This window comes from Pseudomonas sp. EL_65y_Pfl2_R96 (assembly GCF_963970905.1).
Taxonomy (GTDB): domain Bacteria; phylum Pseudomonadota; class Gammaproteobacteria; order Pseudomonadales; family Pseudomonadaceae; genus Aquipseudomonas.
This window is the reverse complement of sequence record NZ_CAXAQH010000024.1, coordinates 1-95,551: the sequence shown is the minus strand read 5'-3', so window position 1 is coordinate 95,551 and position 95,551 is coordinate 1. Positions and strand designations below refer to the sequence as shown.

The 95,551-nt window shown below is 59.2% G+C and carries 91 protein-coding genes, 4 tRNA genes and 1 pseudogene; 47 read left to right on the top strand and 49 right to left on the bottom strand.

Going from position 1 to position 95,551, the window contains the following annotated elements:
- The 7 genes from AACY49_RS21905 to AACY49_RS21875 form a co-directional block, all read right to left on the bottom strand.
- Positions 1-187 (bottom strand): hypothetical protein (locus AACY49_RS21905; protein WP_339526350.1); only part of this gene is annotated, 187 nt, incomplete at its 3' end.
- Between the two features lie 271 nt (positions 188-458).
- Positions 459-1,079 (bottom strand): protein-methionine-sulfoxide reductase heme-binding subunit MsrQ, encoded by a 621-nt coding sequence (msrQ, locus tag AACY49_RS21900; protein WP_339526348.1) that lies wholly within the window; start codon positions 1,077-1,079, stop codon positions 459-461.
- Positions 1,079-2,092: a protein-methionine-sulfoxide reductase catalytic subunit MsrP gene (gene msrP, locus AACY49_RS21895; protein WP_339526346.1), complete on the bottom strand. Its 1,014-nt coding sequence runs from the start codon at positions 2,090-2,092 to the stop codon at positions 1,079-1,081. Before msrP ends, msrQ begins: the two co-directional genes overlap by 1 nt.
- A 63-nt stretch (positions 2,093-2,155) precedes the next feature.
- Complete coding sequence (pssA, locus tag AACY49_RS21890) at positions 2,156-3,013, bottom strand: CDP-diacylglycerol--serine O-phosphatidyltransferase (RefSeq protein WP_095055878.1); 858 nt, start codon at positions 3,011-3,013, stop codon at positions 2,156-2,158.
- 145 nt (positions 3,014-3,158) lie between these two features.
- Positions 3,159-4,175 carry a ketol-acid reductoisomerase gene (ilvC, locus tag AACY49_RS21885; protein WP_003228216.1) on the bottom strand — a complete coding sequence of 339 codons (1,017 nt, stop codon included), beginning with the start codon at positions 4,173-4,175 and terminating at the stop codon, positions 3,159-3,161.
- Positions 4,176-4,222: 47 nt separating this feature from the next.
- Positions 4,223-4,714, bottom strand: a complete 492-nt coding sequence (gene ilvN / locus AACY49_RS21880; RefSeq protein ID WP_057450890.1) for an acetolactate synthase small subunit — start codon at positions 4,712-4,714, stop codon at positions 4,223-4,225.
- A gap of 2 nt (positions 4,715-4,716) precedes the next feature.
- Complete coding sequence (locus AACY49_RS21875) at positions 4,717-6,441, bottom strand: acetolactate synthase 3 large subunit (protein WP_258699066.1); 1,725 nt, start codon at positions 6,439-6,441, stop codon at positions 4,717-4,719.
- Positions 6,442-6,842: 401 nt separating this feature from the next.
- Between AACY49_RS21875 and AACY49_RS21870 the strand changes: the two genes are divergently transcribed.
- Complete coding sequence (locus tag AACY49_RS21870) at positions 6,843-7,265, top strand: DUF4124 domain-containing protein (RefSeq protein ID WP_258699065.1); 423 nt, start codon at positions 6,843-6,845, stop codon at positions 7,263-7,265.
- Between the two features lie 21 nt (positions 7,266-7,286).
- Here the strand turns inward: AACY49_RS21870 and AACY49_RS21865 are convergent, their stop codons facing one another.
- Genes AACY49_RS21865 through mrcB form a run of 3 tightly spaced genes read right to left on the bottom strand, consistent with a single transcriptional unit; the run spans position 7,287 to position 10,691 of the window.
- Positions 7,287-7,622: a YqcC family protein gene (locus AACY49_RS21865; protein ID WP_258699064.1), complete on the bottom strand. Its 336-nt coding sequence runs from the start codon at positions 7,620-7,622 to the stop codon at positions 7,287-7,289.
- Positions 7,622-8,356, bottom strand: a complete 735-nt coding sequence (locus tag AACY49_RS21860; RefSeq protein WP_258699063.1) for a tetratricopeptide repeat protein — start codon at positions 8,354-8,356, stop codon at positions 7,622-7,624. The genes AACY49_RS21865 and AACY49_RS21860 overlap by 1 nt, the downstream gene beginning before the upstream one ends.
- A 16-nt stretch (positions 8,357-8,372) precedes the next feature.
- Positions 8,373-10,691, bottom strand: coding sequence for a penicillin-binding protein 1B (gene mrcB, locus AACY49_RS21855; RefSeq protein ID WP_339526337.1), 2,319 nt, complete (start codon positions 10,689-10,691; stop codon positions 8,373-8,375).
- A 118-nt stretch (positions 10,692-10,809) separates the two neighbouring features.
- Between mrcB and AACY49_RS21850 the strand changes: the two genes are divergently transcribed.
- The 3 genes from AACY49_RS21850 to AACY49_RS21840 all read left to right on the top strand — a co-directional run bounded on the left by AACY49_RS21850 (position 10,810) and on the right by AACY49_RS21840 (position 13,317).
- Entirely contained in the window at positions 10,810-12,366 is a 1,557-nt protein-coding gene (locus AACY49_RS21850) for a bifunctional aminoglycoside phosphotransferase/ATP-binding protein (RefSeq protein ID WP_339526335.1), read from the top strand.
- A 91-nt stretch (positions 12,367-12,457) separates the two neighbouring features.
- Entirely contained in the window at positions 12,458-12,802 is a 345-nt protein-coding gene (locus AACY49_RS21845) for a pentapeptide repeat-containing protein (protein WP_339526333.1), read from the top strand.
- Between the two features lie 242 nt (positions 12,803-13,044).
- Complete coding sequence (locus tag AACY49_RS21840) at positions 13,045-13,317, top strand: TfoX/Sxy family protein (protein ID WP_009050884.1); 273 nt, start codon at positions 13,045-13,047, stop codon at positions 13,315-13,317.
- Between the two features lie 266 nt (positions 13,318-13,583).
- On the opposite strand, the gene AACY49_RS21835 is transcribed toward AACY49_RS21840, so the two are convergent.
- From AACY49_RS21835 to AACY49_RS21825, 3 genes are read right to left on the bottom strand one after another with little or no spacing between them, the layout of a single operon-like run.
- Positions 13,584-14,453 (bottom strand): ChaN family lipoprotein, encoded by an 870-nt coding sequence (locus AACY49_RS21835; protein ID WP_339526331.1) that lies wholly within the window; start codon positions 14,451-14,453, stop codon positions 13,584-13,586.
- Between the two features lie 12 nt (positions 14,454-14,465).
- A complete protein-coding gene (locus tag AACY49_RS21830) occupies positions 14,466-15,233 on the bottom strand; it encodes a heme ABC transporter ATP-binding protein (protein WP_339526329.1) in 768 nt (255 codons plus the stop codon).
- The gene (locus AACY49_RS21825) at positions 15,233-16,216 is read right to left on the bottom strand and encodes a FecCD family ABC transporter permease (protein WP_258700656.1); all 984 of its coding nucleotides are present in this window, start codon (positions 16,214-16,216) and stop codon (positions 15,233-15,235) included. Before AACY49_RS21825 ends, AACY49_RS21830 begins: the two co-directional genes overlap by 1 nt.
- A 272-nt stretch (positions 16,217-16,488) precedes the next feature.
- Here AACY49_RS21825 and AACY49_RS21820 point away from each other — a divergent pair, with 272 nt between their 5' ends.
- Complete coding sequence (locus tag AACY49_RS21820) at positions 16,489-16,806, top strand: Rieske (2Fe-2S) protein (RefSeq protein ID WP_258699057.1); 318 nt, start codon at positions 16,489-16,491, stop codon at positions 16,804-16,806.
- Here AACY49_RS21820 and sfsA read toward each other — a convergent pair.
- Entirely contained in the window at positions 16,803-17,516 is a 714-nt protein-coding gene (sfsA, locus tag AACY49_RS21815) for a DNA/RNA nuclease SfsA (protein ID WP_339526327.1), read from the bottom strand. The two genes, AACY49_RS21820 and sfsA, sit on opposite strands and share 4 nt — an antisense overlap.
- Positions 17,516-18,688: a pyridoxal phosphate-dependent aminotransferase gene (locus AACY49_RS21810; RefSeq protein WP_258699055.1), complete on the bottom strand. Its 1,173-nt coding sequence runs from the start codon at positions 18,686-18,688 to the stop codon at positions 17,516-17,518. The genes sfsA and AACY49_RS21810 overlap by 1 nt, the downstream gene beginning before the upstream one ends.
- A 334-nt stretch (positions 18,689-19,022) precedes the next feature.
- Here AACY49_RS21810 and dksA point away from each other — a divergent pair, with 334 nt between their 5' ends.
- From dksA to AACY49_RS21730, 16 genes and pseudogenes are all read left to right on the top strand, one after another.
- Positions 19,023-19,466 carry an RNA polymerase-binding protein DksA gene (dksA, locus tag AACY49_RS21805; RefSeq protein ID WP_030130357.1) on the top strand — a complete coding sequence of 148 codons (444 nt, stop codon included), beginning with the start codon at positions 19,023-19,025 and terminating at the stop codon, positions 19,464-19,466.
- 204 nt (positions 19,467-19,670) lie between these two features.
- The gene (gene gluQRS, locus AACY49_RS21800; protein ID WP_258699054.1) at positions 19,671-20,567 is read left to right on the top strand and encodes a tRNA glutamyl-Q(34) synthetase GluQRS; all 897 of its coding nucleotides are present in this window, start codon (positions 19,671-19,673) and stop codon (positions 20,565-20,567) included.
- 77 nt (positions 20,568-20,644) lie between these two features.
- Positions 20,645-20,821, top strand: a complete 177-nt coding sequence (locus AACY49_RS21795; protein ID WP_003176118.1) for a hypothetical protein — start codon at positions 20,645-20,647, stop codon at positions 20,819-20,821.
- Positions 20,805-23,759 carry a sensor histidine kinase gene (locus tag AACY49_RS21790; protein WP_258699053.1) on the top strand — a complete coding sequence of 985 codons (2,955 nt, stop codon included), beginning with the start codon at positions 20,805-20,807 and terminating at the stop codon, positions 23,757-23,759. The genes AACY49_RS21795 and AACY49_RS21790 overlap by 17 nt, the downstream gene beginning before the upstream one ends.
- 22 nt (positions 23,760-23,781) lie before the next feature.
- On the top strand, positions 23,782-25,218 hold the full coding sequence (locus tag AACY49_RS21785; protein ID WP_258699052.1) for a sigma-54-dependent transcriptional regulator: 1,437 nt from the start codon (positions 23,782-23,784) through the stop codon (positions 25,216-25,218).
- 708 nt (positions 25,219-25,926) lie between these two features.
- Entirely contained in the window at positions 25,927-27,327 is a 1,401-nt protein-coding gene (locus AACY49_RS21780; RefSeq protein WP_258699051.1) for a polynucleotide adenylyltransferase PcnB, read from the top strand.
- A 3-nt stretch (positions 27,328-27,330) separates the two neighbouring features.
- Complete coding sequence (gene folK, locus AACY49_RS21775) at positions 27,331-27,816, top strand: 2-amino-4-hydroxy-6-hydroxymethyldihydropteridine diphosphokinase (protein WP_339526322.1); 486 nt, start codon at positions 27,331-27,333, stop codon at positions 27,814-27,816.
- Between the two features lie 353 nt (positions 27,817-28,169).
- A complete protein-coding gene (gene panB, locus AACY49_RS21770) occupies positions 28,170-28,970 on the top strand; it encodes a 3-methyl-2-oxobutanoate hydroxymethyltransferase (protein WP_339526320.1) in 801 nt (266 codons plus the stop codon).
- Positions 28,967-29,827 carry a pantoate--beta-alanine ligase gene (panC, locus tag AACY49_RS21765; RefSeq protein ID WP_339526318.1) on the top strand — a complete coding sequence of 287 codons (861 nt, stop codon included), beginning with the start codon at positions 28,967-28,969 and terminating at the stop codon, positions 29,825-29,827. Before panB ends, panC begins: the two co-directional genes overlap by 4 nt.
- A gap of 129 nt (positions 29,828-29,956) precedes the next feature.
- Entirely contained in the window at positions 29,957-30,337 is a 381-nt protein-coding gene (panD, locus tag AACY49_RS21760; protein ID WP_008153310.1) for an aspartate 1-decarboxylase, read from the top strand.
- Positions 30,338-30,567: 230 nt separating this feature from the next.
- Entirely contained in the window at positions 30,568-32,232 is a 1,665-nt protein-coding gene (gene pgi / locus AACY49_RS21755; protein ID WP_258699047.1) for a glucose-6-phosphate isomerase, read from the top strand.
- A gap of 141 nt (positions 32,233-32,373) precedes the next feature.
- On the top strand, positions 32,374-34,311 hold the full coding sequence (gene acs / locus AACY49_RS21750) for an acetate--CoA ligase (protein ID WP_339526316.1): 1,938 nt from the start codon (positions 32,374-32,376) through the stop codon (positions 34,309-34,311).
- Positions 34,310-34,531: pseudogene (locus AACY49_RS21745) on the top strand (acetyl-CoA C-acetyltransferase); the annotation flags it as partial. The gene acs and the pseudogene AACY49_RS21745, both read left to right, overlap by 2 nt.
- Positions 34,532-34,696: 165 nt before the next feature.
- Positions 34,697-35,713 carry a class I SAM-dependent rRNA methyltransferase gene (locus tag AACY49_RS21740; RefSeq protein WP_339526314.1) on the top strand — a complete coding sequence of 339 codons (1,017 nt, stop codon included), beginning with the start codon at positions 34,697-34,699 and terminating at the stop codon, positions 35,711-35,713.
- Positions 35,714-35,773: 60 nt separating this feature from the next.
- A complete protein-coding gene (locus AACY49_RS21735; RefSeq protein WP_339526312.1) occupies positions 35,774-38,770 on the top strand; it encodes a DUF748 domain-containing protein in 2,997 nt (998 codons plus the stop codon).
- Positions 38,770-39,066 (top strand): DUF2845 domain-containing protein, encoded by a 297-nt coding sequence (locus AACY49_RS21730; RefSeq protein ID WP_258699043.1) that lies wholly within the window; start codon positions 38,770-38,772, stop codon positions 39,064-39,066. The genes AACY49_RS21735 and AACY49_RS21730 overlap by 1 nt, the downstream gene beginning before the upstream one ends.
- A gap of 195 nt (positions 39,067-39,261) precedes the next feature.
- Here the strand turns inward: AACY49_RS21730 and AACY49_RS21725 are convergent, their stop codons facing one another.
- Together AACY49_RS21725 and AACY49_RS21720 are read right to left on the bottom strand one after the other, a co-directional pair.
- Positions 39,262-39,618: a BON domain-containing protein gene (locus AACY49_RS21725; RefSeq protein ID WP_258699042.1), complete on the bottom strand. Its 357-nt coding sequence runs from the start codon at positions 39,616-39,618 to the stop codon at positions 39,262-39,264.
- A 321-nt stretch (positions 39,619-39,939) separates the two neighbouring features.
- Entirely contained in the window at positions 39,940-40,350 is a 411-nt protein-coding gene (locus AACY49_RS21720) for a pilin (RefSeq protein WP_320393280.1), read from the bottom strand.
- A gap of 226 nt (positions 40,351-40,576) precedes the next feature.
- Between AACY49_RS21720 and pilB the strand changes: the two genes are divergently transcribed.
- Genes pilB through yacG form a run of 5 tightly spaced genes read left to right on the top strand, consistent with a single transcriptional unit; the run spans position 40,577 to position 45,188 of the window.
- Positions 40,577-42,277, top strand: coding sequence for a type IV-A pilus assembly ATPase PilB (gene pilB, locus AACY49_RS21715; RefSeq protein ID WP_258699040.1), 1,701 nt, complete (start codon positions 40,577-40,579; stop codon positions 42,275-42,277).
- Positions 42,278-42,279: 2 nt separating this feature from the next.
- The gene (locus tag AACY49_RS21710) at positions 42,280-43,497 is read left to right on the top strand and encodes a type II secretion system F family protein (protein ID WP_339526309.1); all 1,218 of its coding nucleotides are present in this window, start codon (positions 42,280-42,282) and stop codon (positions 43,495-43,497) included.
- Between the two features lies 1 nt (position 43,498).
- Positions 43,499-44,371: a prepilin peptidase gene (locus tag AACY49_RS21705; protein WP_339526308.1), complete on the top strand. Its 873-nt coding sequence runs from the start codon at positions 43,499-43,501 to the stop codon at positions 44,369-44,371.
- On the top strand, positions 44,368-44,991 hold the full coding sequence (coaE, locus tag AACY49_RS21700; RefSeq protein WP_320393276.1) for a dephospho-CoA kinase: 624 nt from the start codon (positions 44,368-44,370) through the stop codon (positions 44,989-44,991). The genes AACY49_RS21705 and coaE overlap by 4 nt, the downstream gene beginning before the upstream one ends.
- On the top strand, positions 44,988-45,188 hold the full coding sequence (gene yacG, locus AACY49_RS21695; protein ID WP_030130376.1) for a DNA gyrase inhibitor YacG: 201 nt from the start codon (positions 44,988-44,990) through the stop codon (positions 45,186-45,188). Before coaE ends, yacG begins: the two co-directional genes overlap by 4 nt.
- An 8-nt stretch (positions 45,189-45,196) precedes the next feature.
- Here yacG and AACY49_RS21690 read toward each other — a convergent pair whose 3' ends face one another.
- Together AACY49_RS21690 and AACY49_RS21685 are read right to left on the bottom strand one after the other, a co-directional pair.
- Positions 45,197-45,412 (bottom strand): hypothetical protein, encoded by a 216-nt coding sequence (locus AACY49_RS21690; RefSeq protein WP_258699036.1) that lies wholly within the window; start codon positions 45,410-45,412, stop codon positions 45,197-45,199.
- Positions 45,413-45,475: 63 nt separating this feature from the next.
- Positions 45,476-46,165 (bottom strand): energy-coupling factor ABC transporter permease, encoded by a 690-nt coding sequence (locus tag AACY49_RS21685; RefSeq protein WP_339526306.1) that lies wholly within the window; start codon positions 46,163-46,165, stop codon positions 45,476-45,478.
- A 245-nt stretch (positions 46,166-46,410) separates the two neighbouring features.
- Between AACY49_RS21685 and AACY49_RS21680 the strand changes: the two genes are divergently transcribed.
- The 4 genes from AACY49_RS21680 (at position 46,411) to dctM (ending at position 50,948) form a co-directional block, all read left to right on the top strand.
- Complete coding sequence (locus AACY49_RS21680) at positions 46,411-47,865, top strand: TrkH family potassium uptake protein (protein WP_258699034.1); 1,455 nt, start codon at positions 46,411-46,413, stop codon at positions 47,863-47,865.
- Between the two features lie 103 nt (positions 47,866-47,968).
- On the top strand, positions 47,969-48,964 hold the full coding sequence (locus AACY49_RS21675; RefSeq protein WP_258699033.1) for a TRAP transporter substrate-binding protein: 996 nt from the start codon (positions 47,969-47,971) through the stop codon (positions 48,962-48,964).
- A gap of 71 nt (positions 48,965-49,035) precedes the next feature.
- Positions 49,036-49,668, top strand: coding sequence for a TRAP transporter small permease (locus AACY49_RS21670; RefSeq protein WP_339526305.1), 633 nt, complete (start codon positions 49,036-49,038; stop codon positions 49,666-49,668).
- Complete coding sequence (dctM, locus tag AACY49_RS21665) at positions 49,665-50,948, top strand: C4-dicarboxylate TRAP transporter large permease protein DctM (protein WP_339526303.1); 1,284 nt, start codon at positions 49,665-49,667, stop codon at positions 50,946-50,948. The genes AACY49_RS21670 and dctM overlap by 4 nt, the downstream gene beginning before the upstream one ends.
- Before the next feature lie 8 nt (positions 50,949-50,956).
- Here dctM and AACY49_RS21660 read toward each other — a convergent pair whose 3' ends face one another.
- Complete coding sequence (locus tag AACY49_RS21660; protein ID WP_339526301.1) at positions 50,957-51,889, bottom strand: LysR family transcriptional regulator; 933 nt, start codon at positions 51,887-51,889, stop codon at positions 50,957-50,959.
- Between the two features lie 121 nt (positions 51,890-52,010).
- On the opposite strand from AACY49_RS21660, the gene AACY49_RS21655 reads away from it, so the two are divergent.
- Positions 52,011-52,253, top strand: coding sequence for a DUF2790 domain-containing protein (locus tag AACY49_RS21655; protein ID WP_339526299.1), 243 nt, complete (start codon positions 52,011-52,013; stop codon positions 52,251-52,253).
- An 8-nt stretch (positions 52,254-52,261) separates the two neighbouring features.
- On the opposite strand, the gene AACY49_RS21650 is transcribed toward AACY49_RS21655, so the two are convergent.
- The 3 genes from AACY49_RS21650 to AACY49_RS21640 are packed head-to-tail and all read right to left on the bottom strand — an operon-like array spanning position 52,262 to position 56,112.
- Positions 52,262-53,530 carry an OprD family porin gene (locus AACY49_RS21650; RefSeq protein ID WP_339526297.1) on the bottom strand — a complete coding sequence of 423 codons (1,269 nt, stop codon included), beginning with the start codon at positions 53,528-53,530 and terminating at the stop codon, positions 52,262-52,264.
- A gap of 17 nt (positions 53,531-53,547) precedes the next feature.
- Positions 53,548-54,768: a benzoate/H(+) symporter BenE family transporter gene (locus AACY49_RS21645; RefSeq protein ID WP_258699028.1), complete on the bottom strand. Its 1,221-nt coding sequence runs from the start codon at positions 54,766-54,768 to the stop codon at positions 53,548-53,550.
- Positions 54,769-54,771: 3 nt separating this feature from the next.
- The gene (locus AACY49_RS21640; protein WP_339526295.1) at positions 54,772-56,112 is read right to left on the bottom strand and encodes an aromatic acid/H+ symport family MFS transporter; all 1,341 of its coding nucleotides are present in this window, start codon (positions 56,110-56,112) and stop codon (positions 54,772-54,774) included.
- Between the two features lie 364 nt (positions 56,113-56,476).
- Between AACY49_RS21640 and ppk2 the strand changes: the two genes are divergently transcribed.
- The 4 genes from ppk2 to AACY49_RS21620 all read left to right on the top strand — a co-directional run bounded on the left by ppk2 (position 56,477) and on the right by AACY49_RS21620 (position 60,807).
- Entirely contained in the window at positions 56,477-57,301 is an 825-nt protein-coding gene (ppk2, locus tag AACY49_RS21635; RefSeq protein ID WP_339526293.1) for a polyphosphate kinase 2, read from the top strand.
- Positions 57,302-57,350: 49 nt separating this feature from the next.
- Positions 57,351-59,129: a SulP family inorganic anion transporter gene (locus AACY49_RS21630; protein WP_339526354.1), complete on the top strand. Its 1,779-nt coding sequence runs from the start codon at positions 57,351-57,353 to the stop codon at positions 59,127-59,129.
- Positions 59,130-59,237: 108 nt separating this feature from the next.
- Complete coding sequence (locus AACY49_RS21625) at positions 59,238-60,338, top strand: AI-2E family transporter (RefSeq protein ID WP_258699025.1); 1,101 nt, start codon at positions 59,238-59,240, stop codon at positions 60,336-60,338.
- Between the two features lie 22 nt (positions 60,339-60,360).
- Positions 60,361-60,807, top strand: a complete 447-nt coding sequence (locus AACY49_RS21620) for a potassium channel family protein (protein ID WP_258699024.1) — start codon at positions 60,361-60,363, stop codon at positions 60,805-60,807.
- An 11-nt stretch (positions 60,808-60,818) separates the two neighbouring features.
- Here the strand turns inward: AACY49_RS21620 and AACY49_RS21615 are convergent, their stop codons facing one another.
- Entirely contained in the window at positions 60,819-61,286 is a 468-nt protein-coding gene (locus AACY49_RS21615; RefSeq protein WP_258699023.1) for an FAD/FMN-containing dehydrogenase, read from the bottom strand.
- Positions 61,287-61,415: 129 nt separating this feature from the next.
- On the opposite strand from AACY49_RS21615, the gene AACY49_RS21610 reads away from it, so the two are divergent.
- The 4 genes from AACY49_RS21610 (at position 61,416) to AACY49_RS21595 (ending at position 64,459) form a co-directional block, all read left to right on the top strand.
- On the top strand, positions 61,416-62,042 hold the full coding sequence (locus AACY49_RS21610; RefSeq protein WP_123357369.1) for a DUF1780 domain-containing protein: 627 nt from the start codon (positions 61,416-61,418) through the stop codon (positions 62,040-62,042).
- A 143-nt stretch (positions 62,043-62,185) separates the two neighbouring features.
- Entirely contained in the window at positions 62,186-62,359 is a 174-nt protein-coding gene (locus AACY49_RS21605) for a DUF3094 domain-containing protein (RefSeq protein ID WP_007938396.1), read from the top strand.
- A gap of 60 nt (positions 62,360-62,419) precedes the next feature.
- The gene (locus tag AACY49_RS21600; protein ID WP_339526288.1) at positions 62,420-63,718 is read left to right on the top strand and encodes an NAD(P)/FAD-dependent oxidoreductase; all 1,299 of its coding nucleotides are present in this window, start codon (positions 62,420-62,422) and stop codon (positions 63,716-63,718) included.
- Between the two features lie 339 nt (positions 63,719-64,057).
- On the top strand, positions 64,058-64,459 hold the full coding sequence (locus tag AACY49_RS21595; RefSeq protein WP_339526286.1) for an HvfA family oxazolone/thioamide-modified RiPP metallophore: 402 nt from the start codon (positions 64,058-64,060) through the stop codon (positions 64,457-64,459).
- Between the two features lie 106 nt (positions 64,460-64,565).
- Here AACY49_RS21595 and AACY49_RS21590 read toward each other — a convergent pair.
- From AACY49_RS21590 to rluD, 7 genes are all read right to left on the bottom strand, one after another.
- Positions 64,566-64,642 (bottom strand) — tRNA-Pro (locus tag AACY49_RS21590).
- Positions 64,643-64,737: 95 nt separating this feature from the next.
- A tRNA-Lys gene (locus AACY49_RS21585) sits at positions 64,738-64,813 on the bottom strand.
- 5 nt (positions 64,814-64,818) lie between these two features.
- A tRNA-Pro gene (locus AACY49_RS21580) sits at positions 64,819-64,895 on the bottom strand.
- Positions 64,896-64,904: 9 nt separating this feature from the next.
- Positions 64,905-64,980 (bottom strand) — tRNA-Asn (locus AACY49_RS21575).
- Positions 64,981-65,279: 299 nt separating this feature from the next.
- Positions 65,280-67,844 carry an ATP-dependent chaperone ClpB gene (gene clpB, locus AACY49_RS21570; protein WP_339526285.1) on the bottom strand — a complete coding sequence of 855 codons (2,565 nt, stop codon included), beginning with the start codon at positions 67,842-67,844 and terminating at the stop codon, positions 65,280-65,282.
- A 129-nt stretch (positions 67,845-67,973) separates the two neighbouring features.
- A complete protein-coding gene (gene pgeF, locus AACY49_RS21565) occupies positions 67,974-68,699 on the bottom strand; it encodes a peptidoglycan editing factor PgeF (protein ID WP_258699019.1) in 726 nt (241 codons plus the stop codon).
- Positions 68,696-69,658, bottom strand: a complete 963-nt coding sequence (gene rluD / locus AACY49_RS21560) for a 23S rRNA pseudouridine(1911/1915/1917) synthase RluD (RefSeq protein ID WP_007901932.1) — start codon at positions 69,656-69,658, stop codon at positions 68,696-68,698. Before rluD ends, pgeF begins: the two co-directional genes overlap by 4 nt.
- A 151-nt stretch (positions 69,659-69,809) precedes the next feature.
- Here rluD and AACY49_RS21555 point away from each other — a divergent pair, with 151 nt between their 5' ends.
- From AACY49_RS21555 to AACY49_RS21540, 4 genes are all read left to right on the top strand, one after another.
- The gene (locus AACY49_RS21555) at positions 69,810-70,826 is read left to right on the top strand and encodes an outer membrane protein assembly factor BamD (RefSeq protein WP_339526284.1); all 1,017 of its coding nucleotides are present in this window, start codon (positions 69,810-69,812) and stop codon (positions 70,824-70,826) included.
- A gap of 136 nt (positions 70,827-70,962) precedes the next feature.
- Positions 70,963-71,196, top strand: coding sequence for a PP0621 family protein (locus tag AACY49_RS21550; protein ID WP_258699017.1), 234 nt, complete (start codon positions 70,963-70,965; stop codon positions 71,194-71,196).
- On the top strand, positions 71,186-72,775 hold the full coding sequence (locus AACY49_RS21545) for an ATP-binding protein (protein WP_320394477.1): 1,590 nt from the start codon (positions 71,186-71,188) through the stop codon (positions 72,773-72,775). Before AACY49_RS21550 ends, AACY49_RS21545 begins: the two co-directional genes overlap by 11 nt.
- On the top strand, positions 72,772-74,118 hold the full coding sequence (locus AACY49_RS21540; RefSeq protein WP_339526283.1) for a sigma-54-dependent transcriptional regulator: 1,347 nt from the start codon (positions 72,772-72,774) through the stop codon (positions 74,116-74,118). Before AACY49_RS21545 ends, AACY49_RS21540 begins: the two co-directional genes overlap by 4 nt.
- Before the next feature lie 128 nt (positions 74,119-74,246).
- On the opposite strand, the gene thiO is transcribed toward AACY49_RS21540, so the two are convergent.
- Genes thiO through AACY49_RS21505 form a run of 7 tightly spaced genes read right to left on the bottom strand, consistent with a single transcriptional unit; the run spans position 74,247 to position 81,042 of the window.
- Positions 74,247-75,347, bottom strand: a complete 1,101-nt coding sequence (gene thiO, locus AACY49_RS21535; RefSeq protein WP_339526281.1) for a glycine oxidase ThiO — start codon at positions 75,345-75,347, stop codon at positions 74,247-74,249.
- 56 nt (positions 75,348-75,403) lie between these two features.
- Positions 75,404-75,805, bottom strand: coding sequence for a type IV pilin protein (locus AACY49_RS21530; protein ID WP_258699014.1), 402 nt, complete (start codon positions 75,803-75,805; stop codon positions 75,404-75,406).
- A gap of 13 nt (positions 75,806-75,818) precedes the next feature.
- Positions 75,819-78,935: a pilus assembly protein gene (locus tag AACY49_RS21525; protein WP_339526279.1), complete on the bottom strand. Its 3,117-nt coding sequence runs from the start codon at positions 78,933-78,935 to the stop codon at positions 75,819-75,821.
- A complete protein-coding gene (locus tag AACY49_RS21520; protein WP_339526277.1) occupies positions 78,922-79,401 on the bottom strand; it encodes a pilus assembly PilX family protein in 480 nt (159 codons plus the stop codon). Before AACY49_RS21520 ends, AACY49_RS21525 begins: the two co-directional genes overlap by 14 nt.
- An 11-nt stretch (positions 79,402-79,412) precedes the next feature.
- Positions 79,413-80,126 carry a PilW family protein gene (locus tag AACY49_RS21515; protein ID WP_258699012.1) on the bottom strand — a complete coding sequence of 238 codons (714 nt, stop codon included), beginning with the start codon at positions 80,124-80,126 and terminating at the stop codon, positions 79,413-79,415.
- Positions 80,123-80,572 carry a type IV pilus modification protein PilV gene (gene pilV, locus AACY49_RS21510; RefSeq protein ID WP_320393263.1) on the bottom strand — a complete coding sequence of 150 codons (450 nt, stop codon included), beginning with the start codon at positions 80,570-80,572 and terminating at the stop codon, positions 80,123-80,125. Before pilV ends, AACY49_RS21515 begins: the two co-directional genes overlap by 4 nt.
- Positions 80,569-81,042, bottom strand: coding sequence for a GspH/FimT family pseudopilin (locus AACY49_RS21505; protein ID WP_320393262.1), 474 nt, complete (start codon positions 81,040-81,042; stop codon positions 80,569-80,571). Before AACY49_RS21505 ends, pilV begins: the two co-directional genes overlap by 4 nt.
- A gap of 131 nt (positions 81,043-81,173) precedes the next feature.
- Between AACY49_RS21505 and AACY49_RS21500 the strand changes: the two genes are divergently transcribed.
- Entirely contained in the window at positions 81,174-81,731 is a 558-nt protein-coding gene (locus AACY49_RS21500) for a GspH/FimT family pseudopilin (protein ID WP_320394476.1), read from the top strand.
- On the opposite strand, the gene ispH is transcribed toward AACY49_RS21500, so the two are convergent.
- From ispH to murJ, 6 genes are all read right to left on the bottom strand, one after another.
- On the bottom strand, positions 81,700-82,647 hold the full coding sequence (ispH, locus tag AACY49_RS21495) for a 4-hydroxy-3-methylbut-2-enyl diphosphate reductase (RefSeq protein WP_008008700.1): 948 nt from the start codon (positions 82,645-82,647) through the stop codon (positions 81,700-81,702). The two genes, AACY49_RS21500 and ispH, sit on opposite strands and share 32 nt — an antisense overlap.
- Before the next feature lie 161 nt (positions 82,648-82,808).
- Positions 82,809-83,246 carry an FKBP-type peptidyl-prolyl cis-trans isomerase gene (gene fkpB, locus AACY49_RS21490; RefSeq protein ID WP_320394475.1) on the bottom strand — a complete coding sequence of 146 codons (438 nt, stop codon included), beginning with the start codon at positions 83,244-83,246 and terminating at the stop codon, positions 82,809-82,811.
- Positions 83,247-83,253: 7 nt separating this feature from the next.
- Positions 83,254-83,766 (bottom strand): signal peptidase II, encoded by a 513-nt coding sequence (gene lspA, locus AACY49_RS21485; protein ID WP_320393261.1) that lies wholly within the window; start codon positions 83,764-83,766, stop codon positions 83,254-83,256.
- A complete protein-coding gene (gene ileS / locus AACY49_RS21480) occupies positions 83,759-86,590 on the bottom strand; it encodes an isoleucine--tRNA ligase (RefSeq protein WP_339526271.1) in 2,832 nt (943 codons plus the stop codon). Before ileS ends, lspA begins: the two co-directional genes overlap by 8 nt.
- Positions 86,591-87,541 carry a bifunctional riboflavin kinase/FAD synthetase gene (ribF, locus tag AACY49_RS21475; protein WP_258699007.1) on the bottom strand — a complete coding sequence of 317 codons (951 nt, stop codon included), beginning with the start codon at positions 87,539-87,541 and terminating at the stop codon, positions 86,591-86,593.
- Positions 87,542-87,670: 129 nt separating this feature from the next.
- Entirely contained in the window at positions 87,671-89,209 is a 1,539-nt protein-coding gene (murJ, locus tag AACY49_RS21470) for a murein biosynthesis integral membrane protein MurJ (RefSeq protein ID WP_339526269.1), read from the bottom strand.
- Between the two features lie 252 nt (positions 89,210-89,461).
- Here murJ and rpsT point away from each other — a divergent pair, with 252 nt between their 5' ends.
- Positions 89,462-89,740, top strand: coding sequence for a 30S ribosomal protein S20 (gene rpsT, locus AACY49_RS21465; protein ID WP_003185593.1), 279 nt, complete (start codon positions 89,462-89,464; stop codon positions 89,738-89,740).
- Positions 89,741-89,924: 184 nt separating this feature from the next.
- On the opposite strand, the gene AACY49_RS21460 is transcribed toward rpsT, so the two are convergent.
- The 5 genes from AACY49_RS21460 to rplU form a co-directional block, all read right to left on the bottom strand.
- A complete protein-coding gene (locus AACY49_RS21460; RefSeq protein ID WP_258699005.1) occupies positions 89,925-90,389 on the bottom strand; it encodes a CreA family protein in 465 nt (154 codons plus the stop codon).
- 12 nt (positions 90,390-90,401) lie between these two features.
- Positions 90,402-91,520: a glutamate 5-kinase gene (gene proB, locus AACY49_RS21455; protein ID WP_258700650.1), complete on the bottom strand. Its 1,119-nt coding sequence runs from the start codon at positions 91,518-91,520 to the stop codon at positions 90,402-90,404.
- A 123-nt stretch (positions 91,521-91,643) separates the two neighbouring features.
- Positions 91,644-92,867, bottom strand: coding sequence for an Obg family GTPase CgtA (gene cgtA, locus AACY49_RS21450; protein ID WP_253418535.1), 1,224 nt, complete (start codon positions 92,865-92,867; stop codon positions 91,644-91,646).
- Positions 92,868-93,062: 195 nt separating this feature from the next.
- On the bottom strand, positions 93,063-93,338 hold the full coding sequence (gene rpmA / locus AACY49_RS21445) for a 50S ribosomal protein L27 (RefSeq protein ID WP_007901871.1): 276 nt from the start codon (positions 93,336-93,338) through the stop codon (positions 93,063-93,065).
- A 35-nt stretch (positions 93,339-93,373) separates the two neighbouring features.
- Positions 93,374-93,688 (bottom strand): 50S ribosomal protein L21, encoded by a 315-nt coding sequence (gene rplU, locus AACY49_RS21440; RefSeq protein ID WP_007901869.1) that lies wholly within the window; start codon positions 93,686-93,688, stop codon positions 93,374-93,376.
- Between the two features lie 240 nt (positions 93,689-93,928).
- Here rplU and AACY49_RS21435 point away from each other — a divergent pair, with 240 nt between their 5' ends.
- A complete protein-coding gene (locus tag AACY49_RS21435; protein ID WP_019650960.1) occupies positions 93,929-94,897 on the top strand; it encodes a polyprenyl synthetase family protein in 969 nt (322 codons plus the stop codon).
- Positions 94,898-95,090: 193 nt separating this feature from the next.
- Entirely contained in the window at positions 95,091-95,432 is a 342-nt protein-coding gene (locus AACY49_RS21430; RefSeq protein ID WP_007901863.1) for a zinc ribbon domain-containing protein YjdM, read from the top strand.
- Positions 95,433-95,551: the final 119 nt, after the last annotated feature.

Here is a 95,551-nt window from a genome sequence, read left to right as displayed (position 1 = left end):
GCTGATAATCTTGTTGACTATCAGTCTGACTCCACAAGCACCCACACGAATTGCTTGATTCAGTTGTTAAAGAGCGGTTGGTTAAGATCTTTCGTCTCAACCGAGGCGCGCATTCTACAGCAGCCTCCGTTGCTGTCAAGCGGTTATTTTCAGAAGTTTTCAAAGTTTCCTTTGCAACTTCAACCACTTGCGCTTCCGATCTCTCGTTAGCGGGAGGCGAATTCTACAGCGTTAGTCGCTGCTGTCAACACCTGTTTTTCTCCGCTTTCGACCGAGAAGACCGAACCGTCAATAAGGCGACAACACACTGCCTTACCAACTCCTTCTGACCTCGATGAACTGAAGCGTAACCACTGCCGAAAACTGCGTAACTCATTGTTTACCAAGGAGTTTTCCGTTTCGACTGCGCCGGAAGTGGGGCGAATTATAGACGTCCAGAATCTGCCGTCAACCGTTAATTACGCTTTTCTGGCGGAAGGTGTCTTTTTAGCTGTTAAACGTGGGATTCGACGGGTTACTGGCGGTAAACGCAGTACTAATAGCAACGCACCTATAGAAGCATAGACAGCCCACTCCTTCAGATCAGCGCGAACGATCCACAACATATGCAACAACCCAAACCCGAGAACCACATAGACCAGTCGGTGCAGTTTCCTCCAGCGAGCCCCCAAACGCCGCTGACTATAACGATTGGAGGTGATTGCCAATGCCAACAAACAGAGAAACCCCAGCGTTCCGACAATAATGTACGGCCGCTTGCGCAACTCGACACTCAGCTGCGACCAATCGAAGCCAAGGATGAACACCGCGTAACCACTCAAATGCAGAACCACATAGGCGAAACACCACAACCCCAACTGCCGCCGGACAACTATCCATCCTGGCCAACCGGTTAGCTTCTGCAAAGGCGTCATGCTTAACGTAATGAGCAACAGGACAAGTGTCCCCAACCCCAGACGGTCAACCAGCACCTTGCCCGGGTCAGGCCCCAGCACATCCGCCCAGGCTTGGTACAACCAAAGCAGCGGCCAAATCGCTGCAGCGATGAAGACACCGATACGCCAGAACGGATATCGCATCAGTAATTCTTCCGCAGATCGAGCCCTGCATATAAAGAAGCGACTTCATCCGAGTAGCCGTTGAACATTTGCGTTTCTCGTACATTGGGCTTGAACAGACCACTCGGCAAACGCCGTTCCCGTGCCTGGGTCCAGCGCGGGTGATCGACTGTCGGATTCACGTTCGCATAAAAGCCATATTCATCTGCCGCAATGCTCTGCCATGTAGTCTTCGGCTGCTCGCTGACCAGGCTGATGCGGACGATGGATTTGATGCTCTTGAAGCCGTACTTCCAGGGCACCACCAGACGCAATGGTGCACCGTTCTGATTGGGCAACTCACGTCCATACATACCTACAGCAAGAATCGCCAACGAGTTCATCGCCTCATCCAGACGCAACCCCTCTACATAAGGCCAGTCGATCAAGGCAAAGCCGGAGCGCTGTCCGGGCATACTCTTGGGATCCTGCAAGGTTTCGAAGCGAATGAATTTGGCTTTGGACGTCGGCTCGACCTCCCTGAGCAAGGCTGAAATGGGAAAACCCATCCATGGAATGACCATCGACCAGGCCTCCACACAGCGAAGACGATAAATACGCTCTTCCAGCTGATAAGGCTTCATGAAGTCTTCCAGCGCATACCGCCCCGGCTTACCCACCTCCCCGTCCACCACCACACTCCACGGTTCGGTTTTCAGCGCACCGGCATTGGCCGCGGGATCACCTTTATCGGTACCGAACTCATAGAAGTTGTTGTAGTGGGTCGCGTCCTTGAAAGGTGTGATCGCCTCATCCTTGACGTTGACCGCCCCCCATTTAGTGGAAGGAAGTTTTTCGGCAAACCAGGACGGTGCCTTGCCAGACTCGACATCGGCATAACGCGCAACATCGTCGGCATTCGCCCAGCGCGGCAGACTGCTCACAGCCAAACCGGCAACGGTGGCACCCAAGATACTGCGACGAGAAAGGTAGAGAGATTCAGGCGTGACATCAGACTCATGACAGTCAGACGCTTTGGGGACTTTGATCAGCATGACAACTCCGCAGCTTTGGAGGACAGATGCACCCATAGACTGCGGAGTATGAGGGAAATTACATCACTCGGCTTTTTTGTGCCGACGAAGACGTAACAGGTACTGCACCGGCCCAGAAGCCGCATAGCCAAGGAAGACCAGCAGCAGGATGCGCGGCGGATCACTGAACACAACGGCAAATACCAGCACTACCGCCAGGATCGCGACAAAGGGAACGCGCCCCTTCAAGTCCAGTTCCTTGAAGCTGTTGTACTTGATATTACTGACCATCAGCATGCCAGCCGCGGCGACCATCAGAGCAACCAGGAACGACATCTTGGAGCCCTGAATGCCGTAATCGCTGAACGCCCAGACAATGCCTGCGACCACACCGGCCGCGGCCGGGCTGGCCAGACCGATGAAGTAGCGTTTGTCTGCCGTACCGACCTGAGTATTGAAACGCGCCAGACGCAACGCCGCCCCCGCCACATAGATGAACGCAACCATCCAGCCGACCTTGCCCATATCACCCAAGGCCCAGCCGAACGCCAGCAATGCCGGCGCAACACCAAAGGCAACCATGTCCGACAGCGAGTCGTACTCGGCACCGAAGGCGCTTTGGGTATTGGTCATACGGGCAACACGACCATCAAGGCCATCGAGCACCATGGCGACGAAAATCGCGATCGCGGCAAACGCGAAATACTTGCTCGCGCCGATTGCATCACCGGCACTCAAGGCGCTCTGGGCGCTCATCGAGTTGATAATGGAATAGAACCCTGCGAAGAGGTTCGCCGTGGTGAACAGATTCGGCAGAAGATAGATACCACGATGCCGGACTTTACGGCCTTCAGCGTCATGCCCTTCTTCGATGTGTTCATCGATAGGCAGAAGGCTTTCGGCGTCAGAAGCCTGTTTTGGCTCTTCGGGACGTTCGCTCATGGACATTACCTTGCAACGGGGTGGAAAGTTTCGACAGGTGTCTGGGACGACGGTTCGACCGCAAACGATGCAGCTTTATACCAGAACCGGCGGATCCAAACGAAAAAACGCGGCCTAGGCCGCGTTTTCCGTACAAGCTCGCGACTTAGTTCTTGGCTTTGTCGACGATCTTGTTGGCACCGATCCACGGCATCATGGAGCGCAGTTGCTCGCCGATGATTTCGATACCGTGAGCGGCGTTGTTACGACGCTTGGCGGTCATCGAAGGATAACCGGTAGCGCCTTCGCTGATGAACATCTTGGCGTATTCGCCGTCCTGAATACGTTTCAGGGCGTTGCGCATGGCCTGACGGGATTCGGCGTTGATTACTTCCGGACCGGTCACGTACTCGCCGTACTCAGCGTTGTTGGAGATCGAGTAGTTCATGTTGGCGATACCGCCTTCGTACATGAGGTCAACGATCAGCTTCAGTTCGTGCAGGCATTCGAAGTAGGCCATTTCCGGCGCGTAGCCAGCTTCAACCAGGGTTTCGAAACCGGCTTTTACCAGCTCAACGGTACCGCCGCACAGAACGGCTTGTTCGCCGAACAGGTCGGTCTCGGTCTCGTCCTTGAAGGTGGTTTCGATGATGCCGGTACGGCCGCCGCCAACGCCAGCAGCGTAGGACAGTGCAACGTTTTTGGCGTTGCCCGAAGCATCCTGGTAGATAGCGATCAGGTCAGGGATACCGCCGCCTTTGACGAACTCGGAACGCACAGTGTGGCCCGGAGCTTTCGGCGCGATCATGATCACGTCGAGGTCAGCGCGTGGCACAACCTGGTTGTAGTGGATCGCGAAGCCGTGGGAGAAGGCCAGGGTGGCGCCTTTCTTGATGTTCGGCTCGATTTCGTTCTTGTACAGGGAAGACTGGAACTCGTCCGGGGTCAGGATCATGACCAGGTCGGCAGCCGCTACAGCGGAAGCAACGTCGGTCACTTTCAGGCCGTGGGCTTCGGCTTTGGCAACGGTGGCCGAACCTTTACGCAGGCCAACGGTAACGTCAACGCCGGAGTCTTTCAGGTTGCACGCTTGAGCGTGGCCTTGGGAGCCGTAACCGATGATGGCGACTTTCTTGCCCTGGATGATCGACAGGTCGCAGTCTTTATCGTAGAAAACTTTCATGAATTTCCCCTTTATATCTGGCCCTTCAGGCCATTCGCTAATTTGGTTTAGACGCTCAGTACTTTGTCGCCGCGGGCAATCCCGGTGACGCCACTGCGTACGGTTTCCAGAATCGAGGCAGTGCCGATCGATTGAATGAAGCTGTCGAGCTTGTCGCTGGTACCGGTCAATTGAACGGTATACACGCTGGCGCTGACATCAACGATCTGCCCACGATAAATATCGGTGGTGCGCTTGATCTCGGCGCGCTGGGCGCCGGTGGCCTTGACCTTGACCAGCATCAGTTCGCGCTCGATGTGAGCACTCTCCGACAGGTCGACCAGCTTGACCACTTCGATCAACTTGTTCAGGTTCTTGGTGATCTGCTCGATGATTTCATCGTGGCCAACTGTGGTCAGCGTCAGACGCGACAAGGTCGGGTCTTCGGTGGGTGCCACGGTCAGGCTTTCGATGTTGTAGTTGCGCTGCGAGAACAGGCCAACTACACGAGACAGAGCGCCCGGTTCGTTTTCCAGAAGCAAGGAAATAATGTGCCGCATGATTAAGTACGCTCCGTCTTGCTCAACCACATATCGCGCATGGAGCCGTCTTTGATCTGCATCGGGTAGACGTGCTCGCTGGTGTCGACCGAAATGTCGATAACCACCAGGCGATCTTTCATGGCGAACGCCTCTTCCATCTTCGACTTCAAATCTTTCGATTCGGTGATGCGCACGCCAACGTGACCATAGGCCTCGGCCAGCTTGACGAAGTCAGGCAACGATTCCATGTAGGAGTGCGAGTGGCGGCTGCCATAACTCATGTCCTGCCACTGGCGAACCATACCCAGTACACCGTTATTCAGAATGACGATCTTCACCGGCAAACCGTATTGCAGGCAGGTCGACAGTTCCTGAATGTTCATCTGGATGCTGCCCTCGCCCGTTACGCAGGCGACGTCATCATCCGGGAAGCTCAGCTTGACGCCCATGGCCGCCGGAAAACCGAAGCCCATGGTGCCCAGACCACCGGAGTTGATCCAGCGGTTCGGCTTGTTGAACTTGTAGTATTGCGCTGCGAACATCTGGTGCTGCCCCACGTCGGAGGTCACAAAGGCGTCGCCCTTGGTCACTTCGCACAGGGTTTCGATCACGGTCTGCGGCTTGATCACGCTGCCGTCGCCCTTGTCGTAAGGGAACAGACCGCGGTCACCGCGCCACTCATCAACTTGCTTCCACCAGCTGGCAACGGACTCCTTGTTCGGGGTCTCGCCGATTTCCTTGAGGATCGCGACCATTTCGGTCAGGACACTCTCGACCGGGCCGACGATAGGCACGTCTGCCTTGATGGTCTTGGAGATCGAAGCCGGGTCAATGTCGATATGAATGATCTTGGCATTCGGACAGAACTTGGCCGGGCCGTTGATCACGCGGTCATCGAAGCGCGCACCGACTGCAAGGATCACGTCGGCATGGTGCATCGCCAGGTTGGCGGTGTAGCTGCCGTGCATGCCGAGCATGCCGATGAACTGACGATCGGTGCCAGGGTAGGCACCCAGCCCCATCAGGGTATTGGTCACTGGCAGGTTGAGCATCTTCGCCAGTTCGGTCAGCGGCGCGGAGCCACCACCGAGAATCACGCCGCCGCCTGCATAAAGCACAGGACGCTTGGCCGCCAGGAGCATTTCTGCCGCCTTGCGGATTTGCCCGGAGTGACCGCGAAGAGCCGGACTGTAGGAACGCAGCTTGGCTTTTTTCGGGAAGATGTATTCGAACTTCTCGGCCGGGTTGGTCATGTCTTTCGGGATATCGACAACGACCGGACCAGGACGACCGGATTGCGCCAGGTAGAACGCTTTCTTCATGACTTCCGGGATTTCCGACGCGTGCTTGATCATGAAGCTGTGCTTCACGATCGGCCGGGAGATACCGATCATGTCGGTTTCCTGGAATGCATCGGTGCCTACCAAGGTGCTAGGCACCTGGCCGGAAATGATCACCATCGGAATGGAGTCCATGTAGGCCGTGGCAATACCGGTGATGGCGTTGGTTGCGCCCGGGCCGGAAGTGACCAGTACCACGCCGGCTTTACCGGTGGCACGGGCGTAGCCGTCGGCCATATGGGTCGCAGCCTGCTCGTGACGAACCAGGATGTGGGTCACTTCCGGTTCTTTGAACAGGGCATCGTAGACATGAAGAAGAGCACCACCCGGGTACCCGTAGATATATTTGACGCCTTCGTCACGCAAAAAGCGGACGAGCATCTCACCGCCAGATAAAAGCTCCACGTTGTTCACCTCTAAAACGCCAGAATACCGCCCACATACAAAGAGGACGGGTCTTAATAGGTTTACTTCTCGGCAGAGCATGAGCGACGGTGGTCGCCGACTACGTCAGCACTGACTGAGCAAGTATTGGGATCGTCCCAAGTGTTGCGGGCCTTTCCCACCCAGCGCGAGGTAACGCGTTGCGGGTGTAACAGGTCGGCGCGGATGTGCGCCTCATGATCTACCGAGTGGGTCTGCTTCTGGCAGTCCCTCTACAGCGGACTTTGGATTCTTCTGTTTCGCCCATCGCAAGTCAAGCCGTCAATGCGCTTTATTCGAACTAAGCGCATGAGAACGCAAGAAAAAACCTTTAAACCGCAAGTGTGTTAGCTTCAATTGCGCACTCATGACAAGGAAATGGCATGCGAACGTTCTTCTTCACCGCTGGCTTGCTGATCGGCCTGAGCCCTTTGTGCATGGCGGGTCAGGTCTATAAATGGATCGATGCCCAGGGCGTCACCCATTTCGATGCGCAACCGCCCCAGGGCCGGGAAGCCAGCCTTGTGGTGACGCCTGCCCCGCCCGTCGGCAAGCCGAGCACGCCACCGCGCGGCAACGTCATAGGCGATCAAAAGGCCATCGACAACAAAGTAAAAAAACAGGTCGGCGAGCAGCAGGCCCAGCTGAAAGTGTTCTGCGAGCAGGCCCGAACGAACCTGGCTCAACTGCAGAACAATCCGCGACTACGGGAGGAGGTCGACGGTGAGATGCGCCGCCTGACCGACCAACAACGTCAGGAGCGCATCACCGAAGCACAGAAACAGATCACGAAAAACTGCCAGTAGATACCCTACACGGGTTCAGGGTCAGCGAGAGGCGGTGATCAACAGGTCGAACTCTTTGAGCAAGACCTGAAGCTGCCGATCCTTGCCCTGAACCTTGCGCGCGGCGAAGACCATTTCGGCCATCTCCTGGATCCCCGACGCATTGGGCAAGGGCAGGTTCTGCTCCAGGATCGACTTCATCCTTGGCAGGAAGATCCATTGCAGCCACTGCTCGAAATCCAGCGTATCCACCGAGAACGGCTCGACGCTGGAAAGCGCATCAACGGACGGCGGCACTTCGTCCCACCATCCCTGAACGCGCAGTTCGCGCTCGATCAACAGCAACTGCTCGGCAATCTTCGGGAAGCGTGCATCCATCACAGCGAAACCTTGGCCTTCTGACGAGCCAACGCTGCACCGGCTGAATCACCCTGCTTCTCACGGGCCTGGGCGATCAATTCCCATAGGCTGGCCTGAAGATCCGGACGACCATTGGCGAACGTCAGACCACGACGGGCAAACTGCTCGGCCTGTGCCGCATCGCCTTGAGCCATACGCACCTGAGCCAGACGATAAAGCACTTGCGGCTCACGCGGCGCGACTCGTTGCGCGCGTTCGAGACTGGAGGAAGCACCGTTGAGATCACCACTGGCCTGTTGCTGCTGAGCAGTGGTCAACAACGCCAGGACCGGACCGTCCAGTTGCTCATCGGCGGACAGGCCGCCGGAGCTCGCCGAAGGAACCCCACTCGGCGTCGACGGCATGGTGTAACTGCCCTGATTGATCGGTGCCGACTGCACCGGCGAGGTATCAATCGGCCCCGGAGTGATCGGACCTGGGGTTATCGGCGAAGTGCTGATCGGTGCCGAGGAGACGGCGCCACCACCCGGCACCATCACGACAACGCCGGTGTCACCTTGCGGGATTGCCTGAGTCTGGGCCTGTGCAGGACGTTTTACCGTCGTCTGCCGGAAACCGCCATTCGCCGAAATCCGCTCGCTGTTGGAGACGGCAGTGCCGGCATCCACAACCGGGATCGAACCACGCTGTACGGTGGAGCAGCCGCTGAGCAAAGCCACGGCAGTCACCGCTGGAATCAACCACTTGTTCACTTCAAATCCTCTTTGCTTAATTCATCCAGCCCTTGACCCAATCCATCACCGATTCAGCAGGGCTTTCGCCACCGCAAGCAGCACCGGGAGGCGGTTCGCTGCCGCGAATATACGGCATCTGCACCGCGCCTGGGCAGCTGGCTTCGGAACCTTGGCCGGTGCGCGAATCGACCCAGGCCTGAACAATGTTGTCCGGCTGCGGCATGTCCAGCGGCAGTGGATCGGCCTTACGCATGAAACTGGTCCAGACTTGCAACGCACCGGTGGCACCGGTGAACGGTGTCTTGCCGTTATCATCGCGCCCCAGCCAGACCACTGCCAGCAGATCCTGACTGAAACCGGCAAACCAGCTGTCCCGCGAATCGTTACTGGTACCGGTCTTGCCAGCCAGGGTCAGGGTTTTCGGCAACACGTTATAAACCGAACTGCCGGTGCCTTCGCGCATGACGCGCTGCATGGCGTTCTGGATCAGGTAAATGGACGCCGGATCAAATTGCTGCTGAATCTGGAACGGATAACGCTTGAGCGGCTCGCCCTCGGCAGTCAGTACGCTGCGAATTCCGCGCATCGGCGTATTGAACCCGCCATTGGCCAGCGTCTGGTACATGGTCGCCACTTCGATCGGGGTCATACCGCCGGCACCGAGCAACATCGACGGGAACGCCGGGAATTCGCGACTCACCCCCAGGCGTGCCAAGGTCTTCAAGACATTCGGCACGCCCACCGCCAACCCGAGACGCGCGGTCGACAGGTTGTAGGAATGCGCCAACCCTTGATAAAGGAACACCGTACCGTGGGAACGGCGATCATAGTTCTGCGGTTTCCAGACCTGACCGTCCGCGCCTTTGACCGAGAAGTAGTCGTCCGACAGCCAACTGGTCAGCGTGTACTGGCTCGGCTTCTCAAGGGCTGTCAGATAAACCGCCGGTTTGATCAAAGAGCCGATCGGTCGCACCGCGTCCAACGCCCGGTTGAAACCGGCAAAACTCGCCTGACGGCTGCCGATCATGGCCTGAACTTCACCGGTTTCCGGGTTGGTCACGACCATCGCCGCTTCCACGTCATCGGCACCCTTGCGACCCGAAAGACGTTTGAACGTGTCGTTGACCGACGCTTCGGCTTTCATCTGCAGGATCGGGTCGAAACTGGTGAAAATCCGCAGCCCCTCTTCGGTCAAGTCTTCGTCGCGGTAGTCTTCGCGCAACTGCCGTTTAACCAGGTCGAGGAAGCCTGGGAACGAGCTGTCAGCCAACTTGCCGCGAGTGGTCACACCCAGAGGCATTTTCTTCGCTGCCTCAACCTGCTCGGCGGTGGCAACGCCTTGTTCCCCCAGAACATCGAGCACCAGATTGCGCCGTTCCAGCGCCCGCTCAGGGTTGCGACGCGGGTTGTAATAGGACGGCCCCTTGACCATGCCCACCAACAAAGCGACTTGATGCAGTTTCAGCTCGGACAATGGCTGCCCGAAGAAGAACTGGCTGGCCAGGCCGAAACCGTGCACCGCGCGCTGACCATCCTGGCCGACGAACACTTCATTGAGGTAAGCCTCAAGAATTTCGCGTTTGTCGTAATGCAACTCAAGCAACAGCGCCATCATGGCTTCGGTGAGCTTACGGGTCAGGCTGCGTTCGCTGGAGAGGTAGAAGTTTTTGACCAACTGTTGCGTCAGCGTACTGCCGCCCTGGGTCATCTTGCCGCCCGAGGTGTTGACGTAGATAGCTCGGGCTATCGACTTCGGCGACACGCCCCAGTGGCTGTAAAAATCCCGGTCTTCTACGGCAACCAGAGTTTCGAGCAGATACGGCGGAACCTGATCGATCTTGATCAGAATGCGGTCTTCAAGGTTTTTCGGGTAAATCCCGCCAATCAGCAGTGGTTCCAGTCGCACCACAGAAAGCTTCGAACCGTTGGTCGCCGAGAGCTCGGCCACGTAATCGCCGGAGAACCGCACGCGCACGGGCTGGGCCGTCTCCATACCTTCATAGAACTGGAAGCCTCGGGTATTCAAGTCGACGGTATTGCCATTGACCGCCGCCGCGCCGGGGCCGTTGCTGACGGCTTCGCGTCGGTAGCCCAAGGCATCGAGCTCGGTGAGGAAGTCATCCTTGCTCAGCTTCTGGCCAGTGAACAGCTCGAGCGGGCGTGCATACACCTTGGCCGGGATGGTCCAGCGCTTTCCGGAGAACTTCTCCTGGACCACGGCGTCGAGGTAAACCGCGAACCCGGCGAGCACCACAAGGCCAACCAGGCTGAGTTTAAGGGCCCAGCCCAGCCAGGGGCGCATGCCCCTGGAAGGTGGTTTTTTGGGGGTACGGGGGGATCGAGTTCGAGTCATGGCGGCGGATTATACGCACTTTATTCATCCTCAACAGGAGCCCGCCGAGGTTTGCGTCGGGCGGACTTGCAGCCATAATGACGACCTTGAATTTTCCCCAGACTCTGAAGGATCGCCTGTGAGCCAATCCCTGATCGCTGCCCTGCAAAACCCGGCCCTCTACCCGCATCCCGTAGAAGGGTTCCAGGTCATCGAGACCCATATTTCCTGGGTGCTGCTCACCGGCCCCTACGCTTATAAAGTGAAGAAGCCGGTGAATTTCGGCTTCCTCGACTTCACCAGCCTTGAAGCTCGCGAGCACTTCTGCGGTGAAGAGCTGCGCCTGAACCAGCGCCTGACCCATGATTTGTATCTTGAAGTGCTGCCGATCACCGGCAGCGCCGAGGCACCACAACTGGGCGGCGATGGTCCGGTCGTCGATTACGTACTGAAAATGCGTCAATTCCCACAAAGCCAGTTGCTCAGCACCTTGCAAGCCAACGGTGAACTGACCACCGCGCACATCGACGAGATGGCCGCGCAGATCGCTCAATTCCACCTCAGCGCACCAAAAGTGCCTGCCGAACACGAAGCCGGCACGCCGGACAGCGTCATGGCGCCGGTACGGCAAAATTTCGAACAAATCCGCCCGTTCCTCAGTGAAAAGGCTGATCTGCTGCAACTCGATGCACTGCAAGCCTGGGCCGAAAGCAGCTTCGAGCGCCTCAAGCCGCTGTTCGTCCAGCGCAAGGCCGACGGTTTCATTCGTGAATGCCATGGCGACATTCACTTGGGCAACGCCACCGTGATCGACGGCAAAGTGGTGATCTTCGACTGCATCGAGTTCAACGAACCGTTCCGCTTTACCGACGTTTACGCCGACACCGGCTTCCTGGCCATGGACCTGGAAGACCGTGGCCTGAAAAGCCTGGCGCGCCGTTTCATCAGCCAATACCTGGAACTGACCGGCGACTATCAGGGCCTGGAACTGCTGAACTTCTACAAAGCCTACCGTGCACTGGTTCGCGCCAAGGTCAGCCTGTTCAGCATGCCGGCCGAGGCCGATCCGGTGCAGCGCGCCACCACCCTGCGCCAGTACCGCAACTACGCCAACCTGGCGGAGAGCTACAGCACCATTCCTTCGCGCTTCCTGGCGATTACCCACGGCGTTTCCGCCGTCGGCAAGAGTCACGTGGCCATGCGCCTGGTGGAAGCGTTGGGCGCCATACGCCTGCGTTCGGATGTCGAACGCAAGCGTATGTTCGGCGAGCAAACCGTACCGAACGACCCTCAGGCCGGCATCTATAATGCCGATGCCAGCGCCGCCACCTACAGCCGTCTGCATGAAGTTGCCGATGTCATTCTGCGTGCCGGTTTCCCGGTGGTGGTCGATGCCACCTACCTCAAGCGCGACCAACGTGATGGCGCGGCAAAAATCGCCGAGGCCACCGGCGCACCGTTCCTGATCCTCGATTGCGACGCACCGCAAGCGGTGATCGAGAGTTGGTTGAAACAACGTCAGGCGGACAACAACGATCCATCCGACGCCAACCTGGCCGTTATCGCCGCCCAGCAAGCCAGCCGCGAGGCCCTGACACCGGCAGAAATCCTCTGCAGCAAACGCGTCCAGACCAATGAAAGTGGCACGCTCGACACCGTCGTTGCGCAGATTCGCCAACGTCTGCCGGGGCTGTAAGAAACTATTTCAGCCGTGAAGCCCTCGCCGGCTTCACGGCCGCCAAATAGTGGCACTATACTGGCGTCATAAAACCATCAGGTGATGTGACATGAGCCAGCCGAAAATCCTCGACACCCCGCTTTATGCCTTGCTGCACAAAGACGACATCACAGGCTTTAACAACGAACGCCCCAAGGATGGCCCCATCGACATGGTCGGTGGCGACTTCCGTGGTCTCGATCTGCGTGAGCTGAACGCCGATGGCATCGACTTCACCGATGCCTATTTCCGCTCCGCCGACTTGCGCGGCATCGACTTTCGCAACGCGTCCCTGGAAGGCGCGAGCCTGGCCCACGCACAGATCTCCGGCGCCTACTTCCCGCCAGAGCTGAGTGCCGATGAGATTCTGATGTCGATGAATTTCGGTACACGCCTGCGTTATCGCGCCCACTAAAGAAGCGACGTTTCACCCAGTCCGGCGCCCTCGCCTTGCGCCGGACTTTGTACTTTTTTGCTCGAAAACTCAGTTCTTCATACGCCTTCGGACGACATCCACCGCCTTTTCCCGCCGCTCCTTGAGTTTGCCTCTTAGAAGCTTTTGCGTCGAAACCGACCAAACAATCACGCTTTTCCTACTGATGGCTACACTGCTGAGAGGCTCGCCCACGCACTGTTCGGCTGTCGCAAGGAGGCTTGATGAATGATGAACTGCAACACCTGAAAAATCTTGGCAAGACATCGGCGCAATGGCTACATGCCGTGGGCATCCACAGTGCCTCGGACTTGCGTCGGCTGGGAGCTGTGGATGCTTATCGGGCCGTGCGCACGCGCGGTTTTCGGGCGTCCAAGGTGTTGTTGTATGCGATCGAAGGCGCGTTGATGGATGTTCACTGGAACGACATTCCCGCCGAGCGCAAGGAAGCCTTGAACAAACAGCTGGATGCTATTTCGTCTCGCCACAAGAATTGAACGGGTAATTTCACTCGAACGCACGGCCTGAAACCTAATGATTACGAGGCTTTCCAGCGAAGGAATGACGTAATTCACGGAAATCAGAAATCAGCGGTTGACTTGGTAATGAGAATCGCTATGATTATCACAACTGGTCGCGAGACTGGTCGATATTTGAAAAGCCCTTGGTTCGGACTCTCAGATATCTCCTCATCAGGCTAATCACGGTTATTTGACCCGGCTCTTGCCGGGTCTTTTTTTGCCTGTGGAAAACTCACCTGACTTTATTGGCCCGACGGCTTGCCAAACTGTTTACGCATTTGCGCGCAGTAGTCCTGCGCAGGCGTGGCGGGCGTATACCAGACGTAATCAGCCATGGCCGGCGTGACCTCCGCGCCCCGCTCCGCCAGCATCAATACCGTTGGCGCCTCGGGCTCACCCAGATCCAGCACATGGATCGGCACCCCAACATCCTTGCGTGCGTGGAACGCGCCGGCAAACAACAGTGAAGGCACCGGTGCCGCCAGTAATCGCTCGGCTATCCGCCGATCACGCTGCTGCTGAACGGCCAGCATCGCGGGCATTTGTGATTCAGGCAGCAAGCCGCAGTGGGAATCGCTGATCTGTGCCAGCAACTCATCCTTGACCGTCGGGGCGTTGGAGCGCGAACCGTTCAATGTCGGCGGATTGGCATAGAAAGCACGAACTTCAAGCATGTCCAGATTAGCCGCCAGCAATGGGTACGGCTGAGTCAGGGCAAAACGAACGATCGGCCCGTACAGATTCCAGTCCCACCCCGGCTGCCAGGCCAATGCACTGGACAAGTCAGTCGGCAACGGTGAAGCATGCCGAACGTCATTGACGCGCACTTGTTGATCCGGCGTGAGCATTTCCAGTAGCAGACTGCCTTGCGGTCGCCACTCACCCAGTGCCTGCAATAACCACAATTGCAGTTGATGGTGATCACGATTGTCATGCCGCTCGCCGACGATCAGCCGCGAAGGCCCAGCCAACCGTGCAAGCAGTTCCTGCGCCGTCAGGATCTGACCGCTGTGCAGATCCCGGATTTCGCCGCTGACCGGCGGCGGTACCGATACATGCTGGCAAGCACTCAGTAACAGCGCAGCCAGAAAAACCATCACGCGTGTTTTCATCCCTAAAACACCTCAGCGGGCGATGATCAGCGGATGCCCACGCTCCGGGTGCGGTTGCACCAATACTTCCAGCCCGAACACGGCCTTGAGCGGCTCTGGGCGCAATACCTGTTCCGGCGTGTCCAGCGCTACGGGACGCCCACCTTCAAGCAGCAACAAGCGATCACAATAACGCGCCGCCAGGTTCAGATCATGCAGGATCACCAGTACCGCCGCGCCGTGATCGGCGAACTCGCGCACCGCTTGCAGGGTCGTGTGCTGATGCAGCGGGTCGAGCATCGACGTCGGTTCATCGAGCAACAGCGTTTGCCCCGCCCCGCCCGGCCAGAGTTGCGCCAGCACTCGTGCCAGATGCACCCGCTGACGCTCGCCGCCGGACAACGCCAGATAACTGCGACCGCTCAAGTGCTCCGCATCGGCCGCATGCAGTGCGGCGGCGACGATCTCGTCATCCCGGACCCGACCGCTTTGATAAGGCAGACGCCCCATACCGACGACCTCTTCGACACGGAAGGCAAAGTCCAGGGTCGACACCTGCGGTAACACCGCCAGACGCTGGGCTCGTTGCGCACCAGGCCAATGACGCAACTCACGCTCATCGAGCCAGACACTGCCTTGGTCCGCATGCAATTCGCCGCTCAGGGCGCCGAGCAACGTGCTTTTACCGGCACCGTTGGGGCCCAGCACGCCAAGGACTTCACCCGGTTCAAGCACAAGGGTGATATCCGTGAGGACAATCTTTCGACCGCGCCGGATTTGCAGATTCTGCGCTCGCAACATCAGGCACGCCCTCTGAGCAGTAAATACAGAAAGAACGGCGCACCGATGAAGGCCGTAACGATCCCGATCGGCAGCTCGGCCGGCGCCAGGGCCAGCCGCGCCACCAGGTCGGCAAACAATAAGAGACTGGCCCCCGCCAATACCGATGCAGGCAACAGCACCCGATGATCGGGGCCGGCCAGCAGCCGTACCAGATGCGGTACCACCAGCCCGACAAACCCGATCATCCCGGCTGCCGCTACCGCCGCACCAACGCCCAGCGCCGTACAGAACACCAGTTCGCGCTTGAGGCCTTCGACGTCGATACCCAGGTGACCGGCCTCCGACTCTCCCAGCAACAATGCATTCAAGGCCTTGGCCCGGCGCGGCAACCACAGCGCCACACCGGTGCTCACCAATAGCAACGGCCAGAGTCGCGAATAACTGGCACCGTTAAGGCTGCCCAGGTTCCAGAATGTCAGGGTGCGCAGAGTCGCGTCATCTGCCAGATAGGTGAACAACCCGACCGCCGAGCCAGCCAAGGCAGTTAACGCAATACCGGCCAGCAACATGGTCGCAACGTTGGTCTGACCATTGTGCCGCCCCAGCCGATAGACCAGCGCCGTCACCCCCAACCCGCCGAGAAACGCGCACACCGACAGCAGATAAGGTCCGAAGGATACAGGCAGACCGCCGAACACCGAGCCGCCGACAATCGCGATGGCCGCGCCCAACGCCGCACCGCTGGACACTCCCACCAATCCCGGGTCGGCCAGCGGGTTGCGAAATAAACCCTGCATCGCTACGCCGGACAGTGCCAGCACACCGCCCACCGCCAATCCCAGCAAGGTACGCGGCAGGCGAATCTGCCCAAGGATCAGCTCAGCCTGCTCCAACCCGTCGGGCGCAATGGGCAAACCGATCAGCCGCAGCGCCGCCCGCAACGTGTCGAACAACGGCAAACTCACCGGCCCCAGCGCCAGCGACAGCCAGATCGCCAGCAAACACAGCAGGCTCAGACCAATGAACAACGCATGAGGTTTAACCAGAAGGGTCATTGACCCGTCGTACCGGGATAGAACAGGTGCATGAACAGCCTCCTTTAAAGGTTTCCCGGGCATAGAGTTGACAGGCCAAGTATCCTCGGCATCCGGCAATCGCCCAGCGGGTGAGCGGGTGAGCGGGTGAGCGGGTGAGCGGCCATTTGATAATTGCTTGCATTTGCACATCAAGCTCGGACATACCTGGTCGCGAGCTGCATGACTTGAGGATAGACATGAAACTTCTTTGCACAGGCGCCGAATTGGCTGACGCCAGCAGTCGCGGTTTCGACGTCGACGGTCAGAAGCTTCTGGCCGTGCGCCGAGGCGGTCGAGTGTATGTGTATGAAAATCGTTGCCCGCACCGTGGCGTCGGACTGGAATGGAAACCCGACCAGTTTCTCGACCCCAGCAACAGCCTGATCCAGTGCGCCACCCACGGCGCACTGTTTCTGATCGAGGACGGCGAATGCGTCGCCGGACCGTGCGCCGGACAATCCCTGACCACCATCCCCTGCTGCGAAGATGAGCAAGGAATCTGGGTCACGCTCTAACCGTTCAACAACACATCCAGCCGCCGATCGACCACCATCTCTTCGTGGGTCAAGCGCACGCCATACGCCAACACTTCGACTCCGCACGCTACCGCTTCGCGTAACGCCGCCGCATAGGCCGAATCGATTTCCTCTGCTGGACGCACGGAGTCAACGCCGGTCAGATTCACACAATACAACTGCACAGCGCGAATCCCGTCCCGGGCCAAATGGGCCAGTTCACGCAAATGCTTGGCTCCGCGCTGGGTCACCGCGTCAGGAAACGCCGCCACCGCCGAGCCATCGAAGCCCAGGGTGACGCTTTTGACTTCGACATAGGCTGGCCCGCTCGGATAATCGAGACGGAAATCAATGCGGCTGCTTTCCTGACCATAGGCCACTTCGCGCTTCAGTTCGGTAAAACCGTTCAACTCGGTGATGACATTGGCGCGCAACGCCTCCTCGATCAAACCGTTGGCACGCCCGGTGTTCACGCAGAACAGCCGCCCCTGTGGGGTTTCGCCGATTTCCCAGGTGCCGGGCAACTTGCGTTTGGGGTCGCTGGAGCGGCTAAACCAGACTTGCCCGCCTTCGACCTGGCAATTAAGCATCGAACCGGTGTTCGGGCAGTGAATGGTCAGCAACTCGCCGCTAACGGTTTCGATATCGGCAAGAAAACGTTTGTAGCGACGAATCAAGCGACCTTCTTCCAGGGGAGGATGAAAGCGCATCAGCCTTGCCAGCTCTTCAAACCGCGGGCGATCCGCTCGACCGCTTCTTGCAAGCGCGGAAGACTTTGGGTGTAGGCAAAGCGTACGTGATGCCCGGCCTGATGGCGGCCGAAGTCCAGGCCCGGCGTGATAGCAACGTGCTCGGTTTCGAGAAAGTGCTGGCAGAACGCGAAGGCATCACCGCCGAATTTGCTGATATCGGCGTACAAATAGAACGCGCCTTCGGGCTCCACGGCGATACCGAAGCCCAACTCCCGCAAGGCGGGCAGCAGGAAATCACGACGTCGACCAAACTCGGCGCGGCGCTCCTCGAAAATGCGGATGGTGGCGGGTTCGAAGCAGGCCAGTGCGGCGTGCTGGGCCATGCTCGGCGCGCTGATGTAGAGGTTCTGGGCGAGTTTCTCCAGCTCACCGACCGCCGCTTCAGGCGCGACCAACCAACCGAGGCGCCAGCCAGTCATGCCGAAATACTTGGAGAAACTATTGAGGACAAAGGCGCTGTCATCGACTTCCAGCACGCTGGTCGCATCCGTGCCGTAAGTCAGGCCATGGTAGATCTCGTCGACCACCAAATGACCGTGGCGAGCCTTGATCGCCGCAGACAGCCCGGCCAATTCGTCGCGGGTCAGGATGGTCCCGGTCGGGTTGGCCGGCGATGCCACCAGAGCACCGACGCTGTCATGATCCCAGTGACGCGCGACCAGGTCCGGGGTCAGCTGATAACGCACGTCCGGGCCGACCGGCACCAGTTGCGCAGCACCTTCCACCAGCCGCAGGAAGTGCCGGTTGCACGGGTAACCCGGATCTGCCAGCAACCAGTGTTTGCCTGGGTCCACCAGCAAGGCCGTGGCCAACAACAAGGCGCCTGAACCGCCGGGCGTGATGAGGATGCGTCGCGGATCGATGTTCAGCCCGTAACGCTGCTGATAAAAGCCCGAAATGGCCTCACGCAGCTCGGGAGTGCCGCGGGCAGCGGTGTAACGAGTCTTCCCCGCCGCCAGCGCAGCCTGGCCGGCCTGGATGATCGGCTCGGCGGTGGTGAAGTCCGGCTCGCCGATTTCCAGGTGAATCACGTCGTGGCCGGCCGCTTGCAGCTCATTGGCCCGCGCCAGCAGGGCCATGACGTGGAACGGTTCGATAGCGCGACTGCGCGCACTGTAGGACGGAGCCATTAGCCTTCCTTACAACGAGGAAAAGAATCGATTCTACCCAAGCGCAGGAACGGGCGAGAACCTAAAGCGGTCAGAGCCTATATAACGCTGGTTTCAAACGGTTCAAGCGTATGCTCCAGGTTTGACTAAAATCAATAATTGATCAGGTCTCCGGAGCCACCAGACAAGGCTTTGCAAACTTTTGCAAGCACCGCAGGCCGCGGGCTCGACATCAGGGAGTAGCGCGGTCCGATTTGATCTGGTAAGTTCGCCCGCTTGCAGCCGCAGGGCCGGCAGGTGTCGGTGATGGAGCAATCCTGCGCAATGGATTACAAGAGTAGAGGCGGTCCATTTCATGCCCACCCAAGCAAAGCAACAGCAGAACCAGTCGATCAGCGGCTTCGAACCCTACAAAGAAGTAAAGGGCGAAGAGTACATGGGCAAGCCCATGCGCGCGCACTTCACCAAGATCCTGAACAAGTGGAAACAGGACTTGATGCAGGAAGTCGACCGTACTGTTGATCACATGAAAGACGAAGCGGCCAACTTTCCTGACCCGGCAGACCGTGCCAGCCAGGAAGAGGAATTCAGCCTCGAATTGCGCGCCCGCGACCGCGAGCGCAAGCTGATCAAGAAAATCGACAAAACCCTGCAATTGATCGAAGACGAAGAATACGGCTGGTGCGAATCGTGCGGCGTCGAAATCGGCGTCAAGCGACTGGAAGCCCGCCCTACCGCCGACATGTGCGTTGACTGCAAGACCCTGGCGGAAATCAAGGAAAAGCAAGTCGGCAAGTGATCTTGGCGACTTGAACGAAGAACGGAGCGTGCGAACGCTCCGTTTTTTGTTTCTGAATTTCGCCTTGGCAGAAAACCTGTGGGAGCGAGCCTGCTCGCGAATGCGGTGTGTCAGGCAACACCAATGTTGGAGCTGATGGCCCCTTCGCGAGCAAGCTCGCTCCCACAGGGACTTGCGCACGACCAGAGAAAGTAACATTCGTCCATGACTGCCACGACTTCCCCTCTCTATATCGGGCGCTTCGCCCCCACCCCCAGTGGGCATCTGCATTTCGGTTCGCTGGTCGCAGCACTGGCCTCCTACCTAGACGCCCGTGCGGTCGGTGGCCGTTGGTTGGTGCGCATGGAAGATCTCGATCCGCCGCGCGAAGAACCCGGTGCTCAGGCGGCGATTCTCAAGGCACTGGAATGCTACGGTTTCGAGTGGGATGGCGACATGGTCCGACAGAGTGACCGGCACGCTGCCTACGACGAAGTCATCAATCGCCTGTTCAATCAGGGCCTGGCCTACGCTTGCACCTGTTCGCGCAAGCAACTGGAGCCGTACCACGGCATCTATCCCGGGTTCTGCCGCAACGCGGGGCACGGCACCGAGAACGCGGCGATTCGCCTGCGCGTACCGGAGCTGGAATACCACTTCATCGACCGGGTGCAGGGCGAGTTCCGTCAACACCTGGGGCGTGAGGTTGGCGATTTCGTGATCCGCCGCCGCGACGGGTTCTATGCCTATCAATTGGCGGTGGTACTGGACGACGCCTGGCAAGGCATCACCGATATCGTGCGCGGCGCCGATTTACTGGATTCCACGCCACGCCAACTCTATCTGCAAGAACTGCTTGGCCTGCCGCAACCGCGCTACCTGCACATCCCGCTGATTACCCAGCCGGACGGCCACAAACTCGGCAAATCCTATCGCTCGCCACCGCTGGCCGAAGATCAGGCCACGCCGCTGTTACTGCGTGCATTGCGGGCACTGGGGCACAAGCCTGTGATCGAACTGAATGACGCCACACCACGGGAAGTGCTGAACTGGGGCATTGCCCACTGGGATGCATCGCTGATCCCGCGCACACTGACACTGCCCGAAGCGCAACTGCAGTGATGCCACTTGCAGTGGCGCGCCCATCCGTTACCATCGCCGCACGTTTTCGGGCACGCGCATAAAAGAGAGAGGCCGGGATGTACATCTATCGCTTGGTCCTGCTCCTGGTAGTGGGGATTTATCTGTTTTCCCCGGCCATCATGGATTGGTGGATCGACGCCACGGGCGCCTGGTATCGCCCTTATTTGCTCTGGCTGATTCTGATCGTCGTGACCTTCATCCTGCAGAGCCAAAAAGATGCCGATGAGCTTTAGCCTGACCCAGATGATCCTGATCAGCGCCGCGTACCTGGCGGTGCTGTTCGGTGTGGCCTGGATCAGCGAACGGGGCATGATCCCCCGGGCGATCATTCGCCACCCGCTGACGTACACCCTGTCGCTGGGTGTATACGCCAGTGCCTGGGCGTTTTACGGTACGGTGGGCCTGGCCTATCAGTACGGTTATGGCTTTCTGTCCAGTTACCTCGGGGTTTCCGGAGCCTTTCTGCTGGCGCCCGTGCTCTTGTACCCGATCCTGAAAATCACCCGCACTTATCAACTCTCGTCCCTGGCCGACCTGTTCGCGTTTCGTTTCCGCAGCACCTGGGCGGGTGCACTCACCACGATCTTCATGCTGATCGGCGTGCTGCCGTTGCTGGCGTTGCAGATTCAGGCGGTGGCAGACTCCATCAGCATCCTCACTCGCGAGCCGGTACAGCATCGCGTGGCCCTGAGCTTCTGCGCGCTGATTACGCTGTTCACGATTTTCTTCGGCTCGCGCCATATCGCCACCCGTGAGAAGCATGAAGGCCTGGTGTTCGCGATTGCCTTCGAGTCAGTGATCAAGTTGATCGCGCTTGGCGGTGTCGGTCTGTATGCACTGTATGGCGTGTTCGACGGCCCGCAGCAGCTGGAACTGTGGCTGCTGCAAAACCAGACCGCCCTCGCCGCCCTGCATACGCCATTGCAGGAAGGCCCGTGGCGCACGCTGCTGTTGGTGTTCTTCGCCTCGGCGATCGTGATGCCGCACATGTATCACATGACCTTTACCGAAAATCTCAACCCGCGCTCGCTGGTCAGTGCTAGCTGGGGTTTACCGCTGTTTCTGCTGTTGATGAGCCTCGCGGTGCCGCTGATTCTCTGGGCCGGGCTGAAACTCGGCGCCACGACCAATCCGGAATACTTCACCCTGGGCATCGGCATCGCCGCCAATAGCAAAGCCCTTGCGCTATTGGCCTATGTCGGCGGATTGTCGGCGGCCAGCGGCCTGATCATCGTCACCACGCTGGCACTGTCGGGGATGGCGTTGAACCATCTGGTGCTGCCGCTCTATCAGCCGCCGGCCGAAGGCAATATCTACCGTTGGCTGAAATGGACCCGCCGGGCACTGATCGTCGCGATCATCATGGCCGGTTACGGTTTCTACCTGATGCTGGGCGCCGAGCAAGACTTGGCTAACCTCGGCATCGTCGCCTTCGTCGCCACGTTGCAGTTCCTGCCGGGGGTATTGTCAGTGCTGTACTGGCCGACCGCCAACCGTCGCGGCTTCATCGCAGGCCTGCTGGCGGGGATTCTGGTGTGGGTGGTGACCATGCTGCTGCCGCTGGTCGGCAATCTGCAGGGCTTCTACATTCCGCTGCTGAACATGATTTACGTGCTGGACGACACCAGCTGGCACATGGCAGCGATTGCCTCGCTGGCCGCCAACGTGCTGATGTTCACGCTGATCTCGTTGTTCACCAATGCCAGCCCCGAAGAGGCCAGCGCCGCCGAAGCCTGCGCGGTGGACAACGTTCGCCGCCCGCAACGCCGCGAACTGCACGCTGCCTCGCCTCAGGAGTTCGCCACGCAGCTTGCAAAACCATTGGGCGCCAAGGCTGCCCAGAAAGAAGTCGAACAAGCCCTGCGTGACCTCTATCTGCCGTTCGACGAGCGCCGGCCATACGCCTTGCGCCGCTTGCGCGACCGAATCGAAGCCAACCTGTCCGGCCTGATGGGGCCAAGCGTGGCGCAGGACATGGTCGAAACCTTCCTGCCCTACAAGGCTGGCGGCGAAAACTACGTCACCGAAGACATCCACTTCATCGAAAGTCGCCTCGAGGATTACCACTCGCGCCTCACCGGCCTTGCCGCCGAACTCGATGCCCTGCGCCGCTACCACCGCCAGACCTTGCAGGAACTGCCGATGGGCGTGTGCTCGCTGGCCAAGGATCAGGAAATCCTCATGTGGAACAAAGCCATGGAGGAACTGACCGGAATTGCCGCGCAGCGTGTGGTGGGTTCACGCCTGAGCACCATTGCCGATCCGTGGAAAGAACTGCTGCAAGGCTTCATCAATCTGCCGGACGAGCACTTGCACAAGCAGCACCTGGCCCTCGACGGCCAGACCCGCTGGCTGAACCTGCACAAAGCGGCGATCGACGAACCGCTGGCGCCGGGTAACAGCGGCCTGGTGCTGCTGGTGGAAGACCTGACCGAAACCCAGATGCTCGAAGATAAACTGGTGCACTCCGAGCGCCTGGCCAGCATCGGCCGACTGGCGGCCGGTGTGGCCCATGAAATCGGCAACCCGATCACCGGCATTGCCTGCCTCGCGCAAAACTTGCGCGAAGAGCGTGAAGAAGACAGCGAGTTGACGGAAATAAGCGGGCAGATTCTGGAGCAGACCAAACGTGTGTCGCGCATCGTTCAGTCGCTGATGAGTTTCGCCCATGCCGGCAGTCATCAGCACAGCGACGAGCCCGTCTGTCTGGCGGAAGTGGCCCAGGATGCCATCGGCCTGCTTGCCCTGAACCGGCGCAATTTCGAAGTACAGTTCTACAACCTGTGTGACCCCGATCACTGGGTCGAAGGCGACCCGCAGCGGCTCGCCCAGGTATTGATCAACCTGCTCTCAAACGCCCGCGACGCCTCACCTGCGGGCAGTGCGGTGCGAGTCAAAAGCGAAGCCGGCGAACACACGGTCGATCTGATCGTCGAAGACGAAGGCAGCGGTATTCCCTCGAGCATCATGGACCGACTGTTCGAACCTTTCTTCACCACCAAGGATCCTGGCGAAGGCACCGGTCTGGGCCTTGCACTAGTCTATTCCATCGTTGAAGAGCATTATGGACAAATCACCATCGACAGCCCGGCTGATGTTCAAAGCCAACGCGGCACCCGTATCCGGGTGACTTTGCCGCGTCATGTCGAAGCGACGTCCGCTGTGAACTGAGACCGTCGAGAGTATCGAATCAATGCCGCACATTTTGATCGTCGAAGACGAAACAATTATCCGCTCCGCCTTGCGCCGTCTGCTGGAACGTAACCAGTACCAGGTCAGCGAAGCCGGATCCGTGCAGGAAGCACAAGAGCGTTTCAGCATTCCCACGTTTGACCTGATCGTCAGCGACCTGCGCCTGCCGGGCGCACCTGGCACCGAGTTGATCAAACTTGGTCAAGGCACTCCGGTGCTGATCATGACCAGTTACGCCAGCCTGCGTTCGGCCGTCGACTCAATGAAGATGGGCGCGGTGGATTACATCGCCAAGCCTTTCGATCACGACGAAATGCTCCAGGCCGTCGCACGAATCCTGCGTGACCGGCAATCGGCGCAAGCCAGCGGTGAGCCGGTCGTCGGCAAAGCTTCCAATGGCGCCGCGAAAAGCGGTGTCGATAACAGCAACGGCGAAATCGGCATCATCGGCTCGTGCCCGCCGATGCAGGACCTATACAGCAAGATCCGCAAAGTCGCGCCGACCGATTCCAACGTTCTGATCCAGGGTGAATCCGGTACCGGTAAAGAACTGGTAGCACGCGCCCTGCACAACCTGTCCAAACGCGCCAAGGCCCCGATGATTTCGGTGAACTGCGCGGCCATTCCGGAAAGCCTGATCGAGTCCGAACTGTTCGGCCACGAAAAAGGCGCGTTCACCGGCGCCAGCGCCGGGCGTGCCGGGTTGGTGGAAGCAGCGGACGGCGGCACCTTGTTCCTTGATGAAATCGGCGAACTGCCACTGGAAGCCCAGGCCCGCCTGTTGCGGGTGTTGCAGGAAGGTGAAATCCGCCGGGTCGGCTCGGTGCAGTCGCAGAAGGTCGATGTACGCTTGATCGCCGCGACCCACCGGGACCTCAAGAGCCTGGCGAAGATCGGCCAGTTCCGTGAAGACTTGTATTACCGCCTCCACGTGATCGCCCTGAAACTGCCGGCCCTGCGCGAACGCGGCGCGGACGTCAACGAAATTGCCAATGCTTTCCTCGCAAGGCAGAGCGCGCGGGTCAACCGCACCGATCTGAAATTCGCCCCGGATGCCGAGCAGGCGATTCGGCATTACTCCTGGCCGGGTAACGTTCGCGAGCTGGAAAACGCGGTCGAGCGCGCGGTGATCCTGTGCGAGAGCCCGGAGATTTCCGCCGAGCTGTTGGGTATCGACATCGAACTCAGCGATCTGGAAGACGACGACTTCATTGGCCTGGCGCCCCAACAGGGCAACAATGCCGGTAACACCAGCCACGAACCGACCGAAGACCTGTCACTGGAAGACTACTTCCAGCACTTCGTTCTCGAGCATCAGGACCACATGACCGAAACCGAACTGGCCCGAAAACTCGGGGTCAGTCGCAAATGCCTGTGGGAGCGCCGTCAGCGCCTGGGTATCCCGCGGCGCAAGACCGGGGTGGCCAGCGAGAGCTGAACCGCACCTGTCGCAGGGGCGGGTAACACGTGACATTGTGGAAAAACTGTTACCTCAGCTTTATCACGTAACAGAAGCCGGGGCTTACGGTAACGAAGCCCCGGTTTTTTTTGGCCTCGAAAAACACCATTAGCCCGCCTAAGCCCTTGTTTTACTGGACCTCACAAAAGTTGGCACGCCCCCTGCTATATGTTTAGTACAAGAACAATAACAAGCAATGCACAAGACAATAAAAATAAGACGAATCGACTCACGCACAATAAAAACAAGACGGCGAGAGGCGTAGCTAACTGATTCTTTTGGAGAGGCGTTGTATTTGGGGCTTGCCCCACGACCAGGCCGAGAACAATAAAAACTGTCCTAAGACAGTGCCTGAACTGGTTGGATCTCACGATCATTGCAACACAGCGACCAAAGCAATCCGTTTGCTCTTGGCTCCCGATTGGGAGGGTCATGAAGGAAAACTTCATGGCGAGGGCGCTCAACAAAAACAAGAAGCCCGAAACCAATAATAAAAATAGAGCACGCAACTACTTCTGGGGGAGCTTCGGCTCCCCTTGTGGTTTCTGGCGTTTGGTCCCGTAGTAGACATCCCCTTCAAGCGCTTGCGCAGCTTCCTACACCATCCCCCGACTAAATGCTAGAATCCCCGCCCATCATGCGGTCATTCTTCGTTATGGCCGAACATTCCTTCAAACAGTGCATCCCATGCTGAAGAAGCTGTTCCAGTCATTCCGTTCTCCCAAGCGTCATACGCAACACATTCGCAGTACGCCTGAAGTGCTCAACAGCGGCCAACATTCGCTGCAAAAGGCGCAATTCAGCCGTTATGCGGTGAATATCGTCGAACGCCTGCAGAACGCCGGTTACCAGGCTTACCTGGTCGGCGGCTGTGTGCGTGACATGCTGCTCGGCATCACGCCGAAAGATTTCGACGTCGCCACCAGCGCCACACCTGAACAGGTACGCGCCGAATTCCGCAACGCGCGGATCATCGGTCGTCGCTTCAAACTGGTGCATATCCACTTTGGTCGCGAAATCATCGAAGTCGCGACCTTTCGCGCCAATCACCCGCAAAACGACGAGGACGAAGACAGCAACCAGTCTTCCCGTAACGAAAGCGGGCGCATTCTGCGCGACAACGTTTACGGCACCCTGGAAGAAGACGCGCAACGCCGCGACTTCACCATCAACGCCTTGTATTACGATCCGGTCAGCGAGCGCATTCTCGACTACGCCAATGGCGTACACGACATCCGCAATCACCTGATCCGCCTGATCGGCGATCCGAAGCAACGCTACCAGGAAGACCCGGTGCGGATGCTGCGGGCCGTGCGTTTCGCCGCCAAGCTGAATTTCGGCATCGAAAAACACAGCGCCCTGCCGATCCGCGATCTGGCACCGATGCTGCGCGAGATTCCATCAGCCCGTCTGTTCGAAGAAGTGCTCAAGCTGTTCCTCTCCGGCCATGCCGCGGACACCTTCGAGATGCTGGTCGACTTGCAGCTGTTCGATCCGCTGTTCCCGGCCAGTGCCGAAGCGCTGGAATACAACCCGACCTACACCCATACGCTGATCAGCGAAGCGCTGATCAATACAGACCTGCGGATCAAGCAGAACAAACCGGTCACCCCGGCGTTCCTGTTTGCAGCATTACTGTGGCCTGCCCTGCCGGCTCGCGTGTTGCGCCTGCAAGAACGTGGCATGCCGCCGATACCGGCGATGCAGGAAGCGGCGCACGAGTTGATTGCCGAACAGTGTCAACGGATCGCAATCCCGAAACGCTTCACGATGCCGATCCGCGAGATCTGGGACATGCAGGAGCGTCTGCCACGGCGCAGCGGCAAACGAGCCGACCTGTTGCTGGACAACCCGCGGTTCCGCGCCGGTTATGACTTCTTGCTGCTGCGCGAAAGCGCCGGGGAGCAGACCGATGGCCTGGGCGAATGGTGGACTGACTATCAGGACGCCAACGACAGCGAACGCCGGGACATGATCCGCGACCTCAGCGGCAAGGACGACGGTACCGGAGCTCCACGCAAACGTCGCCGCAGCGGCGGCGCCAAGCGCAAACGCGCTGCCGGTGCCTCGAGCGCTACAGGCGAGTAGGTCATGGAACGCATCTACATCGGCATGGGCAGCAATCTGGCTGACCCCGCCGCACAGTTACGCAGCGCTATCGAGGCGTTGTCGCAGTTGCCGCAGACCCAACTGGTCGGCGTTTCGGCGTTTTATCAAAGCGACTCGCTGCTGCCCGGCCAACCGCGTTACACCAACGCGGTTGCCGCCCTCGACAGCCGCCTCGCGCCGCTGGAGCTGCTTGATGCGCTGCAAGCCATCGAGAACGGACAAGGTCGCGAGCGCCTTGAACGTTGGGGCCCGCGCACGCTGGATCTGGACATCGTGCTGTTCGGCGATCGACTGATCGACGAACCCCGCCTCAAAGTCCCCCACTACCACCTGCAAGAACGGGCTTTCGTGCTCTATCCGTTGGCCGAGCTGGCACCGGCGGATCTGCGCCTGGCCGATGGCCGCAGCCTCACAGAATTACTCGCCGCCTGCCCGTTCGTCGGGTTGGAACGCATCTCCCCGAATTGACAAAACTCCCTGTGGGAGCGGGTTTTCCCGCGATGGCGGACTATTAGTCAACATTGATGTTGAATGTAAAGTCGCTATCGCGGGCAAGCCCGCTCCCACAATGGTTTCTGTCGTATCTACTGAATCGCACCAGTAACGCCGGTAACACCCCACGCGTAACAATGCGGTAACACACGTAATTGACTTCCCGGGTTCTCCTCACGACTATAGGCGTCCCGCTGCCGCCAACCCGGCGCCAAAGGGCGCAATCCAGGCCTTACAAGCACCACGAAAGAAGGTGCGCCTGTATAAATGACGAATCACGCGCGTTACTCGCAGTAGTTTCCATAGCGCCTGTACTGAGGACTTTTTTCATGCCAGCCATCACCCTGACCACGCTCCAGAGCCTCAAGCAGAAAGGTGAAAAGATCACCATGCTGACCTGCTATGACGCGACCTTCGCCCACGCCTGCAATGAGGCCGGGGTCGAAGTGCTGCTGGTGGGCGACTCCCTTGGTATGGTCTTGCAAGGTCACGACAGCACCCTGCCGGTGACCACCGCTGAAATGGCCTACCACGTGGCGGCCGTCAAGCGCGGTAACACCGATGCCCTGATCCTCGCCGACCTGCCCTTCATGGCCTACGCCACCCTCGAACAGACCATGACCAACAGCGCGCTGTTGATGCAGGCCGGTGCGCACATGGTCAAGGTTGAAGGGGCACTGTGGCTCGCGGACTCGATCCGTCTGCTGGCCGAACGCGGCATCCCGGTGTGCGCACACATGGGGCTGACGCCGCAATCGGTCAACATCCTTGGTGGCTATAAAGTCCAGGGCCGCAACGAGAACCAGGCGCGGCAGATGCGTGCCGACGCAATTTCCCTGGAACAGGCCGGTGCGGCCATGTTGCTGCTCGAATGCGTGCCCAGCGAATTGGCCGAAGAAATCACTCAGGCGGTGGGTATCCCGGTGATCGGTATTGGCGCCGGCAATGGCACCGACGGCCAGGTGCTGGTGCTGCACGACATGCTGGGCTTGTCCATTACCGGCCGCGTGCCAAAATTCGTAAAAAACTTCATGACTGGCCAAAGCAGCATTCAGGCTGCCCTGAGCGCTTACGTCACTGAAGTCAAAGCGGCGACTTTCCCCGGCATCGAACACGGATTCTCTGCATGAACACCGTAAAAACCGTACGCGAACTGCGGGCCGCCGTGGCCCGTGCCCGTAGCGAAGGCAAGCGCATCGGCTTCGTGCCGACCATGGGCAACCTGCACAGCGGGCATATCGCACTGATTACCAAAGCCACCCAACGGGTGGATTTCGTGGTCGCGAGCATTTTCGTCAACCCGCTGCAATTCGGCGCCGGCGAAGACCTCGACAAGTACCCCCGGACCCTGGCCGCCGACCAGGAGAAACTGCTCCAGGCCGGTTGCCATCTGCTGTTCGCACCGACCGTCGAAGAAATGTACCCCGACGGCATGGCCGGTCAGACCCGCGTCAGCGTGCCTCAACTGTCCGAAGGCCTGTGCGGCGCCAGTCGTCCGGGGCATTTCGAAGGGGTGGCGACCGTGGTCAGCAAGCTGTTCAACATGGTCCAGCCGGACCTGGCGATCTTCGGCCAGAAAGACTTCCAGCAACTGGCGGTGATTCGCGCCCTGGTGCATGACCTGAACATGCCGATCCAGATCATTGGCGAACCCACCGTGCGTGCCGCTGACGGCTTGGCCCTGTCATCGCGCAATGGTTTTCTCAGCGAAGAACAGCGGGCCATCGCGCCCATGGTCTATCGCACCCTGACCCATATTGCCGACGCGATCAAACAGGGCGAGCGCGATTACCCGACGCTGATCAACGAGCAGATCAAGCAACTCGAAGCTGCCGGCCTGCGTCCGGATTATCTGGAAATTCGCCATGCACTGACGTTGCGTCCGGCGACGGCAGAAGATCGGGACCTGGTGATTCTGGTGGCGGCGTTCCTGGGCACGACGCGGTTAATCGACAACCTGCATCTGAACCTCGACGCTCCCGTATAAACACTACAAAACCACTGTGGGAGCAAGCCCGCTCCCATATTGGATCTGCGTCGTCTCCAGACTGTATTGCCGCCCACAAGCCCTTCGGGCAAACTGCCCCCCGTTCGATTCCGACCCGGGGAAACACTCATGCACGCCATCATGCTCAAGGCCAAGCTGCATCGCGCCGAAGTCACCCACGCTGTACTCGATTACGAAGGCTCTTGTGCCATCGACGGTGAATGGCTGGACCTGTCCGGCATCCGTGAGTACGAACAGATCCAGATTTACAACATCGATAACGGCGAACGCTTCACCACCTACGCGATTCGTGGTGAAGAAGGCTCGCGCATGATCTCGGTCAACGGTGCCGCAGCGCACAAAGCCAAGGTCGGCGACCGCGTGATCATCTGCGCTTACGCCCATTACAGCGAAGCCGAGCTACTGAACTTCAAGCCGCGCATGCTCTACATGGCACCGGGTAACGAGCTGAGCCACACCAGCAATGCCATTCCGGTTCAGGTCGCCTGATCGAGCCGACACCCCTGTCAGCCTTCCGTTTGTCGGACCGCTCCCGGTTTAAATGTTAAAAAAGTACCGGGAGCAGGTCAGACAAAGTCAAGACAGATTGCGGCGCGAGGTTTACTGTATTCGCCCTGCGCCAAAAATCGTGTCGACGTAGTTGACCGGACGCCCACCCGCGGCTCTCCGGGATTTTTCGTGTTCAAAAGGCCGTTCAAGTAAAAAGGAAAACCGCAGCGATGGCGTACTACCGCACTCCTCACGACGTTACCGCTCTGCCCGCCTGGCAAGCGCTGAATGACCACCGCCAAGCCATGCAGGATTTCAGCATGCGCGAAGCCTTTAATGCCGATCCGCAGCGCTTTACTCAATTCACCCTCAGCAGCTGCGGTCTGTTTCTCGATTACTCGAAGAACCTGATCAACGCCGAGACCCGCAATCTGCTGGTGGGCCTGGCCAACGAAGTCGACCTCAAGGGCGCGATCAAAGCGCTGTTCGATGGTGAAATCGTCAACTCTTCCGAAGGGCGCCCGGCACTGCACACCGCACTGCGCCGTCCGGTGGGCGACAAGCTGTCGGTCAACGGCGTCAACGTGATGCCCGACGTGCACAAGGTGCTGAACCAGATCACCGACCTCGTGGGCCGGATCCACGACGGTCTGTGGCGCGGTTACACCGAAAAGCCGATCACCGACGTGGTGAACATCGGCATCGGTGGCTCGTTCCTCGGCCCTGAGCTGGTGTCCGAAGCGTTGCTGTCCTACGCCCAGAAAGGCGTGCGCTGCCACTACCTGGCAAACATCGACGGCAGTGAGTTCCACGAACTGACCATGAAACTGCGCGCCGAAACCACGCTGTTCATCGTCTCGTCGAAATCCTTCAACACCCTCGAAACTCTGAAAAACGCCCAGGCCGCACGCGCCTGGTACCTGGCTCAGGGTGGTTCGGAAGCCGAGCTGTACCGTCACTTCATCGCCGTTTCCAGCAACAACGCGGCGGCTGTGGCGTTCGGTATCCGCGAAGAGAACATCTTCCCGATGTGGGACTGGGTCGGTGGGCGTTACTCGCTGTGGTCGGCCATCGGTCTGCCGATTGCACTGGCCATCGGCATGTCGAACTTCAAGGAACTGCTGTCCGGTGCCTACACCATGGACCAGCATTTCCAGAGCGCGCCATTCGAACAGAACATGCCGGTGCTGCTGGCGTTGCTCGGCGTCTGGTACGGCAATTTCTGGGGCGCGCAGAGCCACGCGATCCTGCCGTACGACCACTACCTGCGCAACATCACCAAGCACTTGCAACAGCTGGACATGGAATCCAACGGCAAGAGCGTACGCCAGGACGGCACGCCAGTGTCCACCGATACCGGCCCGGTGATCTGGGGCGGCGTCGGCTGCAACGGTCAGCACGCTTACCACCAGTTGCTGCACCAGGGCACCCAACTGATTCCGGCCGACTTCATTGTGCCGATCGTCAGCTTCAACCCGGTGTCCGACCACCACCAGTGGCTGTACGCCAACTGCCTGTCCCAAAGCCAGGCGTTGATGCTCGGCAAGAACCGCACCGAGGCAGAAGCCGAATTGCGCGACAAGGGCATGAGCGAAGAAGACGTACAGAAAATCGCACCGCACAAGGTGATCCCGGGCAACCGTCCGAGCAACACTCTGGTGGTCGAGCGCATCAGCCCGCGTCGTCTCGGCGCACTGGTGGCGATGTACGAACACAAAGTCTTCGTGCAAAGCGTGATCTGGGGCATCAATGCCTTCGATCAGTGGGGCGTGGAGCTGGGTAAAGAGCTGGGCAAAGGCGTCTACAACCGCCTGGTCGGCAGCGAAGAAACCCCGGCCGACGATGCCTCCACCCAAGGCCTGATCAACTACTTCCGCGGTCGTCACCGCGGGTGATCTGACACCCTCTCCCACAGGTCAGCACTGACCCTGTGGGAGCGGGCTTGCTCGCCCCCACATTGGTTCTATGTACACTTGAACTCAAAATTCACAGGGCGCATCTTTATTCTTGTCGCATAACAAGCATAAGGAACCGTCATGTTCGATATCAGCACGTTCCCCAAAGCCGATGCCGTCCGCCGGGCTGCACAGTTAAGTCAAGACGACTACAAACGCCTGTACCGCCAATCCATCGAACACCCCAGCACCTTCTGGGCCGAACAGGCCACACGCTTTCTCGACTGGAGCGCGCCGTGGCAAACCGTCCAGCGTTACGACCTTAAAACCGGTGAAGCGAGCTGGTTCGCCGGCGGAAAGTTAAACGTCAGTTACAACTGCATCGATCGTCATCTGGAAAAACGCGGCGATCAAATCGCGATCATCTGGGAAGGCGATGACCCCGCCGAATCCGACCGGATCACCTACAAAAAACTCCATCACAACGTCTGTCGACTGGCCAACGTGCTCAAAAGCCGTGGCGTGAAGAAAGGCGACCGCGTGTGCATCTACATGCCGATGATCCCCGAAGCCGCCTATGCCATGCTCGCCTGCGCGCGGATCGGCGCGATTCATTCGGTGGTGTTCGGCGGCTTCTCCCCGGACTCCCTGCGTGACCGGATCCTCGACGCCGACTGCCGCACGGTGATAACCGCCGACGAAGGCGTACGCGGCGGTAAATTCGTGCCGCTCAAACAGAACGTCGACAAGGCCCTGCAAAGTTGCCCCGACGTCAGCAGCGTAATCGTGGTCGAACGCAGCCAAAACCAGGTGAATTGGGTTGAAGGCCGCGACCTCTGGTATCACCAGGCCCTGCGCGACGTCGATGACCATTGCCCGCCCGAACCGATGGACGCCGAAGACCCGTTGTTCATCCTCTATACCTCCGGCAGCACCGGCAAACCCAAAGGCGTGCTGCACACCACTGGCGGCTACTTGCTGCAAGCCGCCATGACCTTCAAATACGTGCTCGACTATCGTGACGGTGAAGTCTTCTGGTGCACCGCCGATGTCGGCTGGGTCACCGGCCATAGCTACATCGTCTACGGGCCATTGGCCAACGGCGCGACTACGCTGATCTTCGAGGGCGTACCGAGCTACCCCAGCACCTCGCGCTTCTGGCAGGTGATCGACAAACACCACGTGAACATCTTCTACACCGCCCCCACCGCCCTGCGTGCGCTGATGCGTGAAGGTCCCGAGCCGTTGAAGGAAACCTCCCGCGAGAGCCTGCGATTACTCGGCACCGTCGGTGAGCCCATCAACCCTGAAGCCTGGGAGTGGTACTTCAATACGGTCGGCGAACAGCGCTGCCCGATTGTCGATACCTGGTGGCAGACCGAAACCGGCGGCATCATGCTCAGCCCGCTGGTCAGCGCCCAACGGATCAAACCCGGTTGCGCCACCCAACCGATGTTCGGCGTGCAACCGGTGTTGCTCGATGAACACGGCAAGGAAATCAAAGGCGCCGGCAGCGGCGTTCTGGCCATCAAGTCCAGCTGGCCGGCGCAGATCCGCAGCGTCTACGGCGACCCGAAACGCATGGTCGAAACCTACTTCAAGCCCTACCCCGGCTACTACTTCACCGGCGATGGCGCACGCCGCGACGAGGACGGCGACTACTGGATCACCGGGCGCATCGATGACGTCATCAACGTCTCCGGGCACCGTATTGGCACCGCCGAAGTGGAAAGCGCCCTGGTGCTGCACGACAGCATTGCCGAGGCCGCCGTGGTCGGTTACCCCCACGACATCAAAGGCCAGGGTATCTACGCCTTCGTCACGCCCATGAATGGCGTCGACCCCAACGATGATTTGAAGAAAGAACTGCTGGCCCACGTCAGCAAGGAGATCGGCAGCTTCGCCAAACCTGACTTGATCCAGTGGGCCCCGGCCCTGCCGAAAACCCGTTCGGGCAAGATCATGCGGCGGATTCTGCGCAAGATCGCCTGCAACGAACTGGACAGCCTGGGCGACACCTCGACACTCGCCGACCCGAGTGTGGTGCAAGGCCTGATCGACAAACGCCTGAACTCGTAAAGCCTTCGCGGCACAATCCCTGGCGGTGGCCAAGGACCTGGAATGGGACCTGAGCAAGGTCAACGGCGGTACCATCGCCCTGGGCCATCCGATCGGCGCCTCGGGTTGCCGGGTGCTGGTGACGTTGTTGCACGAAATGATCAAGCGTGACGCCAAGAAAGGTCTGGCCACCCTGTGCATCGGTGGTGGTCAGAGCGTTGCATTGGCCATCGAGCGCTAATCACGTCCCTGTGGGAGCGAGGCTTGCCCGCGAAAGCGGTGTGTCAGGCGAAATCAATGTTGATTGTGCCGCCGTCTTCGCGGACAAGCCTCGCTCCTACAGGTTCTTCATCGCCCAAACTGTTAAACTCCCGCGCCCCCAATTCCCTCCTGCAAGGCGCCCAGCATGTCTTCCTTGAATCAGGCGCTGTGCGCCGCCCTTGATCGTCGCCAAGACCTGCTCGCCGAGCTGCATCAGCAGGGCACCGATTGCTATCGCCTGTTCCACGGCAGCCAGGAAGGCGCCGGCGGCCTGACCGTCGACCGCTACGGCCCGCAACTGTTGGTGCAAAGTTTCCACCAGGCACTGGAGCGTGACGCCCTGCTGCAACTGCATGAGACCGTCAATCAGCAGCTGGGCCTCGACACCCTGCTGGTCTACAACGACCGTTCCCGCGGCAACTCGCGCATCGACCGCGAAGACACCGTCTACCGCGCCGACGACGCCGCCCTGCAAGAGTTGATCGGCCACGAATGGGGGCTCAACTACCGGGTTCGCGGGCGCCACGCCGGCCAGGACCCGTTGCTGTTTCTCGACCTGCGCAACACCCGCGGCTGGGTCAAGGCGCACAGTAAAAACAAAAGTGTGCTGAACCTGTTCGCCTACACCTGTGGCGTCGGCCTCAGTGCCGCGGCCGGGGGTGCCAGCGAGGTGTGCAACCTGGACTTTGCCGAAGGCAATCTGGCGGTCGGTCGTGAGAACGGCCTGCTCAACCCGCAATTACCGACCATGGAATTCATCCAGTCCGATTACTTCCCGGCGATCCGCCAACTGGCGGGCCTGCCCATCAGCCAGCGTCGCGGGCAGAAACTGCCGAGCTATCAACGTCTGGATCAGCGTCAGTACGATCTGGTGCTGCTCGATCCACCCGCCTGGGCCAAGAGTGCCTTCGGTACGGTCGACCTGTTGCGCGACTACCAGAGCCTGCTCAAACCGGCGCTGCTGGCCACCGCCGACAACGGCGTGCTGATCTGCTGCAACAACCTGGCGAAGGTCAGCATGGACGATTGGCGTGAACAGGTTTTACGCTGCGCAGAGAAGTCTGGTCGTCCGGTTCGCGAGTGGACAGTGATGAAACCGGGCGGCGATTTCCCCTCGATGGATCAACAGCCGCCGCTGAAAACGCTGATCCTGCAGCTCTGAAAATCCCGCCCATAGCCAGACAATTCCTATAAAGCATGATTGCTTCGGAACCGCAAACGCATGCCATACTCCAAGGCACTCCGATTCCGACAGATGAAACCGCACATGCCCAAAGGATTGATTCGCGCTATCGGCGCCCTGTTGACTGCACTGGCTCTTTATAGCCTGCTGGGTTTTCTGATTTTGCCGGGCATCGCGTTGCGGGTTGTCAACCAACAACTGGCCAACTACGCCGCGACGCCCGCCACGATTTCGCGGATCGAACTCAACCCGTTCACCCTTGAAGTCACCCTTTGGGGCCTGGTCGTCGGCGAGCCGGGCAAGGAACAAGTGGGCTTCGAACGCCTGTACGCGAACCTGCAGATCGACAGCCTCTGGACCAAGGCGCTGCACCTGTCCGATATCGAGCTGGACAAACCCAAGACCGAAATCCTCTTCGGCAAGGACGGCAAACTCAACCTGCTCGGGCTGTTCAAAATCCCCGCCAGCGAACCGGCCCCGGTCGACCCGAACGCCAGACCATTCCCGCTGCGCGTGGAGCGGATCAAACTGGCCGGCGGCTCCGTACATTTCGAGGATGCACGGCCCAGCGAACCCATCGAATTCATCTACGACAAACTCGATTTCGAACTGAAAAACCTCAGCACCCTGCCCGAAGACAGCGCCGACATGACATTGGTCGCCGTTGGCCCGGCAGGTGGACAGATCGACTGGACCGGTAACTTCAGCCTGATCCCGATCGCCTCCGAAGGTAAGCTGAAAATCACCGATGGCAAGATGAAATCCTTCTGGCCCTATGTGCGCGATGCTGTGCCGCTGGTCCTGGAAAACGGTGTCCTGAACCTGAGCACCGACTACAAACTCAACCTGTCCAAGGGAACCGAACTGCTACTGAACAACGTCGCCGTCAGCGTCGCGCCTTTCGCCATCAAGGCGCCGGACGGCCGACCGCTGGCGAAGCTCGAACGGCTGGACATCAGCGAAACCACCGTGGATCTGGCCAAACAGCAAGTGGTGGTCGGCAAGATTCGCAGCCAGAAACTGGAAACCTGGGCCGCCCTCGAAGCGGATGGGCAACTCGACTGGCAAAAACTGTTCGCCAGTCAACCGTCCAAACCGGCCGCCAAAGCCAACGCCGAACCCGCCAGCACACCAGCGGCAGCCGATTCACCGAAGCCTGAACCGACCGCGCCAAGCAAGCCCTGGCAAGTGCTGCTCAAAGACGTGCAACTGCGCAATTATCAGGTGCACCTGACCGACCGTAAGGCGCAACCCACCGTGGCGCTGGAGCTCGGACCGCTGAACCTGGACCTGCAAAATTTCGACAGCCTCAATGGCTCTCCTTTCAACCTCAAGCTCGACACGGGCGTGGGCAAGCAAGGCAAGCTCACCGCGGACGGCGTGGTCGATCTGGCCCCGATCAGCGCCAGACTGAACGTGCAGACCAAGGACATCGACCTGCGCGTCGCCCAGTCCTACATCACCCCCTTCATTCGCCTCGAACTGCGCAGCGGCATGCTCGGTAGCGATTTGGCGGTCGACCTGAAAAGCACCGAGCCACTGGCGTTCAGCGTCACCGGCCGCGCCCAGGTCGATCAACTGCATACCCTCGACACCCTGAAAACCCGAGACTTCCTCAAGTGGCAGCAGCTGGTGCTCGAAGGCCTGAACTATCAGCATGGCGACAGCCTGTCGATCGACAAGGTCAATCTGTTCCAGCCCTATGCGCGCTTCATGATCAACGATGACCGCACCACCAACATCGATGACCTGCTGATCCCGCAACCGGCGGACTCCGGCGCCACAACGACCACAACCGCCGCAACCAAACCGGCGGCCGGAAAAGAAAAACCGCTGGGCATCCACATTGGCAGCATCGCCATCAATGACGGTTCGGCGAACTTCGCCGACTTCAGCCTGACCCCGAACTTCGCCACAGCCGTTCAACAGCTGAACGGGAAGATCGGCACCATCGACAGCCGGCAGGCAAAACCGGCCAGCGTCGACGTCAAAGGCAAGGTCGACCGCTATGCGCCGGTGACCATCAAGGGGTCGGTCAACCCGTTCGACCCGATGGCCAGCCTGGACATCGCCACCAGTTTCAAACGGGTGGAACTGACGACCCTGACGCCCTACTCCGGCAAGTTCGCCGGCTACCGCATCCGTAAGGGCCGGCTTAATCTGGATCTGCATTACCGGATCACCAACGGCCAGCTCCTGGCCGAAAACAAAGTGGTGGTCGAACAGCTGCAACTCGGTGAAAAAGTCGACAGTCCGGATGCCGTAAGCCTGCCGCTGAAACTGGCGATTGCCTTGCTCAAGGATGTCGACGGCAAGATTTCCATCGAGCTGCCGGTGAGCGGCGACCTGAACAACCCGCAGTTCAGCATCATGCCGATCATCTGGCAGACCCTGCGCAATCTGATCGTGAAGGCGGCCGCGGCGCCGTTCAAAATGATCGGCGGGCTGGTCAGCGGCGGTGGTTCAGAGGACCTGGGTACCGTGGCGTTTGCTCCGGGTTCAAGCGACTTGAGCAAGGAAGCCGAAGCGACACTGATCAAACTGTCCCAAGCGCTCAAGGAGCGTCCGGCCCTGCGTCTGGAAATCGAAGGCACCGCCGCCAAGAGCAGCGACGGCCCGCTGCTCGCCGAGCAACGCCTGGAACGGGAATACCAGTACAACTACTACAAAATGCTCCAGCGCCGCGGAGACAAAGTGCCGGCCCAGGCCTCATTGCTGAACGTGCCGGACAACGAGAAAAGCCCACTGCTTGAAGGGATCTACCGCACGCGTCTCAAAATCCAGCCACCCGCCGAATGGAAGGACCTGGGCAAGGAAGAGCGCAGCAAAAAAATGCGTGAAAGCGTGATCGACTTCTGGAGCTCCAGCGAGGTGCTGTTGCGCCAACTGGGGCAAGAGCGGGCCAGCAGCATCAAGGACTACCTGGTGGACAAAGGGCAGTTGGCCGATGACCGCGTGTACTTCATCGACGCCAACCTCGGTGAGCCCGAAAGCGATGGCCGCGTGGTGACGGCCATGCACCTGGATGCCGAGTGATGGGCGCGCGCTGGCTTCTGAATCTGGCCTTGATGCTGGCCGCCGGCCAAGCCGTTGCGGCCGATACCCTGCGCTGCGGCAGCCAGCTGATCAGCGTCGGGGACAGGTCCAGTGAAGTGTTGCAAAAATGCGGAGAGCCTGTCGCCCGTGACCTGCTTGGCTACAAGCGCAGCGCCAATCGACGGGAAGAGTTTCAGGTCGAGGAATGGACCTACGGACCCAACAGCGGGATGTACCAGTACCTGCGCTTTGAAGGCAACCGGTTGGTGCAAATCACCAGCAAACGCGGTAATTGAACCCGCCACAATTCAATGTGGGTACCAGTCAAAGTGGGAGCGGGCTTGCTCCCAATAGAACAGGCCCCGACACGAATGTCGGGGCCTGTAATGGCCACGTCCCTGTGGCCGTTCGCATGAACTCTCAAAAAGCGACAAGCGTATGACTCGGCCCGCCTGCCGCGTCTTCTCCCGGTCCAGGCGAGAAGCCTTGCCTTACTCGGCTTTCAGGCCGTCAGCGGATACCGCTTTGACGCCTTTGATTTTCTTGGCGATGGCCACGGCGGTTGCTTTCTGAGCGTCAGTCACCGCAACGGTGGACGACAGTGACACTACGCCTTTGTTGGTTTCGACTTTGATGTCGGTGCCCGGGATGCCTTTTTCGGTCACCAGGTCTGCTTTGACTTTGGTCGTTATCCAGGTATCGGAAGTAGCTTCTTTGGCTTTGGTCACTTCACCGGCAGCCAGCACCATAGGGGACTGGGTGGTCTGGATGGTCTGTGCAAATGCAGCGTTGGCCATGGTCAGGGTCAGCGCGGTAGCAGTAGCGGCAGCAATAGCGAACTTCTTCATACGAGTAACTCCTGTTCTTCTGGAAAGTCTGCTGCGTGTCTTGTCAGCAGGGTTAACAGGGATATTGCGAACGCTGTGCCAACTGAGAAAATAAAACCAAACACTTAAAAATCAATAACTTAATAAAAATGATAATTTCCGGAGTCATGCAAAATGCATGACTTCGAGTTTATCGACATGCAACTTGCGGGTTTTAACGCAGGCCTAACGCAATGAATTGCCGGGGATTTTCCTGATTATCCGAATCGCCCTCAAATGACCCACAAAAAAAATGCCCCGCGTCGTGAGAAGCGGGGCATTGGCTATGCCTGGCAATATGGATCAGGCGCCGGTGCAACCTTTAGGCGCGTATTCCTGTAGAGCCGTGGTGGCGCATGTCCAGCCACCGGTGAGCGTACGCGAGAGCGTAATGGTTTTGCTGAGCACCGGCCCTGGAGCATTGAGGATCGTGCAACCAATACTGCCCACACCGGTAGAGGAAGTACCCGATGCCGTAATCGTGCAATTACCTGTGGTCGCCGTACCGCCGATCAGCGCGAGGGTAGGATCGGTGCCTTGATTGATAATGTCTTCGAAAGGCACCTTCAGTGCCGAGATTTCTGCAAGCGCCGCAGTGACCTTCGCCCGCGCTTGATACTTCGAATACTGCGGCAACGCAAACGTCGCCAGAATCCCGATGATCGCCACGACGATCAGCAGTTCGATCAAGGTAAAACCATTTTGATTTTTCATAGACAGGCTCCATGCATGAGTCGAAATCTCATGATCTGAACAAGGCACAGCACAGCCCATGCCAACCGCCCCTCCCCCCTGCTGACGGGGCGCGAGATCAACGCCAAGACCTTTCCTATCCCCATAATCCGCACTATCTGACACTTTTTGTCACCTTACCCCGGCGGGTTTGGTTCCACTGCTTGACTAGGCTATAAGTCATTAACCGTCTGCGTCCGGAATCCCAATGAATGACATCGCCCTTAGCGGTCTGGCCAAGCAATTGGTACTGGCCGAGCTGATCACTGACCAAAGTGCGCAACAGGCGTATCAGCAAGCCCAACGCAGTCGAATCTCCTTCGTCAGCTATCTGGTGCAGAACAAACTGCTGAAAAGCTGGCAGGTCGCCGAAGTCGCTTCAGATCATTTCGGCATGGCCCTGCTGGACCTCAATTGCCTGGACAAGGAAACCCAACCCCGTGGGCTGGTCAGCGAAAAGCTGATCCGTCAGCACCACGCCCTGCCTCTCTGGCGGCGTGGCAACAAGCTGTTCGTGGGGATTTCCGACCCGACCAATCACCAGGCCATCAATGACATCCAGTTCAGCACCGGGCTGAGCACCGAAGCCATCCTGGTGGAGGAAGACAAGCTCAATGATGCCATCGAGAAATTCTTCGACAACCACTCCACCGGCCTGGAAGACATGGCCGATGTCGACCTCGACGGCCTGGACATCGAGTCGGTCGATGACCAGAAACAGGATTCCATCGCAGGGCAAGATACCGATGACGCGCCCGTGGTGCGCTTCGTCCACAAGATGTTGCTCGATGCGATCAAGAGCGGTTCTTCCGACCTGCATTTCGAGCCCTACGAAAAAACCTACCGCGTGCGGATGCGCACCGATGGCATCCTGCATGAGGTCGCCAAGCCACCGACACAACTGGCCAATCGCATCGCTTCCCGGCTGAAAGTCATGGCCAGCCTCGACATATCCGAACGGCGCAAACCCCAGGACGGGCGAATCAAGATGCGCTTGTCCAAAAGCAAGTCCATCGACTTCCGGGTCAACACCCTGCCGACCCTGTGGGGCGAGAAAGTGGTGATCCGGATCCTCGACCCATCCAGTGCCCAAATGGGCATCGACGCCCTCGGCTATGAGCCCGACCAGAAAGACCTGTACATGGCCGCCCTCAAGCAGCCACAGGGGATGATCCTGGTGACCGGCCCCACCGGCTCAGGCAAGACCGTGTCGCTCTATACCGGTCTGAACATCCTCAACACCGTCGACATCAACATCTCCACTGCCGAAGACCCGGTAGAAATCAATATGGAAGGCATCAACCAGGTCAACGTCAATCCCAGGCAGGGAATGGATTTCGCCCAGGCGCTGCGCTCGTTTCTGCGCCAGGACCCGGACGTGATCATGGTCGGTGAAATTCGCGACCTCGAAACCGCCGAAATCGCCATCAAGGCCGCCCAAACCGGGCACATGGTGCTTTCCACCCTGCACACCAACAGCGCTTCGCAAACCCTGACCCGCCTGCACAACATGGGGATTCAGGGCTTCAACATCGCGACCTCGGTCAGCCTGATCATCGCCCAGCGCCTGGCGCGCAAACTGTGCAGTCATTGCAAGAAACCCATCGAAATTCCCCGCGAGGCGCTGCTCAAGGAAGGCTTCCCCGAGGAACGCATCGGCTCGTTCACGATCTATGAACCGGTCGGTTGCGATCAGTGCAACAACGGTTACAAAGGGCGAGTAGGCATTTATGAAGTGGTCAAGAACACACCGGATTTGCAACGGCTGATCATGGCCGAAGGCAACTCACTGGAAATCGACCTCCAGATGCGCAAGGACGGCTTCAACGACCTGCGCACTTCGGGCCTGCTCAAGGCCATGCAAGGCATCACCAGCCTTGAAGAAATCAACCGGGTCACCAAGGACTGAATATGGCGGTCAAAGCAGCGAAAATCAGCGTGTATGCCTGGGAAGGCACGGATCGCAAAGGCGCGAAAATGACCGGCGAGTTGACCGGGCAAAATCCCGCGCTGATCAAGGCCCAGTTGCGCAAGCAGGGCATCAACCCGGGCAAGGTGCGGAAAAAGTCCGCGTCCATTTTCAGTGCCGGCAAACGCATCAAGCCCCTGGACATTGCCCTGTTTACCCGGCAGATGGCGACCATGATGAAAGCCGGCGTACCGCTGCTGCAATCGTTCGATATCATCGGCGAAGGCTTCGATAACCCGAACATGCGCAAGCTGGTGGACGAGGTGAAACAGGAAGTCGCGGCCGGCAACAGCTTCGCCGCGGCCCTGCGTAAAAAGCCCCAGTATTTCGATGAGCTGTACTGCAACCTGGTGGACGCCGGCGAGCAGGCCGGTGCCCTGGATACCCTGCTGGAACGGGTGGCGACCTACAAGGAAAAGAGCGAAAGCCTCAAGGCCAAGATCAAGAAAGCCATGACCTACCCGCTGGCCGTGGTGTTCGTCGCGATCATTGTGACCGGCATTCTGCTGGTCAAGGTTGTACCGCAGTTCGAGTCGGTGTTCTCAGGATTTGGCGCCGAGCTGCCGGCGTTCACCGTAATGGTCATCGGCTTGTCGGAGTTCATGCAGGACTGGTGGTGGATGTTGCTCGGCGTGCTGGGTGCGGGGATCTTCGGCGTGCGCCACGCCTTCAAGAATTCCCCAGGCTTTCGCGACCGGATGGACACCTGGTTGCTGAAACTGCCGTTGGTTGGCGCGCTCATGTACAAGTCCGCCGTGGCCCGTTACGCCCGCACCCTGTCGACGACGTTCGCAGCCGGCGTGCCACTGGTCGAAGCCCTTGAGTCAGTGGCGGGCGCGACCGGCAACATCGTGTTCAAGCGAGCGGTGTTACGCATCAAACAGGACGTTTCAACCGGCATGCAGCTGAATTTTGCCATGCGCACCTCCGGCATCTTTCCGACCATGGCGATCCAGATGACGGCCATTGGCGAAGAGTCCGGCGCGCTGGACGACATGCTCGACAAGGTCGCGAGTTTCTACGAGGCCGAGGTGGACAACATGGTCGATAACCTGACCAGCCTGATGGAGCCGTTCATCATGGTGGTGCTGGGGGTTATCGTCGGCGGGCTGGTGGTTGCAATGTACCTGCCCATCTTCCAACTCGGCTCAGCGATCTGATATGTCCTTGAACGAATTTCTGAGCTTCAACCCGCTGGCCTTCGTGATTACCGCAGGGGGGATCGGCCTGCTGATCGGCAGCTTTCTCAACGTGGTGGTCTGGCGCCTGCCGAAAATGCTTGAGCGTGAATGGCGCCTGCAGGCCCATGACGTACTGGATTTGCCAGCCGAACCCCCAGGCCCTGCTTACAACCTGATACTGCCTCACTCCGAGTGCCCCCACTGCGGCCATCGGATTCGCGCGTGGGAAAACATTCCCGTACTCAGTTATCTGTTTTTACGTGGGCGATGTTCGAACTGCGCGGCGCCGATCAGTAAACGTTATCCGCTGACCGAACTGGCCTGCAGTGTGCTGTCGGCATTCGTCGCCTGGCATTTCGGTTTCGGTTGGCAGGCTTGTATGGTGCTGATCCTGAGCTGGGGCCTGTTGGCGATGAGCCTGATCGACGCCGAACACCAGCTGTTGCCGGACGTGCTGGTGCTGCCGTTGATATGGCTGGGGTTGATCGTCAACAGCTTCGGGCTCTTCGTGTCACTGCATGACGCGCTCTGGGGCGCGGTGGCCGGCTACATGGCGCTGTGGACGGTGTTCTGGCTGTTCAAGCTGATCACCGGCAAGGACGGCATCGGCTACGGTGACTTCAAGCTCTTGGCGATGCTCGGCGCCTGGGGCGGCTGGCAAATCCTGCCGCTGACCATCCTGCTGTCATCGCTGCTGGGCGCCATCATCGGGGTGATTTTGCTGCGCCTGCGGGATGCGAAAACCTCGACTCCGCTGCCCTTTGGTCCCTATCTGGCCATTGCCGGCTGGATTGCCTTGCTCTGGGGTGGTCAAATAACCGGCTTCTATTGGCAGTTTGTCGGTTTGAAATGAATACCCCTGTGGAAAAACCCTGGATTCTCGGCCTGACCGGCGGCATCGGCAGCGGCAAAAGCGCGGCCGCCCAGCACTTCATCGATCTGGGCGTGCACGTGGTGGACGCCGATCATGCGGCTCGCTGGGTGGTCGAACCCGGTCGCCCGGCACTGGCCAGGATCGCCGAGCACTTCGGCCCCGGCGTGTTGCTAGCCGACGGCCAACTGGATCGTGCCGCCCTGCGCAAGCTGATCTTCGAAGTGCCGGATGAACGCCGCTGGCTCGAAGCGCTGCTGCATCCGTTGATCGCCGAGGAAATCGCCCATCATCTGGCCAAGGCACAATCGCCTTACGCGATTCTGGTTTCGCCGCTGCTGATCGAGTCCGGGCAGTACGCCATGACCCAACGGGTCCTGGTGATCGATGCTCCGGAACAGCTACAGATCGAACGCACCCTGCAGCGTGATCAGACCAGCGAACAGCAGGTCCAGGCGATCCTCAAGGCTCAGTCCAGCCGACAGGACCGCGTGAGCCATGCCGACGATGTGGTGGTCAACGACCGCGACCTCGCCTGGCTGCACAGCGAGGTCGAACGCCTGCATCACTTTTACCTTACTTTGCGTGGAGGCCAGTCATGAGCCAAACCCCGACCGTCGATTGCCCAACCTGCGGCGCCCCTGTCGAATGGAGCCCCGAGAACAAGTTCCGGCCGTTCTGTTCGGACCGTTGCAAACTGATCGATCTGGGCGCCTGGGCGTCGGAAGAACACAAGATCCCGGTGAGCCCGGATGCCGAAGACGAACTGTTCAGCGAAGACTTCGACCCGCGTCACTGATCCGGCCATCAAGGCCGCATAAAGCCATAGTCCTGACCCTCGTCGAGGTTTTCGGCAAGAAACCGCAACTCATCGGCCAGGTCTTCGACATTGCGTACCGCCTTGCTCTGCTGCACCACCGCACTGAGCAAGGCGCGCAGGCTCAATCCCGGGTCGAAACCCACCTCTTGTGCCAGATCCAGACTCTGACGCAACTCCTGCCTGGCCCACTCATACACACTCATGCCGATGCTCCTGAAGGTTTTCCGAAGCATGGATTCGTCAACGCTTTTTGGATTTGATGTGGATCAAGATTTGGGATCGTCATCTTTCCAGGGCGCCGATAGATAGCGCGTGCGATTGAATGTCTCCAGCCACTCGGGGCAGAAAACCACCAACGCGCTGATCACCATGCCGTTGATAAACGCCTCCGGAAAAATCAGCAGCCACAGGTAACCGACAAAGTCTTCCAGCCAGTACGGCATGGCGAATCGCTCGTCGTACCACAGCAGCGTGAGTGTCAGGATCAGGCACAACAAGGCCGACAGCGCAGCGGCAAAAAAACCGGAACAGAAGATATACACAAAGGGATTACGCGGCTGTGCGCGCTCCACCAGGATTGCGCAGCACTCGGTGACCAGCACCGGCAGCAGAATCAGCAGCGAGCCGTTGACCCCCATGGCCGCCATGTCCTGGCGCCCGAGCAGCACCAATCCCGCTTGCGCGACCAACCCGCCGACAATCGCCAACGGCCAATCCAGCAGCAACGTCACCGCCGTCATGCCGATGAAGTGATAGGACACGCCGGTATCAAAGTCCCGTCGCACCAGCCAAAGCATGAACAATGCGAACACCGTGCCGAACAACAGATGCTGACGGCGGCTATCGCTGAACAATTCAACCCAAGGCGCTCGACAGACAGCCCAGATCACTACCGGCACGTAAATCAGCCAGCCAACTGTAAGGCTTTGCGATGACAGCAGTTCGGCGCCAATCATGGGCAAGCCTTTTCCGGCGCCTGGGCCCACATAAGCGCAAGACTGAGCAGCAACACTGTTCTATATTTCACGCGTCTCTCCCTTCGTCGTAGCTCCCAGTCTATACCGACGATTCTGCCTGGCCGTGTCGCGCGTCTACCCGGCGAATAGAGAATCCGAGGGAACGAAAAAAGTTACGCAAACTTTACGAGACAAAACGACAAGCCGATCGATACTGCGCGGCGCTAACAAGACAGGCGTTATTTATGTCCATTGCGGTACTGCGGCTTATCGGTTTCATCCTGGGTATTTTTTTGATCACACTGGCAGTGAGCATGGCGATACCGATGCTCACTCTGGTGATCTATGAACGCAACGATGATATGTCGGCCTTTCTGTGGTCGAGCCTGATCACAGCGGTGTCCGGGCTGCTGTTGATCAACAAGGGCCGTCCTGAGGACGCTCAGTTGCGTCCCCGCGATATGTACATGCTGACCACTGCCAGTTGGGTAGTCGTCTGCATGTTCGCCGCATTGCCCATGGTCCTGATCCAGCACATCAGCTACACCGACGCGTTTTTTGAAACGATGTCCGGCATCACCACCACCGGATCGACCATCCTGACCGGTCTGGACACCGCCTCGCCCGGATTGCTGATCTGGCGTTCAATGCTGCATTGGCTGGGTGGCATCGGCTTCATCGGCATGGCCGTGGCCATCCTGCCGCTATTGCGGGTCGGGGGCATGCGGCTGTTTCAGACTGAATCATCCGACTGGTCGGAGAAGGTCACACCACGCTCCCACGTCGCTGCCAAATATATTCTTGGGCTGTATATCGGGCTTACCGCTCTTTCCACACTGGCCCTGTGGATAGCAGGGATGACGCCGTTCGAAGCCATCAACCATGCAATGTCGTTGATTTCCACGGGAGGATTTTCCACCTCCGATTCTTCTCTGGCGCACTGGACGCAACCGGCCATCCATTGGGTGTCGGTGGTTGTCATGATTCTGGGCAGCCTGCCTTTTACGCTGTATGTGGGCACGTTGCGCGGGAATAGATACGCCCTGCTCAAAGATCACCAGGTACGCGGGTTCATTGGCTTTTTGCTCATCACCTCGCTGCTGGTCGGAACCTGGTTGTGCTTGCACAGCGAGTACGGCTGGTGGGAGGCGTTTAGGATCGTGGCGGTCAACGTGACGTCAGTGGTCACGACGACCGGCGTGGCGCTGGGGGATTACACGTTATGGGGCAGTTTCTCCGTGTTGCTGTTCTTTTACCTGACCTTTGTCGGCGGCTGCTCCGGCTCCACCGCTGGCGGGCTTAAAATCTTCCGTTTTCAAGTGGCTGGCGCACTGCTCATGGGCAGCCTGAAACAACTGATCCATCCTCGAGCCATCATCCGGAAAAAATACAACAATCACCCCATCGACGAGGATATCGCCCGTTCGCTCCTGACGTTTTCTTTCTTTTTCACCATCACCATCGGGGCGATCGCCATGGGGTTGGCGCTCATCGGCCTGGACTGGACCACGGCATTGAGTGGCGCGGCCACCGCCGTCTGCAACGTGGGGCCTGGCGTTGGTTCGATCATTGGTCCGGCAGGCAACTTCTCGACACTGCCTGATGCCGCCAAATGGCTGCTGACCGTCGGCATGCTGCTGGGAAGACTGGAGATCCTCACCGTTCTGGTGCTGTTCATCCCGGTTTTCTGGAAATACTAGTTGCAACAACCAATGGTGATTTATTGCCTAGACTCCTCTTGTCCACCGTGCAAAGCGTTTCAGACATGAACGGCACGAGAACTAAAACAAGAGGAACATCTAAATGCTCAAATCATTGTGGAGCGCGGCCATCTGCACACTCGCCCTGGGTGCGTCGAGCCTGACACTGGCGGCTGATCCAGTCGTTATCAAGTTTTCTCACGTGGTCGCCGAACAAACGCCTAAAGGCCAAGGCGCCCTGCTGTTCAAGAAACTCGTCGAAGAGCGTCTGCCCGGCAAAGTCAAGGTAGAGGTTTATCCAAACTCTTCGCTGTTCGGTGACGGCAAGGAAATGGAGGCGCTGCTGTCGGGCGACGTGCAGATGATTGCGCCGTCGTTGGCCAAGTTTGAGCAATACACACCCAAGCTGCAATTGTTCGATCTGCCGTTTCTGTTCAACGATATCTCGGCAGTTGACCGCTTCCAGCGAAGCCCTGACGGCCAGGGGCTTCTCAAGGCCATGGAAAGCAAGAACATCACCGGCCTGGCCTATTGGCATAACGGCATGAAGCAGTTGTCCGCCAACAAGGCGCTGCGTAAACCGGGCGATGCTCGCGGTTTGAAATTTCGTGTGCAGGCTTCGGCCGTGCTCGAAGAGCAATTCAAGGCGGTGCGCGCCAACCCTCGCAAAATGAGCTTCGCCGAGGTGTATCAGGGCTTGCAGACCGGCGTCGTCAATGGCGCGGAAAACCCTTACTCGAATATCTACAGCCAGAAAATGCACGAAGTGCAGAAGTTCATCACTGAATCCGACCATGGCTTGCTCGATTACATGTTGATCACCAACACCAAGTTCTGGACTGGCCTGCCACCGGATATAAAAACCGAACTGGACAAGATCATCGCCGAGGTCACCACTCAGGTGAACAAGGATGCGGAAAAACTGAATCAGGATGCCAAACAGAACATCATCAACGCCAAAACCACTGAAATCATCACGCTGACCCCGGAGCAACGTGGCGAATGGCGCGAAGCAATGAAACCGGTCTGGAAGAAGTTCGAAGGTGATATCGGTGCCGACCTGATCAAGGCCGCCGAAGCTGCCAACCAGGCCCAGTAATCTGCCGTCGGGCGCCGCCCGAAAGGGTGGCCCCTGTTTCATCGTCGTCACTCGATCGGGAGATGCCACTCATGAATGCCTTGCGGCGCATCTGGGACCACTTCGAAGAAGGTTTTATCGTCTTCCTGCTGGCGGCAATGACGCTGGTCACGTTCGTTTACGTCATCCTTAACAACCTCTATAGCGTTTTCTACAGCCTCGCCGAGCAGTGGCAGAGCGCCAGCGAACCCTTGTTCGCCATTGGCGACAGCATCATGGGGATGGCCCAGGCTATGACATGGAGCATATCGCTGACCAAAGCCTTGTTCGCCTGGCTGATCTTTTTTGGCTTGTCCTACGGCGTGCGCACGGCCGGCCATATCGGTGTCGATGCCTTGGTGAAACTGGCCAGCAAACCGGTTCAGCGAATCATTGGCATCATTGCCTGCCTCTGCAGCCTGGCCTATGCGGGCCTGCTCAGCGTCGCCAGTTTCGAATGGATTCAAACGCTGTTCATCGCCGGCATCGGTGCCGAGGACCTCGGTCATTACGGCATCATGCAATGGCACATCGGGCTAATTGTGCCGGTGGGTTTTGCCTTGGTGTTCATCCGCTTTGCCGAGATCCTGGTGCGCATCGTGCAAAACCGTCAAACGGGCCTGGGCCTGGCCGACGAGGCCGCGGAGGTGATGAAACTGACCGAACATGAGGATGACAAGAAATGACTATTCTTTTTCTCTTTGTTGCCCTGTTCGTGCTGATGTTTATCGGTGTACCGATCGCCATTTCCCTGGGCCTGGCCGGTTCGCTGACGATCATCTTTTTCAGCCCTGACTCCGTGCGCTCACTGGCCATCAAGCTGTTCGAGACCTCCGAGCACTACACGTTGCTGGCCATTCCGTTCTTTTTGCTGGCCGGTGCCTTCATGACCACGGGCGGCGTGGCGCGGCGCTTGATCGACTTTGCCAACGCGTGCGTGGGCCATATTCGCGGCGGTCTGGCCATCGCGGCGGTGCTGGCGTGCATGCTGTTCGCCGCGTTGTCCGGCTCAAGCCCTGCGACGGTAGCCGCGGTGGGTTCCATCGCCATTGCGGGGATGGTCCGCTCCGGTTATCCACAGGCGTTCGGTGCCGGTATTGTGTGCAACGCCGGCACGCTGGGGATTCTTATTCCTCCTTCCATCGTGATGGTGGTGTATGCCGCGGCGACGGAAACCTCGGTCGGCAAGCTGTTCATGGCCGGCGTCGTGCCTGGGCTGCTGCTGGGTACGGTACTGATGGTGGCCATCTACATCGTTGCCGTCAGGAAAAATCTGCCCGCCATGCCACGGGCGACCGTTCGTGAATGGTTGAGTGCGGCACGCAAGGCCATTTGGGGCCTGTTGCTGATGGTCATCATTCTGGGCGGCATCTACAGCGGAATGTTCACCCCGACCGAGGCGGCGGCCGTGGCAGCGGTCTACGCGGCATTCGTTGCGCTGTTCGTCTACAAGGACATGTCGCTCCGTGAAACACCGAAGGTGCTGCTCGAATCCGCCAAGCTGAGCATCATGCTGATGTTCATCATCGCCAACGCCATGCTCTTCGCTCATGTACTGACCACCGAGCAATTACCTCAACAAATCACCGCTTGGGTCATCGGCGCGGGCCTGACACCGATAACATTCCTGCTCGTGGTGAACATCGTATTGTTGGTGGCGGGGGCGTTTATGGAGCCCTCGGCAATCATCCTGATCCTGGCGCCGATCCTGTTTCCGATTGCCACCCAGTTGGGGATCGACCCGATTCACCTGGGGATCATCATGGTGGTGAACCTGGAGATCGGACTGATTACACCGCCCGTAGGCCTGAACCTGTTTGTCACGTCGGCGGTGACCGGCATGTCACTGACCGCCACCATCCGTGCAGCCATGCCTTGGCTGATTATCCTGCTCCTGTTCCTGATATTGATTACCTATGTACCGTGGATCTCTCTGGTTCTGCCGAACTCGCTGGGGATGACGTAAACGAGAGGTCAGGCCCAATGCCGCGGATCGTTCATCACCGCGTCATGTTCGGCGAACAGCTTGGGTAATTCGGCCTTGAGAAAGGCCACCCAGGTCCGGACCTTGGCATCGAGAAAACGCCGCGACGGATACAACGCATACACATTGCGTTGACGGGGACGCCAGGCTGGCAGCAGGCGCAGTAACGTGCCGTCACTCAAGGGGCGCGTCGCGGTGTAGAACGGAATCAGGCTGATGCCCATGCCGGCCTCTGACACCTTGACCATCGACTCGGCGACGTTGCATTGAAAGGTCTTGGCCGGGCTGACGGCGTACTCGCCATGCTCGTCCTGGAACACCCATTGATCGCTGTACAACGGGTCGAGCATGCGCAGGCACTGATGATCGTTCAGTGCCTGCGGTGTGTCCGGCACGCCCCGCCGTTGCAGGTACTCCGGAGAGGCGCAGGGCACGCTGTAGGTCTGCCCGATAGCCTGAGCGACCAATTGCGAATCGGCCAGTTCGTGGGCAATCGAAATCACCACATCATGCCCGTCCTCCATTGGATCGGGATTGCGTTGCGACAGCGTCAGCTCGAACACCACATCGGGGTAAAGCTCGCTGTAACGGGCGATCAACGGCGTGATCAACACGCCCAGACCATTCATGCTATGTACCCGCAACCGTCCACTGGGTTTGAGATGGGCGCCACGCGCTTCGGCCGTTGCCTCCTCCATGTCTTCGAGTATATGCCGGCTGCGCAGCAAGAACCGTTCACCGGCCTCGGTCAGGCTCAGCCTGCGCGTGGTGCGTTGCAGCAAGCGGGCTTGCACATGCTGCTCCAGATCCGCCACCAATCGCGACACTTGCGCGGTCGACAGGTCCAACGCATCGGCAGCGGCGGTAAAACTTGCGCTGTCCACCACGCGGACGAACACCCGCAAGTTATTGAGCAGATCCATAAGCCCTCCAGGGGCGGTGACTGTTACGTTTCATGTAAGGCTGCATCAGGCGTTGGTCCCTTTATCGGTCGCTGCCGAAGCCTAGAATTGAGTCATCGGAATCAACACGGAGTACGGAAATATGAAAACCTTGATCAGCCTGTTTCTGACCCTCGCCGCCACCTCCGCCCTGGCCGCCGGCAACGAGCCCGCCGCCACCTCGTACAACCCGGCGCAGCCGCTGGACATCGCCAAGGTGGTTTCCGTGACGAACACCGCAACCGCCTGCGGGGTTGTGCCTGCGACCATGGAGTATGTCGATCATCAGGGCCAGAGCCATCGCGTGACGTATGAGGTTATGGGTAACTGCACCACGGATCTGTGATCACGGGCTCATAACAGCTTCCACGTGTAGCTGAGGATCAGGCGGTTTTCGTCGATATCGCTGCGGTAGTTAGAACGCGCCATGACGTTGCGCACGCGGATCCCGAGGCCTTTGAGACTGCCGCTCTGCAGCACATAGCCGATATCCAGATCGCGCTCACGGTCCTTGCCTTCAAAGCCCTTGCCGGTGTCGACGTTATTACCGGTGATGTAGCGCACAGTGCTGGTCAGCCCTGGCATGCCGAGGGCCGCAAAATCGTAGTCGTAGCGCGCCTGCCAGGAGCGTTCGTCGGTGTAGGCAAACTCGTAGGTCGGCACTTCATTGCCCAGTGGCGAGATGTTGGCAAACACTCGCGGGAAGGCGCTGTCGCCGAACATGCCCTGATAGCCGACATAAAACGTGTGGCCGCCGCGCTTGGCCGACAGCAAGGAGAAGAACGCCTGGTTGTCGATATTGCCCAGCAACTTTCTGCCGTCTTCACGCGAATCGTAATAGCCAAGGTTGGCGCCCAAGGTCCAGTCGCCCAACGGCTGGCTGTGCTTGAAGCCGAGAAAGCGCTGGTTGTAGATATCTTCCAGTTGCCCGAACCAGGCGCTGACCGAACTGCGTTTGTCATTGAAGGCGTAATCGGCGCCGGCAAAGTTGAAGCCATCGCTGCTGACCTGTCGCTGCGGTACATGACCGAGCATGGCTTGCATCTTTTCGTCGCCGGCCTCGTTGCGCAGGCTGGTCGAGTTCAAGTGGCCGCCTTGCAAGGTCAGACCATTGATCTCGTTCGAGCTGATGCTTGCGCCCTGATAGCTCGGCGGCAGCAGACGGATATCACTGAAGGCCAACACCGGCAGGTTGGGTTGCAGCTCACCCACCTTCAATTCGGCCTTGGAGTAACGCACCTTCAGCGCGCCCTCCAGACGACTGTATTCATTCACCGCGCGTCCATCACCGCGCACCGGCAACAAACCGGTATTGACCCGGTCCGGGCTGCTGTCGAGCTTGAGGCCAAGCAGGCCGATGACATCCACACCAAAACCGACGGGGCCCTGGGTATAACCGGATTTGACGTTGAGGATGAAGCCTTGCGCCCACTCTTCGGCCTTCGACTGTTGATTGGCCCCGACGATGTCCGAGAAGTCCCGACTGAAGTAATAGTTACGCGCCTGCAAGGTGGCCGTGGTGTCTTCGATGAAGCCGCCCTCGGCGGCCACCGCACCGGCGGAGAAACTCGAGACGACAGCCATGGACAACACTGAACCGGTTGCTGAAAGAATCTGTTTCATCGTTTTTTCTCTTATTTTTATTGATCGACAGGTTGAAGTGCTTCAGTCGCAGCGGTTTCGCTGCGTGGGACGGGACGGCGGGCGCTTAACAGCACGTGCGTGACCATGCCGAAAATCAGTCCCCAAAAAGCGGCGGACAAACCCAACAGCGACATGCCCGACGCGGTGGAGAGAAAGGTCACCAGCGCGGATTCGCGATCACTCGGCACGGCCATTGCGCCGGCCAACGCCCCGGCAATCGCCGCGAACAGCGCCAGCCCGGCCAGGGCTGCGATCAGCTCCTTGGGGAACGCCGAAAACAACGAAACCAGCGTGGCACCGAAGATCCCCAGCACCAGGTAACACAGCCCGCCCACGACCCCGGCCACATAGCGTTTGCCCGGATCTTCATGGGCCTCGCGACCGGTACAGATGGCCGCGGTGATCGCCGCCAGATTCAGCCCATGGCAACCGAACGGGGCCAACAGCGCAGTGCCCAACGCGCTACTGGCGATGATCGGGCTCGCCGGCGTCGGGTAGCCGCTGGCGCGCAGCACTGCCATGCCAGGCACAAACTGGCCGGTCAGCGCCACCATCACCAGCGGCAAGGCGATATTCAGGGTCGCACTCAGGCTGAATTCGGGGGTGATCCACGCGGGCGTGGCCAAACCGATTACCAGCGCTTCGCTGTGTAAATCACCGGTGAACGCGGCGATGGAACAGCCCACCAGCAGCACCATCAACACCGCGTAACGTGGCATCGCTCGCTTGCAGATCAGGTACGTGGCAAACATCGCCAGCACCAGCAACGGCTTGTGTTGCATGGACACGAACAACCCGGTGCCGAAGCTGAACAGAATCCCCGCCAGCATCGCCGCCGCAATCGCCGCGGGCAGTTTGCCGATGATCCGGTCAAACGCCCCCGACACGCCGACCAGGAAAATAATCAGGCTGCTGACCAGATAAGCGCCCACCGCCTCCGGCATGGAGATTCCCGGCAACAGGGCCACCAGCAATGCCGAGCCCGGCGCCGACCACGCGATGATCACCGGGACGCGGTAACGCAGGCTCAAACCAATGCCGAGCACGGCGCTGCCGATGGAAATCGCCCAAACCCAGGACGACAACACGTCCCGCGAGAGCTGCGCGGTCTCGGCGGCCTGAAAGATGATCACCAACGGGCCTGCGTAGGAAATCACCGTGGCGATGAATCCGGCGACGGCAGCAGACAGGGAGAAGTCCTGGAATAGAGCCTTCATGACTCAAGCGCCGGTCGGTGACAGCGCTCGGCTGACACCAGCGCTGCGCCGGCTGCTGATGGAGAACACGGTCATGGCGAGGGCGGCCACCGCGCCGGGCAAGGCAAACGCCATGAAGTTCAGTTGCAGCGGCAGACTGATCCCCAGCAAGGCACCGCCCAGCAGTGGACCGACAATCGCACCGTTGCGCCCGATGCCTGACGCCCAGCCCAAACCGGTGGAGCGAATGGTCATGGAGTAGAACTGCGCGGCGCAGGCGTACAACAGAATTTGTGAGCCGATGGTGGTGGCGCCGGCAAGGGCGATCAGCAGGTACAACACCGGCATCGGACTGTTGAAGCCCAGCAAGGTGATCGATACCGCAGCCACGACGAAGAACACCGCCAACACGCGTGGCAGGTTGAGCTTGTCGCCCAGCACCCCGCCGCCGACCGCGCCGAAAATGGCGCCGAAGTTGAGCACCAGCAGGAACGACAGACTCGAACCCAGGCTGTAACCGGCGTTGGCCATCAGTTTCGGCAGCCAGGAACTCAAGGCGTAAACCATCAGCAAGCAGCAGAAAAACGCCAGCCACAGCATCAGCGTGCGCAGCGCGCGACCCTCGCGAAACAGTTGCAACACCGGGGTGCCGGTGCCCTTCACTTCGCTCATGTGCAACTGATCGCTGGCGTGAGCGACGTAAGCCGGGTCAACCCGTTCCAGGATGTTTCGCGCTTCTTCATTGCGCCCCTGACGCAGCATGAAACCCACTGATTCGGGCAGGAAGTACATGATCAGCGGCAACAACAGCAATGGCAGCACCGCCACGTAAAACACTGACTGCCAGCCGAAACTCGGGATCAGCACGATGCCGAGCCCCGCCGAAAGCATGCCGCCCACCGAGTAGCCGCTGAACATGATCGCCACCAGCGTGCTACGGATTTTCTTCGGCGCGTACTCGTTCATCAGCGCCACGACGTTGGGCATCACCCCGCCAATGCCCAACCCGGCAACGAACCGGCAGAGGCCAAACTCGGTGGGGTTACGGGCAAAACCATTGAGCACGGTAAAACCGCTGAAGAGCATCACACACAGGGTGATGGCTTTCTTGCGACCGATCTTGTCCGACAACGGGCCGAAAAACAGCGCGCCGAACATCATCCCGAACAGTGCATAACTTCCCAGTGCGCCGGCTTGCAAGGGACTGAGCCCCCACTCTTTCATCAGCATCGGCAACACCACGCCGTAAATCACCAAATCGTATCCGTCGAAGATGATGATCAGGGCGCACCAGAACAGCACCATCCAGTGAAAGCGGTTGAATCGAGCGTTGTCGATAACCTCATGTACGTTGATCTTGCGCATGGCATCTATCTCTTGTTGTTGTTTTTTTAAGAGTCGGTAACGCGGCTAACGTCCGTACAGCCGAGGGTAGAGACGCCAGGCACGGGGCAATAGCCGCTTTGCGCAGATCGCTATCCGTTTTGTGCAATGCCCTGAACCGGGCGTGGGATGAGGAGTTCTCCAAGAGTCTGTTGCAACCCTGTAGAGGGTTGATTCATGGACTAGACTCACGCGATTGATGATGGAGTTAAACGTCAAGAGCAGAGGGCTCGTCCACGACTGGCGCCAGTTTTGCTCGAAGCAATGTGCAATCTGCAGGCTGATAGCTGCACCTGCAGGGTCTATCTATCGGTAGTCAGCGACTGGCATATGTGAGGCTTGGGTCATGGCAAAGGACAAGAAGAAAACCCCTGTTAACAGTAACTCCGACGAACGCTTGAAACTGACGAACAAAGCCTATCTTGAGCAGTTACGCCGATTGCATGTCGAACTGGTCAAGTTGCAGGAATGGGTGAAAGAAAAGGGCATCAAGATCTGTATCGTCTTCGAGGGACGTGACGGCGCTGGCAAGGGCGGGACGATCAAGGCGATCACCGAGAGGGTGAGCCCGCGTGTCTTTCGGGTCGTGGCATTGCCGGCACCAACCGAGCGCGAGAAGAGCCAGATGTATATACAGCGCTACCTGGCGCACATGCCAGCGGCTGGCGAAGTGGTGATCTTCGATCGCAGTTGGTACAACCGCGCCGGGGTCGAGCGTGTAATGGGATTTTGTACCGATGAGCAGGTGACCCGTTTCCTGAGCCTGGCCCCCCTCATGGAACGCATGATGGTCGACTCGGGCGTAATGCTGTTCAAGTATTGGCTGGAAGTCAGCGAAGAGGAGCAGACCCGCAGGCTTGAGGCACGGATCAAGGATGGCCGCAAAATCTGGAAACTGACGCCAATGGATCTCAAGTCATACAGCCGCTGGTATGACTACTCGCGCGCACGTGACGACATGTTCAAGGCGACCGACACCGACCATGCTCCGTGGCTTGTGGCCAACTCGAACGACAAAAAGCGGGCCCGCCTCAACATCATTTCTGATTTGCTCAGCCGCATTCCGTACAAGAATGTACCGCGCGCGAAGGTGGTTTTGCCCAAGCGGCAGAAATCAGGCGGCTATCGTGAACCGAATTATCCGCTGCGGCGAATTCCAGAAAAATTCTGACCGGCACGTTCAAGCGGATCTGCGCTGTACACCAAAGGGCCACAGTTCTATGAGCGATTCGGATTCTTCGTCTCCCGTCCCGGAACCCGGACGGATTGTCCATCGGGATACCGACGGCGACACCGGTTGGAGCCGCTGGCTGCCGGGGCTGCGCACGCTACGTGGATACAAAATCGCCTGGTTGCGGCACGACTTCGTGGCCGGACTGGTGCTGACCACGATGCTGGTGCCCGTCGGCATCGCCTACGCAGTGGCATCGGGCGTACCCGGCATTTATGGCCTTTACGCGACCATCGTTGGGCTACTGGCGTACGCGCTGTTCGGCCCCAGCCGAATTCTGGTGCTGGGGCCGGATTCCTCGCTGGCCGCTGTCATCCTCGCCGTCGTCCTGCCGCTGTCCGGCGGCGACCCGCATCGTGCCATCGCCCTTGCGGGCATGATGGCGATCGTGTCGGGAGTGGTGTGCATCCTGGCCGGCATAGCGCGCCTTGGCTTTGTCACCGAGCTGCTGTCCAAACCGATCCGCTACGGGTACATGAACGGAATCGCGCTGACGGTATTGATCAGCCAACTGCCCAAGCTTTTCGGTTTTTCAATTGAATCCGACGGCCCGTTGAGAAACCTGTGGGCCATCGCTACAGCGATCATGGAGGGGAAAACCAATTGGACCGCCTTCATGGTCGGCGTAGCCACCCTGGCCGTGATTCTGCTGTTCAAGGGCAACAAGCGCGTACCGAGCATTCTAATCGCCGTGGTGGGAGCGACCGTCGTCGTGGGTGTGCTGGACCTTGCCGCGCGCGCTGGAATATCGGTCCTCGGCTCTCTTCCACAAGGCTTGCCTGCGTTCGACATCCCCTGGATCACTAGGGCCGACATCGTCCCCGTGCTGATCGGCGGTTTCGCTGTTGCCCTGGTTTCATTCGCCGATACCAGCGTGCTCTCACGTGTCTATGCGGCACGGAGCCGTACCTATGTGGACCCGAACCAGGAGATGGTGGGCCTGGGCGTCACCAACCTGGCCGCCGGATTTTTTCAGGGTTTTCCGATCTGCAGCAGTTCGTCACGTACGCCCGTGGCGGAGGCCGCAGGCGCCAAAACCCAGCTGACCGGAGTCATCGGTGCGGTTGCTGTTGCCTTATTGCTAGTGGTGGCGCCGGACCTGTTGAAGGATTTACCCACCAGCGCACTGGCGGCGGTGGTGATCGCCTCCGCCATCGGCCTGATTGAGGTCACCGACCTGCGACGCATTTATCGAATACAGCGTTGGGAGTTCTGGCTGTCAATCGTCTGCACCGTCGGCGTGGCCGTGCTGGGTGCGATTGAGGGTATCGGCCTGGCCATCGTGATCGCCGTCATCGAATTTCTGTGGGATGGCTGGCGCCCTTACTCTGCCGTTCTGGGACGCGCGGAAGGCGTGAAGGGTTATCACGACATCAAGCGCTATCCCGACGCGCGCCTTGTACCCGGCCTCGTACTGTTTCGCTGGGATGCGCCGTTGTTTTTCGCCAACGCCGAGTTGTTCCATGACCGAGTACTCGACGCCGTGGCTGCATCGCCTACGCCAGTGCGCTGGTTGGTCGTTGCGGCGGAACCCGTCACCAGCGTGGACGTGACCTCCGCCGACATGTTGGCGGAGCTGGACGAAACCTTGCACGCGGCGGGCATCAAGTTGTGCGTGGCCGAGATGAAGGACCCGGTCAAGGACAAGCTGAAGCGATTCGGGCTTTTCGCGCGGCTTGGCGAAACGGCGTTTTTTCCAACAGTAGGTACTGCAGTCGACAGCTATCTGATGATTCATCCGGTGGATTGGGAGGACGAGGATCGCTGAGTGGCATGGAGACACTCAGCGACGGGTTTTATCAATGTTTCCATGTTTACCGGCTCACCCGCGGCTTACCGAACGCATGCCTTTGCCACTCTCTACAGGAGGTAATCAATGGTTCCCATACCCACTCTCGAAAAGGTTTTTTCCCGAGACCTGCTCGATGTACTGATTCGTGCCGGAGTGATTACTGTTCTGGTGATGTTCTGCTTCCAGATATTCAGCCCGTTCCTCGATCTGATGCTGTGGTCGGTGATCCTGGCAATCACCCTCTACCCCTTGCAAGTCAAATTCAGAGGCAAACTGGGAAACAAGGACGGGATCACCGCGACGCTGATCGTATTGATCGTCATCAGTATTCTTATGGTGCCTGTCTATTTGTTGGGAGCCTCGCTTGCGGAATCCGTGGAAAGGGTCATGACCATGGTCAAAACCGACAGTTTCCATATTCCGCCGCCGTCCGCCACGATCGCCAGTTGGCCACTGGTGGGAGAATCTCTTTATAACTTATGGACACAAGCCGCCACTGACCTGCCCCATCTGGCTCAGAAGTTCATACCGCAGATCAAAGGTGTCAGCCTCTCCCTGCTGAGCAAGCTTGCGGGTGTCAGCATGGGGCTCCTTTTATTCATCGTCGCCCTGATTATTGCCGGTATTTTTTTAGCGTATGGAGAAGGCGGCCACCGCAGCGCGGTGCGAATCGTTACGCGCTTCAGCGGTCCGATCAATGGGCCGAAAATCGCCGATCTGTGCACCGCCACCATCCGGGCAGTGGCGTTAGGGGTTGTCGGCATCGCCTTCATCCAGATGCTGTTGGTGGGCATCGGTTTTGTGTTCATGGGCGTCCCCGGCGCCGGACTTCTCGCCTTGGCGGTACTGCTGCTTGGCATCATGCAGTTACCGGCGACCCTGATTACCCTTCCGGTCATCGTCTTTGTTTTCATGAGCGAAGGTGCCAGTACGGCGACCATTGTGTTTGCCATCTATGTCTTCGTCGCAGGATTGGTCGATAACGTCCTCAAACCGCTGCTGCTGGGTCGGGGTGTCGATGTACCGATGCCTGTGGTGCTGATCGGTGCCTTGGGCGGCATGGTCACGGGCGGTATCCTCGGACTGTTTATCGGCCCGGTGATACTCGCGGTCGGCTATCAGTTGTTCTGGGAATGGGTGGATCAAGTGCAAGATCCCGGGCCAGACGACCAGGAACAGACCTGACACGGCGGCAGAGGATATTCCCATGCTGTTGAATCTACTGGCCGGTCTTCCCGTAATGTTCTTCTGCCTGATAATGCAGGCCATTTTCGTGACTATGTGCCTGCGTCAATACGTGCATTTCAGGCATTCCCGACCGCCTGAAACGCAATGGCTGAATATCCTGTTGTTGTCGATGGTCATGCTGCTGATGCTGTTCAGTAATTTCGTGCAGATCGCCATCTGGGCCGCGCTGTTCATGCTGCTCAACGAATTCGACGAATTCGCCACCGCGCTGTATCACTCGGCGGTCAACTTCGCGACGCTGGGCTACGGCGACATCATCATGTCCTCTCGCTGGCGTCTGCTTGGCCCATTGGAGGCCGCCAACGGAATCCTGATGTTTGGTGTCTCCACCGCGGTGATGACCGCTGCGGTGATGGATGTCATAAAGCACAACATGGACAGGCTACGGCAGCGTGAACGCCCATAGGCATGCGCCGATCATGGCCGGGCCTTCTCCAGCGCCTCACGCAATTGTGCCGCCGTGGCGTATTCGTGCTTCCCCACCAATTGACCGTCCTTGAGCTGCAGCCACAGCACTTTATCCACGGACCCGGGGTAACGCGGCGCCACGCGACCATCACGGTCAAGCATCACTCGATAGGGATAATCGCGCATAGCCGGTACTGCAAACATCTTCGCGATCAGTCGAGGCATGCGCTGGATGTCCGCGACAAATACCGCGTGCCGAGCTTCCAGGTAGCCCTTGGGCTGGCCCTGCAGAGCGGCGTCGACCAATTTTGCGGCGTCCATGCTGCGCGCCACCAGCAGCGTCTGAGTCTGATTATCGAATGTGAAGGCCTGATCGAACTGATCAAGTAAGGTCCACGGCGCCAGGCGCTCGCCAACCTCCAGCGCCTGGGCCCAAAGAGGCAGAAGACTGAGCAATAACACCGGCCAATATTTCACGTTCTACTCCTCGTTCGAGCGCATATGCGTAATGGCTATCAGTCTACACCGCCCGTTCCGAGTGCTCAGTCCCTCCGTTTACCATTTCACGCTTTCTGCTTGTCGCAAATGAACGCTAAGCTTGGGCCTATGGATGACTCAGATTATTTACGCCTGCTGACCATCGCGGCCGAGCAAGCCAACACGTTCCTCTCCAATGCCCGCAAATGGGAGCGTGAGCGTTGGGTTTGCCAGCGCCTGCTCCAAGGCCTGAACATTCCCTATCGCGCCGACGAGTTTGCCCCCGCCGGGGAGCCGCCGGACGTGCTGTTTCGCGACGCGAATTTCGAGGTGTTCTTCGTGCTCGACGAGGGCCGGCGCCTCAACGACGAATGGCGTGATGAGCTGCAACGCCGGCGCAGCGCGTTTTCCCTGAGCCAGCTGGTGCGCCGCGAGGCCAAGCCCCGGCGCATCCCGGCCAATGAGTTTCTGCTGAGACTGGCGCCGACCTTGCGCAAAAAAGCCCACAACTACAAAGAACGCGGCATGGACCTGGGGGAGCTGGACATCATCGCCTTCGCCAGCCTCAAGCGCGAAGTGTTGGACCTCAACAGCCACTTTCCACCGCCCACCGAGTACCTGCGCCAGGGCTGGCGTTCGTTGTCGCTGGTCGGCCCGACCTTCGCCCGAGTGTTGTTCGCGCACCCGGATGCCCCGGATTTCCTGCGCAGCAACCTGGGTCGCAGCATCGTCTTCGACGTCGGGATCAGCCTGTGAGTCCCGCCACAGATACCGGCATGCACAAGATGGCGCAATCACTGGCCGAATGTTACAAAAGCGTCACATGCACCGTTCAACGCTTGCAGACAAACCACTGTAACGTCTGCACATTCAGCAACGTCTACCTGACGAGGCCCAATATGACCAGCCGCCTGAACCCCGACGACCAGAAGCATGTCGAAGAGTACCTGCACCTGTCCCAGCACCAAGTCGAGCGCCGGCCTTTCCGGCCGTGGATGCTCCTGGTGGTGGTGCTGGCAGTGACCATTGGTCTAGGCCTGTTGAGCCGACTTATCAGTTACCTGACGCTATGAGCTGCCTTGCGCTCGCTCGGTTGACTGCACCGATTTCTTTTAGCCTTGCGAGATATCCCCATGACTCATCGTATTGTCATCGTTGGCGGCGGCGCCGGCGGTCTGGAGTTGGCTACCCGTCTGGGTAAGACTCTGGGCAAGCGCGGCACGGCCAGTGTGATGCTGGTCGACGCGAACCTGACCCATATCTGGAAACCGCTGTTGCACGAAGTGGCGGCAGGCTCCCTGAACTCTTCCGAAGACGAACTCAACTATGTTGCCCAGGCAAAATGGAACCACTTCGAGTTCCAGCTGGGGCGCATGAGCGGGCTCGATCGCGCGCAGAAGAAAATCCAGCTGGCTGCCACCTACGACGAGGCTGGCCTGGAACTGGTACCGGCGCGGGAAGTGCCTTACGACTCGCTGGTGATTGCCGTCGGCAGCACCACCAACGACTTCGGGACTCAAGGCGCGGCGCAACACTGCTTGTTCCTCGACACCCGCAAACAGGCCGAGCGCTTCCATCAGCAACTGCTCAATCACTACCTGCGTGCCCACGCCGGGCAGACCGACGCGGTGCAGCAGATCAGCGTAGCCATCGTCGGCGCCGGGGCCACCGGGGTCGAACTGGCGGCAGAACTGCACAACGCCGCCCATGAACTCGCGGCCTATGGCCTGGACCGAATCAAACCGGAAAACATGCACATCACCCTGATCGAAGCCGGACCACGGGTACTGCCAGCCCTGCCGGAACGGATCGGCGGGCCTGTGCATAAAACCCTGGAGAAACTCGGGGTCAACGTCATGACCAATGCCGCGGTCAGCGAAGTCACGGCAGACAGCCTGATTACCGCCGATGGCCAAGTGATCAACGCCAGCCTGAAAGTCTGGGCCGCCGGGATTCGTGCACCGGGTTTCCTCAAGGACATCGATGGCCTGGAAACCAACCGCATCAACCAGCTGCAAGTGCTGCCGACTCTGCAAACCACCCGCGACGAGAACATCTTCGCCTTCGGTGACTGCGCGGCCTGCCCACAACCGGGCACTGATCGCAATGTACCGCCGCGCGCCCAGGCGGCGCATCAGCAGGCGTCGTTGCTGGCCAAATCGCTGAAACTGCGGATCGAAGGCAAGTCCCTCCCGGAATACAAATATACCGATTACGGCTCGCTGATCTCGCTGTCGCGCTTTTCGGCTGTGGGTAACTTGATGGGCAACCTGACCGGCAGCGTGATGCTCGAAGGCTGGCTGGCGCGGATGTTCTATGTGTCGCTGTACCGCATGCACCAGATGGCGCTGTATGGCGCGTTCCGCACGGCGATGTTGATGCTGGGCAGCAAGATTGGTCGCGGGACTGAGCCGCGGCTGAAGCTGCATTAAGATCTTCGGCGTTGTTTAGGGCCTCTTCGCGGGCAAGCCACGCTCCCACAGGTTATGTGTCGGACCCAGATCCCATAGTCGACAGATAACCTGTGGGAGCGTGGCTTGCCCGCGATGCAGGCGCCTAGGTCCAACCTGCGAACACTTCTGTGTCTCACTGTATCTCCCCCGTCGATTACATCCCTTCGCTTACAAAGCCCCCCTTGCGCGACACAGTAGCGATACACCACGCCCGCTAAATGGCCACACCCGAGCAAGGCACTGCCTGCTTCGGCCATTGCCGCACTCACGTGGCGTCCTTTATCGAGCGGTTGTGTCGTGCAGCCCAGGAGATTTGTAATGTCCCGTACCACTACTCTCGGCAAAAACACTGTAGGTCTGCTTGGTGCAGTCCTGGCCGGTGGCATGATGTTGTCCGGTTCCGTATTCGCTTCGCAGCCACTGACTCAAGGCTACCTGCTGGCATCGGCGGAACAGGTCGTGAAGACGCCTGAAGGCAAATGTGGCGAAGGCAAGTGCGGCGATGCCTCGATGGCCAAGACCGACACCGATGACGACAGCAAGGTATCCCGTGCGGAATTCCTGAAAGTGGCACCCAAAGCTGACTTCGACAAGATCGACACCAACCATGACGGCCAAATCGACGAACAAGAGGCTTTTGATAACGTGAAAACCAACTACGAAGCCAATGGCAAAAAAATGCCGAAGGGCTTGTTCGAGCACCTGAAAGACAATAGCTAAACCTCTGAAAGCCCAAGCCCTGCCTCTCCATCGAGAAGCGGGGCTTTTTTGCATTTTCAGCAGGCAAAAAAAATCCCCGTATCTTTCGATACGAGGATTTTTAATATGGTCGGGGTAAGGGGATTCGAACTCCTGACATCCTGCTCCCAAAGCAGGCGCGCTACCGGACTGCGCTATACCCCGGTAAAAAAAAGGCACCCTTTAAAGGCGCCTTCTGCGAACAGAGCTTTTGGCATCTGATCTTAAGATTCGATTCCAGCGTTAACTGGTTTCAAAAATGGTGGGTCGTGTGGGATTCGAACCTACGACCAATTGGTTAAAAGCCAACTGCTCTACCAACTGAGCTAACGACCCAAAAATGGTCGGGGTAAGGGGATTCGAACTCCTGACATCCTGCTCCCAAAGCAGGCGCGCTACCGGACTGCGCTATACCCCGGTTTGAAATTGGCTCCGTGACCAGGACTCGAACCTGGGACCCAATGATTAACAGTCATTTGCTCTACCGACTGAGCTATCACGGAACTACATATTTCAATTTACAACTGTGAAGCTTGCTTCACCTCTTCTACCCGTTCGCATCGCTGCGTTCGTGTGTCTGAGGCGCGCTATTCTACAATCTTAAGCACCTCTGTCAACCCCCTAAATTGCTTTCAAGTTAATGATTTGCAACTTATTTCAGATTCCTGCTTGGGGAGCAGAAACCCTCTCGGGGTGACTTACTGCGGGGCGCACTTTACAAGCATTTTCCTTTGAGTTCAACAGCCTATCGAAAAAAAGGCCTCGCAATGCGAGGCCTCTTTCATTTTGTTGCCACTGGGGATCAGACAAAGACGATTTCGTCGTTCTCCACCACACCTTTGGCGGTCTCGCCCGGCATGAATCGACCCGACAGGATCAGTTGCGCCAGCGGGTTCTCGATCCAGCGCTGGATCGCCCGTTTGAGCGGCCGTGCGCCATAGACCGGGTCGTAACCGACGGCGATCAGCTTATCCATTGCTTCCGGGCTCAGCTCAAGCTTCAGCTCGCGCTCGGTCAGGCGGCTACGCAGGCGACCCAACTGGATCTCGGTAATACCGGCGATCTGATCCCGAGCCAGCGGCTCGAAGATCACCACTTCGTCGACCCGGTTGATGAACTCCGGGCGGAAGTGCGTGGAAATCGCATCCATCACCGCTGCCCGCTGCGCTTCGCGATCACCCACCAGCTCCTGGATCTGTACCGAGCCCAGGTTGGAGGTCATGACAATCACGGTATTTTTGAAATCTACCGTGCGGCCATGGCTATCGGTCAAGCGACCATCTTCCAGCACTTGCAGCAGGATGTTGAACACGTCCGGGTGGGCCTTCTCGACCTCATCCAGGAGGATCACCGAGTAAGGCTTGCGACGCACCGCCTCGGTCAGGTAACCGCCCTCCTCATAGCCCACGTAGCCTGGTGGCGCGCCGATCAGACGAGCCACGGAATGTTTCTCCATGAACTCGGACATGTCGATCCGCACCATTGCCTCTTCGGTATCGAACAGGAACTCGGCCAGCGCCTTGCACAACTCGGTTTTACCGACACCGGTCGGGCCGAGGAACATGAAAGAACCGCTCGGGCGATTCGGATCGGACAGCCCGGCACGGGAACGCCGCACGGCGTTGGAGACGGCGATCACCGCTTCGTCCTGACCGATTACACGCTGGTGCAACAGGCTTTCCATCTTCATCAGTTTTTCGCGCTCGCCCTCGAGCATTTTCGCCACGGGGATGCCGGTCCACTTCGACACGACTTCAGCGATCTCTTCTTCAGTCACCTTGCTGCGCAGCAACTGGTTTTCGCTTTTGCCGTGCTGGTCGACCATTTGCAGGCTGCGCTCCAGGTCCGGGATCACCCCGTATTGCAGCTCGGCCATGCGGTTCAGGTCGCCTTTACGGCGCGCGGCTTCCAGTTCCTGACGGGACTGTTCGATTTTCTGCTGGATCTGCGCCGAACCCTGGACTTCGGCTTTTTCCGAGTTCCAGATTTCTTCGAGGTCCGAATACTCACGCTCGTGGCGAACGATTTCTTCCTGCAGTTTTTCCAGACGTTTTATCGCCGCTTCGTCGCTTTCTTTCTTCAGCGCCTGGGATTCCACCTTCAGCTGAATCAGGCGACGCTCCAGACGGTCCAGCACTTCCGGTTTGGAATCGATTTCCATGCGGATGCGGCTGGCGGCTTCGTCGATCAGGTCGATGGCCTTGTCCGGCAGCTGGCGGTCAGTGATGTAGCGATGACTGAGCTTGGCCGCGGCGATGATTGCGCCGTCGGTGATCGCCACCTTGTGGTGAACCTCGTAACGCTCTTTCAGGCCACGCAGGATGGCGATGGTGTCTTCTTCGCTCGGCTCGTCCACCAGGACTTTCTGGAAGCGCCGTTCGAGGGCCGCGTCCTTCTCTATATATTGGCGATACTCGTTGAGCGTGGTCGCGCCGACGCAGTGCAACTCACCGCGAGCCAATGCCGGTTTGAGCATGTTGCCGGCGTCCATCGAGCCTTCGCCCTTGCCCGCACCGACCATGGTGTGCAATTCGTCGATGAACAGAATGATCTGCCCTTCCTGCTTCGACAGTTCGTTGAGCAGAGACTTGAGGCGTTCTTCGAACTCGCCGCGGTACTTGGCACCGGCAATCAGCGCCCCCATGTCCAGAGACAGCAGACGCTTGCCTTTCAGGCCATCCGGCACTTCACCGTTGATGATGCGCTGAGCCAGGCCTTCGGCAATGGCGGTTTTACCCACGCCAGGCTCACCGATCAGCACCGGGTTGTTCTTGGTACGGCGTTGCAGAACCTGAATGGTGCGGCGAATTTCGTCGTCACGGCCAATCACCGGATCGAGCTTGCCCTCTTCAGCACGCTTGGTCAGGTCGATGGTGTATTTATCCAGCGCCTGACGCGACTCTTCGTGGTTGGCGTCATTGACTGCCTCACCGCCGCGCAGGTTATTGATCGCGTTTTCCAGAGCTTTTTTGCTCACGCCCTGACCAAGCAGCAACTTGCCCAGCTTGCTGTTCTCATCCATGGCGGCGAGCAGAACCAATTCACTGGAGATGAATTGGTCGCCCTTCTGCTGGGCCAGGCGATCGGCCTGATTGAGCAGGCGCGCCAGATCCTGCGACATATTCACGTCGCCGGTCGGGTTCTGGATTTTCGGCAGTTGATCGAGCGCTTTGGTCAGTTCTTTACGCAAGCTGTTGACGTCGAAACCAACCTGCATCAGCAGGGGTTTGATCGAACCACCCTGTTGTTCAAGCATGGCCTGCATCAAATGCGCCGGCTCAATGGCCGGATGGTCCAGACCGACGGCCAGGGATTGGGCGTCGGACAAGGCTAACTGCAACTTGCTGGTTAAACGGTCTATACGCATGGGTCACCTTCCTTTTGAGCAGGCCGGACCTATAAACATCCTGAATGAAGAAGCCTGCCGGATACCTCACTAGATGTGGTCGATTCTGGAAGATTCAAGCGTCGTACAGTTGATGTAGATCAGAGAAGTCTAGCGTTCGATCCAGACTAAAGAGGCAAACCGGCCGGTGCGTGGACTGCGGCGGTAAGAAAAGAAACGTGGATCGGTCACGGTGCAGAACCCACCGCCGTAGACAGCCGTTACACCGCGAGCGGCCAGACGCAAACGCGCCAGCTCATAGATGTCGGCCATGAACTTGCCGGCATTCTGGCTCGGCACAAAGGCTTTGGCGGCTTCAGGCAATTGCTGGACGAAGGTTTCGCGCACCTCCGGGCCGACTTCAAAGGCTTGTGGGCCAATGGCCGGGCCGAGCCAGACCAGCACTTCGGCGGGTGGCACGGCCAGACTGTCGAGGGTCGCTTCCAGCACACCCGCCGCCAACCCGCGCCAACCGGCATGGGCGGCGGCAACGCGGGTGCCGGCACGGTCGCAGAACAGCGCTGGCAGACAATCCGCGGTCATTGCCGCGCAGGCGATACCGGGTGTTGACGTCCAGCTGGCGTCGGCAGTGGCTACCTGGCTTGGGTCGGCATGGGCCACGACAATGCCATGAACCTGCTTTAACCAGGCCGGTTGAATAGAGAAATGATCGGTGAGGCGACGGCGGTTCTCGGCGACGGCTTCGGGGCTGTCGTCGACATGATCGCCGAGGTTGAGGCTGTCGAACGGCGCCAGACTGACGCCGCCCGCACGGGTGGTGACGCAGGCTTTCACCCCGGCAGGCGCAGGCCAGTCGGGAATCAGCCAGTCACTCATCCGATGAACGCCTCGCGGTCTTGCTTGAGCAGCGACAGCAACCAGACGAAGTCGTCGGGCAGTGGCGATTCCCAGCTCATGCGTTTACCGGTAGTCGGATGATCCAGCTCCAGGAACCGCGCATGCAGCGCCTGACGCGGGAAATTCTTCAGGGATTCGACCATGGTCACACTGGCGGCCGGCGGAATACGGAAACGACCGCCATAGGCAGGATCTCCGACCAGCGGGTAGTTGATGTGCGCCATGTGCACGCGAATCTGGTGCGTACGACCGGTTTCCAGCTTCACCCGCACGTGAGTGTGGGAGCGGAAACGCTCGAGCACGCGGTAATGGCTGACGGCTTGCTTGCCACCTTCCATCACGGCCATGCGCTGGCGTTGCTGACCGTGGCGACCGATCGGCGCGTTGATCTTGCCGCCGGCCGTCACCACACCGATCACGATGCACTCGTAGATCCGGCTGACACTGCGGCTCTGCAATTGCGTGACGAGTTGCGTCTGCGCTTGAATGGTCTTGGCCACCACCATCAGACCGGTGGTGTCCTTGTCCAGGCGATGCACGATACCGGCGCGGGGCACATTGATGATGTCCGGCACGTGGTGCAGCAAGGCGTTGAGCAAGGTGCCATCGGCGTGACCGGCGGCCGGATGCACCACCAGGCCCGCAGGCTTGTTGATCACCAGGATGTCGTCGTCTTCATAGACGATGTCCAGCTCGATGTCTTGAGCGATCCATTCGCCTTGAGCTTCCTGCTCGGCAGTCAGCTCAAGAATGGCGCCACCGTGAACGATGTCTCGCGGGCGGATAACCGCCCCATCCACAGTCAGGCGGCCGTCTTTGATCCAGGCGGAAAGGCGCGAGCGCGAGTGCTCAGCGAATAATTGTGCGGCGACTTGATCGAGGCGTTGGCCGCCCAATTCGGACGGCACCTCTGCGCGAAGTTCAATTTTATCGGACATGCTCAGACTAGGCGTCGGCACAGCCTTTGGTTTCGGCTGCGCGCTTGTGGTTAAATACGGCGTCTTTTGCCCCGGAGCTTTTCAACGGGGCGCTCATCATAACAGGACGGCCCCGCCCAAGACAGCGGCCGTCATAGGGACGCAAGCCGCCATGCAAGTGAAACACCTGCTGCTGATCGCCATCCTCGCATTGACCGCTGCTTGCTCATCGAAGGAAGTCGTAGACGAAAACCTGAGCGAAGTCGAGCTGTACCAGCAGGCTCAGCACGATCTGGACAACAATAGCTACACCGCCGCCACAGCCAAGCTGAAGGCGCTGGAGTCGCGTTATCCGTTCGGTCGCTACGCCGATCAGGCTCAACTCGAGCTCATCTACGCCAACTACAAGAACACCGAGCCTGAGGCTGCCAAGTCCGCCGCCGAGCGTTTCATTCGTCTGCACCCGCAGCACCCGAACGTCGATTACGCTTACTACCTCAAGGGCCTGACCTCTTTCGACCAGGACGTCGGCCTGCTGGCGCGCTTCCTGCCGCTGGACATGACCAAGCGTGACCCGGGCGCTGCTCGCGACTCCTACAACGAGTTCGCCCAGCTGACCAGCCGCTTCCCGAACAGCCGCTACTCGCCGGATGCCAAGCAGCGCATGATCTACCTGCGCAACCTGCTGGCTTCCTACGAGATTCACGTTGCCGACTATTACCTGACCCGCCAGGCCTATGTCGCCGCCGCGAACCGTGGTCGTTACGTAGTGGAAAACTTCCAGGAAACCCCTTCGGTCGGTGACGGCCTGGCGGTGATGACCGAAGCCTACCAGCGTCTGCACCTGGACGAACTGGCCGCGACCACTCTCGAAACCCTCAAGCTCAACTACCCGAACCACCCAAGCCTGGTGGATGGTAAGTTCGTGCCATCGGTGGGTGAAGCCGACAACCGTTCGTGGCTGAGCAAGGCCACCCTGGGCCTGATCGAATCCCGTCCGCCACTGCCGCCGGGCGAAACCCGCGCCAACCAGGACGTGCAGAAGCAGTTCCAGGATGCCAAGGACGCGATTCCGAACGAGCTCAAGCCTAAAGATGAAAACGGCGATGTGCTCGAAGAACCGGAACCCGAGTCCAGTAACACCGACCGCTCCTGGTTCAGTCACATGACCTTCGGCCTGTTCGACTGACGCCGGGATGTTATGCCGAGAAGGCGCCTTTCGAGGCGCCTTTTTTATTGCCGGACTTTAGGGTGAGCGTATTGCGCTGTGCGCCTGACCCGTCCTTGGCTAAACTGCCAATTCATTAATCAAAAAGCGGCTCACCATGCTTCGTCTATTGTTCTGGATCGCCCTGATTGCCGCTGCGGTATGGTTCTGGCGCAAATTCAAGGGCTCGACGTCGGTTGCCAATACGCCGCGCGAGCAAGATGCTCCGCCCATGGTTCGCTGTGCTCATTGCGGCGTACACCTGCCCCGTGACCGCGCGTTGAGACTTGAACAACAGTGGTATTGCAGCCAGGCTCACCTTGAGCAAGGCCCGGGTTCCAGTGGTCGCTGAGACGCCCAGTCCCGGCAACAAACAGGCCCAGCGATTGCTGCGCCTCTATCACCTCTACCGCTTAAGCATCGGCATCACCCTGGTGCTGTTGATCTCCAGCAACATGGACAACCAGTTGCTGAAGTTCGCCAATGACGACCTGCTGCGCAATGGCAGCTGGTTGTATCTGGTACTGAATATCCTGCTGGTGGTCTTTCTGGGGAACACCCGGCGTCCCTCGCAGCTGTTCAGCCTGGCGCTGGTCGATGTCCTGCTGCTGTGCGGCCTGTTCTACGCCGCAGGCGGCGTGGCCAGCGCCATCGGCAATTTGCTGATCGTGTCGGTGGCCATCAGCAATACCCTGCTGCGCGGGCGTATCGGCCTGCTGATCGCAGCGGTCGGCGCCCTCGGCATCGTCGGTTTGAGCTTCATCCTGAGCTTCAGCCACTCCACCAACCCCAGCGATTACCTGCAAATAGGCACCCTCGGCGCCCTGTGTTTTGCTGCGGCGTTGCTGGTGCAAGGCTTGATCCGACGACTGGAAGTCAGCGAAACCCTGGCGGAGCAGCGGGCCAGCGAAGTACTCGGCCTCGAAGCGCTCAACGCACTGATCCTGCAACGCATGCGCACAGGCATTCTGGTGCTCGACGACCAACGGCGGGTGCAACTGGCCAATCACAGTGCCTTGACCTTGCTCGGGCAGGAAAAGCTGGATGGCCAGTTGATCGACGATTATTCGAAGCCGTTGGTCGAGCGCCTCCAACTGTGGTTCAACAATCCGACTTTGCGCCCGCAAAGCCTGAAAATCGCCAGTAATGGCCTGGAGCTGCAACCAAGCTTCATTGCCCTGGACCAAAGCCCGCACCACCAGACGCTGGTCTTTCTCGAAGACCTCGCCCAAATCGCCCAACAGGCCCAACAACTGAAACTCGCCGCCCTCGGTCGCCTGACCGCCGGTATTGCCCATGAGATCCGCAATCCACTGGGCGCCATTAGTCATGCCGCGCAGTTACTGGAGGAATCCGAGGAACTGAACGGCGCGGATCGGCGTCTGACACAGATTATTCAAGACCACTCTCAGCGAATGAATCGGGTAATCGAAAACGTCCTGCAACTGTCCCGTCGCCAGCAAACCATGCCGCAACGGCTTGATTTGAAGCCGTGGCTGGAGCACTTCGTCGCCGAAACCCGCGAAGGGGCGACCGAGCGTCAGCAGATTCACCTGTGCATTGGTTCGGGAGACTTCAAAACCCTGATGGATCCGAATCAGCTGACCCAGGTTCTCGACAATCTATTGCGCAACGCCTGGCGCCATAGCGCCCTGCAGCACGATCAGGCACAGGCCTGGCTCGAGTTGTTTATCGACCCGGACAGCCAGTTGCCGACCCTTGAAGTCCTGGACGATGGCCCCGGCGTGGCGTCGGACCAGCGTGCACATTTGTTCGAACCGTTCTTTACCACCAGCAGCCAGGGCACCGGCCTGGGGCTTTATCTGTCCCGTGAGCTGTGCGAAAGCAATCAGGCCCGCCTAGACTTCAAACCACGCCAAGGCGGCGGCTGCTTTCGCATCACCTTTGCTCACGGACGGAAACAAAGTTGAACACGAGCCCACGGCAAAAAATCCTGATCGTCGACGATGAACCCGATATCCGCGAACTCCTGGAAATCACCCTGGGACGGATGAAACTCGACACCTTCAGCGCACGCAACCTCGCGGAAGCACAGGCGCTGCTGGCACGGGAGACGTTTGATCTGTGCCTCACCGACATGCGCCTGCCAGACGGCACAGGCCTGGCGCTGGTGCAGCACATCCAGCAGCGCTATGCGCAAGTGCCGGTGGCAATGATCACCGCCTACGGCAGCCTGGAGACGGCAATCAACGCTCTCAAGGCGGGCGCCTTCGACTTTCTGACCAAACCGGTCGACCTCACCCGCCTGCGCGAACTGGTCACCAGCGCCCTGCGCTTGCCCGCGCCGGGCGGCGCCAGCACCGCCATCGATCGGCGCCTGCTGGGCGACTCGCTGCCCATGCGCAGCCTGCGCAAACAAATCGACAAACTGGCCCGCAGCCAGGCCCCGGTGTACATCAGCGGCGAGTCCGGCAGCGGCAAGGAGTTGGTCGCCCGCCTGATCCATGACCAAGGCCCACGTGCCACCCGACCGTTCGTCCCGGTGAACTGTGGAGCGATCCCGTCGGAGTTGATGGAAAGCGAATTTTTCGGCCATCGCAAAGGCAGTTTCAGCGGCGCCATCGAAGACAAACCCGGACTGTTCCAGGCCGCCCATGGCGGCACATTGTTCCTCGACGAAGTGGCTGACCTGCCGCTTGCGATGCAGGTCAAACTGCTGCGGGCGATTCAGGAGAAAGCCGTTCGCAGCATCGGTGGGCAGCAAGAAACCGTGGTCGATGTGCGCATCCTCTGCGCCACCCACAAAGACCTCGGTGCCGAGGTCACCGCCGAACGCTTTCGCCAGGATTTGTACTACCGACTCAATGTGATCGAGCTTCGGGTGCCGCCCTTGCGCGAACGCCGCGACGACATTGAGCTCCTGGCCAGCCATGTACTCAGACGATTGGCGACCGGCACCGGCCAACCCGCCGCAAAACTCCACCCGCAAGCTCTCGATGCACTGAAAAGCTATCGTTTTCCAGGAAACGTGCGGGAATTGGAGAACATGCTTGAGCGGGCCCACACCTTGTGCGAGAACAAACAGATCGAAGCCAGCGACCTGCGACTGACCGAAGGCAACTGCAACCCGGACGGCGACGTGCCGGACCTGACACAAATCGACAACCTGGAAGCCTATCTGGAAAATGTCGAACGCAAACTGATCCTCCAGGCTCTCGAGGAAACACGCTGGAATCGCACAGCGGCGGCTCAGCGGTTGAATTTGTCGTTTCGATCGATGCGTTACAGGCTCAAAAAATTGGGTTTGGATTGAAGGCCTCTTCGCGAGCAAGCCCCACACATTGGATCTTTTGTGGACGTATTACTTGTGCACAGCAGAGATAAAAAGTGGGAGCGGGCTTGCTCGCGAAGACAATCTGAAAGACAACAAAGATTCCCCAGTCAGATTCGCCCGGCCGGCGCATACGGCGCAGGGTCGATAATCGGCGCCCGCCCCAGCATCACATCCGCAAACAGCTGACACGACGCCGGCGCCAGCACCAACCCATTGCGGTAATGCCCGCAGTTGAGCCAGAGCCCGTCAAACCCCGGCACCCGACCGATATAGGGAATCCCTTCCGGCGACCCCGGCCGCAACCCGGCCCAATGCCCCACCACCTCGGCATCCGCCAGCGCCGGAATCAACTCCACCGCCGATGCCTTCAGGCTTTCCAGCGCCGTTTCGGTCGGTGTCTTGTCGAAGCCTTCATGTTCCAGCGTACTGCCGATCAGAATGTGCCCGTCACGCCGAGGAATGGCATAACGCCCTTTGGCCAGGACCATGCTCGGAAGAAAGTCCGCCGCGCACTTGTAGAGAATCATCTGGCCTTTGACCGGCTCGACCGGCAGCTCCAGGCCCAGGCTTTTCAGCAAGTCACCGCTCCAGGCCCCGGCCGTCAAAACCACCTGATCACCGGCAATGGCCCCCATCGAAGTCTGTACCCCGACCACCGCAGCGCCTTCACGGATAAACCCGCTGACCTCGCACTGCTCATGAATTGTCACGTTCGGCAGCGCCAACAAAGCCGCCTTGAGGGACTTCACCAGCCGTGGATTACGCACATTGGCGACATCAGCCATGTAGATCGCCCGCGAAAAACCAGCGCCCAATACCGGCACCGCATCGTGTGCCGCAGAGATATCCACAGCCCGCAGCGGACGATTTTCCCGTTTGGCCCAGGCGAGCGCTTCGGCTTCGTCATCCAGGTCCAGCCAGTACAACCCGGTGGTGTGCACTTCAGGATCGACACCAGTGGCGGTGAACAGGCGTTCCGCCAGCTGTGGATAAAAATCCTGGGACCAATGAGCCAACGCAGTAACTGCCGGGCTGTAGCGCCACGGGTAGAGCGGCGAGACGATCCCGCCACCGGCCCAGGAGGATTCCTGACCGACACTTGAGCGGTCCAGAAGCACGACGCGCTGTACTTCGGACGCGAGATTGAACGCCGTCAGCAGGCCAATCACCCCGCCGCCGACAATCACCACTTGCTGTTGCCTGCTCATGTTCTGATCCAACCGTTCAATAGACAGAGGGCGCAAAGGGCGCCCGAAAAATAAACTCAGCGCCCCCAGCAATCCTTGGTGGTCAGGCCGGACGTTGCATTGACCATGCTTCTGACTCCGGTATTGGTGAGGGTGAAATCACCACACTTATCGCTCGCCATGGTCGAACCGGCTTTGCGTGTTGCCGTCAGCAGGAAGGTCTGATCGGTCAGGGTCGGGGTGATGGTATAGAAATCATTGCCGGCGCTCAGACCGGTGGCATTGGTGTAGACATTATTCTTCGAATAGAAACGCTCCAGAATCTGCGCCTGTTCGGAAAGCAGACCGGCCACTTCAGTACGGCGGCCCTTTTTTACATACTCGGTGAGGCTCGGATAGCCAATGGTGATGACGATCCCGATGATCGCTATCACGATCATGATTTCAATCAGGGTAAAACCTCGGTTGGATCTGCGCATGCCTCACTCTCACTTACTGTATTTGTCGCCACATGATGCGACGGCCGCTGCCGCCACCGGATTTTTCCACCAGAGTGGTCACGCCACCACCGGAGTCGTTCACAATCTTGCGGGTTGCGTCATTGACGACCGCGTTCAGGGTCGGGATACCACCGGTGAAGATCACCCCGCTGGAAATCGTGTCAGTGCTGTCGACCACCCCATCGGCATTGGTGTCGAGCACTGCGTAATTGAGCATCTTACCGCTGAACGCATCGAGTTCGACCAGTTTGCCGGTGCCGAAGCCGGTACAGGGGTCCGTCGTGTCCAGACTGGCCGTGGTAAAAACGATGCGCCCCGAGACCAGACTGGCCTGATTGATCACCCGCTCCCCCGTCAAAACGTTGTTGTATACCAGCGGCAAGTACCAGCCTTTCTTTGCCGGGTAGGTCACCTCGTTCTGGCTGGTGGTGATGAATTGCCCGGTGCTGCCCGTAAACACCCCGGTCACCGCCTGCGCCTGCAGGCTGGAAGTGGTGATTTGCCCCGTGCCACCCTCGGCATCCCATACCGCGTAGAACGCCTGTAGATCCTTGTTGGTCTTGTCGGCGACCTCATTGAGCTTGCCGGTGCCGAAAAACACTTCCTTGCCGCCGGATGGGTGATCGGCCAGCAACGGTTGTGCGGTAATTGGCTGGGTCGTGCCGCCTGCGGAGGTGAACAACGGCTTGCCGGAAAACGCCACGCCCCAGGTGTCGGGGGTGGTGCCACTCAAATCGAACTTCCACAACCGCCCTTTCAAGTCGCCCCCATAGGCAGCCTGTACCACATTCTGCGAGTTGACCCTGAGCTTCACCGACGACAGGCCGTTGGTGGTTTCGGTACTGTCGACCACGATTTTCTTGATCAGCGAGCCGTCGCGGATATCCACCACATACAGCGCTGCCACCCCGGAGTTGCTGCCATAACCGTTGGAGATAAACGCAGCCCAGCGACCATCGGCCAAGCGTGCCACTTCGGGGCGCGCATAGGCATAACCCAGATCATTGAAAACGTTCGCCGTACTGGCCGTGGCCGGCGCACTGATTTCCCACAGCGCTTTAGTCTCGTTACCGGCTGATGCATCGAACAATTGCAGTGCATAGAAGGTTTTGCCGCCCGCCCCCGTTCCGCCAATCGCCAGGGTTTTCCAGGCGTTGTTGAGCTGGGCATCGAACACGCCGACCGGGCCGTCGACCAGAAACTTGTGGCTCACACCGTTGATGTAAGTGGGATCAGCGATGTAGCGCAATGATGGCAACACACTGGAGGGCATATAGGCGTAACGTCTGGCACCGTTGGTCGAGTTGATGACGTTTACAAAACCATCGTTGGCGTTCACCACCAGGCTGGCATTCATGTTGGCGGCTTTGGTGGTCAGGTAGGTGCTGTAGGCGGTGTCACCCACCAGATCGGACGCGGTTTGGTCCGTGGGCGCGGCCAGCACGAGTGGCGAATTGATGATGTCGCCGAGCAATACGCTGCGCACTTTCAACCCGGTTTTGTTGATACCTTTGCTCCACTCCACCAGATCGCTGCCGGTGATGCCGACGGGCAGTCCCTGATTGAGGGATGTCTGCTGGGTCGGGGAGAAGTTGCTGTAGGCCAGGGTGACAGCAGCGTTGGTCTGGGTATTCCAGGATTGGTAGGTCGGCGCGGTAGCACCGGGCACAATGGTGGTATCGGTCGTCCACAGCACCGCAGCCGTGTTAACCGCACCCGCCGATGTGAAGCCAAAGGACTTGATGGTGCCCCGCCAGTCCTTGGGATCGTAGCTGGTCTGGAAGTAGCTCGAGTTGCTGGTCAGGGCTGTGCCGCTGGCTACGCCACTGCCACCTGAGCCGGCCTTGGAAGTGATGTCGCTCAGGGCTGCAGACAGTGCGCTGTTGAGCCCGGTGCTGTCGCTTGCCTGGTAATACCTGCCCTGCCCGTAGCTGGCGGCATCAGACAACATATCGTTAGCGATGGCGAAACCTACGGTATAGGTATTCATGTTCTGCTTGGGAAAATCCACCGCGTTCCAGCTTTTGCCAGCGGCGTCGGTGCCGGTCGAGCGCATGTCAATGTCAAAGGCGAACTTGGCGATGTCATCCAGGTATAGGGTGTCACCCTCGCCGTCGCCATTGAGATTCGGGCCATCATCGTTCACCCCGTCCCAATTGGGTAACCGGATACCGCCCAACGGATCGCTCGTCGGGAAGGTTCGGTCGAAGGTCGGCAGACCATCGGTGATCACCACACCGTAATTTTTCTGGCAACGGTACTGAATCGGACTGGTATAGGTGGAGGGCGTCGAGTTGTTGTATGGCGCCATGCCACGAAAATAGCGAGTGATCTCGTAATAGGCTTCAGCTAGCGGCGTGTTGGCCTCTGCGCTCAGTTCGTCGATCGCGGCGATCAGTGCGTTGTAGTTGGTATTGGCCTGAGCCTGGGTCACGGTGCCGCTGACCGCCGACAAATCGCTGACCGAACGGGCGATGTAACCGCCGTCATTCTTATGGTTACCGACAGCTAGGTTGAACGTCGACAGGCCGATGCGCAGCGAGCGGTTGCCGGTCACCAACGCCTTGGACACGTTGCGCGCCACATTCATCCGGTAATCACTGGGGATCGAGCCATCGGTGAAGTCCCGGTCGGAACGGTTCGCCAGGCTTATCAGGTAGGACAAGTAATTCGCCGTATAACGAGTGTCCTCCCCCCCCACCGGATCGGGAAGCTTCAGACAGAGTGAATCCAGACCGAGAAAGCTGCTGTTATAAAAACCGTACCATCCTTTCGAACATGTTCCTCGAGTCAAACTCGACAAGGAAATATTGTCATCGGTCATGTCCAGGTCGCGGCCTTTCAGGCACGTACCATTCGAGAGGCAAATAGTCACCGGGGTGCGTGCGACCGTCGGGTCGAAGCCGGCTACCCAGATAATGTTGTTCATACTCCCCGAGTCGTCGAGTAACAGCATCACATTGGGGGCCACGGCGGCGGCGTTCAACAGCGGCGAATCCGAGGGCGTGAAGGCGTAAGTCGGCGCGGCCAGATAAAGGCTCATCGCAGCGCCACAGAACAGCTGCAACAACCAACGGCGCCAGCCTGTCCGCGCCTTAATATTTCGCATAAATACTCTCCACCACACTGCGCGAGTTGCCCGTGATGCCCACGGCGGTCACCCGGTACAGCGTTGCCGACGTGTTGCTCGGCACGTTCACGGCGGTCAGGGTGGTGCCGATGTTCTGCACCCCGTAAAAGCCGCTGCCGGAGGCGATCCAAGTCACCCCCGAGGTGGAATTGAACCCGGCGACGGTGATGACCGACGCCTCGGCCGGCGGCGCGCATTGGCTGGTGCCACTGCAGACCGGCAATGAATAGCTATTCAGTTGCACCGCACTTTCGCCGACGCGCAACGCCGCTTCCGCGCCCTGAAACGATTGGTTGCGCAGGGTCACGCTACCGGCCATTTTTTCCTGCAACGTAGCGCTCTGCATCGACGAAAGGCCGATCAACGTCAATACCAGAAGAAACACCAGGCTGACCAACAGCGCCATGCCGCGCTGGGCGTGAGGGGTCATGGGAGAAATACTCATCGGCCCTCCTCTCATGGCAACCGGTTGCGCAAGGTGGCAACCACGTTGAAGGTTTGATTGCGTACCCGGTTGTTCGGGTCGGTGAGGGTCAGCGTGAGCCGCACGCTGCGGATTCGCGCCGGATCGGACGGGTTGCCGCTGTAGCTGGAAGCGGACGTATCGGTGGCCGAACTGGCGAGGCCGAAGCTCACGCCAAACGCACTGACATTGTTCACCAATACCTGCTGCGTCGGCGTACCGGTGCCGGTGCCCATCAGCAGTTGGTTGTTGCTGAAGCTGTAGACCAGCCGCCGGATCGGAATCGCCAACTGCCCCGATGCCGGCGTACGTACACCGGTGTAGGCTGTCGCTGTATTACGGCAGTCGGAAACCACCGTCCAGGTCGGCACCCCGCCACTGCCGCCGACATCCGCGGTGACCAGGGTCAATTTGAGGTTGGCATTGTCCCAACTGATCGGCGTGATCTGGGCGGCGTTGAAATCCCCCGCCGAGCTGGCATCGGTAATCGTACCCAGGCAACCGAACATGCCGACCATGCGGATTTCCTGAATCATCTTGCTCAGGACGAACCGCGCATCTTCCTGCATCCCGGCAGCGGTGTTCTGGCTGACGTAGGTGTTTTTCGCGGCGATGAAAATCTGTGCCACGCCCAGGACCACGATCAGGCTCAACGCCAGGGCGATCAGTAATTCGATCAGGCCGAAACCTTTGCTGGTTCTGGTCATGGTGTCGTCGCCGGATCAACGGTGGCGCGACTGGTGAGGACGAAACTACGGCGCGAGTCGGCGGTATTCGCAGCTCGCGAGTCATCCCAGGTAATGGTGATGGTGTACACCCGCTGGTTTCGGGCGATGCTACCGGTCGCCGTGGCGCCGCCGAAATTGACGATATTGGTGGTGAAGTCGTAGAGGTCCTGATCCCGGGCCACGCTCAGGTTGCCCGAGGTCGGGGGCGTGACGGTGTAATCGGCCCCGGAGTTGGCGCGAATGCGGTCCATCATGTCGTAGGCGATAAAACTCGCCTGACTGGTCATCCGCGAGCTGTCGGTGTACTTCAGCGCATTGAGCTGAATCGCCGCCGCGCCCAACAACCCCACAGCCAGAACCAGCAACGCGACCAATACCTCGATCAGCGTCATGCCCTCCTGTGCACGCTTGCTCCAACCCCTCATCCGCAACTTCCACCCAGTAGAATTCGTCCGTTCAAACACACATTCAGCGTCCTGTTCTGTGCCCCCAGTACATAACTGATCACGACTGCCGTGGACGGCGCCGACAAACCGCCCAGATTGTTGAAATCAATAGCGGTCACTCCTGAGGTTAGCGTCAGAGTTGCACCGCTGCTCATCGCTGGAACAACCCGCAATACATTGGCCGGGTTGCCAGTACCGTCATAAACACTCAGCTCGCCGGTCCAGACACTGCCGCCAGCCGTCGGGCGAACCCGAGTGGTGAGGCCCCGATCAATCGCCTCAAGCCGTGCGTAATTGAGTGCACGTTGCAAGTCGCCGATCTCGGTGTCGGCCTTGTTGCTTTGCACCGAGCGGGTAAACGCCGGAACGGCCAGGGTGATCAGGATCAGAAACACCGCGAGCGTGATCAGCAACTCGATCAGCGTGAAACCTTTTGTACGATGATCCATCGGTGCGCTCCGTTGCCGTCGGCTATACCTGCTTCTACACGCTAGAACATTCGACCGAGGGATGTACGGTTGTTTTGCCATTACTCGCGCAAGGATCGCGCGGGCCGCAGCACTCCAGGGAGGGAGATGACATGCGTCAGCAAGGTTTCAGCCTGATCGAACTGCTCATGGGACTGACGATTGTCGGGATTGTTCTGCAACTGGTCAGTCCGGCGTTCGCCGCCTTTACAGAATCGAACCATCGGGAGCAGGCAGCGCAGTCGATTGCCAGCGGCATACGTAATGCCAGAACCGCTGCCATCACACGCAATCAGAGCGTTGTGATTCACGGCATCAACGGCGACTGGGGTCAGGGCTGGCGGATCATTCTGGATCTCAGCGGCAAAGGCCCGGAGGACAGCAGCAATCCGCTGCTGGTTGAGCGCGCGAGTGGCGCCCGGGTGCCGATTGTCGGCAACTGGCCGGTCAGGCGATACATACGTTTCAACAGTATTGGCGAACCACAGATGCCCGGACGGGCCTTTCAAGCAGGGACACTGCACATTTGCGCAGCCCGCGAACCGGTCTCTCAGCTCCAGGTGGTGCTGGCCGCGACCGGTCGCGTCAGCCTGCGCAGCCATCAGGCTGAGCAGGCGCTGTGTCCAGGAGGGAAAAGCGTTAAAGCAAGGAGCGCACGCGCAGCTCTTTAGGCATGGAGAAGGTGATGTTCTCTTCGCGGCCGGCCAGTTCATCGGCACCGGTGGCGCCCCAGGCCTGCAATTGCTGAATCACGCCACGCACCAGCACTTCCGGAGCGGAGGCACCGGCGGTGATACCAATACGCTCGACACCGTCGAACCAGCTCTTTTGCAGATCTTCGGCGCCGTCGATCAGATAGGCCGGGGTAGCCATGCGTTCGGCCAGTTCACGCAGACGATTGGAGTTGGAGCTGTTCGGGCTACCGACCACCAGCACCACGTCGCATTCGTCGGCCAGTTGTTTGACGGCGTCTTGACGGTTTTGCGTGGCGTAGCAGATGTCGTCCTTGCGCGGACCGCCGATCGCCGGGAAACGTGTACGCAGAGCGTCGATCACGCGGCTGGTATCGTCCATGGACAGGGTGGTCTGGGTAACGAAGGCCAGCCTTTCAGGGTTGTTCACCTGCAACGCTGCGACGTCTTTTTCGTCTTCGACCAGATAGATCGCGCCACCATTGCTGCCATCGTACTGGCCCATGGTGCCTTCGACTTCCGGGTGGCCGGCATGGCCGATGAGGATGCATTCACGGCCGTCGCGGCTGTAACGCGCGACTTCGATGTGCACCTTGGTCACCAGCGGACAGGTAGCGTCGAACACCTTCAGGCCACGGCCTGCGGCTTCGGTGCGCACGGCCTGGGAAACCCCGTGGGCACTGAAGATCACGATCACGTCGTCCGGCACCTGATCCAGTTCCTCGACGAAGATTGCCCCACGGGCGCGCAGGTCTTCGACAACGAATTTGTTGTGGACCACTTCATGGCGCACGTAGATCGGCGGCCCGAAGACTTCCAGGGCGCGGTTGACGATTTCGATCGCCCGGTCCACACCGGCGCAGAAGCCACGGGGGTTGGCGAGTTTGATTTGCATGCTGTGCCTCGTGTCTTGCGCGCAAGAAATAGCGAAACAGTGAAAAACCAATTGTGGGAGCGAGCCTGCTCGCGATGGCGGAGTGTCAGTCAACATCAATGTTGAATGTCAGGTACTCATCGCGAGCAGGCTCGCTCCCACATTTTTCCGTATTCGGTCAGTTACAGCGCCTTGACGTTGATGATCTCGACGTCAAAGGTCAAGGTTTTGCCGGCGAGCGGGTGGTTGAAGTCGATGGTCACTTGCGCGTCATCAAATTCCTTCACCACGCCTGGCAGCTCGGTATTGGCCGCATCGTTGAAGATCACCAGCAGTCCTGGCGACAGTTCCATGTCCTGGAACTGCGAGCGCGGGATGATCTGCACATTTTGCGGATTAGGTTGACCAAAGGCGTTTTCCGGCTCGACGGTCAGGCTGCGCTTGTCGCCGGCCTTGAAGCCGAACAGCGCGGCTTCGAAGCCTGGCAACAGGTTGCCGTCGCCGACCTTGAAGGTCGCCGGGGCTTTGTCGAAGGTACTGTCGACGGTGTCGCCGTTCTCCAGGCGCAATGCAAAGTGCAAGGTGACTTCCGTGTTCTGGCCAATGCGTTGCTCAGCCAATACCTGCTCAGTCATGAACGGTTTCTCCGGTCTTCTTACTTTTGAACATATCCAGCGCAAGCATCACGGCACCGACAGAAATTGCGCTGTCGGCAAAGTTGAACGCCGGGAAATACCAGCGGTTCTGCCAGTGCACCAGAATGAAATCGATCACATGGCCCAGGGCAATGCGGTCGTACAGATTGCCCAGCGCGCCACCCAGCACCAAGGCCAGCGCAATCGCCAGCCAGGTTTCGTTGCGTCCCAGGCGCTTGAGCCAGATCACCAGCACCGCGCTGACCACCACCGCGATCAAGGCGAACAGCCAACGCTGCCAGCCCGAGCTATCGGCCAGGAAGCTGAACGCCGCGCCAGTGTTGTAGGCCAGGGTCCAGCTGAACAAATCGGGGATCACCACGATTTGCTGGTACATCTCGAGCTTGCCTTCGAAGTAGAACTTGCTGGCCTGGTCAATGACCAGGACCAGCAAACTCAACCAGAGCCAGCTCAGCCGTCCGAAACGGCCAACGGCATTAGGCATAGTGACGAACCTCGCCCGCGCCGCTGATGTTATCGACGCAACGACCGCAGATTTCCGGATGCTCCGGGTTCACGCCGACGTCTTCACGGCAATGCCAGCAACGGGCGCACTTGGCGAAGCCCGACTTGACCACTTTGAGCTTCAGGCCGCTGACTTCGGTGACCACCGCGTCGGCCGGCGCCTGCACGAACGGTGCAACGCTGGCGGTCGAGGTGATCAGCACGAAGCGCAGTTCGTTGCTCAGCTTGGCCAGATCGGCACTCAGCGCGTCTTCGGCGAACAGTGTCACTTCGGCTTGCAGGTTGCCACCGACAGCCTTCGCCGCGCGCTGGATTTCCATTTCCTTGTTGACCGCCACCTTCACCGCCATGATCCGCTCCCAGTAGGCGCGGTCCAGCTCGAAGCCTTCCGGCAGTTCAGTCAGGCCTTCGTACCAGGTGTTGAGCATCACAGACTCGTTACGCTCGCCCGGCAGGTACTGCCACAGCTCGTCGGCGGTGAACGCCAGGATCGGCGCGATCCAGCGCACCAGCGCTTCGCTGATGTGGAACAGCGCGGTTTGGCACGAACGACGGGCCTTGCTGTCGGCGCCAGTGGTGTACTGACGGTCCTTGATGATGTCCAGGTAGAAACCGCCCAACTCCTGCACGCAGAAGTTGTGGATCTTGGAGTAAACGTTCCAGAAGCGGTATTCGCCGTAGTGCTCCTGCAGCTCGCGTTGCAGCAACAGGGTACGGTCCACGGCCCAACGGTCCAGGGCGAGCATTTCTTCGGCCGGCAGGATGTCGGTGGCCGGGTTGAAACCGGTCAGGTTGGAAAGCAGGAAGCGCGCGGTGTTACGGATACGCCGGTAGGCGTCCGCACTGCGTTGCAGGATCTGCTCGGAAACCGCCATTTCACCCGAATAGTCGGTGGAAGCGACCCACAGACGCATGATATCGGCGCCCAGGGTGTCGTTGACCTTCTGCGGCGCGATTACGTTGCCCAGGGACTTGGACATTTTGCGACCGGATTCGTCAACGGTGAAACCGTGGGTCAGCAGCTCGCGGTACGGCGCGTGGTCGTCGATGGCGCAACCGGTCAGCAACGACGAGTGGAACCAGCCGCGGTGCTGGTCCGAGCCTTCCAGGTACAGGTCGGCGCGTGGACCGGTCTCGTGGCCCATCGGGTGCGAACCGCGCAGGACGTGCCAGTGCGTGGTGCCCGAGTCGAACCAGACGTCCAGGGTGTCGCTGATCTTGTCGTACAGCGGCGCCTCTTCACCGAGCAACTCGGCGGCGTCCATCTTGAACCAGGCTTCGATACCTTCGACTTCGACGCGCTGGGCGACGATTTCCATCAGCTCGACGGTGCGTGGGTGCAGTTCGCCGCTTTCCTTGTTCAGGAAGAACGGGATCGGCACACCCCAGTTACGCTGACGGGAGATGCACCAGTCCGGACGGTTGGCGATCATCGAGTGCAGACGCGCCTGGCCCCAGGCCGGAACGAACTTGGTGTCTTCGATGGCTTTGATTGCGCGTCTGCGCAGGGTGTCGCCAGTCGTCGGCTCTTTGTCCATGCCGATGAACCACTGCGCGGTGGCGCGGTAGATCAGCGGGGTCTTGTGACGCCAGCAGTGCATGTAGCTGTGTTCGATGGTGGTAGTGTGCAGCAGCGCGCCGACTTCGGTCAGTTTGTCGACGATGGCCGGGTTGGCCTTCCAGATGAACTGGCCGCCGAAGAACTCCAGCGACGGCACATACACGCCATTGCTTTGTACCGGGTTCAGGATGTCGTCGTTGACCATGCCGTAGGCTTTGCAGGTCACGAAGTCGTCCACGCCGTAGGCTGGCGCGGAGTGGACCACGCCGGTGCCCGCGCCCAGTTCGACGTAGTCGGCCAGGTAAACCGGCGACAGACGATCGTAGAACGGGTGACGGAAGTTGATCAGCTCCAGCGCCTTGCCGGTGGTGGTGGCGATCACCGAACCTTCCACGCTGTAGCGGGCCAGGCAGGACTCGACCAGCTCTTCAGCCAGCACCAGCAGCTTGTCGCCGACGTCGACCAGGGCGTAATTGAATTCCGGGTGAACGTTCAACGCCTGGTTGGCCGGGATGGTCCACGGGGTGGTGGTCCAGATCACGATCGAGGCGGGTTTGCCCAGCGATGGCAGACCGAACGCGGCGGCCAGTTTGGCTTCGTCGGTGATCGGGAACGCCACGTCGATGGTCGCGGATTTTTTGTTCTCGTACTCGACTTCCGCTTCAGCCAGGGCCGAACCGCAGTCAAAGCACCAGTTCACAGGCTTCAGGCCCTTGAATACGAAGCCACCCTTGACGATTTCCGCCAGGGCGCGGATTTCACCAGCCTCGTTTTTGAAGTCCATGGTCTTGTACGGGTTGGCGAAATCGCCCAACACGCCCAGACGGATGAATTCGGATTTCTGCCCTTCGATCTGCTCGGTGGCGTAGGCACGGCACAGTTCGCGGGTTTTGTCGGCGCCCAGGTTCTTGCCGTGGGTCACTTCGACTTTGTGCTCGATCGGCAGACCATGGCAGTCCCAGCCCGGAACATAAGGCGCGTCGAAACCCGACAGGGTTTTCGAGCGGATGATCATGTCCTTGAGAATCTTGTTCAGCGCATGACCGATGTGAATCGTGCCGTTGGCGTACGGAGGACCGTCGTGCAGTACGAACTTCGGACGATCCTTGCCAATCTCGCGCAACTTACCGTACAGGCCAATGCTGTCCCAGCGCTGCAGAATCTGCGGTTCGCGCTGAGGCAGGCCGGCCTTCATTGGGAAGGCGGTGTCCGGAAGGTTTAGCGTGGCTTTATAGTCGGTCATTTAAGGCTCTTCATTAGCGATTGGCGCTAGGTGCGACAGGGCACGGGCGGCGGCAACATCCGCATTGATCGCCGTCTTAAGCGCCTCCAGAGAGGCGAAACGCTGCTCTTCACGCAGCTTGTGGTGGAAAACCACCGTCAAACGCCGGTCATACAGATCGCCGGCAAAATCTAAAAGGTGTACTTCGAGGTGGGCTTTGCCATCCCCTTCGACCGTTGGCCGTACGCCGATATTGGCGACACCTGGCCAGGTCTTGCCGTCGATGTCGACGTTGACCAGGTAAACCCCGCTCAGCGGCACACGACGACGCTTGAGCTGCACGTTGACCGTGGGCGTACCCAGCTGGCGCGCCAGCTTCTGGCCGTGCAGGACTCGCCCGGCAATCCGGTACGGACGACCGAGCAACTGCTCGGCCAAGGCAAAATCGGCAGCGGCCAGGGCATTACGCACCTGAGTGCTGCTGACACGAATGCCGTCCATCTCGACGGTCTGCGCCGCTTCGACGGTAAACCCCTGAAGGGCGCCGGCCTGCTGCAGGAAATCGAAATCCCCCAGCCGGTCACAGCCGAAACGGAAATCGTCACCGACTTCCAGATGCTGCACGCCGAGGCCGTCCACCAGAATAGTATCGACGAACTCTCTGGCGCTGAGTTTGCTCAGTCGCTGATTGAAAGCCAGGCACAGCACCCGATCGACACCTTCTTCGGCCAGCAACTGCAGTTTGTCCCGCAGGCGGGCCAGACGGGCCGGGGCGGTGTCCGGGGCGAAGAACTCTCGCGGCTGCGGCTCGAAAATCACCACGCAGCTGGGCACGCCCAACTCGAGCGCACGCTCACGCAGCCGGGCCAGGATAGCCTGGTGACCACGGTGAACACCGTCAAAGTTGCCAATAGTGGCGACACAGCCCCGATGCTGGGGGCGCAGGTTGTGGAGGCCTCGAACCAGCTGCATAACGCGCTTCTTGCTCATAAAGTGGTCGATTATAACCACACCCGGCGGCCGACGACAGGCAACACCGTAACCCAAAGTGATCGAGCCGACAAAACCGTCGGCCCGCCCGTATTTATCGAGACAAAAGCCTCAGCTCAATGCCTTGCGATTGAAGTCGCGCAAACGGAAGCCCATCAACAGCAACATGCCGAAATACGCCACCACGCCGGCGATCACCAACGCGCCCAGACGCAGCAGGCGCTCAAGCATATCCCCCTGCTCCCAGGCCGGCATAAAGTGCATCGCACCCAGCAATACCGCGGACATCACCGCGACCGCCACCAACAGTTTGAGCCCGAACTTCGCCCAGCCCGGTTGTGGCTGATACATCTGCTGCTTGCGCAGTTGATAGAACAGCAGCCCGGCGTTGATGCAGGCCCCCGCGCTGATGGCCAGGGCCAGACCGGCGTGAGCCAACGGCCCGATCAGCACCAGGTTGAACAGCTGGGTGACGATCAGGGTGAAAATCGCGATTTTTACCGGGGTGCGAATGTTTTGTTGCGCATAAAAGCCCGGCGCCAGCACTTTGATCACGATAATCCCCAGCAAACCGACGGAATAAGCGATTAACGCGCGCTGGGTCATGGCCGCGTCAAAAGCGCTGAACTGGCCGTACTGAAACAACGAAACCGTCAGCGGCTCTGCCAGAATCCCCAGCGCCAGAGAGCACGGCAACACCAGCATGAAGCACAGGCGCAGCCCCCAATCGAGTATCCGTGAATATTCGTGGCGATCCTGGCTGGCGTAAGTCTTGGCCAGGGTCGGCAGCAAAATCGTTCCCAGTGCCACACCCAGCACGCCGGATGGCAATTCCATCAGACGGTCGGCGTAATACATCCAGGACACGGAACCGGCCACCAGAAACGAAGCGAATATGGTGTTGATGATCAGCGAAATCTGGCTCACCGAAACGCCAATGATCGCCGGCAGCATCTGTTTCATGACCCGCCAGACACCGCTATCGCGCAGGTTCAGGCGCGGCAGCACCAGCATGCCGATCTTTTTCAGGTGCGGCAGCTGGAACAGCAACTGCGCCAGCCCCCCCACCAGAACGGCCCAGCCCAGCGCCATCACCGGCGGATCGAAGTACGGCGTCAGGAACACCGAAAAGATGATCATGCTGACATTGAGCAGGGTCGGCACGAAGGCCGGCACCGAGAAGCGGTTCCAGGTGTTGAGGATCGCTCCGGCCAATGAAGACAGCGAGATCAGCAATATATAAGGAAAAGTGACCCGTAACAGGTCGGTGGTCAGCTCGAATTTTTCCGGAGAATCGACGAAACCCGGTGCCGTGGCCCAGATAACCCAGGGCGCGGCAAGCATGCCCAACGCGGTGACCAGCGCCAGCACCAGCGTCAGCAGGCCCGAGACGTAGGCAATGAAGGTTCGCGTCGCCTCTTCACCCTTCTGGCTTTTGTATTCGGCAAGAATCGGCACGAAGGCTTGGGAAAACGCCCCTTCGGCGAAGATCCGCCGCAGTAGATTGGGCAGTTTGAAGGCGATAAAGAAGGCGTCGGTCGCCATCCCCGCACCAAATGCACGGGCGATTAGGGTGTCACGAACAAACCCCAACACCCGGGAAAGCATCGTGATAGAGCTGACAGCGGCCAACGATTTGAGCAGATTCATTGAAAGAGTTTTTGCCTGTCGATAAACAGCAGGCGAACAACGCGCCCACTTATGCGATACTCCGCGCCGCAACAGCACAGAGCCAAAGCTCGCGAGTTTACAGGTCGCACGCCGGAAAGAAATATCCCGGCGCTCCATACCTGCCACTTAGCGGATCGTTTCAACCGCCCTTGACAAGACATCAACTCATCGGCATGATTCGCGGCCTATTTTGTTTGCTATTTCCTAAAAAGTCTTTCGAGGAGCTCGACGGTGGCCAACACACCTTCCGCCAAAAAACGTGCAAAACAGGCTGAGAAGCGTCGCAGCCACAACGCCAGCCTGCGTTCCATGGTTCGTACCTACATCAAGAATGTAGTTAAAGCCATCGACGCAAAAGACGCTGAAAAAGCTCAAGCTGCTTACGTTCTGGCCGTGCCAGTTATCGACCGTATGGCCGATAAAGGCATCATCCACAAGAACAAAGCTGCTCGTCATAAGAGCCGCCTGAATGGCCACGTAAAGGCCCTGAACGTTGCCGCTGCTGCCTAAGCGACACGCTCATTAAAAAACCGACCTCAGGGTCGGTTTTTTATTGCCTGCGATTTATCGAATACACCGCAAAAAAATGTGGGAGCGGGCTTGCTCGCGAAGGCGGCATAACAGTCAACACAGGTGTTGGATGCTAGTCAGTCTTCGCGAGCAAGCCCGCCCCCACATTTGGATCTGCGTTAACTTATTGAGCGTGAGTCCATGGCAGAATCGGAATCGCCGTCACCGCATTCTGCGGGCTGCCCTCGATCAAACGATCACTGTAGACCAGATACACCAGCGTATTGCGCTTCTTGTCGAGGAAGCGCACCACCTGCATGGTCTTGAATACCAGCGAGGTGCGCTCCTTGAACACTTCCTCGCCATCCTTGAGCTCACCCTTGAAATTGATCGGCCCGACCTGACGGCAGGCAATCGACGCCTCAGCGCGATCCTCGGCCAAGCCCAACCCACCTTTCACGCCGCCAGTTTTGGCCCGGGACAGGTAGCAGGTCACCCCCTCAACCTTCGGATCATCAAACGCCTCGACAACGATACGGTCGTTCGGGCCGACGAACTTGAACACCGTCGACACCTGACCAATTTCCTCAGCCGAGGCCAGCAGCGGCATCGCCAACAACAAGCTCAATAATCCTTTTGCCATACGCATTCAGGTATTCCTTCAGACCAGAATCAGGTTATCGCGGTGAACCAGCTCCGGTTCAGCCATGTAACCCAACAAACCGACAATCGCCTCAGACGACTGACCGATGATTTTTTGTGCTTCCAGCGCGCTGTAGTTAGCCAGGCCACGGGCGATTTCACGACCGTCCGGCGCCACACAAACCACCATTTCGCCACGACGAAAACTGCCCTGGACCAGTTTGACGCCCACCGGCAGCAAGCTTTTATTGCCCTGGGACAACGCCGTCACCGCGCCCGCATCCAGCACCAGGGTGCCGCGGGTTTGCAGATGCCCGGCCAACCACTGCTTGCGCGCCGCCAGCATGCCGCGCTCAGGCGACAGCAAGGTGCCGATGCGCTCGCCAGCCTTGAGGCGATCCAGCACCCGCTCAATACGCCCACCCACAATGATGGTGTGCGCACCGGAACGCGCCGCCAGACGTGCAGCGCGCAATTTGGTCTGCATACCGCCACGCCCCAGCGCACCGCCAGTGCCGCCGGCGACCGCATCCAGCGCCGGATCATCGGCTCGCGCTTCGTAAATCAGCTTGGCATCGGGATTGTTGCGCGGATCAGCGTCGAACATGCCATCGCGATCGGTGAGGATCACCAGCAAATCAGCCTCGACCAGGTTCGCCACCAGCGCCGCCAGCGTGTCGTTGTCGCCGAAACGGATTTCGTCAGTGACCACGGTATCGTTCTCGTTGATCACCGGGATCACCTTAAGCTCGACCAGCGCGCGCAACGTACTGCGAGCGTTCAGGTAGCGCTTGCGGTCAGACAAATCGTCGTGAGTCAGGAGAATCTGCGCGGTATGCCGGCCATGCTCGGCGAAGCTCGACTCCCAAGCCTGCACCAACCCCATCTGACCGATGGCGGCAGCCGCCTGCAACTCGTGCATGGCACCGGGTCGTACGGTCCAGCCCAGACGACTCATGCCCGCCGCCACCGCCCCGGAGGACACCAGCACCAGCTCAACACCTGCCTCATGCAGGGCAACCATCTGCTCGACCCAGACACCCATTGCCGCGCGATCCAGGCCCTTGCCGTCCGCCGTCAGCAAAGCGCTGCCGATTTTCACGACCCAACGCTGCGCACCTGTCACCTTGCTCCGCATCATCTTCAACCTTAGCTTGAGGACAGCACGACCCAGCGCTGCCCGTAACGTTATTCGTGACTACCGATTTCCAGATACTAAAACGCCGCTCCAGTGAGCGGCGCTTAAGTTTATCGCAACGAATCAGTCACGCACGTAAATGATTTCCGGACCGTCTTCGTCATCCACATCTTCTTCGTCCCAATCGTCGTCACCGATATCATGGACCGACTTCACGCCGCTGCGGCGCAGAGCACGCTGATCGTCCAGCGCCTGCAACTGGGCACGGGCCTCGTCTTCGATGCGCTGATCGAGCTCGGCCAGCTCTTCCTTGTAGGCCGGGTCGTTAGCCAGACGATCGGCACGATCTTCCAGGTAACGCATGATGTCGTGGCACAGACGCTCGGTGCCTTGCTTGGCGATCGCCGAGATCACGTAGACCGGACCGGTCCACTCCAGACGATCAACGATTTCCTTGACGCGAGCATCGTGCTCCTCTTCGAGGATCTGGTCGCACTTGTTCAGCACCAGCCAGCGATCACGCTCGGCCAGGGACGGACTGAACTTGGTCAGCTCGCTGACGATCACTTCAGCGGCGTCCGGAGCACTGGTGTCATCCAGCGGCGCCATGTCGACGAGGTGCAGCAGCAAACGGGTACGCGACAAGTGCTTGAGGAAGCGAATCCCCAGGCCCGCACCGTCGGAAGCACCTTCGATCAGGCCCGGAATGTCCGCCACCACGAAGCTCTTCCAGCGATCGACGCTGACCACACCCAGGTTCGGCACCAGCGTGGTGAACGGGTAGTCAGCGACTTTCGGCTTGGCGGCCGACACCGAGCGAATGAAGGTGCTTTTACCGGCATTCGGCAAACCGAGCAGGCCGACGTCCGCCAATACTTTCATTTCCAGTTTCAGGTCGCGCTGCTCACCCGGCTTACCCGGCGTGGTCTGGCGCGGCGCGCGGTTGGTACTGGATTTGAAACGAGTGTTACCCAGACCGTGCCAGCCGCCCTGAACCACGAGCAGACGCTGACCAGCCTTGGTCAGGTCGCCGATGACTTCCTGGGTAGCAGAGTCGATCACAGTGGTACCGACCGGCACCCGCAGGACCAGGTCTTCACCTTTTTTGCCGGTGCAGTCGGTGCTGCCACCGTTGGAGCCACGCTCAGCATCGAAGTGCCGGGTGTAACGGTAGTCGACCAGGGTGTTCAGGTTTTCGTCGGCCATCATGTAGATGGAGCCGCCATCGCCACCGTCGCCGCCGTTCGGGCCGCCGTTTTCAATGAATTTCTCCCGACGGAAACTCATGCAACCGTTGCCACCGTCGCCGGCCTTTACTCGAATCGATACTTCATCAACAAACTTCATAACAAAACGCCTCTCGCCATACGGACGAGCCGAAAAACAACCAAGACATAAGACTCTTGCAAAAATGAGCGCAGCGACCTCAATCAACGACCGCCAATACAGCGCTGGAGCCCATCACAAACAGCTTTGCAAGAGACTCACCCCACAAACGAAAAAGCCCCGTCGCAAGACAGGGCTTTTCCAGCAACTACGTAATTATGCCGCGACGACGTCAGTCTTCGGGACAATGCTCACGTAACGACGACCGAAGGCGCCTTTTACTTCGAACTTGATCACGCCGTCGATTTTAGCGAACAGAGTGTGATCCTTGCCCATGCCAACGCCGTAGCCAGCGTGGAATTGGGTACCGCGCTGACGCACGATGATGTTGCCCGGAATGATAACCTGGCCGCCATACATCTTCACGCCAAGGCGTTTGGCTTCTGAGTCGCGACCGTTACGGGTACTACCACCAGCTTTTTTGTGTGCCATGAGTTCAATTCTCCTAGTGAGGAATTAGGCTGAAATTAAGCCTGAATACCGGTGATTTTGATCTCGGTGTACCACTGGCGGTGGCCCATACGCTTCATGTGGTGCTTACGGCGACGGAACTTGATGATGCGGACTTTATCGTGACGACCTTGGGAGATCACTTCAGCCACAACGGTAGCGCCAGGAACAACTGGAGCGCCGATATTCACGTCGTCGCCATTGGCAACCAACAGAACGCGATCAAAAGTTACGGATTCGCCGGTAGCGATTTCCAGTTTTTCGATCTTCAGGTATTCACCTGGAGCAACTTTGTACTGCTTGCCACCAGTAACGATTACTGCATAAGACATGGTATTTCTCCGATAATCCTGCTCACCCAGCTCTTTATAAGAAGAGGTATTGGCTGGCATGGCTGCATAAGGCTGGAAGGCCTGTTTGCAATTGCGTAAGGCAGGTGCTGCCCAGGAAGTTCAGGGTGCGCGATTGTACGCAAGCTGCTCTGGCGTTGCAAGTGGCCGTCCATCGTGCCTTGACAGGCCCGGACGTGGGTCCTAGCATGCCGCGCACCCCTTCTGGAGCAACTGTCGCTGATGCAACCCCAAGCTTTCTACCGCGCGGTGGCGGACGATTTTAGCGCCGTCGACGGCATCATCAAGAAGCAGCTGACTTCCCGAGTGCCGCTGGTATCGAAAATCGGCGACTACATTACCTCGGCTGGCGGTAAACGCCTGCGTCCGTTGCTCGTGCTGCTGTGCGGCAAGGCGCTGGGCCGCGAAGGCGATGACCTGCGTCTGCTGGCCGCCACCATCGAGTTCCTGCACACCGCCACCCTGCTACATGACGACGTCGTCGACATGTCAGGCATGCGCCGTGGTCGCTCGACCGCCAATGCCATGTGGGGCAACGCGCCGAGCGTGCTGGTGGGCGACTTCCTGTATTCGCGTTCTTTCGAAATGATGGTCGAACTGGGCTCCATGCCGGTGATGAAGATCCTTTCGCAAGCCACGCGCATCATCGCTGAAGGCGAAGTGTTGCAGCTGTCGAAGGTCCGCGACGCCAGCACCACCGAAGAAACCTACATGGAAGTCATCCGCGGCAAAACCGCGATGCTCTTCGAAGCCTCGACCCACAGTGCCGCCGCCCTGGCCGGGGCCTCGCTGGAACAGAGCGAAGCGCTGCGCACCTTCGGTGATCACCTGGGCGTGGCCTTCCAATTGGTCGACGACCTGCTGGACTACCGTGGCGATGCCGAGACCCTGGGCAAGAACGTCGGTGACGATCTGGCCGAAGGCAAACCGACTCTGCCGCTGATCTACACCATGCGCGAAGGCACTCCGGAGCAGGCCGCACTGGTTCGTCAGGCGATCCAGAAAGGTGGCATCGAAGATCTGGAAAGCATTCGCGAAGCTGTCGAAGCTTCCGGCTCGCTGGATTACACCGCGCAACTGGCCCGCGACTACGTGGCCCGTGCGATCAAGTGCCTGGACGCGCTGCCTGCCAGCGAATACCGCGATGCATTGGTGGAATTGAGCGAGTTTGCGGTAGCCCGTACGCACTGACACCCTCTTGCAAGGACCGGCTCCTGTGGGAGCTGGCTTGCCTGCGATGGCATCACCGCGGTGCATCTAAAACACCGGGGCGCCCGCATCGCGGGCAAGCCCGGCTCCCACAGGAGTAGCGTTGCCCCCCCCCCTCCTGCCTAAAACCCTATATAATGTGCGTTTTTAGCCATCCTGAATCCAAGGAGCTTTAGTGAGCACGTTGCCACCCTGCCCGAAATGCAATTCCGAATACACCTACGAAGACGGCGCGCAGCTGATCTGCCCGGAGTGCGCCCATGAGTGGTCCGCCAGCGGCGAAGCCGAAGTGGCCTCCGACGACACCGTGAAAAAGGATTCGGTCGGCAACGTTCTGCAGGACGGCGATACCATCACCGTGATCAAGGATCTCAAGGTCAAGGGCACGTCGCTGGTGGTCAAGGTCGGCACCAAGGTCAAGAACATCCGCCTGTGCGATGGCGATCATGACATCGACTGCAAGATCGACGGCATTGGCCCGATGAAGCTCAAATCCGAGTTCGTCAGAAAAGTCTGAGCCTGCTGTATTCCATCCCGCGCCTGGCGTGGGATGGTGCTTCGGGGGGGGGGGGGGGGGGGGGGGGGGGGGGGGGGGGGGGGGGGGGGGGGGGGGGGGGGGGGGGGGGGGGGGGGGGG

Bases quoted from the DNA above. Each gene is read 5' to 3' on its own strand.
- msrQ (WP_339526348.1), bottom strand. From the start codon at position 1,079: ATGCGATATCCGTTCTGGCGTATCGGTGTCTTCATCGCTGCAGCGATT.
- msrP (WP_339526346.1), bottom strand. From the start codon at position 2,092: ATGCTGATCAAAGTCCCCAAAGCGTCTGACTGTCATGAGTCTGATGTC.
- pssA (WP_095055878.1), bottom strand. From the start codon at position 3,013: ATGAGCGAACGTCCCGAAGAGCCAAAACAGGCTTCTGACGCCGAAAGC.
- ilvC (WP_003228216.1), bottom strand. From the start codon at position 4,175: ATGAAAGTTTTCTACGATAAAGACTGCGACCTGTCGATCATCCAGGGC.
- ilvN (WP_057450890.1), bottom strand. From the start codon at position 4,714: ATGCGGCACATTATTTCCTTGCTTCTGGAAAACGAACCGGGCGCTCTG.
- AACY49_RS21870 (WP_258699065.1), top strand. From the start codon at position 6,843: ATGCGAACGTTCTTCTTCACCGCTGGCTTGCTGATCGGCCTGAGCCCT.
- AACY49_RS21865 (WP_258699064.1), bottom strand. From the start codon at position 7,622: ATGGATGCACGCTTCCCGAAGATTGCCGAGCAGTTGCTGTTGATCGAG.
- mrcB (WP_339526337.1), bottom strand. From the start codon at position 10,691: ATGACTCGAACTCGATCCCCCCGTACCCCCAAAAAACCACCTTCCAGG.
- AACY49_RS21845 (WP_339526333.1), top strand. From the start codon at position 12,458: ATGAGCCAGCCGAAAATCCTCGACACCCCGCTTTATGCCTTGCTGCAC.
- AACY49_RS21840 (WP_009050884.1), top strand. From the start codon at position 13,045: ATGAATGATGAACTGCAACACCTGAAAAATCTTGGCAAGACATCGGCG.
- AACY49_RS21835 (WP_339526331.1), bottom strand. From the start codon at position 14,453: ATGAAAACACGCGTGATGGTTTTTCTGGCTGCGCTGTTACTGAGTGCT.
- AACY49_RS21830 (WP_339526329.1), bottom strand. From the start codon at position 15,233: ATGTTGCGAGCGCAGAATCTGCAAATCCGGCGCGGTCGAAAGATTGTC.
- AACY49_RS21820 (WP_258699057.1), top strand. From the start codon at position 16,489: ATGAAACTTCTTTGCACAGGCGCCGAATTGGCTGACGCCAGCAGTCGC.
- sfsA (WP_339526327.1), bottom strand. From the start codon at position 17,516: ATGCGCTTTCATCCTCCCCTGGAAGAAGGTCGCTTGATTCGTCGCTAC.
- AACY49_RS21810 (WP_258699055.1), bottom strand. From the start codon at position 18,688: ATGGCTCCGTCCTACAGTGCGCGCAGTCGCGCTATCGAACCGTTCCAC.
- dksA (WP_030130357.1), top strand. From the start codon at position 19,023: ATGCCCACCCAAGCAAAGCAACAGCAGAACCAGTCGATCAGCGGCTTC.
- gluQRS (WP_258699054.1), top strand. From the start codon at position 19,671: ATGACTGCCACGACTTCCCCTCTCTATATCGGGCGCTTCGCCCCCACC.
- AACY49_RS21795 (WP_003176118.1), top strand. From the start codon at position 20,645: ATGTACATCTATCGCTTGGTCCTGCTCCTGGTAGTGGGGATTTATCTG.
- AACY49_RS21790 (WP_258699053.1), top strand. From the start codon at position 20,805: ATGCCGATGAGCTTTAGCCTGACCCAGATGATCCTGATCAGCGCCGCG.
- AACY49_RS21785 (WP_258699052.1), top strand. From the start codon at position 23,782: ATGCCGCACATTTTGATCGTCGAAGACGAAACAATTATCCGCTCCGCC.
- AACY49_RS21780 (WP_258699051.1), top strand. From the start codon at position 25,927: ATGCTGAAGAAGCTGTTCCAGTCATTCCGTTCTCCCAAGCGTCATACG.
- folK (WP_339526322.1), top strand. From the start codon at position 27,331: ATGGAACGCATCTACATCGGCATGGGCAGCAATCTGGCTGACCCCGCC.
- panB (WP_339526320.1), top strand. From the start codon at position 28,170: ATGCCAGCCATCACCCTGACCACGCTCCAGAGCCTCAAGCAGAAAGGT.
- panC (WP_339526318.1), top strand. From the start codon at position 28,967: ATGAACACCGTAAAAACCGTACGCGAACTGCGGGCCGCCGTGGCCCGT.
- panD (WP_008153310.1), top strand. From the start codon at position 29,957: ATGCACGCCATCATGCTCAAGGCCAAGCTGCATCGCGCCGAAGTCACC.
- pgi (WP_258699047.1), top strand. From the start codon at position 30,568: ATGGCGTACTACCGCACTCCTCACGACGTTACCGCTCTGCCCGCCTGG.
- acs (WP_339526316.1), top strand. From the start codon at position 32,374: ATGTTCGATATCAGCACGTTCCCCAAAGCCGATGCCGTCCGCCGGGCT.
- AACY49_RS21740 (WP_339526314.1), top strand. From the start codon at position 34,697: ATGTCTTCCTTGAATCAGGCGCTGTGCGCCGCCCTTGATCGTCGCCAA.
- AACY49_RS21735 (WP_339526312.1), top strand. From the start codon at position 35,774: ATGCCATACTCCAAGGCACTCCGATTCCGACAGATGAAACCGCACATG.
- AACY49_RS21730 (WP_258699043.1), top strand. From the start codon at position 38,770: ATGGGCGCGCGCTGGCTTCTGAATCTGGCCTTGATGCTGGCCGCCGGC.
- AACY49_RS21725 (WP_258699042.1), bottom strand. From the start codon at position 39,618: ATGAAGAAGTTCGCTATTGCTGCCGCTACTGCTACCGCGCTGACCCTG.
- AACY49_RS21720 (WP_320393280.1), bottom strand. From the start codon at position 40,350: ATGAAAAATCAAAATGGTTTTACCTTGATCGAACTGCTGATCGTCGTG.
- pilB (WP_258699040.1), top strand. From the start codon at position 40,577: ATGAATGACATCGCCCTTAGCGGTCTGGCCAAGCAATTGGTACTGGCC.
- AACY49_RS21710 (WP_339526309.1), top strand. From the start codon at position 42,280: ATGGCGGTCAAAGCAGCGAAAATCAGCGTGTATGCCTGGGAAGGCACG.
- AACY49_RS21705 (WP_339526308.1), top strand. From the start codon at position 43,499: ATGTCCTTGAACGAATTTCTGAGCTTCAACCCGCTGGCCTTCGTGATT.
- coaE (WP_320393276.1), top strand. From the start codon at position 44,368: ATGAATACCCCTGTGGAAAAACCCTGGATTCTCGGCCTGACCGGCGGC.
- yacG (WP_030130376.1), top strand. From the start codon at position 44,988: ATGAGCCAAACCCCGACCGTCGATTGCCCAACCTGCGGCGCCCCTGTC.
- AACY49_RS21690 (WP_258699036.1), bottom strand. From the start codon at position 45,412: ATGAGTGTGTATGAGTGGGCCAGGCAGGAGTTGCGTCAGAGTCTGGAT.
- AACY49_RS21685 (WP_339526306.1), bottom strand. From the start codon at position 46,165: ATGATTGGCGCCGAACTGCTGTCATCGCAAAGCCTTACAGTTGGCTGG.
- AACY49_RS21680 (WP_258699034.1), top strand. From the start codon at position 46,411: ATGTCCATTGCGGTACTGCGGCTTATCGGTTTCATCCTGGGTATTTTT.
- AACY49_RS21675 (WP_258699033.1), top strand. From the start codon at position 47,969: ATGCTCAAATCATTGTGGAGCGCGGCCATCTGCACACTCGCCCTGGGT.
- AACY49_RS21670 (WP_339526305.1), top strand. From the start codon at position 49,036: ATGAATGCCTTGCGGCGCATCTGGGACCACTTCGAAGAAGGTTTTATC.
- dctM (WP_339526303.1), top strand. From the start codon at position 49,665: ATGACTATTCTTTTTCTCTTTGTTGCCCTGTTCGTGCTGATGTTTATC.
- AACY49_RS21660 (WP_339526301.1), bottom strand. From the start codon at position 51,889: ATGGATCTGCTCAATAACTTGCGGGTGTTCGTCCGCGTGGTGGACAGC.
- AACY49_RS21655 (WP_339526299.1), top strand. From the start codon at position 52,011: ATGAAAACCTTGATCAGCCTGTTTCTGACCCTCGCCGCCACCTCCGCC.
- AACY49_RS21650 (WP_339526297.1), bottom strand. From the start codon at position 53,530: ATGAAACAGATTCTTTCAGCAACCGGTTCAGTGTTGTCCATGGCTGTC.
- AACY49_RS21645 (WP_258699028.1), bottom strand. From the start codon at position 54,768: ATGAAGGCTCTATTCCAGGACTTCTCCCTGTCTGCTGCCGTCGCCGGA.
- AACY49_RS21640 (WP_339526295.1), bottom strand. From the start codon at position 56,112: ATGCGCAAGATCAACGTACATGAGGTTATCGACAACGCTCGATTCAAC.
- ppk2 (WP_339526293.1), top strand. From the start codon at position 56,477: ATGGCAAAGGACAAGAAGAAAACCCCTGTTAACAGTAACTCCGACGAA.
- AACY49_RS21630 (WP_339526354.1), top strand. From the start codon at position 57,351: ATGAGCGATTCGGATTCTTCGTCTCCCGTCCCGGAACCCGGACGGATT.
- AACY49_RS21625 (WP_258699025.1), top strand. From the start codon at position 59,238: ATGGTTCCCATACCCACTCTCGAAAAGGTTTTTTCCCGAGACCTGCTC.
- AACY49_RS21620 (WP_258699024.1), top strand. From the start codon at position 60,361: ATGCTGTTGAATCTACTGGCCGGTCTTCCCGTAATGTTCTTCTGCCTG.
- AACY49_RS21610 (WP_123357369.1), top strand. From the start codon at position 61,416: ATGGATGACTCAGATTATTTACGCCTGCTGACCATCGCGGCCGAGCAA.
- AACY49_RS21605 (WP_007938396.1), top strand. From the start codon at position 62,186: ATGACCAGCCGCCTGAACCCCGACGACCAGAAGCATGTCGAAGAGTAC.
- AACY49_RS21600 (WP_339526288.1), top strand. From the start codon at position 62,420: ATGACTCATCGTATTGTCATCGTTGGCGGCGGCGCCGGCGGTCTGGAG.
- AACY49_RS21595 (WP_339526286.1), top strand. From the start codon at position 64,058: ATGTCCCGTACCACTACTCTCGGCAAAAACACTGTAGGTCTGCTTGGT.
- clpB (WP_339526285.1), bottom strand. From the start codon at position 67,844: ATGCGTATAGACCGTTTAACCAGCAAGTTGCAGTTAGCCTTGTCCGAC.
- pgeF (WP_258699019.1), bottom strand. From the start codon at position 68,699: ATGAGTGACTGGCTGATTCCCGACTGGCCTGCGCCTGCCGGGGTGAAA.
- rluD (WP_007901932.1), bottom strand. From the start codon at position 69,658: ATGTCCGATAAAATTGAACTTCGCGCAGAGGTGCCGTCCGAATTGGGC.
- AACY49_RS21555 (WP_339526284.1), top strand. From the start codon at position 69,810: ATGCAAGTGAAACACCTGCTGCTGATCGCCATCCTCGCATTGACCGCT.
- AACY49_RS21550 (WP_258699017.1), top strand. From the start codon at position 70,963: ATGCTTCGTCTATTGTTCTGGATCGCCCTGATTGCCGCTGCGGTATGG.
- thiO (WP_339526281.1), bottom strand. From the start codon at position 75,347: ATGAGCAGGCAACAGCAAGTGGTGATTGTCGGCGGCGGGGTGATTGGC.
- AACY49_RS21530 (WP_258699014.1), bottom strand. From the start codon at position 75,805: ATGCGCAGATCCAACCGAGGTTTTACCCTGATTGAAATCATGATCGTG.
- AACY49_RS21525 (WP_339526279.1), bottom strand. From the start codon at position 78,935: ATGCGAAATATTAAGGCGCGGACAGGCTGGCGCCGTTGGTTGTTGCAG.
- AACY49_RS21520 (WP_339526277.1), bottom strand. From the start codon at position 79,401: ATGAGTATTTCTCCCATGACCCCTCACGCCCAGCGCGGCATGGCGCTG.
- AACY49_RS21515 (WP_258699012.1), bottom strand. From the start codon at position 80,126: ATGACCAGAACCAGCAAAGGTTTCGGCCTGATCGAATTACTGATCGCC.
- pilV (WP_320393263.1), bottom strand. From the start codon at position 80,572: ATGAGGGGTTGGAGCAAGCGTGCACAGGAGGGCATGACGCTGATCGAG.
- AACY49_RS21505 (WP_320393262.1), bottom strand. From the start codon at position 81,042: ATGGATCATCGTACAAAAGGTTTCACGCTGATCGAGTTGCTGATCACG.
- AACY49_RS21500 (WP_320394476.1), top strand. From the start codon at position 81,174: ATGCGTCAGCAAGGTTTCAGCCTGATCGAACTGCTCATGGGACTGACG.
- ispH (WP_008008700.1), bottom strand. From the start codon at position 82,647: ATGCAAATCAAACTCGCCAACCCCCGTGGCTTCTGCGCCGGTGTGGAC.
- lspA (WP_320393261.1), bottom strand. From the start codon at position 83,766: ATGCCTAATGCCGTTGGCCGTTTCGGACGGCTGAGCTGGCTCTGGTTG.
- ileS (WP_339526271.1), bottom strand. From the start codon at position 86,590: ATGACCGACTATAAAGCCACGCTAAACCTTCCGGACACCGCCTTCCCA.
- ribF (WP_258699007.1), bottom strand. From the start codon at position 87,541: ATGCAGCTGGTTCGAGGCCTCCACAACCTGCGCCCCCAGCATCGGGGC.
- murJ (WP_339526269.1), bottom strand. From the start codon at position 89,209: ATGAATCTGCTCAAATCGTTGGCCGCTGTCAGCTCTATCACGATGCTT.
- AACY49_RS21460 (WP_258699005.1), bottom strand. From the start codon at position 90,389: ATGCGTATGGCAAAAGGATTATTGAGCTTGTTGTTGGCGATGCCGCTG.
- proB (WP_258700650.1), bottom strand. From the start codon at position 91,520: ATGCGGAGCAAGGTGACAGGTGCGCAGCGTTGGGTCGTGAAAATCGGC.
- cgtA (WP_253418535.1), bottom strand. From the start codon at position 92,867: ATGAAGTTTGTTGATGAAGTATCGATTCGAGTAAAGGCCGGCGACGGT.
- rpmA (WP_007901871.1), bottom strand. From the start codon at position 93,338: ATGGCACACAAAAAAGCTGGTGGTAGTACCCGTAACGGTCGCGACTCA.
- rplU (WP_007901869.1), bottom strand. From the start codon at position 93,688: ATGTCTTATGCAGTAATCGTTACTGGTGGCAAGCAGTACAAAGTTGCT.
- AACY49_RS21435 (WP_019650960.1), top strand. From the start codon at position 93,929: ATGCAACCCCAAGCTTTCTACCGCGCGGTGGCGGACGATTTTAGCGCC.